94 protein-coding genes, 3 pseudogenes and 1 riboswitch are annotated in these 97089 nt (G+C 73.0%); of the genes and pseudogenes, 66 read left to right on the forward strand and 31 right to left on the reverse strand.

The features are described 5' to 3' along the window. Window positions 1-207: 207 nt before the first annotated feature. Entirely contained in the window at window positions 208-1164 is a 957-nt protein-coding gene (locus AB0K03_RS05250) for a TIGR03557 family F420-dependent LLM class oxidoreductase (protein ID WP_364680771.1), read from the forward strand. Here AB0K03_RS05250 and AB0K03_RS05255 read toward each other — a convergent pair. Then, a complete protein-coding gene (locus AB0K03_RS05255; protein WP_364680774.1) occupies window positions 1161-1583 on the reverse strand; it encodes a MarR family transcriptional regulator in 423 nt (140 codons plus the stop codon). The two genes, AB0K03_RS05250 and AB0K03_RS05255, sit on opposite strands and share 4 nt — an antisense overlap. Window positions 1584-1649: 66 nt before the next feature. Between AB0K03_RS05255 and AB0K03_RS05260 the strand changes: the two genes are divergently transcribed. Both AB0K03_RS05260 and AB0K03_RS05265 read left to right on the forward strand, forming a co-directional pair. Continuing rightward, window positions 1650-2162 carry a YbhB/YbcL family Raf kinase inhibitor-like protein gene (locus tag AB0K03_RS05260; RefSeq protein ID WP_364680776.1) on the forward strand — a complete coding sequence of 171 codons (513 nt, stop codon included), beginning with the start codon at window positions 1650-1652 and terminating at the stop codon, window positions 2160-2162. A gap of 43 nt (window positions 2163-2205) precedes the next feature. Then, on the forward strand, window positions 2206-3072 hold the full coding sequence (locus tag AB0K03_RS05265; RefSeq protein ID WP_364680777.1) for a glycosyltransferase: 867 nt from the start codon (window positions 2206-2208) through the stop codon (window positions 3070-3072). Between the two features lie 6 nt (window positions 3073-3078). On the opposite strand, the gene AB0K03_RS05270 is transcribed toward AB0K03_RS05265, so the two are convergent. Further along, entirely contained in the window at window positions 3079-4485 is a 1407-nt protein-coding gene (locus AB0K03_RS05270) for an aldehyde dehydrogenase family protein (protein ID WP_364680780.1), read from the reverse strand. Window positions 4486-4624: 139 nt separating this feature from the next. Between AB0K03_RS05270 and AB0K03_RS05275 the strand changes: the two genes are divergently transcribed. From AB0K03_RS05275 to AB0K03_RS05335, 13 genes and pseudogenes are all read left to right on the forward strand, one after another. Further along, the gene (locus AB0K03_RS05275) at window positions 4625-6268 is read left to right on the forward strand and encodes a carbamoyltransferase C-terminal domain-containing protein (protein ID WP_364680782.1); all 1644 of its coding nucleotides are present in this window, start codon (window positions 4625-4627) and stop codon (window positions 6266-6268) included. Continuing rightward, window positions 6265-7263 carry a glycosyltransferase gene (locus AB0K03_RS05280; protein WP_364680785.1) on the forward strand — a complete coding sequence of 333 codons (999 nt, stop codon included), beginning with the start codon at window positions 6265-6267 and terminating at the stop codon, window positions 7261-7263. The genes AB0K03_RS05275 and AB0K03_RS05280 overlap by 4 nt, the downstream gene beginning before the upstream one ends. After that, on the forward strand, window positions 7260-8837 hold the full coding sequence (locus AB0K03_RS05285) for an HAD-IIIA family hydrolase (RefSeq protein WP_364680788.1): 1578 nt from the start codon (window positions 7260-7262) through the stop codon (window positions 8835-8837). Before AB0K03_RS05280 ends, AB0K03_RS05285 begins: the two co-directional genes overlap by 4 nt. Further along, a complete protein-coding gene (locus tag AB0K03_RS05290) occupies window positions 8834-9763 on the forward strand; it encodes a glycosyltransferase (RefSeq protein ID WP_364680791.1) in 930 nt (309 codons plus the stop codon). The genes AB0K03_RS05285 and AB0K03_RS05290 overlap by 4 nt, the downstream gene beginning before the upstream one ends. Continuing rightward, complete coding sequence (locus tag AB0K03_RS05295) at window positions 9754-10980, forward strand: glycosyltransferase (protein WP_364680794.1); 1227 nt, start codon at window positions 9754-9756, stop codon at window positions 10978-10980. The genes AB0K03_RS05290 and AB0K03_RS05295 overlap by 10 nt, the downstream gene beginning before the upstream one ends. Further along, window positions 10980-11594 (forward strand): SIS domain-containing protein, encoded by a 615-nt coding sequence (locus tag AB0K03_RS05300; RefSeq protein ID WP_364680796.1) that lies wholly within the window; start codon window positions 10980-10982, stop codon window positions 11592-11594. Before AB0K03_RS05295 ends, AB0K03_RS05300 begins: the two co-directional genes overlap by 1 nt. Continuing rightward, window positions 11591-13057: pseudogene (locus AB0K03_RS05305) on the forward strand (PfkB family carbohydrate kinase). The gene AB0K03_RS05300 and the pseudogene AB0K03_RS05305 overlap by 4 nt, the downstream one beginning before the upstream one ends. Beyond that, window positions 12994-13674: an SDR family oxidoreductase gene (locus AB0K03_RS05310; protein WP_364680799.1), complete on the forward strand. Its 681-nt coding sequence runs from the start codon at window positions 12994-12996 to the stop codon at window positions 13672-13674. The pseudogene AB0K03_RS05305 and the gene AB0K03_RS05310 overlap by 64 nt, the downstream one beginning before the upstream one ends. After that, a complete protein-coding gene (locus AB0K03_RS05315) occupies window positions 13671-14600 on the forward strand; it encodes a glycosyltransferase family 9 protein (protein WP_364680802.1) in 930 nt (309 codons plus the stop codon). The genes AB0K03_RS05310 and AB0K03_RS05315 overlap by 4 nt, the downstream gene beginning before the upstream one ends. Further along, window positions 14584-15552, forward strand: a complete 969-nt coding sequence (locus tag AB0K03_RS05320) for a DNA topoisomerase IB (RefSeq protein WP_364680805.1) — start codon at window positions 14584-14586, stop codon at window positions 15550-15552. Before AB0K03_RS05315 ends, AB0K03_RS05320 begins: the two co-directional genes overlap by 17 nt. 30 nt (window positions 15553-15582) lie before the next feature. Beyond that, the gene (locus AB0K03_RS05325) at window positions 15583-16143 is read left to right on the forward strand and encodes an XRE family transcriptional regulator (RefSeq protein ID WP_364680807.1); all 561 of its coding nucleotides are present in this window, start codon (window positions 15583-15585) and stop codon (window positions 16141-16143) included. Beyond that, on the forward strand, window positions 16140-16661 hold the full coding sequence (locus AB0K03_RS05330; protein WP_364680810.1) for a GNAT family N-acetyltransferase: 522 nt from the start codon (window positions 16140-16142) through the stop codon (window positions 16659-16661). The genes AB0K03_RS05325 and AB0K03_RS05330 overlap by 4 nt, the downstream gene beginning before the upstream one ends. A gap of 7 nt (window positions 16662-16668) precedes the next feature. Then, a complete protein-coding gene (locus AB0K03_RS05335; RefSeq protein WP_364680812.1) occupies window positions 16669-17292 on the forward strand; it encodes an HAD-IA family hydrolase in 624 nt (207 codons plus the stop codon). Window positions 17293-17300: 8 nt separating this feature from the next. Here the strand turns inward: AB0K03_RS05335 and AB0K03_RS05340 are convergent, their stop codons facing one another. Beyond that, entirely contained in the window at window positions 17301-17663 is a 363-nt protein-coding gene (locus AB0K03_RS05340) for a DUF2203 domain-containing protein (protein WP_364680815.1), read from the reverse strand. A gap of 64 nt (window positions 17664-17727) precedes the next feature. Between AB0K03_RS05340 and AB0K03_RS05345 the strand changes: the two genes are divergently transcribed. After that, entirely contained in the window at window positions 17728-17928 is a 201-nt protein-coding gene (locus AB0K03_RS05345; protein ID WP_364680818.1) for a hypothetical protein, read from the forward strand. Here AB0K03_RS05345 and cydC read toward each other — a convergent pair. From cydC to AB0K03_RS05360, 3 genes are read right to left on the reverse strand one after another with little or no spacing between them, the layout of a single operon-like run. After that, on the reverse strand, window positions 17919-21116 hold the full coding sequence (cydC, locus tag AB0K03_RS05350) for a thiol reductant ABC exporter subunit CydC (RefSeq protein ID WP_364680821.1): 3198 nt from the start codon (window positions 21114-21116) through the stop codon (window positions 17919-17921). The genes AB0K03_RS05345 and cydC overlap by 10 nt on opposite strands. Next, entirely contained in the window at window positions 21113-22093 is a 981-nt protein-coding gene (cydB, locus tag AB0K03_RS05355) for a cytochrome d ubiquinol oxidase subunit II (protein WP_364680823.1), read from the reverse strand. Before cydB ends, cydC begins: the two co-directional genes overlap by 4 nt. Window positions 22094-22102: 9 nt before the next feature. Further along, a complete protein-coding gene (locus tag AB0K03_RS05360) occupies window positions 22103-23488 on the reverse strand; it encodes a cytochrome ubiquinol oxidase subunit I (RefSeq protein WP_364680826.1) in 1386 nt (461 codons plus the stop codon). Window positions 23489-23563: 75 nt separating this feature from the next. On the opposite strand from AB0K03_RS05360, the gene AB0K03_RS05365 reads away from it, so the two are divergent. From AB0K03_RS05365 to AB0K03_RS05380, 4 genes are all read left to right on the forward strand, one after another. Beyond that, complete coding sequence (locus AB0K03_RS05365) at window positions 23564-23932, forward strand: BlaI/MecI/CopY family transcriptional regulator (RefSeq protein WP_364680828.1); 369 nt, start codon at window positions 23564-23566, stop codon at window positions 23930-23932. Then, window positions 23929-24849: a M56 family metallopeptidase gene (locus tag AB0K03_RS05370; protein ID WP_364680831.1), complete on the forward strand. Its 921-nt coding sequence runs from the start codon at window positions 23929-23931 to the stop codon at window positions 24847-24849. Before AB0K03_RS05365 ends, AB0K03_RS05370 begins: the two co-directional genes overlap by 4 nt. Before the next feature lie 109 nt (window positions 24850-24958). After that, window positions 24959-25095, forward strand: a riboswitch (cyclic di-AMP (ydaO/yuaA leader). Window positions 25096-25109: 14 nt separating this feature from the next. Further along, window positions 25110-26099: an NlpC/P60 family protein gene (locus AB0K03_RS05375; protein ID WP_364680834.1), complete on the forward strand. Its 990-nt coding sequence runs from the start codon at window positions 25110-25112 to the stop codon at window positions 26097-26099. 74 nt (window positions 26100-26173) lie between these two features. Continuing rightward, complete coding sequence (locus AB0K03_RS05380) at window positions 26174-27076, forward strand: aminoglycoside phosphotransferase family protein (RefSeq protein ID WP_364680837.1); 903 nt, start codon at window positions 26174-26176, stop codon at window positions 27074-27076. On the opposite strand, the gene AB0K03_RS05385 is transcribed toward AB0K03_RS05380, so the two are convergent. Further along, window positions 27073-28368: a sensor domain-containing diguanylate cyclase gene (locus AB0K03_RS05385; protein WP_364680839.1), complete on the reverse strand. Its 1296-nt coding sequence runs from the start codon at window positions 28366-28368 to the stop codon at window positions 27073-27075. The two genes, AB0K03_RS05380 and AB0K03_RS05385, sit on opposite strands and share 4 nt — an antisense overlap. 304 nt (window positions 28369-28672) lie before the next feature. On the opposite strand from AB0K03_RS05385, the gene AB0K03_RS05390 reads away from it, so the two are divergent. The 6 genes from AB0K03_RS05390 to AB0K03_RS05415 are packed head-to-tail and all read left to right on the forward strand — an operon-like array spanning window position 28673 to window position 35516. Next, window positions 28673-30142, forward strand: coding sequence for an ATP-binding protein (locus AB0K03_RS05390; RefSeq protein ID WP_364680841.1), 1470 nt, complete (start codon window positions 28673-28675; stop codon window positions 30140-30142). Then, complete coding sequence (locus AB0K03_RS05395; RefSeq protein ID WP_364680844.1) at window positions 30139-31347, forward strand: tetratricopeptide repeat protein; 1209 nt, start codon at window positions 30139-30141, stop codon at window positions 31345-31347. Before AB0K03_RS05390 ends, AB0K03_RS05395 begins: the two co-directional genes overlap by 4 nt. 14 nt (window positions 31348-31361) lie before the next feature. Further along, complete coding sequence (locus AB0K03_RS05400; protein WP_364680846.1) at window positions 31362-32615, forward strand: tyrosine-protein phosphatase; 1254 nt, start codon at window positions 31362-31364, stop codon at window positions 32613-32615. Between the two features lie 60 nt (window positions 32616-32675). Further along, entirely contained in the window at window positions 32676-33869 is a 1194-nt protein-coding gene (gene trpB, locus AB0K03_RS05405; protein WP_364680849.1) for a tryptophan synthase subunit beta, read from the forward strand. Beyond that, window positions 33866-34807, forward strand: coding sequence for a tryptophan synthase subunit alpha (trpA, locus tag AB0K03_RS05410; protein ID WP_364680852.1), 942 nt, complete (start codon window positions 33866-33868; stop codon window positions 34805-34807). The genes trpB and trpA overlap by 4 nt, the downstream gene beginning before the upstream one ends. Continuing rightward, entirely contained in the window at window positions 34794-35516 is a 723-nt protein-coding gene (locus AB0K03_RS05415; RefSeq protein ID WP_364680854.1) for a GntR family transcriptional regulator, read from the forward strand. Before trpA ends, AB0K03_RS05415 begins: the two co-directional genes overlap by 14 nt. A gap of 72 nt (window positions 35517-35588) precedes the next feature. Here the strand turns inward: AB0K03_RS05415 and AB0K03_RS05420 are convergent. From AB0K03_RS05420 to AB0K03_RS05435, 4 genes and pseudogenes are all read right to left on the reverse strand, one after another. Continuing rightward, window positions 35589-35810, reverse strand: a pseudogene (locus AB0K03_RS05420) (LuxR C-terminal-related transcriptional regulator); the annotation flags it as partial. A 29-nt stretch (window positions 35811-35839) separates the two neighbouring features. Continuing rightward, on the reverse strand, window positions 35840-36685 hold the full coding sequence (locus AB0K03_RS05425; RefSeq protein ID WP_364680856.1) for an ABC transporter permease: 846 nt from the start codon (window positions 36683-36685) through the stop codon (window positions 35840-35842). Next, complete coding sequence (locus tag AB0K03_RS05430; protein ID WP_364680859.1) at window positions 36672-37604, reverse strand: ABC transporter ATP-binding protein; 933 nt, start codon at window positions 37602-37604, stop codon at window positions 36672-36674. The genes AB0K03_RS05425 and AB0K03_RS05430 overlap by 14 nt, the downstream gene beginning before the upstream one ends. After that, window positions 37601-38749, reverse strand: a complete 1149-nt coding sequence (locus tag AB0K03_RS05435) for a sigma-E factor regulatory protein RseB domain-containing protein (RefSeq protein ID WP_364680860.1) — start codon at window positions 38747-38749, stop codon at window positions 37601-37603. The genes AB0K03_RS05430 and AB0K03_RS05435 overlap by 4 nt, the downstream gene beginning before the upstream one ends. Before the next feature lie 122 nt (window positions 38750-38871). Between AB0K03_RS05435 and AB0K03_RS05440 the strand changes: the two genes are divergently transcribed. The 4 genes from AB0K03_RS05440 to AB0K03_RS05455 all read left to right on the forward strand — a co-directional run bounded on the left by AB0K03_RS05440 (window position 38872) and on the right by AB0K03_RS05455 (window position 42337). After that, window positions 38872-39567: a response regulator transcription factor gene (locus AB0K03_RS05440; protein ID WP_364680862.1), complete on the forward strand. Its 696-nt coding sequence runs from the start codon at window positions 38872-38874 to the stop codon at window positions 39565-39567. Between the two features lie 40 nt (window positions 39568-39607). Beyond that, window positions 39608-40927, forward strand: a complete 1320-nt coding sequence (locus AB0K03_RS05445; protein WP_364681716.1) for an ATP-binding protein — start codon at window positions 39608-39610, stop codon at window positions 40925-40927. A gap of 88 nt (window positions 40928-41015) precedes the next feature. After that, window positions 41016-41780: a YcnI family protein gene (locus AB0K03_RS05450; protein ID WP_364680864.1), complete on the forward strand. Its 765-nt coding sequence runs from the start codon at window positions 41016-41018 to the stop codon at window positions 41778-41780. After that, on the forward strand, window positions 41777-42337 hold the full coding sequence (locus AB0K03_RS05455) for a sigma-70 family RNA polymerase sigma factor (protein WP_364680866.1): 561 nt from the start codon (window positions 41777-41779) through the stop codon (window positions 42335-42337). Before AB0K03_RS05450 ends, AB0K03_RS05455 begins: the two co-directional genes overlap by 4 nt. A 2-nt stretch (window positions 42338-42339) precedes the next feature. Here the strand turns inward: AB0K03_RS05455 and AB0K03_RS05460 are convergent, their stop codons facing one another. Together AB0K03_RS05460 and AB0K03_RS05465 are read right to left on the reverse strand one after the other, a co-directional pair. Next, window positions 42340-42972: an SRPBCC family protein gene (locus AB0K03_RS05460; protein ID WP_364680868.1), complete on the reverse strand. Its 633-nt coding sequence runs from the start codon at window positions 42970-42972 to the stop codon at window positions 42340-42342. After that, complete coding sequence (locus tag AB0K03_RS05465) at window positions 42969-43334, reverse strand: metalloregulator ArsR/SmtB family transcription factor (protein WP_364680870.1); 366 nt, start codon at window positions 43332-43334, stop codon at window positions 42969-42971. Before AB0K03_RS05465 ends, AB0K03_RS05460 begins: the two co-directional genes overlap by 4 nt. An 83-nt stretch (window positions 43335-43417) precedes the next feature. On the opposite strand from AB0K03_RS05465, the gene AB0K03_RS05470 reads away from it, so the two are divergent. Continuing rightward, window positions 43418-44143, forward strand: coding sequence for a hypothetical protein (locus AB0K03_RS05470; protein ID WP_364680873.1), 726 nt, complete (start codon window positions 43418-43420; stop codon window positions 44141-44143). A 3-nt stretch (window positions 44144-44146) separates the two neighbouring features. Here the strand turns inward: AB0K03_RS05470 and AB0K03_RS05475 are convergent, their stop codons facing one another. Next, window positions 44147-44416, reverse strand: a complete 270-nt coding sequence (locus AB0K03_RS05475; protein ID WP_364680874.1) for a DUF2277 domain-containing protein — start codon at window positions 44414-44416, stop codon at window positions 44147-44149. A gap of 75 nt (window positions 44417-44491) precedes the next feature. Between AB0K03_RS05475 and AB0K03_RS05480 the strand changes: the two genes are divergently transcribed. Further along, window positions 44492-46135 carry a phospholipid carrier-dependent glycosyltransferase gene (locus tag AB0K03_RS05480; protein WP_364680877.1) on the forward strand — a complete coding sequence of 548 codons (1644 nt, stop codon included), beginning with the start codon at window positions 44492-44494 and terminating at the stop codon, window positions 46133-46135. On the opposite strand, the gene AB0K03_RS05485 is transcribed toward AB0K03_RS05480, so the two are convergent. Continuing rightward, window positions 46132-48177 carry an EAL domain-containing protein gene (locus AB0K03_RS05485; RefSeq protein ID WP_364680879.1) on the reverse strand — a complete coding sequence of 682 codons (2046 nt, stop codon included), beginning with the start codon at window positions 48175-48177 and terminating at the stop codon, window positions 46132-46134. The two genes, AB0K03_RS05480 and AB0K03_RS05485, sit on opposite strands and share 4 nt — an antisense overlap. Window positions 48178-48247: 70 nt before the next feature. Here AB0K03_RS05485 and AB0K03_RS05490 point away from each other — a divergent pair, with 70 nt between their 5' ends. From AB0K03_RS05490 to AB0K03_RS05500, 3 genes are all read left to right on the forward strand, one after another. Continuing rightward, window positions 48248-49402 carry a branched-chain amino acid ABC transporter substrate-binding protein gene (locus tag AB0K03_RS05490; protein WP_364680881.1) on the forward strand — a complete coding sequence of 385 codons (1155 nt, stop codon included), beginning with the start codon at window positions 48248-48250 and terminating at the stop codon, window positions 49400-49402. Between the two features lie 872 nt (window positions 49403-50274). Beyond that, the gene (locus tag AB0K03_RS05495; RefSeq protein WP_364680883.1) at window positions 50275-50826 is read left to right on the forward strand and encodes a hypothetical protein; all 552 of its coding nucleotides are present in this window, start codon (window positions 50275-50277) and stop codon (window positions 50824-50826) included. A 503-nt stretch (window positions 50827-51329) separates the two neighbouring features. Further along, window positions 51330-51818, forward strand: a complete 489-nt coding sequence (locus tag AB0K03_RS05500) for a DUF6461 domain-containing protein (protein ID WP_364680884.1) — start codon at window positions 51330-51332, stop codon at window positions 51816-51818. A gap of 17 nt (window positions 51819-51835) precedes the next feature. Here AB0K03_RS05500 and AB0K03_RS05505 read toward each other — a convergent pair whose 3' ends face one another. Further along, window positions 51836-52405, reverse strand: a complete 570-nt coding sequence (locus AB0K03_RS05505) for a hypothetical protein (RefSeq protein ID WP_364680887.1) — start codon at window positions 52403-52405, stop codon at window positions 51836-51838. Between the two features lie 170 nt (window positions 52406-52575). Between AB0K03_RS05505 and AB0K03_RS05510 the strand changes: the two genes are divergently transcribed. Continuing rightward, entirely contained in the window at window positions 52576-52755 is a 180-nt protein-coding gene (locus AB0K03_RS05510) for a hypothetical protein (protein WP_364680890.1), read from the forward strand. 678 nt (window positions 52756-53433) lie between these two features. On the opposite strand, the gene AB0K03_RS05515 is transcribed toward AB0K03_RS05510, so the two are convergent. Beyond that, on the reverse strand, window positions 53434-54279 hold the full coding sequence (locus AB0K03_RS05515) for a methyltransferase (protein ID WP_364680891.1): 846 nt from the start codon (window positions 54277-54279) through the stop codon (window positions 53434-53436). A gap of 406 nt (window positions 54280-54685) precedes the next feature. Here AB0K03_RS05515 and AB0K03_RS05520 point away from each other — a divergent pair, with 406 nt between their 5' ends. Beyond that, window positions 54686-55180: a hypothetical protein gene (locus AB0K03_RS05520; protein ID WP_364680892.1), complete on the forward strand. Its 495-nt coding sequence runs from the start codon at window positions 54686-54688 to the stop codon at window positions 55178-55180. 61 nt (window positions 55181-55241) lie between these two features. Here AB0K03_RS05520 and AB0K03_RS05525 read toward each other — a convergent pair whose 3' ends face one another. The 3 genes from AB0K03_RS05525 to AB0K03_RS05535 form a co-directional block, all read right to left on the reverse strand. Then, a complete protein-coding gene (locus AB0K03_RS05525; RefSeq protein WP_364680894.1) occupies window positions 55242-56405 on the reverse strand; it encodes an IS110 family transposase in 1164 nt (387 codons plus the stop codon). A 252-nt stretch (window positions 56406-56657) separates the two neighbouring features. Beyond that, complete coding sequence (locus tag AB0K03_RS05530) at window positions 56658-57794, reverse strand: carcinine hydrolase/isopenicillin-N N-acyltransferase family protein (protein WP_364680897.1); 1137 nt, start codon at window positions 57792-57794, stop codon at window positions 56658-56660. A 218-nt stretch (window positions 57795-58012) separates the two neighbouring features. Beyond that, window positions 58013-58591: a hypothetical protein gene (locus AB0K03_RS05535; protein ID WP_364680900.1), complete on the reverse strand. Its 579-nt coding sequence runs from the start codon at window positions 58589-58591 to the stop codon at window positions 58013-58015. A gap of 190 nt (window positions 58592-58781) precedes the next feature. On the opposite strand from AB0K03_RS05535, the gene AB0K03_RS05540 reads away from it, so the two are divergent. The 5 genes from AB0K03_RS05540 to AB0K03_RS05560 all read left to right on the forward strand — a co-directional run bounded on the left by AB0K03_RS05540 (window position 58782) and on the right by AB0K03_RS05560 (window position 63144). Further along, a complete protein-coding gene (locus AB0K03_RS05540; RefSeq protein WP_364680903.1) occupies window positions 58782-59948 on the forward strand; it encodes a hypothetical protein in 1167 nt (388 codons plus the stop codon). 42 nt (window positions 59949-59990) lie between these two features. After that, the gene (locus tag AB0K03_RS05545) at window positions 59991-60392 is read left to right on the forward strand and encodes a hypothetical protein (RefSeq protein WP_364680906.1); all 402 of its coding nucleotides are present in this window, start codon (window positions 59991-59993) and stop codon (window positions 60390-60392) included. A gap of 78 nt (window positions 60393-60470) precedes the next feature. Continuing rightward, on the forward strand, window positions 60471-61550 hold the full coding sequence (locus AB0K03_RS05550) for a hypothetical protein (protein ID WP_364680908.1): 1080 nt from the start codon (window positions 60471-60473) through the stop codon (window positions 61548-61550). A 20-nt stretch (window positions 61551-61570) separates the two neighbouring features. Then, complete coding sequence (locus AB0K03_RS05555) at window positions 61571-62386, forward strand: uridine kinase (RefSeq protein ID WP_364680910.1); 816 nt, start codon at window positions 61571-61573, stop codon at window positions 62384-62386. 524 nt (window positions 62387-62910) lie between these two features. Beyond that, the gene (locus AB0K03_RS05560; protein ID WP_364680912.1) at window positions 62911-63144 is read left to right on the forward strand and encodes a hypothetical protein; all 234 of its coding nucleotides are present in this window, start codon (window positions 62911-62913) and stop codon (window positions 63142-63144) included. 7 nt (window positions 63145-63151) lie between these two features. On the opposite strand, the gene AB0K03_RS05565 is transcribed toward AB0K03_RS05560, so the two are convergent. Continuing rightward, a complete protein-coding gene (locus AB0K03_RS05565; protein WP_364680915.1) occupies window positions 63152-63700 on the reverse strand; it encodes a sigma-70 family RNA polymerase sigma factor in 549 nt (182 codons plus the stop codon). Window positions 63701-63836: 136 nt separating this feature from the next. On the opposite strand from AB0K03_RS05565, the pseudogene AB0K03_RS05570 reads away from it, so the two are divergent. After that, window positions 63837-65092: pseudogene (locus AB0K03_RS05570) on the forward strand (serine/threonine-protein kinase). Window positions 65093-65096: 4 nt separating this feature from the next. Here the strand turns inward: AB0K03_RS05570 and AB0K03_RS05575 are convergent. Beyond that, window positions 65097-65762 carry a hypothetical protein gene (locus AB0K03_RS05575; RefSeq protein ID WP_364680916.1) on the reverse strand — a complete coding sequence of 222 codons (666 nt, stop codon included), beginning with the start codon at window positions 65760-65762 and terminating at the stop codon, window positions 65097-65099. A 314-nt stretch (window positions 65763-66076) separates the two neighbouring features. Here AB0K03_RS05575 and AB0K03_RS05580 point away from each other — a divergent pair, with 314 nt between their 5' ends. After that, the gene (locus AB0K03_RS05580) at window positions 66077-66400 is read left to right on the forward strand and encodes an STAS domain-containing protein (protein ID WP_364680919.1); all 324 of its coding nucleotides are present in this window, start codon (window positions 66077-66079) and stop codon (window positions 66398-66400) included. A gap of 240 nt (window positions 66401-66640) precedes the next feature. Here the strand turns inward: AB0K03_RS05580 and AB0K03_RS05585 are convergent, their stop codons facing one another. Then, on the reverse strand, window positions 66641-67399 hold the full coding sequence (locus AB0K03_RS05585) for a SigB/SigF/SigG family RNA polymerase sigma factor (RefSeq protein ID WP_364681717.1): 759 nt from the start codon (window positions 67397-67399) through the stop codon (window positions 66641-66643). Window positions 67400-67518: 119 nt separating this feature from the next. On the opposite strand from AB0K03_RS05585, the gene AB0K03_RS05590 reads away from it, so the two are divergent. Together AB0K03_RS05590 and AB0K03_RS05595 are read left to right on the forward strand one after the other, a co-directional pair. Then, a complete protein-coding gene (locus AB0K03_RS05590; protein ID WP_364680921.1) occupies window positions 67519-68316 on the forward strand; it encodes an MBL fold metallo-hydrolase in 798 nt (265 codons plus the stop codon). A 20-nt stretch (window positions 68317-68336) separates the two neighbouring features. Further along, window positions 68337-68807 (forward strand): YbaK/EbsC family protein, encoded by a 471-nt coding sequence (locus tag AB0K03_RS05595; protein WP_364680922.1) that lies wholly within the window; start codon window positions 68337-68339, stop codon window positions 68805-68807. Here AB0K03_RS05595 and AB0K03_RS05600 read toward each other — a convergent pair. Further along, window positions 68791-69570, reverse strand: coding sequence for a DeoR/GlpR family DNA-binding transcription regulator (locus AB0K03_RS05600; RefSeq protein WP_364680925.1), 780 nt, complete (start codon window positions 69568-69570; stop codon window positions 68791-68793). The two genes, AB0K03_RS05595 and AB0K03_RS05600, sit on opposite strands and share 17 nt — an antisense overlap. Before the next feature lie 110 nt (window positions 69571-69680). On the opposite strand from AB0K03_RS05600, the gene AB0K03_RS05605 reads away from it, so the two are divergent. The 5 genes from AB0K03_RS05605 (at window position 69681) to AB0K03_RS05625 (ending at window position 75054) form a co-directional block, all read left to right on the forward strand. Beyond that, complete coding sequence (locus AB0K03_RS05605; RefSeq protein WP_364680928.1) at window positions 69681-70976, forward strand: alpha-glucosidase/alpha-galactosidase; 1296 nt, start codon at window positions 69681-69683, stop codon at window positions 70974-70976. Between the two features lie 71 nt (window positions 70977-71047). Then, window positions 71048-71932 (forward strand): sugar isomerase, encoded by an 885-nt coding sequence (locus AB0K03_RS05610; RefSeq protein WP_364680931.1) that lies wholly within the window; start codon window positions 71048-71050, stop codon window positions 71930-71932. 40 nt (window positions 71933-71972) lie between these two features. Continuing rightward, complete coding sequence (locus AB0K03_RS05615; protein ID WP_364680934.1) at window positions 71973-73289, forward strand: ABC transporter substrate-binding protein; 1317 nt, start codon at window positions 71973-71975, stop codon at window positions 73287-73289. After that, window positions 73289-74233 carry a sugar ABC transporter permease gene (locus AB0K03_RS05620; protein WP_364680937.1) on the forward strand — a complete coding sequence of 315 codons (945 nt, stop codon included), beginning with the start codon at window positions 73289-73291 and terminating at the stop codon, window positions 74231-74233. The genes AB0K03_RS05615 and AB0K03_RS05620 overlap by 1 nt, the downstream gene beginning before the upstream one ends. Beyond that, window positions 74233-75054 carry a carbohydrate ABC transporter permease gene (locus AB0K03_RS05625; protein WP_364680939.1) on the forward strand — a complete coding sequence of 274 codons (822 nt, stop codon included), beginning with the start codon at window positions 74233-74235 and terminating at the stop codon, window positions 75052-75054. Before AB0K03_RS05620 ends, AB0K03_RS05625 begins: the two co-directional genes overlap by 1 nt. On the opposite strand, the gene AB0K03_RS05630 is transcribed toward AB0K03_RS05625, so the two are convergent. Then, the gene (locus AB0K03_RS05630) at window positions 75035-75946 is read right to left on the reverse strand and encodes a carbohydrate kinase family protein (protein WP_364680942.1); all 912 of its coding nucleotides are present in this window, start codon (window positions 75944-75946) and stop codon (window positions 75035-75037) included. The two genes, AB0K03_RS05625 and AB0K03_RS05630, sit on opposite strands and share 20 nt — an antisense overlap. A gap of 232 nt (window positions 75947-76178) precedes the next feature. Here AB0K03_RS05630 and AB0K03_RS05635 point away from each other — a divergent pair, with 232 nt between their 5' ends. The 8 genes from AB0K03_RS05635 (at window position 76179) to AB0K03_RS05670 (ending at window position 83968) form a co-directional block, all read left to right on the forward strand. Continuing rightward, window positions 76179-77081 carry a 1-phosphofructokinase family hexose kinase gene (locus AB0K03_RS05635; protein WP_364680945.1) on the forward strand — a complete coding sequence of 301 codons (903 nt, stop codon included), beginning with the start codon at window positions 76179-76181 and terminating at the stop codon, window positions 77079-77081. Window positions 77082-77093: 12 nt separating this feature from the next. Then, entirely contained in the window at window positions 77094-77942 is an 849-nt protein-coding gene (locus tag AB0K03_RS05640; protein ID WP_364680948.1) for a class II fructose-bisphosphate aldolase, read from the forward strand. After that, window positions 77933-79192 (forward strand): Gfo/Idh/MocA family oxidoreductase, encoded by a 1260-nt coding sequence (locus AB0K03_RS05645; protein ID WP_364680950.1) that lies wholly within the window; start codon window positions 77933-77935, stop codon window positions 79190-79192. The genes AB0K03_RS05640 and AB0K03_RS05645 overlap by 10 nt, the downstream gene beginning before the upstream one ends. 9 nt (window positions 79193-79201) lie before the next feature. Further along, window positions 79202-80071, forward strand: a complete 870-nt coding sequence (locus AB0K03_RS05650) for a hypothetical protein (protein WP_364680952.1) — start codon at window positions 79202-79204, stop codon at window positions 80069-80071. A gap of 72 nt (window positions 80072-80143) precedes the next feature. Next, a complete protein-coding gene (locus AB0K03_RS05655) occupies window positions 80144-80719 on the forward strand; it encodes a carboxymuconolactone decarboxylase family protein (RefSeq protein ID WP_364680954.1) in 576 nt (191 codons plus the stop codon). After that, complete coding sequence (locus tag AB0K03_RS05660) at window positions 80716-81579, forward strand: RNA polymerase sigma-70 factor (protein ID WP_364680957.1); 864 nt, start codon at window positions 80716-80718, stop codon at window positions 81577-81579. Before AB0K03_RS05655 ends, AB0K03_RS05660 begins: the two co-directional genes overlap by 4 nt. A gap of 148 nt (window positions 81580-81727) precedes the next feature. Continuing rightward, a complete protein-coding gene (locus AB0K03_RS05665; RefSeq protein ID WP_364680960.1) occupies window positions 81728-83308 on the forward strand; it encodes an MFS transporter in 1581 nt (526 codons plus the stop codon). 36 nt (window positions 83309-83344) lie between these two features. Next, entirely contained in the window at window positions 83345-83968 is a 624-nt protein-coding gene (locus tag AB0K03_RS05670; protein ID WP_364680963.1) for a TetR/AcrR family transcriptional regulator, read from the forward strand. 12 nt (window positions 83969-83980) lie between these two features. Here AB0K03_RS05670 and AB0K03_RS05675 read toward each other — a convergent pair whose 3' ends face one another. Next, window positions 83981-84658: an NUDIX domain-containing protein gene (locus tag AB0K03_RS05675; protein WP_364680966.1), complete on the reverse strand. Its 678-nt coding sequence runs from the start codon at window positions 84656-84658 to the stop codon at window positions 83981-83983. Window positions 84659-84815: 157 nt separating this feature from the next. Here AB0K03_RS05675 and AB0K03_RS05680 point away from each other — a divergent pair, with 157 nt between their 5' ends. Further along, entirely contained in the window at window positions 84816-85727 is a 912-nt protein-coding gene (locus AB0K03_RS05680) for a phytanoyl-CoA dioxygenase family protein (protein WP_364680968.1), read from the forward strand. Window positions 85728-85742: 15 nt separating this feature from the next. On the opposite strand, the gene AB0K03_RS05685 is transcribed toward AB0K03_RS05680, so the two are convergent. Then, window positions 85743-86618: an alpha/beta hydrolase gene (locus AB0K03_RS05685; RefSeq protein WP_364680971.1), complete on the reverse strand. Its 876-nt coding sequence runs from the start codon at window positions 86616-86618 to the stop codon at window positions 85743-85745. 78 nt (window positions 86619-86696) lie between these two features. Here AB0K03_RS05685 and AB0K03_RS05690 point away from each other — a divergent pair, with 78 nt between their 5' ends. After that, window positions 86697-89705, forward strand: coding sequence for a BTAD domain-containing putative transcriptional regulator (locus AB0K03_RS05690; protein WP_364680974.1), 3009 nt, complete (start codon window positions 86697-86699; stop codon window positions 89703-89705). On the opposite strand, the gene AB0K03_RS05695 is transcribed toward AB0K03_RS05690, so the two are convergent. Next, entirely contained in the window at window positions 89702-91462 is a 1761-nt protein-coding gene (locus tag AB0K03_RS05695; protein WP_364680977.1) for an acyl-CoA dehydrogenase, read from the reverse strand. The two genes, AB0K03_RS05690 and AB0K03_RS05695, sit on opposite strands and share 4 nt — an antisense overlap. Window positions 91463-91552: 90 nt before the next feature. Between AB0K03_RS05695 and AB0K03_RS05700 the strand changes: the two genes are divergently transcribed. From AB0K03_RS05700 to AB0K03_RS05715, 4 genes are all read left to right on the forward strand, one after another. Next, window positions 91553-91792: a hypothetical protein gene (locus tag AB0K03_RS05700; RefSeq protein ID WP_364680980.1), complete on the forward strand. Its 240-nt coding sequence runs from the start codon at window positions 91553-91555 to the stop codon at window positions 91790-91792. A 504-nt stretch (window positions 91793-92296) separates the two neighbouring features. Beyond that, on the forward strand, window positions 92297-92857 hold the full coding sequence (locus AB0K03_RS05705) for a DinB family protein (protein ID WP_364680983.1): 561 nt from the start codon (window positions 92297-92299) through the stop codon (window positions 92855-92857). Window positions 92858-92925: 68 nt separating this feature from the next. Continuing rightward, complete coding sequence (locus tag AB0K03_RS05710; RefSeq protein ID WP_364680985.1) at window positions 92926-94035, forward strand: tryptophan dimethylallyltransferase family protein; 1110 nt, start codon at window positions 92926-92928, stop codon at window positions 94033-94035. Window positions 94036-94045: 10 nt separating this feature from the next. Further along, window positions 94046-95434, forward strand: coding sequence for a tryptophanase (locus tag AB0K03_RS05715; RefSeq protein WP_364680988.1), 1389 nt, complete (start codon window positions 94046-94048; stop codon window positions 95432-95434). 122 nt (window positions 95435-95556) lie between these two features. Here AB0K03_RS05715 and AB0K03_RS05720 read toward each other — a convergent pair whose 3' ends face one another. The 3 genes from AB0K03_RS05720 to AB0K03_RS05730 are packed head-to-tail and all read right to left on the reverse strand — an operon-like array spanning window position 95557 to window position 96918. After that, on the reverse strand, window positions 95557-96117 hold the full coding sequence (locus AB0K03_RS05720) for an ATP/GTP-binding protein (RefSeq protein ID WP_364680989.1): 561 nt from the start codon (window positions 96115-96117) through the stop codon (window positions 95557-95559). A 19-nt stretch (window positions 96118-96136) separates the two neighbouring features. Beyond that, window positions 96137-96499, reverse strand: coding sequence for a DUF742 domain-containing protein (locus tag AB0K03_RS05725; protein ID WP_364680991.1), 363 nt, complete (start codon window positions 96497-96499; stop codon window positions 96137-96139). Further along, window positions 96499-96918 carry a roadblock/LC7 domain-containing protein gene (locus tag AB0K03_RS05730; RefSeq protein WP_364680994.1) on the reverse strand — a complete coding sequence of 140 codons (420 nt, stop codon included), beginning with the start codon at window positions 96916-96918 and terminating at the stop codon, window positions 96499-96501. The genes AB0K03_RS05725 and AB0K03_RS05730 overlap by 1 nt, the downstream gene beginning before the upstream one ends. Window positions 96919-97089: the final 171 nt, after the last annotated feature.

Consider the following 97089-nt stretch of genomic DNA (forward strand, 5'->3'; position numbering starts at 1 on the left):
GCACGTTCCAGCAGGCCGCCGGCCAGCTGAAGGAGACGGCGCAGGACGCCGCGCAGACGACCAGGCAGCAGGCCCAGTCGTCCGCGCAGGACGCCAAGGACCAGGGCAAGCAGGCCGTCGCCGACGCCCGCTCCTAGGGCGTACGCCCCACGTTTGTCGCTCCCTGCCGGGGGCACCTGGCAGGGAGCAGACAACGAGGGAGCGAGCATGAGGGTCGGGTACAAACTGTCCGCCGAGGGCTTCGGCCCCAAGGAGCTCATCGAGCAGGCGGTCCGCGCCGAGCAGGCCGGATTCGACTTCGTGGAGATCAGCGACCACTACCACCCGTGGCTGGACGTCCAGGGCCACTCGCCGTTCGCGTGGACCGTGCTCGGCGCCATCGCCGCGAGGACCGAGCGGATCGGGCTCGCCACCGGCGTCACCTGCCCGACCGTGCGGTACCACCCCGCGATCATCGCGCAGGCCGCGGCCACCCTGCAGATCACCTCGGACAACCGCTTCACGCTGGGCATCGGCGCGGGGGAGCGGCTCAACGAGCACGTCGTGGGCCAGGGCTTCCCGAGCGTCCGCGGCCGGCACGAGCGGCTGCGCGAGGCGCTGGAGATCATCAAGCTGCTGTGGCAGGGCGGCTACCAGTCGTACGAGGGCAAGCACCTCCAGCTGGAGGACGCTCGCGTCTTCGACCTGCCCGACCGGCTTCCCGTCATCGCCGTGGCCGCCGGCGGGAAGAGCGCCGCGACCATGGCCGCGGAACTGGGCGACGGCCTGTTCGCCACCGAACCGCGCAGCGACCTCGTGGAGACCTACCGGGGCGCCGGCGGCACCGGACCGCGCTACGCCGAGGTGCCGATGGCCTGGGCGCGCACGGAGGAGGCCGGCATCGAGGAGGTGCTCAAGACCACCCGGTGGGCGCTGACCGGCTGGAAGGTCATGAGCGAGCTGCCGAACCCGGTCAACTTCGACGCCGCGTCGCGGACCGTCCGCGCCGACGACGTCCGTGAGCAGTTCGCGCTCGGGCCGGACGCCGAGCCGTACGTGCAGGCGGTCAAGAGGTACACCGAGGCGGGCTTCGACCACATCGTGCTGCAGAACGCCGGGCCGGACCCCGAGGGCTTCATCGACTTCTTCCACAAGGACCTGGGCGACAAGCTGCGCGCCCTCTAGTCACCCATCAGCTTCCGCAGAACGGCGGGGATGCGCGCCACCACGGCCCGCTCCTCGCCGTTCAGGCTGTCCAGGGCCGCCGCGATGAACGCCGCCCGGTGCCGCCGCTCGGCGTCGAGGCGGCGTACCCCCGCGGGGGTGATCGCGACGACGACCTGCCGGCGGTCCGCCTCGGCGGCGCCCAGCGTGACGAGGCCCTGCTGGGTGAGCAGGCCGACGGTCCGGGTCATCGACTGGTGCCGCACCCGTTCGCGGCGGGCGAGCTCCGCGATGGACAGACTCCCGGCCCGGTCCAGATGCCCCAGCACCGCCGTCTGGCTGCGCGGCATCGTGTCGTGCTCGCGGACGTGCCGGACGAAATCGCCCATCGCGGACCGCAGGTCCTCGGCCTCCCGCACGGACTCCTCATTGGCGCTCATGGCAGAACAATACAGGCTTGCTGTACAGTCCGGATACACAGCAAGCCTGTAGATCTGGAGACGTGCATGAACTACGACCCGTACGCCCTGGCCTTTCCCGCGGCTTCGTTCCCGCTGCGCAGCGATGACTTCGCCATGAACGGGCCGTTGCCGGCGGAGGCGTACGCCACCGGCGAGTCGGCGGGGCAGTCGCCGCAGCTCTCCTGGGGCCCGCTGCCGGAGGGTGCGCGCAGCCTGGTGGTGACCGCGTTCGACGCGGACGCGCCGATCCCGGGTGGGCTCTGGCACTGGGCTGTCAAGGACGTCCCCGCCACGGTCCCCGGACTGGCCCGCGGCGCCGCGACGCAGCTGCCCCCGGGCGCCGCCCACCTGCCGAACGACCTCGGCGTGGCCGGCTACTCGGGGGCGAAGCCGCCGCCGGGCACGGGGACGCACCGGATGTTCGTCTGCGTCACCGCGCTGACCGTCGACCGGCTCGACGTGCCGCCGGGCGCGAGCCTCGCCATGCTCAACATCCTGCTGATCCCGCACACCGCCGGCCGTGCCGTGCTGATCGGCACCAGCGCCGCTGATCACTGAGGGTGAATGTATCGACACGGCGGATCGGGGTACCCGCGGGTCCATGACGATCCAGCTGGACCCAGCGGGAGCCGCCGGGGCCGTGATGCCGCCGGAGACCGAGGACATCACCGTGGTGGTCGCGACGCGTAACCGGCGCGACCGCCTGCGGGAAACCCTGCCCCGGCACGCCGCGCCCGTGATCCTCGTCGACAACGGCTCCGACGACGGCGGTCCCGACGAGGCGCCGGGCGTCGACATCGTCCGGCTCGGGGAGAACCTCGGCGCGGCGGGACGCAACGTCGGGGTCGAGCGGGCACGGACACCGTACGTGGCCTTCGCGGACGACGACTCGTACTGGGAGCCGGGCTCGCTCGCGACGGCGGCGAAGCTGCTCGACGCGTACCCGGGGACCGCGCTGGTCTCGGCCCGCGTGCTGGTCGGCGCGGACGGCCGGGAGGACCCGATCTCGGCGGCCATGGCCGCCGCGCCGCTCGGCGTTCCCGGCGACGCGCCCGGCCCGGCCATCCTGGGTTTTCTCGCCTGCGCCGTCGTGGTCCGGCGCGACGCCTACCTCGCGGCGGGCGGTTTCCACCCCATGCTGCACGTGTACGGCGAAGAGGCGCTGCTGGCGATGGACCTGGCCGCGGCGGGGCACCGGCTGGCGTACACGCCCCAGCTCACCGTGCGGCACCTGCCGCTGCCCAGCGGCCGTGACCCGGGTGCGCGGCGCCGCATCGAGGTGCGCAACCGCGTCCTGACGGCCCTGCTGCGGCGTCCGCCCGCGGTCGTGCGCCGGACGACGGCGCAGGCGTGGCGGGTGGACCGGGGCGGCGTGGCCGATGCCGTGCGGCTCCTGCCGCGTGCCCTGGGACAGCGCCGCGCGCTGCCCCAGGACGTCGAACGGGATCTCGTCAGCCTCGGGTGCTGACGCCCGTCACCAGCCGGCCGGCGGGGCCTCGATGTGCACCGCCTTGGTCACGGTCATCTCGTCGAGCAGTTCGGGGCCGTACCCGAAGCCCTGACCGCTGCCCCGGCGCGGGTGCGCCGCGCCGCCCGGGGCGCCGCCGAACACCGCGTTGATCTTCACGGTGCCGGCCGGGAGCTCGCGCCACGCCTGCTGGGCGTGGCTCATCGAACCGGTGAGCACGGTGGCGGCCAGCCCGTACGGGGAGTCCGCGGCCCGCGCCAGCGCCTCGCCGAAGGAGTCGACGGTCGCCACCGGCGCCACCGGCCCGAACGTCTCCTCGCGCAGCACCGCCATGTCGTCGGTGCAGTCCGCGAGCACGGTCGGCGGGTAGTACGCCCCGGGACCGGCGGGCACCTCGCCACCGGTGAGGACCCGCGCGCCGGCCTCGACCGCCGCCGTGACCTGTGCGTGCACGCCGTCGCGCAGCCGGGTGTCGACGAGCGGGCCGATGTCGCCGGCCCACGTACGGGCCTGCTCGGCCAGCGCCTCCAGGAACGGCCCGGCCACGTCGCGGGGCACGTAGACGCGTTCCACGGCGACGCAGATCTGCCCCGAGTTGGCGAAGGCGCCCAGGGCGGCCTGCTGCGCCGCCCACACCGGATCCACGTCCGCGTCGACGATCAGCGGGTCGCTGCCGCCGTTCTCCAGCAGCGCCTTGGCGCCCGTCCGGGCGCACGCGGCCGCGATGGCGCGCCCCGTGGCGGTGGAGCCGACGTGCGCGACGACGTCCACGTCGGACGCCGCCAGCGCCGCGCCGACCGGTCCGTCGCCGTTCACCAGCGAGAGCACACCGTCGGGGAAGTGCGGCGCGAGTAGCTGAGCGAGCCGCCAGCCGGTCGCCGGGGTGCGCTCGCTGGGCTTGTGGACCACCGTGTTGCCGGTGACCAGGGCCGCGCCGAGCAGGCCGCAGGAGACCGCGACCGGGTCGTTCCAGGGGGTGATGACGGCGACGACGCCGCGGGGGCCGTACGCCATCAGGTCGATCGCCTCGTCGTTGCCGGCCAGGCTGCGGCCGCGGTGGGCAGGGCCCAGTTCGGCGTACTGGCGCAGCGTGCCGACCCCCGCGCCGATGGAGTCCCGGGCGCCGCCGACCGGCTTGCCCATCTCCTGGTTCATCAGCTCCGCGAGCTCGTCCGCGGCCGCCTCGACCGCGTTCGCCGCGGCGTGCAGGGCGGCCGCCCGGGCCGCCGGCGCCGTCCGGGCCCAGCCGGCCGCCGCGTCCCGGGCCGCCTTCACCGCCGCCGCCACGTCGGCCTCGGAGGAGACCGGCACGGTGGTCACCGGGTCACCGGTCATAGGGTTCGAAACGGTCAGCGTGCGATCCGAGCCGCCGGGTCCCCAGGTGCCGCCGATCAGCTGTTCCACGTCATTCATGGCCGCCGCTTTCCCCGCCGCGCCCGATGCAAACTTCCTGAGATCGGCTATCAGTGCAGCTAGGACCCGATCTCAAGAAGTGGAGAACAAGTCGATGATCATTCGGTTAGGTGGGTGATCCAAGGGTAACCCGCGGCCCATGCGAGTCCTGGGAATCAACGCGATCTTCCACGATCCGGCGGCCGCCCTGATCGTCGACGGTCAGGTGGTCGCGGCTGCGGAGGAGGAGCGCTTCAGCCGCCGCAAGCACGGCAAGCGCCCCGTACCCTTCTCGGCCTGGGAACTGCCCGAGCTCTCCGCGGCCTGGTGCCTCGAGGAGGCCGGCCTCGAGCCCGGCGACCTCGACGCCGTGGCCTACTCCTTCGACCCGGGGATGACGCGCGACGCCGCCGGCCTCGGGCTCGACGACCCGTGGGATCACCTGCGGGTGGACTACGCCCGCCGTGCCCCGCAGTTCCTCGCCGGGGCGCTGCCCGGCCTCGACCCCGAGCAGGTCCGCTTCGTGCCGCACCACGTCGCGCACGCCGCCTCGGCCGGCCTCTCCGTACCCGAGGACAGCGCGGTGCTGGTGCTCGACGGCCGCGGCGAGGTCGCCAGCCACCTCGCGGGTGTCTACCGCGACGGGCAGCTGACCACGCTCGCCGGCCAGGAGCTGCCGCACTCGCTCGGGCTGCTCTACGAGGACCTGACCCGCCACCTGGGCTTCATGCACTCGTCGGACGAGTACAAGGTCATGGCGCTGGCCTCGTACGGCAGGCCGAAGTACCTCGACCTGTTCCGCGAGTGGGTGCACGCCGACGAGGACGGCGGCTTCACCGTGGAGCGCATCGACTGGTCCGCGCTGACCAAGGCCCGCTCCGCCGACGGCGAGATGACCGAGGCGCACGCCGACCTCGCGTCCAGCGTGCAGGTGCGGCTCGAGGAGGTGCTGCTCGACCTGGCCCGATGGACGTACGAGGCCTCGGGCGGGGTCAAGACGCTCACCATGGCCGGCGGCACCGCGCTGAACTGCGTCGCCAACGCCCGCATCGCCGCCGAGGGCCCGTTCGACCGCGTCTGGGTGCAGCCCGCCGCCGGCGACTCCGGCACCGCGCTCGGCGCCGCCCTCTCCGTCGCGCGTACCGGCGGGCCGGTCGTGCCGTTCGCCGGCGCCGACCTGGGCCGCGGCTGGAGTGACGAGGAGCTGGAGGCCGAGCTGAAGCGTGCGGCCCTGCCGTACACCCGGCCCGAGTCCATCGCCGCCGAGGCCGCGAAGGTGCTCGCGGACAACGGCATCGTCGCCTGGTACCAGGGCCGCAGCGAGTACGGCCCCCGCGCGCTGGGCCACCGTTCGCTGCTCGCACACCCCGGCGACCGGGACACCCAGACCCGCATGAACAACGTGAAGGGCCGCGAGCAGTTCCGGCCGATCGCGCCGATGGTCCGCGCCGAACGCTTCGGCGACATCTTCGAGGGCGTCTACCCGAGCCCGTACATGCTCTTCGTGCACAAGGTGAAGCCGGAGTGGAAGGACCGCATCCCGGCGGTCACCCACGTCGACGGCACCGCCCGCGTGCAGACCGTGCACACCGAGACCGAGCCGGTCGTGGCCGAGATGCTCGCCGAGTTCGAGCGCCTCACCGGGCTGCCGGTCGTGGTGAACACCTCGCTCAACACGGCGGGACGGCCCATGGTGGACACCCCGCGCGAGGCGATGGAGCTGTTCGGCTCCGCCCCGGTGGACCTGCTGGCCCTCGGGCCCTTCGCCGTGCACCGCGCCTCGGCCTTCGGGGACGGTCGATGACCGGCGTCTCCGTCGTCATCCCCACCCTCGGCCGGCCGAGCCTGACCGCGCTGCTGACGGCGCTGGCCGCCGGCGCGCCCGCCCCGATGCCGGTGGAGTACCTGCTCGTCGACGACCGGGCGCGCGCCGCCGGGGAACTGCCCGTCCCGCCCGGCATCGACGTGAAGGTCCTCACCGGACGTGCCGCCGGGCCGGCCGCCGCGCGCAACGTGGGCTGGCAGGCGGCCAACCACGAGTGGGTGGCGTTCCTCGACGACGACGTGCTGCCGGACCCCGACTGGGCGGCCCGGCTGCACGCCGACCTCACCACGGCCTCGGCACACGTCGGGGGAGTGCAGGGCATCCTGCGCGTGCCCCTGCCGGCCGACCGGCGCCCGACCGACTGGGAGCGGGTCACCGCCGGGCTGGCCGACGGCGCGTGGATCACCGCGGACATGGCGTACCGGCGGTCGGCGCTGGAGGCGGCCGGCGGCTTCGACGAGCGGCTGCCCCGGGCCTTCCGGGAGGACGCGGAACTCGCGCACCGCGTGCGCAACGCGGGCTTCGAGCTGGTCAAGGGGGCGCGGACGGTCACCCACCCGGTGCGCCCGGAGGGCCGCTGGGTCAGCGTACGGACCCAGCGCGGCAACGCCGACGACGCGCTGCTGCGGCACCTGTACGGCCCCCGCTGGCGTACCGCCCTGCAGATCCCGCCCGGCCGACGCTCCCAGCACGTGGCGGTGACCACCGCGGCGGCTCTTGCCGGGGTGTTCGCCGCCACGGCCGCCCTCACCCGCCGCCGGGGCTGGGGCACGGCCGCGGTCGCCGCGACGGCGCTCTGGGCCGCCGGGACGGCCGAGTTCGCCGCCGCCCGGATCAAGCCCGGCCCCCGCGACGCCCGCGAGGTCACCACGATGCTGCTGACCAGCGCCGTCATCCCGCCCGTGGCCACCGTCCACTGGCTGCGCGGCTGGGCGCGGTGGCGCGGGTCCCGCCCGGTGGAGCCGCAGCGGTGAGCCGGCTGTACGAGGCCGTCCTGTTCGACCGCGACGGCACGTTGATCGTCGACGTCCCGTACAACGGCGACCCCGCACTGGTGCAGCCGATGCCCGGCGCCCGCGAGGCCCTCGACCGCCTGCGCGCCGCCGGGCTGCGGCTCGGCGTGGTCACCAACCAGTCCGGCCTGGCCCGCGGATACTTCACCGCGGAACAGCTCGGCGCGGTCAACGCCCGCGTCGAGGAGCTGCTCGGGCCGTTCGACACCTGGCAGATGTGCCCGCACGACGACACCGCGGGCTGCCGCTGCCGCAAGCCCGCGCCGGGCCTGATCGAGGACGCCGCGGCCGCGCTGGGGACCAGCCCGCAGCGGTGCGTCGTCGTCGGCGACATCGGCCGCGACATGGTCGCCGCGGGCGCCGCGGGCGCCACCGGCATCATCGTTCCCACCGGCGTGACGCTGACGCCCGAGGTCGCGGCGGCACCCGCCGGCGCCGCCGACCTCGCCGCGGCGGCCGGCCTCATCCTCGACCGGCAGGCCCTCGTCACCCCCGCCGCGACCCGGGAGCGGGCCGGCACCGTCCTGGTCGTGCGGTCCGACTCGGCGGGCGACATGCTCATCTCCGGGCCGGCTGTCCGGGCGGTCGCGGCCGGCGCCGAGCGGGTCGTGCTGCTCTGCGGGCCGCGGGGCCGGGCGGCCGCGGAGCTGCTGCCCGGCGTCGACGAGATCATCGAGGCGCGGCTGCCCTGGATCGACCCGCAACCGTCGCCTGTGGACGCCGCGTTCGTCCGCGACCTGACGGCTCGGCTGGCCGCGACGGACGCCGAGGAGGCCGTGATCCTCACGTCCTTCCACCAGTCCGCCCTGCCGCTGGCGTTGCTGCTGCGCGCGGCCGGGGTCGCCCGGATCACGGCGATCAGCGAGGACTACCCGGGCTCGCTGCTCGACGTACGGCACCGCGTCCCGGTGGGGCTGCCGGAGGCGGAACGTGCCCGCTCGGTCGCCGCGGCCGCGGGGTTCGCCCTGCCCGCCACCGACGACGGCGGGCTGCGCGTGGAGGCGGGACCCGTACGCGCCGGGCACGACTACGTCGTCGTCCACCCCGGAGCGTCCGTCGAGGCCCGCTCCTGCCCACCGGAGACGATGCGCGCGATCGTGGCCGCGCTCGCCGCGGACGGCCACGAGGTGCTGGTCACCGGCGGCCCCGGCGAGCGGGAGCTGGCCGCGTACGTGACCGGCGACGCGGGCGCCGACGCCGGCCCGATGAGCCTGCGCGACCTGGCGGGCCTGCTGGCCGGGGCGTCCGCCGTCGTCGTGGCCAACACCGGGCCCGCGCACCTGGCCGCAGCCGTGGGCACCCCGGTCGTGAGCCTCTACGCCCCGACCGTGCCCTTCGGCCAGTGGGGGCCGTACCGGGTGCCGTTCGTGCGCCTCGGCGACGCCGCCGCGCCGTGCCGCGACACCCGCGCCACCCGCTGCCCCGTGGCCGGCCACCCGTGCCTGTCCACCATCGCGCCCGCCGACGTGCTCGCCGCCCTGCGGCTGCTGGGCGTACGGGCGCAGCACCCCCGAACGGAAGAGGTCGCCGCGTGAACATCCTGCTCTGGCACGTCCACGGCTCCTGGACGACGTCGTTCGTCCACGGGAAGCACCGTTACCTCGTGCCCGTCAACGCGGCCCGCGACCCGTGGGGCCTGGGCCGCGCCCGGACCTTCGACTGGCCCGAGACGGTCGAGGAGGTCGACATCGGCGCGCTCACCCCGGACGACGTCGATGTGATCATCCTGCAGCGCCCCGCCGAGCTCGAGCGGGTGGCGCACCTGCCCGCGCCGAAGATCTACGTCGAGCACAACACGCCGAAGGGCGACGTACCCGACTCCCGGCACCCCATGGCCGACCGCGACGACCTGGTCATCGCCCACGTCACCCACTTCAACGAGCTGTTCTGCGACACCGGGGCCACCCGCACCACCGTCATCGAGCACGGCGTCGTGGAGCCGAAGGCGCGCTACACCGGCGAGCTCGAGCGCCTCGCGGTGGTCACCAACGAGCCCGTCCGCCGCAACCGTGTCACCGGCACCGACCTCATGCCCCGCTTCACCCCGGTCGCGCCCCTCGACGTGTACGGCATGGGCGTCGCCGGCCTGGACCTGGACCGGGTCACCGCGTACGACGATCCGCCGCAGGCGCGGATGCACGAGGAGATCGCGAAGCGGCGCGCGTACCTGCACCTGTGCCGCTGGACCTCGCTGGGGCTGAGCCTGATCGAGGCGATGCAGATCGGCATGCCGGTCCTCGCCCTGGCCACCACCGAGGCCGTCGCCGCCGTGCCGTCCGACGCGGGCGTGCTCTCCACCCGCGCCGACACCCTCGTGGAGGCGGCGCAGTGGCTGATCGACGAGCCCGCCGCGGCCCGCAAGCTCGGCGAGCGGGCGCGTCAGGTCGCCCTGGCCCGCTACGGCCTCGACCGCTTCCTGGCGGACTGGGACCGCCTCCTGGAGGAGGAGACATGCGCATAGCGATGATCTCGGAGCACGCCAGCCCGCTCTCCGCCCTCGGCGGCGTGGACGCGGGCGGGCAGAACCGGCACGTCGCCGAGCTGTCGGCGGCGCTGGCGGAGCAGGGTCACGAGGTCCGCGTCTACACCCGCCGCGACGACCCCGGCCTGCCGGCCGTCGTGGAGATGAACGGCTTCGAGGTGGTGGACGTCCCGGCCGGCCCGGCGATGACGCTGCCCAAGGACGACCTGCTGCCGTACATGGGCGACTTCGCCGAGTGGACCGCCGCGGACTGGCGCTCGGCCTGGCTGCCCGACGTCGTGCACGCGCACTTCTGGATGAGCGGGCTGGCCGCCGTCACCGCCGGGCGCGCCTGCGACGTGCCGGTCGTGCAGACGTACCACGCGCTCGGCACGGTCAAGCGCCGCCACCAGGGCGCCAACGACACCAGCCCGCCGCACCGGGTCGCGTACGAGCGGCAGCTGGGCCGGGTCGTGGACCGCATCGTCGTGCAGTGCCAGGACGAGGTGCAGGAACTGATCCGGATGGGCGTACCCCGCTCGCAGATGGCCCTCGTGCCGTCCGGTGTGGACACCGACCGGTTCCGCCCGGAGGGGCCCGCGGTGCGGCGTGACGCCGACCGGCCGCGGATCCTCACCGTCGGGCGCCTCGTCGAGCGCAAGGGCTACGAGGACCTCATCCGCGCGCTGCCCTCGGTGCCGGGCGCGGAGCTGGTCGTGGTGGGTGGCCCGCCCGACGGCCGGCTCGACGACGACCCGTACGCCCGCCGCCTGCGCGCCCTGGCGGAGAGCTGCCGGGTCGCCGGCCGCTTCCACCTCGCCGGTCCGGCCGGGTCGGCGGACATGCCGCGCTGGTACCGCTCCGCGGACGTGCTCGCCGCCGCGCCCTGGTACGAGCCGTTCGGCCTGACGCCGCTGGAGGCCATGGCGTGCGGCGTACCCGTGGTCGGCACCGCCGTGGGCGGCCTGACCGACACGGTCGTCGACGGGGTGACCGGCGACCTGGTGCCGGCCCGCGACTTCCGGGCCCTTGGCGCCGCCCTGCGCCGGCTGCTGGCCGACGACGTGCGCCGCGTGTCGTACGCGGCTGCGGCGGCCGACCGGGCCCTGCATTCGTACTCGTGGCGACGCATCGCCGCCCGGCTGGCGACGGTCTACGCGACCGTGGCCGGCCGGACCCCGATCACCACGGACTCCCCCCGAGAGGCGGTTGTGTGATGGACCTGTTGGACTCCCACCTGCGCGGCATGGCGGAGGCGCTGGGGCCGTACCGGGCCGTGGCCTCCGGTCGCCTCTCCCGCTGGGGCGCCGAGCTCGCCGAGCACCTGGGCACCGGCGGCCGGCTGCTCGTCGCGGGCAACGGCGGAAGCGCGGCCGAGGCGCAGCACCTCGCCGCCGAGCTGGTCGGCCGGCTGCGCGACGAGCGGATGCCGCTGTCGGCGATCGCGCTGACGCCCGACTCGTCGGCGGTCACCGCGATCAGCAACGACTACGGCTACGACGAGGTCTTCGCCCGGCAGGTCCGCGCGCACGGCCGCCCGGGCGACGTGCTCATGCTCCTGTCGACCAGCGGCCGCAGCCCCAACCTGGTCCGCGCGGCGCACGCGGCCCGCGAGATCGGCGTCCGCACCTGGGCCATGGCCGGCAAGGGCCCCAGCCCGCTCGCCGACGCGTGCGACGAGGCGCTGTGCTGCCCGGCCGACGACTCCCAGGTCGTGCAGGAGCTGCACCTGATCTCGGTGCACGTGATGTGCGAGTACCTGGACCGGGCACTGCCGGTGGTGCTGGGAAAAGCCGCGGCGCGCCGGCGCGAGGCGGTGCTGGTGTCATGAGCCGTCCCCTGCTGGTCGTCGTCGGCGACATCCTGCTGGACCGCGACGTCGAGGGCGCGGTCAACCGCGTGGCGCCGGACGCGCCCGCGCCCGTACTCGACGAGCGGTCCGTCTCGGACCGTCCGGGCGGCGCCGGCCTCGCCGCCCTGCTGGCCGCCGGCCAGGGTCACGACGTCGCGCTGGTCACGGCGCTCGCCGACGACCCCGCCGCGGCCCGGCTCAGCGAGCTGCTCACGGCCGCGGGCATCGAGGTGTACGCGCTGCCGCTGGCCGGCGCCACCCCGGAGAAGATCCGGCTGCGCGCCGGCAGCCAGGTCCTCGTCCGCCTGGACCGCGGCGGCGAGCCGGTCGCCCCGGGCGCTGCGCCGGAGGCGGCGCTGCAGGTGCTGCGGGACGCCACCGCGATCCTGGTCAGCGACTACGGCCGGGGGGTCGCCCGGCATCCGGAGCTGCGCCGCGCGCTGGAGGCGGCCAAGGCGCCGATCGTGTGGGACCCGCACCCCCACGGGCCCGCCCCGGTGCCCAACGTCCGCCTCGTCACCCCGAACGAGTCCGAGGTACGCCGGCTCACCGGCGACGCGGGCGCGGGCTCCATGCTGGCGACCGTCCAGCGCGCCGGGCACCAGCTGCGCCGGCGCTGGCGGGCCGGGGCGGTCGCCGTGACCGTCGGCGCCGCGGGTGCCGTGCTCTGCCACGCGGGCCCGACGCCGCTGGTGGTGCCGCCGCCCACCGAGGCCGACGGGGACACCTGCGGAGCGGGGGATCGGTTCGCCGCCACCGCCGCGCTGTCGCTGGCCCGGGGCGCCCTGGTGTCCGAGGCCGTGCAGGAGGCGGTCGCCGCGGCCACCGCGTACGTCGCCGCCGGTGGCGTCGCCGCCGCGCTGGCCCCGGAGGAGAAGCCCGACGACCAGCAGCGCATCGGCGCCGCGGAGGCCGGCCGGCTGCTCGCCGACGTCCGCGCCCGCGGCGGCACGGTGGTGGCCACCGGTGGCTGCTTCGACCTGCTGCACATCGGCCACCTCGCCACGCTGCAGGCGGCCCGCAAACTCGGCGACTGCCTGATCGTCTGCCTGAACTCCGACAGCAGCGTCTCGGCCCTCAAGGGACCGGACCGCCCGCTGACCAAGCAGGCCGACCGGGCCCGGCTGCTCGCCGCCCTGGACTGCGTCGACGCCGTCGTGACCTTCGACGAGCCGACGCCCGAGGCGGTGCTGACCTGGCTGCGCCCCGACGTCTGGGTCAAGGGCGGCGACTACGCCGACGGCGGGCCGGACCTGCCGGAGGCCGAGCTCATGCACCGCTGGGGCGGCCAGACCGTGATCGTCCCCTATCTCGACGGCCGTTCCACCACCAACACCATCGCCGCGGCGCAGGCCGCCGCCACCAGGAGGTAACACACATGGACGCAGTCATCGTCACCGGCGGATCCAGCGGCCTCGGCGCCGCCGTCGTCGACGCGGTGATCAAGGCCGGCGGCCGGCCCTTCGTCATCGACCGGCAGCCGCCCGCCGACGGCGTCGCCTGGGTCGAGTGCGACCTCGCCGACACCCGGGCCGCCGAGGCCGCCACCCGCGAGCTCATCGAGAAGGCCGGCGGCAGCATCGACGGCGTCGTCACCGCCGCCGGCATGGACGTGCCGGGCGCGCTCGCCGACATCCCCGGCGAGACCTGGGACCGCATCGTCACGATCGACCTGCTCGCCACGGCCGCGGTGATCCGCGCCGCGATCCCCGCGCTCAAGCAGTCGCACGGCGGCGTGGTCACCATCGCCTCGACGCTGGGCGTCAAGGCGGTCAGCGACGCCACCGCGTACTGCGCGGCGAAGTTCGGCGTCGTCGGGTTCACCCGGGCGCTCTCCGCCGAGCTGGCCGGGCAGGTCAACGTCACGCTGGTGATCCCGGGCGGGATGAGGACCAAGTTCTTCGACGACCGCGACGCGCAGTACAAGCCCGGCCCGGACGCGATCCTCAACGACCCGGCCAACGTGGCCAACGCGGTCATGTTCGCGCTCAGCCAGCCCGCCGGCTGCGCGGTCCGCGAGCTCGTCATCGCCGCCGAGCAGGAGAGCTCGTACCCGTGATCCTCGTGCTGCGCGCCCTCGGCGTGGGCGACCTCGCCGCGGGCGTGCCGGCGATCCGGGCGGTCCGGGCCGCGTTCCCGGCCCGGACCCTCGCGCTGGCCGCGCCGGCCTGGCTCACCCCGCTGATCGACCTGGTCGGCGGGGTGGACCGGATCGTGCCCACGGACGGGCTGGACGACCCGCTGCCCGACCTGGGCGGGATCGAGGTGGCGGTCAACCTGCACGGCAGCGGCCCGCAGTCGCACCGGCTGCTGCAGGCGGCGGAGCCCGCGAAGCTGTGGGCGTTTGCCGGCCCGGAGGCGGGGCATCTCGACGGTCCGATCTGGGCCGAGGAGGAACACGAGGTGCATCGCTGGTGCCGGCTGCTGCGCCACTACGGCGTACCCGCCGATCCGTCCGACCTGTCCCTGGCGGTCCCGGACGCCGACGTCCCGCGCGGGGTGACGATCGTGCATCCGGGGGCGAAGTCGCCGTCGCGCCGGTGGCCGCCCGAGCGCTACGCGGCCGTCGCCGAAGCCCTGACCGCCGCGGGACACCGCGTCGTCGTCACCGGCTCGGGCGCGGAGCGCGAGATCGCCACCGAGGTCGCCGAGCGGGCCGGCCTGGGCGCCGGCGCCGTCGCGCGCACGAGCCTCGATGAGCTCGCCGGGCTGGTCGCCCACGCCCGGCTGCTGATCAGCGGCGACACCGGCATCGCGCACCTGGCTACCGCGTACCGGACGCCCTCGGTGGTGCTGTTCGGCCCGATGTCGCCGCAGCGATGGGGGCCACCGCCGGAGCGCGCGTACCACCGGGCCATCTGGCACGGGACCCGCTCCGAGCCGGGTGACCGGCCCGGGCCGGTGCATCCCGCCCTGCTGGCCGTACGGGCCGGCGAGGTCCTCGACGCGGCCGCCGAGGTGGAACGTCATGCGGCTGCGGCGTAGCAACCTCACGAAGCCCGGGTACGGCCGCCGGCGCAGCGGCAAGGGCTTCGCGTACCTGGACCGCGACGGCAAGCCGCTCAAGGACGCCGAGGAGGTCGAGCGGGCGAAGGCGCTCGTCATCCCGCCCGCCTGGACCGACGTGTGGATCAGTCCGGACCCGCGCGGGCACATCCAGGCCACCGGCGTCGACGCGGCCGGCCGCAAGCAGTACGTGTACCACCCGGAGTGGCGTACGGCCCGGGACGAGGCGAAGTTCGATCACGCGCTCGAGATCGCGGAGAAGCTGCCCGACATCCGCTCGCGCCTCTGCACCGACCTGAGCAGCCGCGGCCTGACCCGGGCGCGGGTCCTGGCGGCCGTCACACGGCTGCTCGACATGGGCATGTTCCGCGTCGGCAGCGACCAGTACGCCCAGCGCGACGATGACCCCTCGTTCGGCCTGTCCACGCTGCGCCCCGAGCACGTCCGCGCCGACCGTGGCTGCGTGGTGCTCGAGTTCGTCGGTAAGTCCGGCAAGGAGCACGCCCGGCCGGTGGAGGACGGCGAGGTCTGCCAGGTCCTGCGGGATCTGCGGAAGCGGCGCTCGGGGGAGGAGCGGCTGTTCGCGTACTGGGATCCGGCGCAGAAGAGGTGGCGCGAGGTCCGTGCCGACGACGTCAACGAGTACCTGCGCGAGATCAGCGGCACGCAGATGACCACGAAGGATTTCCGTACGTGGCACGGCACCGTCAAGGCCGCCGGGGAACTGGCCGAGGCCGGGCCGCAGAAGAGCAGGACCGCCCGCAAGAAGGCCGTGTCGCATGCGATGAAGGAGGTCGCCGAGCTGCTCGGCAACACCCCGGCGGTCGCGCGGGCCTCGTACGTCGACCCGCGGGTGGTGGAGGCGTACGAGGAGGGTGAGACCGTCGACGAGCCGACCGAGGAAGCGGTCCTGGACATGCTGGCCGACTGACCCTCCCAGATATGGGATACCATCCCGCATGTGAGAGATGCTCTGGACGACCGGCTCGCCACCCGGCTCGCGTCCCTGCGGGTGCAGCGCGAGTGGTCGCTCGACGACCTGGCCGCGCGCACCGGTGTCAGCCGGTCCACCCTGTCCCGCCTCGAACGGGGCGAGATCAGCCCGACCGCGTCGCTGCTCGGCAAGCTGTGCACCGCGTACGGCTGGACCATGTCCCGCCTGCTCGCCGACGTGGAGTCCACCCCGCCACCGGTGGTGCGCGCCGCCGGGCAGAGCGTCTGGCGCGACGACGCCTCGGGCTTCACCCGCCGCGTGGTGTCCCCGCCGCACGCCGGACTGCGCGGCGAGATGATCGAAGGGCTGCTCGACCCGGGGGCCGACATCGCGTACGACGCCCCGCCGGTGCCCGGCCTCGAACAGCACGTCTGGATCCTCGCCGGCACGCTGCACCTCACCGACGGCGACACCACCCACGAGCTGCAGACCGGTGACTGCCTGCGGTTCCGCCTGTGGGGGCCGACCCGGTTCCGCAACACCGGCGCCGAACCGGCCCGCTACGCCGTGGTGATGGTGCTGCCGTGATCGAACGCCTCACCCCCGGCGCCTTCGCCGACGCCGTCCCGGACCTCGCCGGACTCCTGGTCGACGCCGTGGCCGGGGGAGCCTCGGTCGGCTTCCTCGCCGGCTTCGACCACGCGGCGGCCACGACGTGGTGGCGGGAGCGGGCCGCGGCGGTCGCCGGCGGCAGCCTCGTCGTCTGGGTGCACCGGGACCCGCACGGCATCACCGGCACGATCAGCCTCGCGTACGCGGAGAAGCCCAACGCCCGGCACCGCGCCGAGATCGTCAAGCTCGCCGTGCACCGCGCCGAGCGGGGCCGCGGCCTGGGCCGCAAGCTCCTCGCCACCGCGCAGGAGCAGGCCGCCGCCTCGGGCATCACGTTGCTGCTGCTCGACACGGAGACGGACAGCCCCGCCGACCGCCTCTACCGGACCGCGGGCTGGCAGCGGTACGGCGTCGTCCCCGGCTACGCCGCCGGGCCGGAGGGCGAGCTCAAGGCCTGCAGCTTCTACTACAAGACGCTCGGGCCCGGCCGATGAACCAGCCATGCCCGCCACCCGAGCCCGGCAGCTGCTGATCGACTTCGGCGAGGTCGTCAGCCGCGCCCAGCCGGCCGCCGACATCGCCGCCCTGGCCACCGACGCCGGCCTGCCCATCGGCGACTTCACCGCCCGCTACTGGGCACACCGGGCCGGCTACGACCGCGGCGGGAGTGCGCTCGGCTACTGGACCGCCGTGCTCGGCCACGAGCCTGGACGCGCGCAGCTGAGCCGCCTCGTCGAACGCGACGTCGCGAGCTGGCTGCACCTGGAGCCGGAGACCCTCGCCCTGCTGGAACAGCTGGATGCTGCGGGCGTACCTGTATCGCTGTTGTCGAACGCCCCGCGGGAGCTGGCCCGGGAGCTGGAGCGGCACGCCGCTCTGAGATCTTTCGCCCACCTGGTGTTCAGCGCCGACCTGCGGCGGGTCAAGCCGGACCCGGCCATCTTCACCGCCGCGCTGGGGGTGCTCGGCGCCGCACCGGCCGACGTCGTCTTCGTCGACGACCGCGCGGACAACATCGCGGCCGCGGCCGCGCTCGGCCTGCGGGCCCGCCTCTTCACCGGTACGCCCGCCTGCCGCGCCGAGATCCTCACGGCCACCGCCGGGATGTCCCAGCTCGCCGCGTGAGCCGCGGCTCAGGGCAGCCGGCGCCGGCCGGCGAACCCGAGGTCGAGGCGGTGGTACCAGCCGAGCTCCGGCTCGCCCTCCAGCCAGCACAGCAGCACCGGTACGCCGTCGAGCGTCGCCGGGAAGTCGACGAGCAGCGGCGCCACGCCCTTGAGCTCGGCGCCCGTCTGCTGCACCTCGGTCATGAGTTCGTCGAGCCGGGCCTCCGCCGCCTTGCGTTCCGCGAGCCCGCCCAGCGGGGACGGCCGACCGCCCGGGGTCAGCGCGGCGGACAGCTCCACCATGTCGGCCCGGACGGTCACCAGCTCGTCCAGCACCGGCCGGAGCCGGGCCAGCTCCACCCGCGCCTCATCCGGCGTGAACAGTCCCATGGTGGTCAGTCTTTCACCCCGCGCGGCGCCGAATCACCCGGCCGCCGGCGGGTACCAAGCCGCCATGACCAGTGAGCAGAACGAGAACGTGCCCACCGCCGTCACGGACTCGGGCAGCAGCACCGACCAGCAGATCTCCGGCTACGAGGAGGAGGGTTCCTTCCTCACCGACGAGGCGCCGACGGCGACCACGCCCGCGAACGGCAGCAGCAACGCCGGCGTCAACCAGACCGGCGCCAACCGCCCCGGCAACGCTCAGGACTGAAGGACGGGCAGCTCGGCGCGGCCGTCGCGCAGCTCGTAGGTGGCGTCCACCAGGTCGAGGCCCTCGGTGCGGTGGGTGAGCAGCAGGACCGTCCGTCCGTCGGCGGCGCCGAGCAGGTCGGCCATCAGCTCGTCGGCGGCCGCCTCGTCCAGGCCCTCGGTGGGCTCGTCCAGGATGAGCAGGTCCGGGCCGGCGAGCAGGGCCCGTGCGGTCGCCAGCCGCCGGCGCTGACCGCCCGAGACCGTGCTCCCGGCCGTACCGAGCCAGGTGTCGAGGCCGTCACACAGCCCGGCGAACCACGGGCCGAGGCCCACCCGGGTCAGGGCCGCGACCAGCTGCGGGTCGGTGGCCGCCGGGTCCGCGAGCCGCAGGTTCTCCCGTACGGTCGAGGCGAAGACGTGGTCCACCTCGTCGCCGACCAGGACGGTCCGCGCGGGCCGGCGCACCGATCCGGCGCGCGGGCCGAGCAGGCCCGCGACGACCGCGGCCAGCGTCGACTTGCCCCCGCCGGACGGCCCCAGCACCGCCACTTTCGCGCCGCGCGGCACGTCGAGGTTCACCCCGCGCAGGCTGGGTGGCCGGTCCGGGTCCCAGCCCGCGACCAGGTCGCGCACGATCAGCCGGTCGGCCTCGGGCACCGTACGAGCGGCGCTCGGCGGTTGGGTCGCGATTTCCGCCAGGCGTACCCGGGCACCGGCAGCGCGCCTCCGTGCCGCGGCGGTCGCCGGCAGCGTGGCGACCGGTTCGCCGAGCGCGACCATCCCGAGCAGCAGCACCGCCGACCACTCCGGGGAGAGCCCTCCGGCGTCGCGCAGCACGAGCGCGGTCCCGGCGACGGCGACCGCCCATCCGGCGAGGCTCAGCGCCGCTGCGGCACCGGCCGCGCGGGCGGCTCGCGCTTCCAGCACGGCCAGGTCGCGGCTGCGCCGATCGGGTACGCCCAGAGCATCCCCGCCCCGCACGGCGAGCTCCTCCACACCTTCCACGGTCTCCACGACGGCGTCCCGCAGCCGGGCCCGGGCCGTGCCGGTCGCCGCGTCGTCGCGCCCGGCCCGCCATCCGGCCAGAGCCGGGGCGGCGCCCAGCGAGACCAGCACCCCGACGCCCAGCGGTACGGCCGTCCACGGCGACATCCCGGCCACCACCGAGACCCCCGCCAGCACCGTCACCACGCCTGACAGGGCGGGCAGCCGGCCGCGCAGCAACCCGTCCACGCGCAGGTCCACATCGCCGGCCACCCGGCTGAGCAGGTCACCCCGGCGTCTCAGCCGCGGGCCGGGTACGCGGGGGATGAGGTCGGCGAACACCCGGGACCGCCATGCGCCGAGGCGGGCGAACGCCACGTCGTGCGAGACGAGCCGCTCGAGGTAGCGCAGCAGCGGCCGGGCGACGGCCGAGCCGCGGACGAGCACGACGGCGGTGGACAGGGTGAGAACCGGCGGCAGGAACGAGGCGCGGACGAGCAGCCAGGCGGCCGCGCCGGTCAGCACGAGCCCCGCCAGCGACGATGCGGCGCCGAGCGCCACCGCGGTGGCGGGCCGGACCAACCAGGCTGTCTTCCTAGGATGCTCTACGGGGTGTGTGGCTGGACGCTCCGCAGCGGCAGGCGTCGCGGGGGTGGCGGCAGGCGCCGAGGGCGCCACCTCGACGACCCGGTCCGCCTCCGTCAGCAGCGCCCGCCGGTGCGCGACGACGAGTACCGCGCATCCGCGGGCCGCCGCGGCGCGCAGCTGTCCGACGACCAGTCGTTCCGTCCCGGCGTCGAGATGGGCGGTCGGCTCGTCGAGCAGGAGCACGACCGGACGGCGGGACGCGGCTCGCAGCAGGGCCGCCAGCGCCAGCCGTTGGCGCTGTCCGGCGGACACTCCGCTGCCGAGCTCCCCGAGGACTGTCTCCGGGGTGACCTCGTCGGCCAGGCCGACCGTGGCGAGGGCGGCCCGGACGTCGGCGGGTGCCGCCCCGGGGAACACGTCGGCGACCGTGCGCACGTGCGGCAGCGTCGGCCGTTGCGGCAGGTGGAGGACACCGGGGCCGGTCAGCTCCACGTGGCCCGCGTCCGCCGGCTGGAGCCCGGCCAGCACCCGCAGCAGCGTGGTCTTGCCCGCGCCGGACGGGCCGCGAACCGCCACCAGCTCGTGATCGCGCACCGCGATCGGGCCCGTGACCAGCGCGTCCCGGCCGGCGCCGGGGTAGCGGGCGCGCAGCGCGGTCGCGTACACCGCGGGCCGGCCGCCGTCGCCTGCGGCGGGCAGGTACGCCGCGTCGTCGCTCAGCACCTCGTCCACGTCTGCGATCACCGCGGAGGCGTCCGCGCTCGCATGGAAGCGGGCGGCCATCTCGCGCAGCGGCCGGTACGCCTCGGGGGCCAGCAGGATCACCAGCAGGGCCGCGCCCAGACCCATGCCGCCGCTCGCCACGCGCAGCCCGGCCTCCACCGCGATCAGGCCGACGGACAACGTGCCCACGAGGTCCAGCGCGGTGGAGGAGAGGAACGCGACGCGCAGGACCCGTACGGTCGCGGAGCGGTGCTGGTCGGTGAGGTCACGCACGACCGTGGTCTGGCGCTGCGCGCGCCCGTACACCCGCAGCGTGGGTAGCCCGCGCACGACGTCGAGGAAGTGGCCCGCCAGGCGCGCGTCGGCCTGCCACGCCCGCTGGGCGCGCTGCTGCGTGGCCCAGCCGATCAGCGCGCCGAGCAGCGGCACCAGCGGGAGCGTCAGCAGCGCGATGAGCGCGGACAGCGGGTCGACGACGGCCATCGCGGCCAGGACCAGCGGCGGCAGCAGCACCCCGAGGGTCAGCGACGGCAGGTATCCGGTGAACCACGGCCGCAGCGCGTCGAGCCCGCCGGTCAGCACGGCGCTCAGCCGGCCGCTGCCGTAGCTCGCCACCCAGCCCGGCCCGTGCCGCAGCGCGGCCGCGAGCGTGCGGCGCCGCAGGTCGTCGGTGACGCGGGCGGCGGTTCGCTGCGCGACGACCTGCTCGGCCCAGGTCAGTGCCGCGCGGGCCAGCGCCGCGGCCGCGAGCAGCCCGATCGCGTCGTGGCCGGTGACGATGCGGGTGAGGGCGACGGCGACGGTCACGGTGGCGGCCGCCTGCCCGGCGCCGATCAACGACAGAACCGCGATTCCCGTACGCCCGGAGCGCGCGTGCCGCAGCAACCGGCGATCGACGGGCCCCCGGTTCACGAGGGCACCCGCTCGCTGGCGACGCGGCGGCGGAACACCCAGTACGAGAAGGCCTGGTAGACGAGCACGCCGGGCAGCACGACGACGCCCACGACGCTGAGCAGGCGCAGCGCCGAGTCCGTGGCGGCGGCACCGGTCATGGTGAGCGACCAGGCCGGGTCGAGCGTGCTGCGCAGGACCACGTCGCCGTGGGCCGTGAAGACGGCGACGACGGCCCCGGCGACGCCGAGCGCCGTGGCTGCGAAGGCCACGAGCTCGCGACTGTGCCGCGCGACCAGGGTGATCCCCATGCACAGCACCGCTGCCGCGAGCAGGAGCCGGTTCGCGGTGGCGAAGCCGGCGGCGCCCAGCACGAGCGTGCCGCCGGCGGCCAGGCGTACGCTCCACCGCCGCGCTCGCGCGTGGACCGGCCCGGTGGTGCGCAGCGCGAGGAACGTGGCGCCGATCAGCAGGGCCGCGAACAGCGCGAGCGCCGCGCCGGCGAGGGCCGGCCAGGACGCGAGGGGAGCCAGGCTGCGGCCGAGGCCGGCGCCGGTGACCTCGCCGCCGGCGCCGAGCGCGAGGCCGTGGGTGAGCACGCCGAGCACCGCGCCCCACAGCAGCACGATGGCGGCGGAGCTGGCGGCCAGGGCCGTGTCGCAGCGGCGGCGCCACCGCTCGCCGTCGCCCTTGCCGCGGAACTCGAGGGCGACGCCACGGACCGCCAGGAGCAGCAGCAGGGCGGCCATGGGCAGGTAGAGACCGGACAACAGGGCGGCGTACCAGTCGGGGAAGGCGGCGAAGGTGACGCCGATCGCGGCGACCAGCCAGACCTCGTTGCCGTCCCAGAACGGCCCGACCGTCCGTACGATCGCCCCGCGTTCGTGGTCGTCGCGGCCGAGGACGGGGCCGAGCACGCCGACGCCGAAGTCGAAGCCCTCCAGGACGAAGAACAGCACCCAGCAGAGCACGACGAGCGAGAACCACACGGTGACCATCAGGGCTCCTCAGTAGACCGGGGCGGGGATCTTGCCGGCGGCGGGTTCGGCGGGTGCGGGCGCCGGGGCGAGGGGTTGCCGGGAGAGGTGCCGGACGAGGCGGAACCAGACGACCGCGAGGATGCCGTAGACGACGGCGAAGCCGATCAGGGACGTGACGACCTCGCCTCGGGTGAGACCGGGGGAGATGCCGTCGGCGACCCGGGAGATGCCGAAGGCGAGCCAGGGCTGGCGGGCGGTCTCGGTGAAGACCCAGCCGAAGGTGTTGGCGGCCGCCGGCAGGATCGGGACGAGCGGCAGGAAGCGCAGCATCAGCGGGTGGGCCGGGCGTCCCTTGCGGGTGCTCCACAGGTAGTACGCGGCCACGGCGGCGGCCAGCATGCCGATGCCGATCATGAGGCGGAACGTCCAGAACGCCACGGGGATCATCGGGATGTAGCTGCCGGGGCCGTACTGGGCGGCGTATTGGGCCTGCAGGTCGTCGATGCCCTGCACGGTGGCGCCGAGGCTGCCGGCGGCGAGGATCGACAGCAGCTTGGGGATCTCGATGCTCAGGAACGGCTCCCCGCCGTCCGGGCCGCCGATCGCGAAGACCGAGAACGGGGCGCCGGTGGTGGTCGCGTACAGGGCCTCGGCGGCGGCCATCTTCATCGGCTGCACCTCGGTGATGACCTTGCCGAGGTGGTCGCCGGTCAGCGCGGTGAGCGCCCCGCCGGCCACGGTGAGCCAGGCGCCGAGGCGGGCCAGCGTCCGGAAGGCGGCCTCCCCGGCGGCGCGCAGCCGCCACACCCCGATTGCCAGCAGCAGCGATCCGCCGGCCATGAGCGCGCCGGAGAGGGTGTGCGGGAACGCGGCGAGGTTGACCTTGTTGAGCAGCAGGGCGCCGAAGTCGTCGAGCCGGGCGCGGCCGGTGACCGGGTCCAGGCTGTACGCGACCGGGTTCTGCATGAACGAGTTGGCGGCGAGGATGATGAACGCGCTCAGGACGGTGCCGAGAGCGACGACGACGATCGTGGCGGCGTGCAGCTTGCGGGGCAGGCGGTCCCAGCCGAAGTACCACAGCGCGAGGAACGTGGCCTCGAGGAAGAACGCGAGCATGCCCTCGATCGCGAGGGTGGGCCCGAAGACGTCGCCGTAGAAGCGGGCGAAGGCGCTCCAGCCCATGCCGAACTGGAATTCCTGCACGAGGCCGGTGACCACGCCGACCGCGAAGGTGACGATCAGCAGCTTGCCGACGAACTTCGTCAGGTCCCGGTACTTGTCGTCGCCGGTACGCAGCCAGGTGAGCTGCAGGCCGGCCGCGGTGGCGGCGAGGCTGATCGACAGCGGCACGAAGAAGTAGTGGTAGATCGTCACGACCGCGAACTGCAGCCGGGTCAGGTCGAGCACGTCCATGCCGGGTCCCCTCTACGACAACTCGTAGTAGATACTACGGCGCGTAGTACGACGTCGTGCAGTAGAGTGGCTCACATGGCACTGGGGGACCTCGAACGCGAGGTCATGCAGCAGTTGTGGGACGCCGGCGAGCCGCTGACCGTGCGGCAGGTGCACGAGCGCCTCAGCCGCCGGCGCGAGCTGGCGTACACGACGGTCATGACCGTGCTCGACCGGCTCGCCAAGAAGGGCGTGGTCACCCAGCAGAAGGCCGACCGCGCCTATCGTTACGCGCCCGCGCAGTCGCGCGAGGAGATGACCGCCGCGCTGATGCTCGACGCGCTCAGCGCCGCCCCCGACGGCGTCCGGGACGCGGCCCTGGCGCATTTCGTCGGGCGTCTGGACCCCTCGGCGCTGTCCGCCGCGATCGAGGCGGCCCGGAAGGAACCGGCCCCGGAGTCGTGACGGCGCTTCTGCTCGGTGCGCTGGGCCTGACGTTGTCGCTCGTCGTGCCGGGGATCCTCGCGAGCGCCCGGTGGCCGGACCGGGCGCCGGCCGCCGCGGTCGTGCTGTGGCAGAGCATCACCCTCACCGGCATCCTGTGCGCGCTGGGTGTCGTGCTCGCCGCGCCGCAGGAGCTGGTCAGCGAGCTGGGCTCCGGCCGGCCGGTCGGCGCCACGGCCCTGATCGCCGCCCTCGCGGTCGCCGCGGTCATCATCCTCCGGTTACTCGCCTCGCTCGCCGGGGTCACGTACCGCTCGCGCACCCGCCGGGCCCGGCACCGGATGCTGGTGGACCTGCTCGACACCGCCGAGCGGCACGGCGAGCTGCCGGACGAGGTGCCGGCGGGGCTGCGGGTGCTGGACGGGCCGCTGCCGTTCGCGTACTGCCTGCCCGGGCGGCAGCCGCGGGTCGTGCTCAGCGGGGGAGCGCTGCGGGTGCTCGGCCGGGCTCAGGTGAGCGCGGTGATCGCCCACGAGCAGGCACACCTGCGGCACCGCCACGACCTGGTGATGGAGTCGTTCACCGCCTTCTACCGTGCCGTGCCCCGCCCGCTGCGCAGCCGGGCGCCGCTGGACGCCGTCCACCTGCTGCTCGAGATGGTCGCCGACGACGCGGCCCGGCGCCGCTGCGGGGCCGGGCCGCTGGGCAGTGCCCTGGCCGTGCTCGGCGACGCCGTCACCCCCGGCGGTCCCGCCGAGCCGGCCGGGGACGCCGACCAGGACCGCCGCCGGCGCCTGTCCCGCCTGGCCGGCGACGACCCTCGTTCGATGCCGGTGGCGGCCGGCGCGCTCGCCGCGGCTGCCGCATTGCTGGTGTTACCCACAGTGATCCTGGTGGTGCCGTGGCTCGACCAGGCACTCTCGGCATGGCCGCTTTAAGTCTTCCTTAATGACCCTGCGTGACCGGGAGGCCGGGTTCAGTTCCGGTGTGATCGGGAGTACGGTGGTGCCCGGCTCGTCGGTCCCCCCTCGTCCAACCGGGCGACCCGGCGGGTCACCGCCTAATCGTGTGCAGCACGAGCCGGGGACCCACGACCCTGGGGTGAAGCCGTGGCACCATCGCGGCCGGGCGCGCTTCCCGCCCGAACCCGACAGCTAACCCGGTCGGCGGCCGAGGGAAGAAAGGACACTGCACCTACGTGAAACGGATCGGGACGCGCCGCGCCGCGATTCTGCGCAGCCTGCTCTGTGTCATCGCCGCGGTCGGGGTGATGCTGGTTCCCACCGCGGCCCACGCGACACCGTCGCCCTCGAGCATCGAGAAGCAGATCGACGAGCAGTGGAACAAGCTCGAACCGGTCATCGAGCAGTACAACGACGTGCACAACCAGCTGATCAAGAACCGTGCACAGCTCAAGCAGATCAACAAGCGGCTGCAGCCCCTGCAGCTGCAAGTCGATCTCGCCCTGTCGCAGGTGGGCGGCATGGCGGCCGACGCGTACAAGCAGGGTTCACCCGGCGCGATGAAGGCGATGCTCGTCAGCGGCTCGCCGACCGGGCTGACCGAGAAGCTCACGTTCCTCGATCAGATCGCGCGTCACCAGCAGCAGCAGATCGCGGGCGTGGCGAAGCTGCGGGACAAGTACGCGAAGGACCAGCAGGCTCTGACCACTCTGACCGACGCCGTGGCGGCGCGCGACAAGGACCTCGCCACGCGGAAGAAGGAGATCCAGAAGAAGGTCGACGATCTGCAGAAGCTGCGGATCAGGGCCTACGGCCAGAGCGGCGCGAGCGACGGTCCCCTGCGGACCGGCCCGTGCCCGGTGGACTACACCAACGACAAGGGTGGCCGCGCGGCCCAGAAGGCGTGCTCCCTCATCGGGATCAAGTACATCTTCGGCGCCGAGGGACCCAACGGGTACGACTGCTCGGGCCTGACCAAGGTGGCGTGGGCGGCCGTGGGGGTGCACCTCGAGCACTTCACCGGCGACCAGGTCCACACCGGACGGGCCGTCAGCCGCAGCGAGCTGCAACCGGGAGACCTGATCTTCTACGGCAGCCCGGTGCACCACGTGGGCATCTACGTGGGGGGCAACACCATGGTGCACGCGCCCCACACCGGTGACCACGTCCGCATGGGCGACATCGACCGCAGCGGCGCCATCGTCGCGATCCGTCGTCCAGGCTGACCGGCACCCACCAGCACCACCGGAAAGCCGCCACGGTCGTGGCGGCTTCTCCGTTGTCCGGCAGACTGTCCGGCGTGCACCCCGCCGTCTTCACCCGCAACGTCACCAGCGCCTGGGGCGACGCCGGCCGCCGATGGCTGGCGGCGCTGCCGGACCTCGTCACCGCCGTCGCCCGCGAGTGGGAGCTCACCGTCGGGGACCCGTACCCGCTGAGCTTCAACTGGGTGGCGCCCGCGCGCCGCGCCGACGGCTCCGCGGCGGTGCTGAAGCTCGGCGTACCCGAATCCGGGCACCTGAGCAGCGAGGCGACCGCGCTGCAGGCGTTCGGCGGAGCCGGCGCCGTGCGGCTGCTGCGCCGCGACGACGACCGCGGGGCCCTGCTCATCGAGCGCGCCGAACCCGGCACGACGCTGCGGACCCTCGTGCAGGAGCACGACGAGCAGGCCACCGCGATCCTCATCGCCGCCATGCGGCGGCTGCACCGGCCCGCGCCGCCCGGCACCGACCTGGAACCGCTCGAACGACGCCTCGAGAACTTCGCCGGGCACCGCGAGCGCTACCGCGGCCGCGACCCCTTCCCGCCGGGGCTCGTCGACCAGGCGATGAGCCTGCACGCCGACTTGTGCGCCTCAGCGACCGAACGCGCCGTCCTGCACGGCGACCTGCACCACGAGAACGTCCTCGCCGCCGAGCGCGAGCCGTGGCTCGCGATCGACCCGCACGGCGTGGCCGGCGACCCCGGCGCGGAGCTGGGGCCCGCCCTCTACAACCCGCTCGACGGCGACGAACCCACGCTGCGGCTGCTCCCGCGCCGCCTCGAACAGTTCGCCGACGGCCTGGGCATACCGCTCGACCGCGTCGTGGCCTGGGGTTTCGCGCAGGCGGTGCTGTCGGAGGTGTGGAACGCCGACGGTGGTGTGCCCCGGCCCGGGCGCGCGCTCGAGGTGGCCCTCGCCCTGCGACCCCGGCTGGCTTAGGCCCAGGGGGCGCCGATCTCGTCCTGGACGTAGAGGGTGGCGGTGTCGCGGCCCGCGTTCTTGCCGCGGTGCATCGCCCGGTCCGCGTGCCGCATCAGCGTCCTCGCGTCCGTGCCGCCCGGGTACGCCAGCGCCACGCCGACGCTGCAGCCCACCTCGAGCCGCAGGCCGGCCACCGACGCGCTGGCCGCGACGCCCTCGATGATCCGGCGCGCCACACCCATCGCCTCGTCGGCGCTGCGGACGTGCGTCAGGACCACCCCGAACTCGTCGCCGCGCAGCCGGCCGGCCGTGTCCGTCTCGCGCGTCGTGCGCTTGAGGACGCCGCTGATGGTCTGCAGCAGGCGGTCGCCGACGTCGTGGCCGTACGTGTCGTTGACCGCCCGGAAGCCGTCCAGGTCGCACAGCAGCATCGCCACCGGATGCTGGTACCGGGTGCCCTGCGCCAGCGCCCGCGCCAGGTCCCGCTCGAGCGTCGGGCCGTTCGCCAGCCCGGTCAGCGCGTCGTGCGAGGCCGCGTACGCGATCCGGTCCTGCGCGGCCCGCCGGTCGGTGATGTCCCGCTGGTGGCTGACGATCGCCTGCACCGACGGGTGCGCCAGCATGTTGCGGGCGACGATCTCGTGCCAGTTCCACGACCCGTTCGCGTGCCGTACGCGCAGCTCCGCCGAGTGCTCCACGGTGCTGTCCGAGGCGAGCAGCCGCGCGAACAACTCCGCCGAGGCGGCCTCGTCCTCCGGGTGGAACAGCCCCCGCAGCACCCGCCCGCGCAGCTCCTCCGGCTTGTACCCGAGCACCGGGCGGGCCGCCGGGCTCACCCACGTCACGTCGCCCGTCGCGTCACACATCGTGATCACCTCGGAGCCGTCCCGGACCAGCGCCCGGAACCGCTCCGCTCCGCGCCGCGCCGCCTCCTCGGCGAGCTCACGGGCCTCGGCGAACCCGCCGAGCGTCCGCGCGGCCGCGACGACCACGGCGGCCACCAGGGCCGCCAGCACGTGCGACTGGACGACGTCCATCCGGCTGCCCAGCACCCCGCCCGCGACCAGCGCCTGAGCGGCGCCCACGGCCGCGACCACCGCGACGGCCGCCGGCTTCCAGGCCCGGGATCCGCACCGGTGCACGTACGCGGCCACGACGGCCACGTGCAGGACGGCGAGCAGGGCGCCCCAGCCGGTCGCGTACATGACCGCGGTCAGCGCCACCACGTACACCGGGACGCGCCACCGGGGCGGGCGGCTGCCGTCACCGCGCGCGAACCGTGCGGTCCTCGAGATCGTCGGATGGCTCACGGTGCAGTCCCTCGTCCTGTCCTGGTACGCCGCGGTCGCGGGTCGACAGCCCTCCCATTCGGCCGGACCGCCGTGCACTCAAGAAAGGTGCGCCGAAAACTGACGCTGCCGGGGGGTCTTCGCCGCCCGCGGCGTTCCGGACCTGCGGGCCGGCGGCGCTCCCGACCTGCGCGCCGGCGGCCTTCCGGACCTGCGGGCCGGCGGCGCGAGGGGCCTCCGGATCGAAGCGGGGCCGGCCGCGGGACCGTCCGACGGACCGGCGGGGCGTCGGGATTGTGGGTGGGCGCGGGCATAATCGCGTCTCATGAGTGACGCCCTGATCGACAGCCTGACCGCGGCGGTCGGCGCGCGGCCCGACGACCTGCCGCTGCGGCAGCACCTCGCCGAGCTGCTCGTGGCCGTCGGCCGGCCCGCCGAGGCGATCGGGCACGCCGCCCAGCTCCTGGCCCGCGACCCGGGCGACGCGGCGGCCCGGCGCATCATGGCCGCCGCCCTCGGTACCGGATCCCCGGCCGGCCCGGCCGCTCCCGCCGACCCGGCCGGCCCGGCTGCTCCCGCCGATCCGGCCGGCCTGGCCGCCCCCGGCGACCCCGCGCCGGGCCCGGCGGTGACCGGTCCGGCGGGCGGTTCCGGTTCCACGCCACCCGGCCCGGCGCCGGCCCCGCCGTCCGGTCCCCCCTCCGCGCCGCCGTCCGGTGCGCCCCCGACGCCGCCTCCTGGGCCGCCGTCCCCGGCAGCGCCCGGCCCGGCAGCGCCCGGCCCGGCAGCGAGCGGCCCGGCGGGCGGCGGGGTCGACTGGGCGGCGTTCGAGAGCGAGCTCGAGGGCGTCGTCCCGCCGCGCTTCGCCGCCTCCTCCTCCGGCGAGCCCGAGCCGGTCCGCGGCCACGGTGACCGCGCGTTCGACATCGAGCGGGCGACCGTCACCCTCGCCGACGTCGGCGGCATGCACGAGGTCAAGAAGCGGCTCGAGCTGTCGTTCCTCGGCCCGCTGCGCAACCCGAAGCTGCGCACGTTGTTCGGCAAGAGCCTGCGCGGTGGCCTGCTGCTGTACGGGCCGCCCGGCTGCGGCAAGACCTTCCTCGCGCGGGCCGTGGCCGGCGAGATGGGCGCCGCCTTCGTGTCATTGTCGATCACCGATGTGCTGGCGATGTGGGTGGGCAGCTCCGAGCGCAACCTGCACGACCTCTTCAGCGCGGCGCGCGGGCATGCCCCCTGCGTGCTGTTCCTCGACGAGATCGACGCGCTCGGGCACAAGCGCAGCCAGCTGGGCTCGTCGGCGCTGCGTACGTTGGTCAACCAGCTGCTCACCGAGCTGGACGGGGTCGACGGCAACAACGACGGGCTGTTCGTGCTCGCCGCGACCAACGCGCCGTGGGACATCGACGCGGCGCTGCGCCGGCCCGGACGGCTCGACCGGACGCTGCTCGTGCTGCCGCCCGACGAGCCGGCCCGCGCCGCGATCCTCGAGTATCACCTGCGGGACCGTCCGGTCGCGGGCATCGACCTGGCCCCGCTCGCCGCCGCCACCGACCGCTACTCGGGCGCCGACCTGGCCCACGTCTGTGAGACCGCCGCCGAGTACGCGATGCGCGACGCCATCAGCACCGGCGAGGTGCGCATGATCGGCCAGGCGGACATGGTCGCGGCCGTGCGCGAGGTACGCCCGTCCACGGACGCCTGGTTCGCGACCGCGCGCAACGTGGCCCTGTTCGGCAACGCGAGCGGCGACTACGACGACCTCGCGGCGTACCTGAAGCAGCGCAAGCTCCTGTGACCGGGCTCGACGCGTACCGTCAGGCCCGGCACCTGGCCGAGGTCGGCCGGCACAGCGACGCCGAGGCGAAGCTGCGTGCGGCCCTCGCCGCCGAGCCGGGCGACGCCGACCTGCTCACCCTGCTCGGCTACGTGCTGCGCCAGCAGCGCGACTACCCCGCGGCGCTGCGGGCCTGCGACGCGGCCGTCGCCGTGAATCCGCGCCTCGCCGACGCCCACGCCGAGCGCGCCGAGTCGCTGATCGCCCTCATCCGCGACGAGGAGGCGATCACGGCCGCCGGCGAGGCGATCCGGCTGCGCCCGCACGACCCGGGCGGGCACCTGGTCCTGGCCCGCGCGCTGTCCTCGGCCAGGCGGTTCGATGCGGCCCGCGACGCGGCCCGGCACGGCCAGTCGCTCGCCCCGCAGTCGGTCGAGGCGCTGCTCACGGTCGCCGACGTGGAACGCGACGCGGGCAACCGCGACGAGGCCGAGCGTACGGCGCGCGCCGCGCTGGCCCTCGACCCCGGCAACACGTACGGCCGCTGGCTGCTCGCGATGCTCGACGCGGAACGGCTGCGCGTCCGCCGTTCGATGCGCGCCCTGCGCGACGTGGCCCGCGAGAACCCGGCCCGCCCCGACGTGATCTCGATGACGTGGCCGATCCGTAGCCTGCTCAGCGCCCTGCGCCGCTGGTTCTCCGTCGCGGTCCTGCTCGTCACCGCGGGGGCGGTGGTCGCGACCGCGTGGAGCCCGGCGGCCCTGCCGGCGCGCGTGCTCGCGGCCCTGGTCGCGGCGGTCGTCGCCGGCTTCGCCGTCCGCGTGCTGATTCCGGCCGGCCGCCTGCCGTGGCGCTGCCTGCGCCTGGTGCCGTGGCTGCTGCGCCGGGCCACCCTCGCGGGGGCGGTCACGGTGGCGGTGATGGTGGCGCTGCTGCTCGCGTACGCCGCGACGGGCGTCTGGTGGCTGACACTGCCGCCGCTGGCGGCGGTGCCGGTGCTGTGGGCGTGCGGCTTCGCCGAGCTGCTCGGGGCCCGGCTGGACGACCCGGGCTACCTGCACGCGGTGAAGGCCTTCGGGCGGGACCTCAAGAACTTCCGCGTGGAGCTGAAGAAGTGGTGGCAGGACACGAAGCGGGAGCTCCGCGAGGCCTGGAACGAGCCGGAGACCACCCGCAAGGATCCCGCCGACCCGCGAGAACCCCGGCGACCACCCACGGACCGGTAAGGACGGAGTGCACGGTGAACCTCGACTGGCCCGGCTGCCGCAACGCCCGTGACCTCGGCGGGCTGCCCACCGCGGACGGCTCGGCGATCCGCCCGCGCGCCCTGCTGCGCTCCGGCCACCACGCCGGGCTCACCCCGGACGGCATCGCCGGGGTCCGCGCGGCCGGTGTCAGCCGCGTCGTCGACCTGCGCCGGGACACCGAACGCGACGCCCGCCCCAGCCCGTTCGCCGGGGATCCCGGCTACGTGCACGCGTCGGTGCTTCTCGACGTCATCACGTACGAATATCCCGACGACTCGTACGGCCCGCTGCTGGACCACAACCAGCAGCGCGTCGCGGCGGCCTTCCGCGCGATCGCCGAGGCGCCGCCGGGCGCCGTGCTCGTGCACTGCCACGGCGGCCGTGACCGTACGGGGGTCCTCGTCGCCCTGGCCCTCGGCGTCGCCGGTGTCGCGCCCGATGTGATCGCCGAGGACTACGCGCTCACGGCGGATTCCCCGGCTGCCACGATGCGCAACACGCTGGATCATCTGGACGACGCGTACGGCGGGGTCCACGCGTACCTGCGGCGGATCGGCATCACGGAGGACGAGATCGACGCGGTGCGCACCCGCCTCCGCGAGCCCGCGTACCTCGCCGAGACCCGCGACGGCTACGACCGTTTCGCCGCGGAGTACGCCGGCCTGTTCGGTGACGCCGGGGCGCGCCACGTGTGGGAACGCGCCATGCTCGCCGGCTTCGCGGAGCTCGTTCGCGCCGAACCGGGCCCGGTCCTCGAGGTGGGCTCGGGCATCGGCACGATCACCGCGTACCTGAAGGGCCTCGGGCTGGACGTCTCCGGCATCGACCTGTCACCGGAGATGGTCGCCATCGCCCGCCGTGACCATCCGTCCATCACCTTCGGCACGGGCACGATGACCGCCCTCGCCCATCCGGACGCCACCCTCGCCGCGGTGGTCGCCTGGTACTCGATCATCCACCTCCCGGACGAGGAGGTCTCCGCGGCCCTCACCGAGTTCCGCCGGGTCCTGCGTCCCGGCGGGTACGCCTTCCTCGCCTTCCAGGTCGGCGACGAGGCACGCCACGTACGCGACATCACCTTCCACCGCCGCCGGCCCGGCCAGGTCGCCGGCATGCTGCGCGAGGCGGGATTCGAGTTGTGCCTCGAGTCGGTGCGCGCGCCGGATCAGGAGGGCCTGGCAGAACATCTGCCGCAGGCGTACCTGCTGGCCCGGCTGCCACGGCCCACGGAACCCCAAGAGTTATAGAACTCTGCTCCAGAGTTATGGCATGCTGGTGGCCAAGTTCTAGAACTCTGGAGGGTCGCGATGACGGTGAGCACGATGCGGGATCCCGCCTCGGTGGGTCGCTTCGGTGACTTCGGCGGACGGTTCGTCCCCGAGGCGCTGGTCCCGGCCTGCGCGGCCCTGGAGGAGGCGTTCCGCGAGGCGTGGGCCGACCCCGCCTTCCGGAGCCGGCTCGACACGTTCCGGACGGTCTACGCGGGCCGGCCGACCGCGCTGACCCCGGCCTGGAACCTGTCGGCCGAGCTCGGCGTCACGCTGCTGCTCAAGCGCGAGGACCTCGCCCACACGGGGTCGCACAAGATAAACAACGTGCTCGGCCAGGCGCTGCTCGCGCGGCGGATGGGCAAGACCCGGCTCATCGCCGAGACCGGGGCCGGCCAGCACGGCGTCGCCACCGCCACGGCCGCCGCCCTCTTCGGTCTGCGCGCCACCGTCTACATGGGGGAGCGGGACATCGAGCGCCAGGCGCTGAACGTGTTCCGGATGACGCTGCTCGGCGCCGAGGTCGTGCCGGTCACGAGCGGCAGCCGGACCCTCAAGGACGCCACGAACGAGGCGCTGCGGCAGTGGGTCTCCGCGGTCGAGGACACCCACTTCTGCCTCGGGTCGGTCGCCGGGCCCCACCCGTACCCGTGGATGGTCCGGGAATTCCAGCGGGTCATCGGCGAGGAGGCGCGGCGGCAGTGCGCCGCGGAGCTTCCCGCCGGCGTCCCGGACGTCGTCGTCGCCTGCGTGGGCGGCGGCTCGAACGCGGCCGGGACGTTCGCGGGCTTCGTCGGCACCGGCGCGCGTCTGGTGGGCGTCGAGGCGGCGGGTGGTGCGGCGATGACGTACGGCACCCCGGGCGTCGTGCACGGTTCCCGCTCGATGGTGCTGCAGGACGAGGAAGGCCAGATCGCCGAGGCACAGTCGATCGCGGCCGGCCTGGACTACCCGGGCGTCGGCCCGGAGCACGCCCAGCTGGGCACGACGGGCCGCGCCGAGTACGTGACCGTCTCCGACGACGAGGTGCTGACCGCGGTCCGCCGGCTGGCCCGCGCGGAAGGCATCATCTGCGCCCTCGAGTCCGCGCACGCGGTGGCCTGGGTGCTGCGGGCGGCCGGGACGGGGGAGCTGCCCCGCGGTTCCACTGTGCTGCTGACGCTGTCCGGCCGCGGGGACAAGGACATGCTCCAGCTGAAGGACATGGCCGCGCTGACGGGAGCCCTCGGATGAGCACGCTGGGCGCCACCTTGCGGGCCGCCGGGCGGCCACTGCTCATCCCTTACGTCACGGGCGGCATCACCGACGACTGGACCGACTACCTCGTCGCGTGCCAGGACGCCGGCGCGGACGCCATCGAGGTGGGCCTGCCGTTCTCCGACCCCATGCTCGACGGCACGACCATCCAGCGCGCCTCCGACCGGGCCCTCGCCCGCGGCGCCACGGCCGGCGGCATCCTCGCCGACCTCGCGGCGGTGTCGAGCCGGCTGACGGTCCCGCTGATCGTCATGACGTACGCCAACCTGGCCCTGCGCCTCGGCGCGCCCCGCCTGGCGGCGGCCGGCGTCCGCGGCCTCATCGTGCCCGACCTGCCGCTGGAGGAGTCTCCGCCGCTGGAGGCGGCGGCGGCCGAAGCCGGCATCGACCTGATCCTGCTGGCCGCGCCGTCGACCCCGGAGGCCCGACTGCGGGAGATCTGCCGCAGGAGCCGGGGCTTCGTGTACGCGGTGAGCGTCATGGGAACCACCGGGGAACGCGACGCCCTGGCGTCCACAGCGGCCGACCTGGTCCGGCGCGTCCGCCGGGCCGGCACGAACGCCCGAAGCATGCCCGAACCGCCGCCCGCGCCGTCCACTGTGCCCGCGCCGCCCACTGCGCCCGCGCCGCCCACTGCGCCCGCGCCGCCCACTGCGCCCGCGCCGCCCACTGCGCAGGCCACGCCGGCGGCGTTGCCCGTGCTGATCGGGTTCGGGGTGTCGACGCCGGCGCAGGCGGCCGAGGCGGGACGCGCCGGGGACGGGGTGATCGTCGCGTCGGCGCTGATGCGTAGGGTGCTGGACGGGGCCGTACCGGACGAACTGCGCGTCACCGTCGCCGCCCTGCGCACCGCACTCGACCTGGGGGTGTCCTCTGGAACGCCGTACGCCGAAGTATCAGGTGATCGCCGATGACCTGACCGCGAAGATCCGCGCCGGCGAGCTCGCACCGGGCACGATGCTGCCACCGCAGAAGATCCTCAGCGCCCGGTACGGGGTGACGCTCGCGACGCTCCGCCAGGCGCTGCAGAAACTCGAGGACGACGGCCTGGTCTCGCAGGAACCGGGGCGCGGCACCTTCGTCGCGTCCCCCCGGCTGATGTACCGGCTCGACTCGCTGCGCGGGCTCGCGGAGGACCTGAGGGCGCAGGGCCAGGAGGTCACCACCCTCATCCTGGGCCAGGAGCTGCGCCGGCCACCGGCCGCGATCGCCGCGCACCTGCAGGTGCCCGCGACCCGGCGCGTGCTGCGGCTCGAACGGGTACGCCTGCTGTCCGGGCGCCCGGCCGTGCACCAGCTGTCCTGGGCCCCCGGCCGGCCCGGCCTGCCCCTCGACGACCTCGACTACAGCGGCGCGTCCCTGTACGCGGTGTTCGCCGCGCACGGCATCGTCGTGCACCGCGCTTCCGAGGCGCTGCGCCCGGCGCTGCTCGACGAGGCGACCGCCGCGCACCTGCACCAGCCCCCGGGCCAGCCGGTGTTCGTGTCGGAGCGCGTCACGTACGGCCTCGACGACCGCCCGATCCTCTTCGACCGCGCGACGATCCTCGGCTCGGTCATGGAGATCCGCACGGAACGCGCCGCGACCGGCATCTCCATGCAGTGGACCCGTCAGGACAGCTGACCGGGACCGGTCCGCAGCAGCCGGGCCGATCCTGGGACGGCCGCCCGCGACGTCGTCGGCCGGGGCGCCTTGTCACAGCAGCTCCGCGTCGTGCACCAGCAGGGCGATCTGCACCCGGTTGTTGAGGTCCAGCTTCGTCAGCAACCGCGAGACGTGACCCTTGACCGTTGCCACGCTCATGCCGAGGTCCCGGGCGATCTCCGCGTTGGAGCAGCCCTTGCCGAGCGCGACGGCGACGTCGCGTTCGCGGTCGGTGAGCCGGGTCAGGCGGGCGCGGGCCCCGTCGCGGCGAGGGCCGGCGGCCGGGTCGGCGACGTGGTCGCTCAGCTCGTGACGTCGCGGCCGGCGAACCGGGCCCACGCCGCCGACAGGAACACCAGGATGTACGCGCCCGCGCTCAGCAGCCCCGGTGTCAGCGCCCCGGGCGACACGGGATCGCGCAGCAGCTCCCCGAAGTCCGTCCAGTGCCGGGTCAGCAGGTACGGATGCAGCCAGTCCAGCTGCGGGATCTGCCCGAGGATCCAGCTCGTCACCGTGAGCATGGCCAGCGCGATCGTGGCGCCCATCGGCTGCTCGGTCAGCGTGGACAGGAACAGCCCGATCGCGCCGAGCGCCGACAGGCACACCCCCAGATACAGGCAGACCAGCAGAAGCCGGAGCAGTGCCGTGCCGAGGCCGATCTGGGTGCCCGACAGCGTCGTCACGTTCCCGCCGCCGAACAGCAGCAGGCCCACGACCAGCCCGGACACCGCCACCGTCAGCGGGGCCACGAACGCGCCCATGACGATCCCCGCGTACTTGACGGCCAGCAGCCGGGTGCGATCCACCGGGACCGCCAGCAGGTAGCGCAGCGTGCCCTGGTTGGCCTCGCCGGCGACCGCGTCGCCCGCGAGCATCGCCACCGCGATCGGCAGGAACAGGGTCAGTTCGACGCCGAGCGCGGCGAGCGCCACGAAGAACCCGTTGCCGAGGATCTGGGAGAAGAAATTGGGGCCGTCACCCCGGTCGGGCCCCTCCGGGGTGGCGACCTTCATCGCCACGGCCAGGACCACAGGTACGGCGGCCAGCGCCGCGAGGCCGACCTGGTTGCGCCGGCGTACGGCGATCAGCCGCAGCTCGGAGGCCAGGAAGCGGGACGACACCCGCCGCCGCACGTCAACCTGAGACATCGAACCCTCTCCCGGTGAGGCGGACGAACACGTCCTCCAGGCTCGGCGCCTCGACGCTGAAGCCGCGTACGGCCACCCCGTCGTGCACCAGCGAGGCCACCACCTTCTCCGGGGCCACCGCGCCGAGCTGCCCGGAGGCCTCCGAGGCGCTCTCGGCGATCTCCGTGAGCCCCAGCGTGCGCAGCACCCGGGCCGCTTCGCCCGGCTGGTCGGTGAGCACCCGGGCCCGCGGCGCCGCGTCGGAGCGCAGGTCGGCCAGCGGTTCCTGGGCCACCAGGCGGCCCCGGTGCATCACCCCGACGTGGGTGCAGACCTGCTCGACCTCGGCGAGCAGGTGGGTGCTGAGCAGCACCGTCGCGCCCTCCGCGGCGAGCTGTCCGACCAGCGTGCGCACCTCGCGGGTGCCCTGCGGGTCGAGGCCGTTCGTCGGTTCGTCCAGCACCAGCAGCTGCCGCGGCTGCAGCAGCGCCGCCGCGATCGCGAGCCGCTGCTTCATGCCCAGCGAGTACAGCCGGTAACGCTTGCCGGCCGCCGCGGACAACCCGACCCGGTCCAGCGCGGCGTCGATGCGCGCGCCCGAGGTGCGGGCTTCGGCCGTACGGTCGGCGGCGTCGAGGCGGCGCAGGTTGTCCCGCCCCGACAGGTACGGGTGGAACCCCGGACCCTCGACCAGCGCGCCGACGTGGGGGAGCACGTCGGCGGCGCGGCCGGGCATCGCGGCCCCGAGCAGCTCGTGGCCGCCGGCGGTGGGGCTGATCAGCCCGAGCAGCATCCGGATCGTGGTGGTCTTGCCGGAGCCGTTCGGGCCGAGGAAGCCGTACACCGCGCCGCGGGGGACAGCCAGGTCGACGGCGTCCACCGCGACCTGGCTGCCGAACCGCTTGGTCAGCCCCTGCGAGGCGACCGCGAGGTCGGTCACTGACCCGCTACCTCGTACAGCTTCTCCGGAGCGACCGCACCCACGAGGACCCGGCCGTCGTCGGTGAGTAGAGCGCTGAACAGCGCGCTCTGCAGCAGCCGGCCGCTGCCCCAGGCGCCGCTGACCTTCGGCAGGGCGCCGGAGATCGCGTCGAGCTGCTGCACGCCGCCCGCCTCCTGCTTGCCGGCGTCACCGGCGGGCAGCTTCGCGACCAGGACGGACGTCCAGCCCGTGCCGACCACCTTGGTGCCCTCCGGCGCCTGCGGCTTGCCGCCCGGCCCCTTCTTCAGCGCCTTCTCGTGCTCCTGGATCGCCTTCTGCTGTTCCTTCTGGATGTCCGCCTGGCTGGGCGTCTCCACCTTCGTGCCCGGCGGCGGGTTGAACGTGAACTGCTCGGGGTCCGGCGTCGCGAAGCTCACCTGCTGGAACGCGATGCGGACCGCGGGGCTGGTGGCGTCCTTGGCGTACACGTCCACGCCCAGCGGGATGTGCTGCTCGGCGTCGATCGCCAGGCGCACCTGCCCGACCAGCGACGCGGTGTCGCGCGGCGTGAGCACCAGCTCGTACGCGTCGCGCCCGGCGACCTTGGCCGCGCCGGTCGTGGTGACCGCCGTGGTCGGGTCGATCGCGGCGAGCGCGGCGTCGGCGGCCTCCTGCGGCGTCGACGGCACCCCCTGCGGCAGCGTGGTGTGCCGCTTCTGTTTCGCGTCCGCCGGCAGCGTGAAGTGCGTGGCCGAGTTGGCGTTGCTGCGCCACAGCCACACGTCCGAGCCGTTGCGGATCACGTCGGTCTCACCGAGCGTGCCCAGCACGGCGAGCCGGACCTTGTCCTCCCCGGCGTACCAGACCCGCGCGGTGTTGCTGCCGGCCACGAGCTTCATCAGCTCGGCGCTGCCGGCCCCGCCGCTGGTCACCCCGGGCAGCGACGGCAGCCCCAGGTCCGCGGTCTGCACGATCGTGCCGGACAGCCCCTCGACCTTGGCGTTCTGCACGTCGACGAGCAGCTGCGCCGCGCTGCGCTCGGGCAACGTCGGATCCGCGCTCGCCGCGATCGTGCCCGCCGCGGCGCCACCCCCGATGACGACGACCGCCGCGGCCGTCGGAACCAGCCAGCGCAGCGCCGGCCTCGACCTGAAGACACTCACGATGTCCACCTCCCGTTGTCTGCAGCCATCGTGCTCCGGGCGTGCTGTGACGCCGCTGAGAAACCCACCTAGGGGATTCTCCCCCACGGACGCGGGTGGGCCGGGCATGCCAAGGTATGGGGGTGCGGTTGCTGGTGGTGGAGGACGAGGCGCGGCTCGCGGCCGCGCTGCAGCGGGGGTTGCAGGCCGAGGGGTTCGCCGTGGACGTCGCCGGCGACGGGCAGGACGGGCTGGAGCTGGCCCGGCACGGCGACTACGACGCGATGATCCTGGACGTCATGCTGCCGCGGCTGTCCGGTTACCGGGTCGTCCGGCAGCTGCGGGCCGAGCAGAAGTGGCTGCCGGTGCTGATGCTCTCGGCCAAGGACGGCGAGTACGACCAGGCCGACGGGCTGGACTGCGGCGCCGACGACTACCTCACCAAGCCGTTCTCGTACGTGGTGCTGCTGGCCCGGCTGCGTGCGCTGCTGCGCCGGGGCACCCCGGAACGCCCGGCGGTGCTGCGCCACGGCGACGTCGAGCTGGATCCGGCCCTGCGCCGGGTGACCGTCGCCGGTGCCGAGGTGGTGCTGACCGCGCGGGAGTTCGCGCTGCTGGAGTATCTGATCCGGCGTCCCGGCGAGGTCGTCTCCAAGACCGAGCTGCTCGACCACGTGTGGGACGCGGCGGTGGAGACCGCGGCCAACGCCGTCGAGGTGTACGTCGGCTACCTGCGCCGCAAGATCGGGCGGGAGCGCCTCGAGACGATCCGTGGCGCCGGCTACCGGCTGGCCGCGGTGGACCCGGCGGGGGCCGCCGGCGACGCCGCGGGGGCCTAGCGTGGCGTGGCTGCGCCGGTTGGGGCTGCGGGCGCGGCTGCTGCTCGTGTCCGTGGTCGTGCTCGCGGTCGGGCTGGCCGCCGGCGGCGTGCTGCTGGTCGCGACGATGAACTTCACGCTGCTGCGCACCGCGAACACCGAGGCCCTCGAGACGGCGAAGGCGGTGGCCGGGCTCGTGAACACCCGGTCGCTGTCGGACCCGGTGCCGGCTGCTCCTTCCGTACGCGTGCAGGTGGTCGACGCCGACGACCGGGTGCTGTCGGTGTCCGCGGGCGCCGACCGGCTCGTGCCCATCCTCTATCCGCGTGAGCTGGCGTCGCTGGCCGACGGCGACGGCATGTTCATCCCCGGCGACCGGATCGGGCTGCAGGGGCGCGTCCGCGTCGTCGCCCTGGCGGCAGGGCCCGCCGAGGCGCGGGTGACGGTGCTGGTCGCGCGGCCCACCGGCGACCTGACCCAGAGCGTGCACCTGCTGCGTACCACGCTGCTGGTGACGTTCCCGCCGCTCGTGGCGCTGCTGGCGCTGGTGGCGTGGCGGGTCTCCGGCGCCGCCCTGCGCCCGGTCGAGGCGCTGCGGGCCGGCGCGGAGGAGATCACCGGGGGCGCGCGGCCGGGGCGGCTGCCCGTACCGGACTCGCGGGACGAGATCCACCGCCTCGCCGTGACCCTCAACGGCATGCTGCACCGCCTCGACGCGGCCCGCGTGCGGCAGCGGGCCTTCGTCGCGGACGCCGCGCACGAGCTGCGCAGCCCGCTGACCAACATGCGCACGGAGCTCGAGGTCGCGCAGCGGCTGCCGGACACCACCGACTGGCCGGAGCTGGCCGGCGACCTGCTGACGGACGTGGAACGGCTCAGCCGCCTGGTCGACGACCTGCTGCTGCTCGCCCGCTCCGACGACGGCGGCACCCGCGCCACCCCGCCGCCCTCCGGGGAGGTCGAGCTGGGCCAGTTGCTCGCCGAGGTGGCGGCCCGCTACCCGGCCGTGGAGTACGAGCGGCCCGCCGTCCCGCTGCGGGTGGCCGGGGACCGCGACGCGCTGGCCCGGGTGGTCGCGAACCTGCTCGACAACGCCGTACGCCATGCCGCGTCGTCGGTGCGGCTCACGGTCGCGTCGGACGGCGCGTACCGCAAGATCGCGGTGGCCGACGACGGCCCGGGCATCCCGGCGGCCGACCGGGAGCGGGTCTTCGACCGCTTCACCCGCCTGGACGACGCCCGCGCCCGCGACGCCGGCGGCTCCGGGCTCGGCCTGGCGATCGTGCGTGAGCTGGTACGCCGCCACCACGGCACCGTCGTGCTCAAGGGGACGACGCCGCCGCCGGGCCTCTGCGCCGAGGTACGCCTGCCCGCCGCCTGATCTTCGCGGGAACTTTTCCCCGCGGGGTGCCGACCAATGACCGTGCCCGGCGCCCCGGCCGGGCTGTCGTCCAGTCGGAAGGCGAGAGATGTCCCTGTTGAAGCGTTCGGCCGTGGCCGGCGGCGTGGCCGCCTTGTTCACCCTGGCCCTGGCGGCCCCCGCCGCCGCGCACGTGACCGTCAACCCGGGCACGGCGACCCAGGGCGGCTACGCCAAGGTCACCTTCCGGGTGCCGAACGAGTCCGACGCCACGAGCACCACCAAGGTCGAGGTGAACCTGCCGGCCGACACGCCGTTCGCGTCCGTGTCGCTGAAGCCCGTCGCGGGGTGGACCATGGCGGCGCAGAAGTCGAAGCTCGCCAAGCCGATCGAGGCGCACGGCACGCAGATCAGCGAGGCCGTCACGAAGATCACCTGGACGGCGGTGGGGGACGCCGCCATCAAGCCGGGGCAGTTCCAGGAGTTCGACGTGTCGCTGGGCCCGCTGCCGCAGGTCGACCAGGTGGTGTTCAAGGCGCTGCAGACGTACTCCGACGGCACGATCGTCCGGTGGATCGACGAGCCGGCCACCGACGGCACCGAAGCGGAGAAGCCGGCGCCGGTGCTCAAGCTGACCGCCGCGGGCGCCGCGGGCGCCGCGGGCACCGACGCGCCGGCCGCGGCAGCCGGACCCTCCGCGGCCGCTGTCGCGGCCGACGACGACGAGGACGGTGACGGCGGCGGGACCTGGACGGGTGTCGCCGGCATCGTGCTCGGGCTGGCCGCGCTGGTGCTGGGGCTGCTGGCGTACCGCCGGGCCGCTGCCGGGACCGCCGCCGCGGCGCCGCCCGCCGCGGCCACCGCCCAGGAGTGACCGGCGATCAAGTGACCGGGTGGGCGCTCGCCGCCGGCCGCGGCGACGCGGACGCGGCGGCGGCGTTCGTCCGGGCCACCCAGCGGGAGGTGTGGCGGTTCCTGCACCACCTCGCCGGCCCGGCCGAGCTGGAGGACCTGACCCAGGAGACATACCTGCGCGCGCTGCGCAGCCTGCCGCGTTTCGCGGGCCGCTCCAGCGCCCGCACCTGGCTGTTCACGATCGCCCGGCGGGTCGCCGCCGACCACGTCCGGGCGGCGATGGCCCGGCCCCGGATCGCCGCTGTGACCGACTGGCAGGCCGCCGCCGACGCCGCGACCGTGGCCGGGCGCGGCGGCTTCGAGGAGGACCTGGCCGTGCGGGACCTGCTCGGCGGGTTGTCCCCCGAGCGGCGGGAGGCGTTCGTGGCGACGCAGATCCTCGGGCTGTCGTACGCGGAGGCTGCCGAGGTGTGCGACTGTCCGGTGGGCACGATCCGGTCCCGGGTCGCCCGCGCCCGCGAGGACCTGGTGACGCTCCTCGCGGACGAGCGGGCGGGCCGCCGGCTGTCCGGATGAGGTCAGGAGCCGGTGTAGAACCCGTACGTGCGGTCGGCGCTCGCCCGTGCCTGCTCGGGCTCCTCCCCGGCGGCGACGGCGGCCTCGGCCCACGAGTCGGCGCTGAGCCGGTGGAACTCCTTGCCCTCCGGTGACAGCGCCCACGCCATCGCCGCCTCCGGGTCGAGGGCCGCGGACGGGTCGTTCAGGTAGTTGGCGAGGCCGAGGAACGCGCCGTCCCAGCCGACACCGGTGGCGCCGGGGCCGTACTGGTCCCAGAACTCGTCGGCGACGTGCGCGACGTGCTCCAGCTCGAAGCGCGTACGCCCGTCGCCCTCGCGGGTCAGCCGCACCTCGACCCAGCTGACCTGGCCGTTGAACTCCCAGGTCGCGGAGAAGCCGTTCGGCCTGTCGCAGCGCGAGACCGTGCCGCCCGCGTTGCCCTGGAACTGGTAGCTGCCACCCTCGCGCAGATCGCCGCTGATCGGCAGGAACCACCGCTGGATGCGCTCGGCGGTGGTGACGGCGTCCCAGAGGTCGGCCTGGTCGGTGTCGTAGACCTGGGTCATCGTCAGGACACGGGCCTCGCCGGCCTCGAGCGTGCGGTCGCCGACCCAGCGGCGGACGTCGCTGATCTGCTGCTTCACATCGATCATGGGTGCTCTCCCGTGGTGTCGTCGTCGCGGGCGGCGAGGCGCCGCTGCCGTTTGCCGCGGGCCACCTCGGTGGCCAGCGCGTCGAGGTGCGGCGTCCAGAACCGCCGGAACCGATTCAGCCAGGCGTCGGCCTCACGCAGCGCGGTGTCGTCCACCGCGTACAGCCGCCGGGCGCCGTCGGGGCGCACGGTGGCGAAGCCGTTGTCGCGCAGCACCCGCAGGTGCTGGGAGACGGCGGGCTGGGAGATCCCGAACTCGGCCCGGATCACCTCGGTGACGGCGCCCGAGGACTGTTCGCCGTCGGCGAGCAGCTCCAGGATGCGGCGGCGGACCGGGTCCCCGAGCACGTCGAACGCGTGCACGCGGCGAAGCTATCAGGCCAGCCTTATATAAGGCAACATTGAAACAAAGACCGGCGGGGCGCGGTGGCTGACACACTCGGGCGGTGCGACGGGCCGCCGCGGTGACGGCATTGCTGCTGCTGGCGGGGTGTACGGAGGCCGCCCGGCCGGCCGCGTCCCCGAGCCCGTCGGCCAGCCCGTCGGCCAGCCCGGCGGTGAGCCCGGCAGTGAGCCGGCCGCCGGTGTCCAGCAGCGCGCCCGAGCTGCGGCTCCCCGTGGTGACAGCGCCCGTGCTGACCGGCGGCTGGGAGATCACCGTGTACTACACCGCGGTGGAGGACCACCACTCGGGCGAGCCGGAGCAGGTCACCGGCTGCCGGGGCCTCGACTGCGTGCACGGCGACGACGACCTGGGCCGCTACAAGGCGGACTTCGTCGCGGCGGTGCAGGAGGAGGGCACCGGGCGTACGGCCGCCGGCACCTACCTCAACTGGTCGTACGACATCGGCTTCTGGCTCGACACCCGGCCGCGCGACACCGGCGGGCGGACGCTGCGCCCGTTCGTCTCCGCTGCCGCGGACCCCGGCGTGCTGCCCCGGGGCGCGCGCTTCCGGATCGCCGGCTGCGGCCACGCGGAGGACGGCTCGCGCCCGGCGGCCGAGGTGTGCGCCGCACTGCGGGACGCGCGGTGGACGGTCACCGACGAGTTCACGCCCGGGCTGGGCGGCAGCAAGCACATCGACGCGTACATCGGTGAGGAGACCGGGCCGGGGTTCACCGGCTCCCCGTGGTACCTGACGCTGCGCGGCGCCACGATCCGGCGGGGCTGAGGGTCAGGACGCGTACCGGATGCGGGCGCGCTCCTTGGCCTTCGCCGCCTCGACCTCGCGGTCCTTGGGCGGCGCGGTGGTCACGAGCTCGTCGAGCAGCGCGGCGGTCGCGGTTGCGACAGCCGCCACCGCCTTGTCGAAGGCGGCCTGGTTGCGCTGGGACGGCTTGGTGGCGCCGGCGACCTTGCGGACGTACTGCAGCGCGGCGGCGTGCACCTCGTCGGGCGTGGCCGGCGGCTCGAAGTTGTGCAGCTGACGGATGTTTCGGCACATGCGACCGAGACTAGTCGCGGTGAGGCCGCCGCCGGGGGCGGAGAACGCCCGCAGCGGCCGGGTACCTTTCTCCCGGTGACCGTCGAACTCGATCAGCCAGCGACCGCCGCGCCGGAGGCGGGCCGATCGCGACGCCGGCGGTGGTTGCTGCCCGTCGTCGTGGCGCTGCTGCTCGGGCAGATGGCCGCCGCGATGGTCACCACCGCGGTGCAGCAGACGCCGACGATCGACGAGCCCGTGTACGTGGGCACCGCCGTCACCTACCTCGAGCAGCACAGCGTGCGCTACAACCCCGAGCATCCGCCGCTGGGCAAGCTGCTCATGGCCGCGGGGCTGGCGTTCGCCCGGCCGCACCTCGACCCGGGCTTCCGGGGCGACCAGTCGCAGCTGGGCCGGCACGTGCTGTACGAGGCCGGCAACGACCCGTACGAGCTGATGTTCCTGGCCCGGCTGCCGATGATCGTGCTGACGCTGCTGGCCGGGCTCGTCGTGTTCGCGTTCGCCCGGGACCTGACGAACGCGGCCGGGGGAGTGCTGGCCCTGGCGCTGTACGCGTTCTCGCCCGACGTGATCACCCACGGGTCGCTGGCGACGCTCGACGTGCCGGCGATCGCCTTCCTGCTGACCTCCGTCTGGCTGACGTGGCGGGCCCGGGCGCGGCCGCTGCTGTATCTGCCATTGGCCGCCGTGGCGCTCGGCGCGGCGCTGGCCACGCGGATGAGCGTGCTGCCCGCCGTACCCGTGATCATGGTCCTGGGTGCGGTCGCGGTCCTGAGCCGGCGGCCGCGCGAGGCCTGGCGGCCGCCGGTCGCGGCGGCCGGGATCGCGGTGGCCGCGGTCGCCGTCGTGTGGCTGAGCTACCTGGCCGTCGACCCCTGGTTGCGCTGGGTGCCGCCCACCGGCTTGCCGGCGGTGCACGGGGTACGGGGTGTGCTGATCGACTGGCTGCCCGTCCCGCAGTCGTACCGCGACGGGATGCGCATCCAGTTCGGCCTCGAGGACGCCCCATGGAGCGGCTTCCTGTTCGGCCGGCACTACCAGGGGTCGCTCTGGTACTACCTGCCCACCGCGCTGCTGGTGAAGACGCCGCTGGGCATGCTCGTGCTCTGGGTCGCCGGCGCCGCGACGATGCTCGCGCTGCCCCGGCTGCGGGTCGCCGCGGCCTACGTGCTGGTGCTGCCGGCGGTGCTGCTGGCCGTCGCGATGACCGGCGCCCGCGACTTCGGCACCCGGTACGCCATCTTCATGCCGATGTTCCTCGCCGTCGCCGCGGCCGCCGTCCTGCTGCTCCGGTGGCGCTGGGCCCACGTCGCCGCGGCGGTGCTCGCGGTGAGCGTGGCGGTCAGCTCGCTGCGGACGTTCCCGTACTACCTGCCGTACTCGAACGAGGCGTTCGGCGGCCCGCCCAAGACCCACCTGCGGCTGCACGACTCGAACGTCGACTGGGGGCAGGACCTCGGGCGCCTCGCCGACCGCCTGCGCGAGCGCTACCCCGGCGAGCCGGTGTGGCTGGTCTACAAGGGCGCGGGTGTGCCGTCGGCGTACGGCATCCACGCCCGCAACCCGCTCGGCGCGCAGACGACCGACGTGCACGGGCTGGTCGTGATCTCGGACAGCTCGATCGCGAAGGCGACGGGCACGCTGGCCGAGCTGATCCGCACCAGCGGCGCACCGATCGACGAGGTCGGCCACTCCATCACGATCTACCGGCGTCCCTAGCGTTCCGCCGCCGCACCCGTCGTCGCCGCGAACGCCGCGCGGGCGGTCGCCTCGGCCCGGTCGCACGCCGCCGGCAGGTCCGCCGCGGGCACCGGGCGGCTCAGCACGTACCCCTGGGCGAGGTCGCACGCCATCTCGCGCAGCCGCAGCAGCGCCGCCACGTCCTCGACGCCCTCGGCGACCACGCTCAGGCCCAGGTTGTGGCCCAGGTCGATGGCGCTGCGCACCATCACCGCGTCCGGCGTACGGCCGGAGTCGTCGCTGCCCAGGTCCTTGATGAACATGCGGTCGACCTTGAGCTCGTCGGCGGCCACGTGGCGCAGCTGGGCCAGCGAGCTGAAGCCCGTACCGAAGTCGTCGACCGACACGGTGACGCCCTCCTCGCGGATCCGGCCCAGCGCGCGCACCGTGCTGGCCGGGTCCGCCATGATGCTCGTCTCGGTCAGTTCGAGGCGCAGCAAGGCGGGCGGCAGGCCGGCGGCGGCGACGATGTCCAGCACCGCCGGGACGAAGCCGGGGTCGATGAGGCAGCCGGGGGAGACGTTCACCGCCACGGTCAGCGGCCGGCCCGCGAGCCGCCACGCCGCCGCCTGGTGCACCGCCAGCGCGAGCAGGTGGCCGGTGAGCCGCACCTCGAGACCGCTGGTCTCGGCGATGGTGAGGAACGCCGCCGGGGGCAGCATCCCGCGCGCGGGATGGTTCCAGCGCACGAGCGCCTCCACCGAGGTCGCGGTGCCGTCGCTCAGGCGTACCTGGGGCTGGTAGTGCAGCTCGAGCTGACCGCCCGGGTCGCCGTCGTCCAGCAGCGCACGCAGCTCCGCGAGGAGCTGCATGCGGTCCGGCGTGCCGGTGTCCGCGGTGGCGTCGTAGAGGGCGACCCCGCCGCCGCCCGCCTTGGCCCGGTACATCGCGGCGTCGGCGTGCCGGAACAGGTCGTCGCCGGCGCCGTGCAGCGGGCCCAGCGCCACCCCGAGGCTGCCGCTGATCGCCGCCGGCCCCTCCTCGAGCACGAAATTGCGGCCCAGCGCCTCGGCCAGGCTCTCCGCCAGGGCGGTCGCCGCGGCGGCGCCCGGGACCCGCGGGAGCAGCACGGCGAACTCGTCGCCGCCCAGCCGGGACACGACGCCCGCTTCGCCGACGCCCGAGCTGAGCCGCCGGCCGGCCTCCAGCAGCACCTGGTCACCGGCGTGGTGGCCGAGCGTGTCGTTGACCACCTTGAAACCGTTGAGGTCGATCACCATCAGCGCCATCTGGTGGCCGCCGCCCTGGGCGTCGGCGAGCGCGGCGCGCAGCCGGTCGGCGAACATCGTCCGGTTCGGCAGGCCGGTCAGCGGGTCGTGCAGCGCCAGGTGGCGGCTCTCGTCGGCCTGCTCGACGAGCCGCCGCTGGTAGCCGACGACCAGCCGCAGGATCATCGCGACCAGCGCCAGCCCGGCGGCGAACCCCACGGCGGTGCCGGCGAGCAGCCGTACCTGCGTCTGGCGCAGCGCGTCCACCTGCCGCTGGGCGGCCTCGTGGTAGGCGCGCGCGACCCGGTCGGCGTCGTCCTGCAGCGTGTAGAAGGCCGGCGTGACCTCCAGACGGTCGAACGGGACATGCCCCGGATCGCCGTCGGAGATCAGGTCGATGAGGCGTACGGCCAGCGCCCGGTATATCCGCTGCTCCTCGCGCAAGCGCAGGGCGTCGTCGCGGACGCGGCTGTCGCCGTCGCTACCCACCCGGGTCAGGGCGCTGTCCGCCGCCTGCGCGACCTGGTCGAAGCGCTGCCGTACGGCCACCGACGGCTCCACCTGGTAGTGCCGCAGGTTCACCTCCTGCATGGCGATCGCGGTACGGGCCTCCGAGAACAGCGCGTCGATGCCCAGCGCGTGCCGCTGCTCGTCGGTGGCCCGGCCGGTGTGCGCGGTGCCCTGCAGCACGTACGCGGCCAGCGCCAGCAGCACCGCCGCCAGCGCCGCGGTGGTGCCCCCGCCGCGGCGCACGAAACCGGCGACGCGCGTCCGCAGAGATCCACCGATGTGCCCGACCACGTCGGGCTTCATCGGCAGACCGGTGGCCGGGTGAAGGAAATGGTCTTCTCAGGTACGCCACCCCGGGACCGATGTGGCAGCCATGCGACTGGTCTGTGGTGCCGTGGTGGCCCTGGTGCTCGCGACGACGGGCGGCTGCGCCGACGGCCGGGACCCGGCGGGCGCCGCCGGTTCCGCGGCGGGGACGATCCGGCTCGGCACGCTGGTGCCGCTGACCGGCCGCAGCAGCTCGTCCGGCGAGGCCATGGTCAGCGCCGCGCGGATGGCGGTCGACGAGGCCAACGCCCGCGGCGGCGTGCTGGGCCGCCGCATCGAACTCGTGGTGGGCGACGACGCGTGCGACGCCGGCACGGCGGTCACGGCCGCGCACGCCATGGTCGCGCAGGACGTCACCGTGTCGGTGGGCGGCTACTGCTCCAGCGCCACCGTGCCGACGCTGAAGATCTTCCGGGCTGCGGGCGTACCCATGGTGCTCGCGCAGTCGAACTCCACCGACCTGCTGACACCGAAGTACGACAGTGTCTTCCTGGTCTGCGGGACCGTCGCCGCGGAGGCGGACTTCGCCGCCGGCTGGATGACCCGGACCGGCGCGCGCAGGCTCGCCGTGGTGCACGACGGCACCAGCTTCCCCGTGACGCTGGCCGAGGCGACCGTCGCAGCGGCCCGCGCATCCGGAACCATCGGCGTCGCCGGCGAATGGGAGATCAGCCAGGGCGCGCCCGGCTACGGCCGTACCGCCAAGGCGATCATCGACGGCGGCGCCGACGTCGTCTACTACACCGGCTACTACGCCGAGGCCCGCCAGCTCGTCGTCGACCTGCGCGCCCGCGGCTACCGCGGCAAGGTGGTCGTCGGGGACGGGGCCACGGACGGCCCGCTGCTCGAGGGCCTGTCCCGCGCCCAGACCGCGGACCTCTACGGCACCGCGATGCTGGTGCCCGAGCTCATGCCGGAGCTCGCAACCTGGTCGCAGCGCTACCGGACGGCGGTCGGCTCGCCCCCGGGCCCGTCGACGGTCGAGTCGTACGACGCGGTCACCGTCGCGCTGGACGCCATCCGCCGCGCGGGCACGACCGACCGCGCGGCGGTCCGCAAGGCGATCGCCGAAACCGACATGACGGCCCTGTCCGGGCCGATGAGCTTCAACCCGGACGGTACGCGCACCACGCCCCGCTTCCTGCTGCTGCACGCCACGGGTACGGGGTTCCGCGTCATTCCGCAGCCGGCCCAGGGCTGACCGCGAACCTCCCCCCGTCTGGGTCCTCATAGCCGACCACGCCAATCGTCTTCAAGACGGTCGCGAAGTCTCCTGGACAGCAGGCGTGTCATCGCAAAGCGATGGTCAAGGGTGCGCTGCAACGGCGGCTTGGCCGGGTGCCGAGGAGGAAGCGGGCCGTCACCGACGACGTCGACATTCGGTACTCGCTACGCCAAAGCGTGACGGCAGTCGGCGTGCTGGAAGGGCCATCGGTCGCTCCCTCAGCCACCGTTTCCGAGCACGGCCGAGTACCGGCTTCACCGGGCGCGACGCCGATCCGTACGCGTCGATCGCTGCGCGGGCGAGCGCGAAGCCGATCTCGGCTTGTGAACCGCGAACGACCAAATGAGAGGCGACGGCAAAGTCGCCGGGCACGCCCGCGACGGTCGACATGGTGGCCGGTCCGGCGCCGTCGGCAGATCGCACGTCAGCCATCCTCATACATCAGACCGTGAATCAGGCGCCGCACCGAGCTGCGCTCGGCAACACACCACCGACGCACGGATCTGCCGAGAACAGTGCACCGGATGCAGGTTTGGTGTCAGCACATGAGTAGCTGCTTCGGCTGAGGTGACGCTGGCGAAAGCCATTCCTGGAACATCGATTGCCGAAAGGCAGAATGTGGACGTTCTTGTTGAGACAGTGGTCCGGCGCTCCGGCCTTGCCGTGACGTTTGGTGAATTCCTTATGCGGCGATGACATTCTTGATGAGTGGCATGGGCCGCCGATCATCTGATCGCGCCTGCCTGGACAGGCGACCCGGCCCGGGCGTCCCGGCACGATCGTTCACCGATTGGCCGATCCTTCCCCGAACGCCCCTTCCGCCCTGGCAGGTGGGGCACACTGCCCGGGTGTCCACACCCGACCGGCCGTGGCAGCAGCCCACCGCCACCTATCCGCAGCCGAAGAAACGCTCCCCGCTGAGAATCGTACTGCTGTCGATCCTCGGCGTGCTCGTCCTGTGTGTTGGGTCAACGGTGACACTCGGCTTGGCCGGTGTCCTCGACGATCCGGATCAGCCCGCCGTCACCCAGCCTGCCGGGGACTCCGAGAATATCGCCCCGCTGGTGGGTGCCACCACAAGCCGTGCCCCGACCGCGACCCCGAAGGCGACCGCTGACTCGATTACCCCGCCGACGACCCGGCCGGCGCCGAAGACGACGACGATCAAACCCGAGCCTACGACGAAGAAGCAGTCCCCGAGGCCGGCAACGACCAAGCCGAAACCAAGACCCACCACGGTCAAGCCGAGCCCAAAATCGACGACGAAAGCTCCGGGGAAGACGGTCACGCCGGGGGCCTTCTGCTCCCCGGTAGGTGAAATCGGCTACACGAGCAAAGGCACACGGATGCGGTGCACGCTCAAGGACGGTGAGGACCGGGCCCGGTGGCGCAAGGCATGATCCTCGCCTTGACGAAGCCGAGGCCGGCCTGACAGCGGGTATTCGGAACCGCGCACGTGGTCGGCGGGTTTGCCGCCACGATCGCCATCGGGTTCGCCGTCCATGCCCACGCTGTCGCTGGCAAAGCCCGGAAGGAGGTTGTCGCCGAACGGCGACGTCAGTTTGAGCTGGAGATTCTGCGCAACCTGGACCACGCGTCGATCAACGGGTTCGACAGGTGCACGGTCTGCCGAGGTCCTCGTGGAGCCGCCGGCGGTCGGTGACCAACTACGGCGTTGGTGCCCCGGCCGTGTCGGCTGGGACCTAGCGTCGGCACATGGTTGATCTCGCGCGAGCGGAGGCGTTGTACCACCACCTGGGCTACATCTTCAGCTTGACGTTCATCAAGGGAGTCGACGAGGCGGAAGCGCTGCGCAGGATGGGCGGCTACGCGGACACTCTTGCCCGGCGGACAGATACGGAGCTGGGCGAGCTGATGGAGGACTTCGACGAGGGGTACCCCGATGGCCGTCGCGCTCGCTCTCGGGGCGTGGTCGGTGGTGATCGAGCCGTACGGTTTCGAGGGTGCCGATGCGGCGCTGCTGGAGTCGCTGTCGCGCGGCACGGAAGCGCTGTCGGTCCTCCGGCGCGACTACGCGTCGCCGCAGGTGGCGTACGCGATCGACGGAACCGTCGTCGCCGGTTTCGATCCGGACTTCTCCGCCGACGACCGCATGTGGGGCAGCGATCCGGCCGCCCTCAGACCGTTCATGCGCGATGCCGGCTTCGCCGATTCCTCCGCAGACGAGGAGGACTCCTGGGAGCCGGCTGGCCCCAAGGCCCTGGTCCTGGCCGAGCTCGTCACCGGCACCACGATGCCGGCAGACCCGCTCACCCCGGCCGCGTTGTCCGCGCAGGGGGTCCAGATTCGGCCGCCGTTGACAGCCCGGACCGAAGCAGGGCCAACACAACACCAAGTCCTTACGAACATGGGTAGGCGCAGCTGCAACTGAGGACTGCGCCGGCATGCTCAACCCGAGATGGTGCCGCGGCTGACCTGCCGTTGAATGGCCGGGAAGTCTTTTCGGCGGTCCGTCAGACCCCAGAGGGAGACTCGTCCGACGCTTCTCGGCTCCGCCCAGTAGCACTCGGTGCGGATCAGCGGACGCTCCTCACGATTCACACTGCAAGTGCCGACGCCACCCTCGATCTCCGCGTCCTGCCAGTCACCGACCAGGTTGCCGGTGATAAGGCGAAGCTGGTCCGCCGGGTCGAACACCTCACCAGCGACGGCACTCAGCTCGACACCCTCGGCAGGGTCGCTGGTATCGACGTACACCGCGGTCAGGGTGTCGAGCGGGCGCAGCATGTTCCGTTTGAGGGAGCGGGTGGCGTTCTGCGCGACCTTGGTCCACTTCGTGGTCGTGGTCCGCGGAAGCCCGTCAAACTCGGCGGGGACGGCAAACCTGAACGCCGGCGACGAGGCAGACGGCGGCGCAGCGGGCGGTTCGGCCTGCGGCTCCGCGGAGGCAGAGCACCCGGCCAGGACCAGGGCGCCACCGACGAGCACGACGGAGCGGCGCAGGAAATCGGTGCGCATACGTTCCTTTCAATCTGAAGGGAGCGCATACAGTACCCGACGTCAGAACGGTTCGCGTACACGATGCCCGTCGCTGCGTGCACGTTCGACTGTCGGCGCCAGCCGGGCCTTCGGAGGTTGCTCCGCCGGTCACCTCGACCTTGCCTGGCCGGGCAGTCGTGCCAGTCGGGTTGCGGATCTTCGAAGCCTGCGGCGCAAACATCGGCGACCTCGGCAAACAACGCGGCCACCGGGTCCTGAATGTTCGCGGCAAGGGCGACAAGACGGTGCTGGTTCCGCTGCCGTCAGCCCTGGCACGAGCGATCGAGCACGCCGTCGAGGACCGACAGCAGGGCCCAATCCTTCGCTGACCAGGGCGACCGGGCCAGTGGCCGGCATCCTGTCGTGCCGATGAGCGTGCGCAGCATGTCCGATCACGTGGGACGCTTGGTTCATGTGGTGCCTCGATCCCGTCAACAGCCCCGAGTTGGTCGATAGGCTGCGGCAGCACGGACGAAACGGCGACTTCGACGTTGCGTGGGTTGGCGAGGGATGGCGGACACTCGTTGAGGGCTGCCATGACCGACTCCTGGCCGTCTTCCCCGAGTACGAGCTCCTCGCCATCAAACAGAAGTACGGCGAACTCTCGTACCAGGCGTTTCCGCGCAGATGGGTCAAGGGCCAGACGCAGTGGTCACCTGAAGAAGCAGAGGAGTTGGATAACATCACTGCCGCGTTCGGAGTTCTCTCCCAAGCTGTGTGTGAATGGTGCGGTGCCCCGGCGAAGCTTCGCGAATGGCGAACCACAGAACTAACGCTGTGCGATGACTGTGATGCGTGCTTCCCAGACCCACCGTTCCCGGTTCGCCGAGCCTAGAGCAGCTGGGATGGACGCATCCTCATCTGCCGCGGTGAAGCGCGTGGACGATTCGGACCGTCAGAGGTTCGCGAAATTGCGATGACTGGGGCGTGGTCAGAGCTTGGTGCGTTGCGGCGGGCGTTCGGGTTGGCCGGATCGATCGATGCGGGCGCTGTGGTGATGGCGGGGGCTATTCCGGGCGGCGTCCCCATGCCGATATCAGCGGCGCGAGGGTGAGGTCGAGCTCGCCGGCATTGACGGCGGCCAGGTGAGCGTCGATCTCGGCGTCGTCGGCCAACCCTGCGGCGAGTAACTCGACGCGGACCATGTGCATCGTCGCGGCCTCCAGCCGGTCGCAGGCTATTCCGCCGACTGGAAAGCAGCCGGCCGCCGCGACATCGACGAGGCCGGCCGCACGCAACGCTCGCGGCAGCGTACGGCCGTAGCGCAGGTCGGCGCCGCGGCGGGTCATCATCTCCCGGACGGCGCGCCGCAGCCGGTTGGCGCGCTGCTGTGCCGGGCCGACCTCGTCGAGGCAGGCCAGCGGCTGCAGCTCGGTGTCGGCATCCTCGACCAACAGCCAGCCGCCGGGGCGCAGTGCCGCCACCATCGTCGCCAGCGCCCGGGCACGGTCGGGTACGTGGACGAGCACGAGCCTGGCGTGTACCAGATCAAACGTGCCTGGCTGCGGCGGCGGGTCCCTGACAATGTCGTGCTGAAGCACCTGGTACGTGCCGTGCCGGTCCAACCAGGCAGGATTGATGTCCGTGGCCAGCACGTGGCCGGTTGGTCCGACGGCCGTGGCGAGTGCCTCGGGAATGCTGGGGCCTCCAGCGCCGACTTCCCAGCAGCGCCAGCCCGCCGTCACTCCGAGCCGGTCGACGTGCCCCCGTGTGACACTGTCGAACAGCTCGGCCAGCCAGCGGAACCGCTCGCCCGCCTCCACCTTGGCGTTGTCGAGCAGGTAGCGGTGATCCGGAGTAGACCCAGGGGTATGCGGCGATGGGGAGCCGGACCGGGCGCCAGCGGTGTTCACCGGCCCGCCCGCGGTCGTGTCCGACTCGAACGCGGGGTCGGCGAGGGCCGTGATGAACTCATGCTGACATTCTCACGACCTACCGCGCGCCACGTCAGTGCGACACGGAACGAAACGAGACACAGCCTCACTCCGGCGGAGCAGGCCTGCCCTACCACTCGCCGGACAGTTGCCGACCGGAGCACGGAAGCTTCACCTTCCATCCGGATCTGCCGCCGAACGCGCGGCAGCCGGCGATGAGCGGTTACGCCGGGTGACACACGCCAAGACCTCCTGCCGCACGCTCGTGCCGATGAGTGTGCATGGGTTGCGATATGCCAGCGACTCTCGGCGCGCTGTCTGAGGAATGGCACCGGATCATGAGATGTCGGTCGAGACACGCCTACGGCGTCGTCATCATGGGAGCATGTCGAAGACGGCCGCGGTATCAGCGTACGGGCGGAACTTCTGGGCTTACGACGTGAGCATTTCGTTCCTGGCCCACGAGATGCTTGCGGTGGGACGTGAGCGTGCGCCGGGTCCATGGTTCGACCAGCTGGCCGGCTCTCTCACCGGTGTGGCCATTGTCGCTGGCACAGTCGGTCTGGACTTGGAACCGGTGGTCAAGGCCGACGCGGTCGAGTCATTCGCGGCGATCGCATACGAGGCTGGCGCCCGGCTACGGGCACTCGGTTCGGTTACGCAGGCCGACGCCGAGGCCCGGCGCACCGAGGGGCACCCGGTGATCTGGCGCATCGATGATGACCCGGCCATGTCGACGATCCCGATGGCCGATCTGGCACAAGCAATGGTCGATTTGCTCCGTGGACAGCTGCCGAAGCCACCGCCTGGCACCTGGTGGTTCCTCGGCCTACCGACCGGGCCGCGCACAATGAAAGTGAATGGTTCATACGACGGATGAGCGCACCCGCCCCGATGAGGCGACGACATGACCCGGTTTACTCTCATGGCACCCCTCTGTGTCAATGGTTGGTGAGAAGCGGTGTTCTAAGGTGGTCTTCGGCGGGTCCGGGAAGTGACTTCTCCGAAGTGTCGGCCTTGGGGTTCGGGTCGGCCGCGCTGGATTGCAGAGTCGCCCCCGCTTGTCCTCCCGGGCCCGTCCTGAGCCGTCTCGCGTCGGCGGCCATCTGCCGGTAGATGACGTCGGACAGCCGTCGTTTCAGTGCTCGCATCGCTTCCATCGTGGTCTTGCCTTCGGCGAGTTTGCGCCGGTAGTAGCGGCGACCTTCGGTGTCATTGCGCAGCTGGACGACGGCCATGATGTGCAGCACGCGGTTGATGCGCCGGTTGCCGGCCCGCGACAGCCGGTGTCGGTTCTGATCGCCGGATGATGCGTCGATCGGAGCGGTGCCGTTCCAGGACGCGAAGTGGCCGCGGCTGGTGAACCGGCTGACATCGCCGATGTCACCGATCAGACGGGCCGCCCCGGACGGGCCGATCCCGTGCAGTTTCTGCAGCTCACTGCCGGTGGAAGCGACCAGCTCGGTTAGCTCGGCGTTCGCGATCTTGATCTTCTTGTCGATGATGACGAGCTCGTGGATCAGTTCGGAAGCCAGCCAGCGGCGGGTCTTGCCGACCACGTCGCGGGGCCGGACGGTGTTGAGCAACGCCCGCGCCTGCTGGGCGGACAGGAACTTCTTCGCCCCGCCGGGCACCAGCTCGAGCAGCAGGTGGTGCAGCCTCGAAACGACCTCGGTGCGGGCACGACCGAGCTGATCACGGCGGTCGACGAGTAGCCGCAACGCCATGGTCGTGTCGTCGACAACGACCTGTCGCAGGTTAGAGGTGCGCAGGGCGACGACGGCGACGCTGTGCGCGTCGACCGGGTCGGTCTTGCGGCCCTGGCCGGTAGAGAAGACCCGGGCGCGGGCAGACAGCTTCGCCGGAACGTCCAGGACGGTTTCGCCATCGGCGACCAGGCGCTGGGCGACGTGCCTGCCGATGCCGTTGCAGCCCTCTACCGCCCACACCCGGTCGGTGTGTTTACGCCCGGCGGCGAGCATGGCCTGGTAGCCGTCGCTGTCCGTGCCGAACCGGCCCTTGTCCAGAACGCGTTCGCGCTGGTCGATGACCTCGATGGTGGCGGAACGTTTGTGCGGGTCTACGCCGATGACGACCTGGCCCATGCCGTTACTTCTCCCTCGATCCGACGATGTGGTCGACGGGAGGGCAGCGCTACTTTGAGCTGGGCATACCCCTCTTGAGCCACTCCGCGCCGCGGTGACCGGCAGGCGCATGCCATGAGTGAGTCACACCAGACCTGCGGTGGACAGCCGCAAGCGAGCGATCCCACCGGTCACCTCGACCAAGCCTGGCCGGGCTGCGGTCGTAGATCAATGAAACAAGTAGCCGCGGAGAGGGCGTGCAGTGCAGCCGTATCATCGCAAAGCGATGGTCAAGGGTGCGCTGTAGCGCCGGCTTGGTTGGGTGCCGAGGAGGAAGCGGGTCGTCATCGACGACTTCGACATTCGGTACTCGCTACGCCAGAGGGTGGCGGCAGTCGGGATGCTGGACGGGCCATCGGTCGCCCCTTCAGCACGGATCGAGTCAAGCGCAGTGTGCATGCGCTCGACATCCGGGTCACCGTGTTCGAATTGTCGTGCGAGATGGCGAAGTCGAGAATAAGTGCTGCTCTGGTCGTCGGGTGCGGGCGCGGTGGCTTGTGACAGCAGGTGGTTCGTGATGGCCAGCGGTGCCGTGTAAGCGTCGATGATGTGTTCGACGTTGTCGCGTTCGCGCTCCCAGACGAACGCGTCGCCGTGGGCATCAGCGATCAAGAAGTGGCACGAGCTGTACCGGGTGTAGTGCTTGGCGCCGTGCAGCGCCTCTCGCGCCTGTGCGGCGGTGTGACAACGGTCCAGCAGGAACCTCGGTAGCTGAGCCTCGTCCAGGCCTGCTTGGGGTGCGGTCGTCGGCCGGATCGTGTCGCCTTGGCCGTCGGCGAGTTCGACGACGCACAGGCCGGCCTCGTTGATGCCTTCCAGGCAGCTGCTCAGGTTGTTTCCGGTTATCGCCACGGAGGACAGTCCGCGGTCCGGGTGCATCTCGAGCACATATGGTCGGGCCAGGGCGGGAAGTCGCTGTCCGACCCGGGTGGCCGGCCCGGTTCCGATGACCGACGTATGAATGTCGAAGTTGCGCACGATCGTGGCCGGCGTTGTCGGCGATGGCGGGCACCACACCGCCGAACACCCGCCCGGTAGGGGCAGTCCATTGAGCTCATCGACGCACAGCGACGGGTCGTCGTCGGCGACGCCGAATGCCGCCGCCATTCCCCGGCAGCGTTCGTGATGTTCGGGCCAATTCGCTTCGAACCACCGTTTCCGAGCACGGCCGAGTACGGGGGGCACCGGGCACGGCACCGAACCGTACGCGTCGATCGCTGCGCGGGCGAGCGCGAAACCTATTTCGGCTTGCGTACCGCGGACGACCAGGTGAGAGACGACGGCGAAGTCACCGGGCCCGCCCGCGACGGTCGATATGCTGCCTGGTCCGGCGCCGTTGTCATATCGCACGTCAGTGATCCTCACACATCAGACTGGTCAACCAGGCGCTGCACCGAGCTGGTGCTCAGGTACAAACCCGCCAACGCGCGGATCTGCCGCCGATGACGGGCGTTTCATGCGGTCGGGGGCCGCCGCTCCAGGTCTCCAGGGCCTTACCGCGTGAGTTGAGGGCCGCGGCCGCGCCCACTCCTGATACCGCGGCCGTGGCGCGGGGTGTGCCGGGCGGGTCAGTCCCGGCTTCGGTTCTGCTCGCGCAGTTGGGCGAGCATCTGGGTCCAGGCCCGGGGCACGCCCAGGTCGAGGAATTCCGCCTTCAGCCCGGCGATCTTCTTCTCGCGATCCGCCAGCATCGTCTGCACCGCGGTGGTGATCTGGGAGATGAACCCGCGCTCGCCGAGGCGGGCGATCGTGCCGTCGGGGAAGTCGACGTCCCAGTAGAGGGCGCCCGTCGTGCGGACGGTGATGGAGCCGTCCGGGGAGGTGCCCGTGGCGACGACCTCGTTGAGGGCCTCGTGGTACGCGGCCTGCTCGGGGGTGCGTTCCGGCGGGCCGTCCGGTTCGGTGACGACGAGGAACGAGTGCCGGCGGCGTTCGTGCAGGTCGTCCTGGGAGCGCTGGAAGGCGATCCACATCGCCTGGCCCAGGCGGCTGAGCTGGTGGGCCAGGACCGCGTCGATGTAGCCGTCGAAGGCGCCGTAGCTGAAGGTGATGCGTATGTCCGTACCGTCGGTCGTGTCCGCCCAGATGTGGCCGTCCGGCGACGACGCCGAGATCTCGGGTCTGCGTTCCAGGTCCGGTCCGGTCATCATCCCCCCGTTTCGCCGGCCGCAGGCCCATCGGGCGGGCGGGCCGTTTCACGCGCTGAAAGAAGGACACGATAAGCGACCGTTGATTTCTTGTGTGACCGGCCGGGGCGGCGCGGGACGGCGTGATCCGGGACGGCGGGCCCGTGCGGACATGTGTTAGGAACTTGCCATGAGACGTACGGCGCGAGCAATGGCTGCCACATTCATCGCGGTGGCGACGCTCGGCTTTCCTCATGCCGCGTTCGCCGACGGGGCGGTGGCGACCCCGGTGGCCGGCACCGGCTCCGCGGGGTATTCCGGCGACGGCGGTCCCGCCACCGCGGCGACCCTCGACCAGCCGAGCGGGCTGGCCGTCGGGCCCGACCGGACCGTGTACGTGGCCGACACCGCGAACGGGGTGGTCCGCGCCATCGCACCGGACGGTGTGATCAGCACGGTCGTCGGCAAGGGCCGGGCGGCGCAGGGATCGCGGGAGGTGCCCGTACCCTCCGGAGCGCAGGTACCCGCCGCCGACGTCACGTTGCGCAACCCGGCAGGCCTTGCCGTGGGTGCGACGGGGGCGGTGTACATCGGTGACAGCGGGAACGCCCGCATCCTCTCGCTGTCGGCAGGGCAGGTGCGCCTGGTCGCCGGCGGGAACGGGCCGGGGTTCTCCGGTGACGGCGGGCCCGCGACCGACGCCCAGGTGCGCGACGTGAGCGGAATCGACGTCGACAGCGCCGGCGCCGTCATCTTCGGCGATCTGCGGAACTACCGCGTCCGGCGGGTCGGTGCCGACGGTGTCATCAGCACGCTGATCGGCAGCGGTGACGTCGGGCTGCTGGCGGGCGGTGAGGCCACGTCGTTCACGTTCCCGTACGCGCCGATCTCCACGGCGGCGGGGGCCGACGGCACCCGCTGGGTCGCCAGCACCCTGCTGTACGTGTTGTCCGGCAAGCAGATGCGCACCGTGGTCCGTGACGGCGACAGTCGGTGGTCGCTGTCGGATAACCAGAGCGCGACGATCCCCGCCGGCGCGTGGCAGGGCAACGTCTACGTCGCCGCGACGAGCAATGCCGTCTACGTTTCGGCCGACGACGGTCTGTTCCGGTTCCACCCCGACGGCCGGGTGGAGACGGTTCTCGCCACGCCCTCGTTCGTGGGCCCGCTGACCATGGTGGACGACCAGGTCGGATATGTGGCTGACGTGCGCGGCAACAGGGTGTACAAGCTGGCACTGCCCGCGATCTCGGGTGCCGACGTCCCGGCGGAGAGCACCTGGTGGCGGCAATGGTGGACGGTGACGCTGGGGATCGTGCTGGTCCTCGCGCTGATCGTGGTGGTGCTGCTGGTGTCCCGCCGCGGGGCCCGTCGATGACGAGCTCGCGGGACCCGCTGACTGATGACGGAGGTGATGGTGATGGGTGACGTCACCGGAGGTGACCTGTTCGCGCTGTGGCGGGTGTCTGAGGCGCTGCTGCCCCGCGTCGCGGACGTGTACTACGACGCGAACCGCCTCGTGGAGGCGGACGGCAGCGCGGCCGGCCTGACCTTCGCCCTGACCATGTGGAACACGCTCAAGGACGAACTTCAGGACATGTACGCAGACATCGGCGGCGTGGTCATGGACGGCGCCACCGGCGTCCGCGAGGCGCGGCTCGCGTACGAGGCCACGGACAGTGACGCGGCGGGGGAACTGCAGGTGATCCTCAAGGATCCGTACCGGAACTCCCCGGATCCCGCGGTCGCGCCGCCCGCACCGGGTTCCGAGGACGACCCCAACGGGCCGCTCGTCCCGTCTCGGCAGGGCGGAGGGTCCTGACCGTCGCGTCAGCGGCGGTGATCAGCCGTCGACCGGCGGCACCAGCACAAACGGTTGTTCACGAGGGGGCCGAGAACTGTGGGTAACGCCGACACGCCAGCCGCGTACGCGAACGCGCAATACGTGCCCGCCTTGAAACAGAAGGCGGAGAAGCTGCGTCAGGAGTTCGTCCGGCAGACGCTGAAGGATCTGGACTCCTACCTCGCCGCGCTGCTGGAGGAGTACAACAAGGCCAACCCGGACAAGCCGGCCACCACCGTCACGAGCGGCGGCTTCTCCGTCATCGTGCAGAACGGCCCGGGGCTGCCGGACAGCGAGATCTACCTGACCGACGCGCAGGTCAAGCAATGGCAGGACGCCATTCAGAACGAGCATTACGCCTGGGTCGTCCCGACGTTCGAGGGGTATCTGACGCCCGACCCCGACGAGGCCAACCCGGCCATCGACGCGCTCGACCAGATCGCGCAGATGTTCGGCGGACCCACGGCCGAGCAGAACGGCCTGGGCAACCGGGATCTCGGCCTCGCCGGCCTCAAGACGGTACGCGAGGAGATGACGCAGCACTGGGAGGGCGCCTTCCAGCAGACCTTCCTCACCAACTTCGTCGCTCCGCTCGAGAACGGGGAGGCATGTCAGGCTGCGGCGGCTCGCCTGTCGAAGGAGATCCTGGAGGCCAACAAGATCAGTAAGATCGCCCAGCGCAAGGCAGTCCTCGATCTGATCGACAAGGCTCTCGAAGCGCTGGGGGATCTCGGCGCGGGCGGCAAATCGTCGAAGGAGTACGCCTGGAGCACGCTGGTCGGCATCGCCGCAGGTACGCTGCTCGCCGCCACGGGCGGCACCATCGCCGTGTGGGTGGGCGCCGTGATCATCTCGTCGAGCACCCTGGCGCAGGGCCTGTCGGTGGGCTCGGACGCCAAGAAGGTCGACGTCGGCGGCGCCACCGCCCAGGAGGTCGCGGTGGCGGTGCAGCGGGCGCTGCGAAACCAGAACGAGAAGTTCGTCGAAGACGAGACGAAGGTGGCCGACGCCCTGACGGAGCTGCGCAACGGCATCGCCGCCGGCCGTCAGGTGATCGGCCAGCTGGGCGTGAACCGCCCCAACCTCTACGGCGCGAGCTCCCAGGACGTGCACCGCGGCCTGACGCCGGCCGGCTGAACGGAACCGATCACCTCCAGGTGAACAAACAGCGCCCTGCTGGCGTGGGCCGCTCAGCGAACGTCGAGTCGCACGCGCCGGGGCGCCTATCTGCCGACAACAGTGCGCAGGTCGAAGGCCGACGACGCGCCTTCTGCCGCTGGATCAGCACTTGGCAGACTTGCGGCGTGACGGCCTCCACCCCGCAGCGCGACGTCATCGGCTACGTCGCCACACGTGTTATCGACCTCGAGGGCGACTACCTGCGTATCGCTGTCGACGGCGTAGACGGTTCCGGGAAGACTGCCTTCGCGGAAAGAATTGCCGCAGCCATACGCGTACTCGGTCGTCCAGTCGTGCGGATATCACTGGACGACTTCCATAACGTGCGATCAATCCGTTATCGACAGGGGCGGGACTCGCCCGACGGATTCTGGCAGGACTCGTACAACTACGCACGCTTCCACCACGACGTCCTGGACCCGTTCAGCCCCGGTGGAAGCCGGAGATACCGGCCGGCAGCTCATGACGTTGAGACCGACGCCGTGCTCCACGTCGAGCCGCGCGTCGCCGAGCCAGGTGCGATCCTCGTGGTGGACGGGCTGTTCCTCCACAGGAAGGAGCTCGTCGCCCAGTGGGATCTATCCGTTTTCCTCGATGTGCCGTTCGAGGTGACCGCCAAACGCATGGCTGTTCGTGACGGGACAAGTCCTGACCCGAATCATCCCAGCATGCACCGCTACGTCGAGGGTCAACGCATCTATTTCCGAACCTGCTCTCCGCATCAGCGCGCTTCGATTGTCATTGACAACCAGGACTTCGACGCGCCGCGGATTCTCCGCGGGATGACGCACTGATCTGCCGCCGATAAGGAACGATCGGCGGCGTTCATAGGGCGTTGGTCTGCCGCCTCGATGCGGAGTTTGGTACGGGCGCGAGCAGCGGAAAGTCCCGGTAGACGCTGCCCGATCGCCCGTCTCTGCAGCACCGGGATTGCAGCCACCCGGAGTCTAGAACCTCAGAACGGTGCAGCCATCGGCCTAGCGGACCCCATCAGGCGGTTCCACGGCTCATCCGCATCTCCGGCGCACAAGGCGCGTGCAGGCCGACGCCGGCCACGTCGGTTGTCTGGTCAGGATCAGCCGCCCGAGGTGTGCGCCTTCGAGGTCACGCCAGTTGAATCGCCAGAACCCGACGAATGACTCCTGAGCAGGAGAAACGCGGTTCTTGTCTGCCACGCATCGGCGCGGCTGGCGCCGGGGCCGGCCATGCGTGACGCCATCTCGCCTGGTGCCGGGGCCGGCCCAGCTCCTCGCCGCGTCTCGCGGCCGGCCCGGACGGCCGGGTGATTGACCCAAGATCGGCTGGGTAAGGGGGCGCCATGAGCGGTGAACACCACGACCGGAGGACCCGCGCCGCGGACCTGATGCACCTGAACGCGATGGTGCTGGAGGAGACCGAGCAGAGCCTGCACGTCAGCGCCGACGAACGCCCCGGCCCCGCGGGGGAGCGGCTGCACCGGCTTGCCGACGCGATGACGGAGACTGCCGGCGACATCGCCGAACGCGCCCGCGGGCTGTCGGATGAGGTGAAGAAGCGCGGCACATCTGGCTGACCGCCCGTCACATGCCGCGCGTCAGCGACTCGCGGACGTGGCCGCGTGCCTGATGGATCCGTGACTTCACGGTGCCCTCGGGGAGGCCGAGCTGCCCGGCGATCTCCCGGTAGTCGAGCTGGCAGAGGTCACGCAGCACCATCGGCGCCACCCAGTCCGGCCGGTACGCCTCCAGCCGTTCCAGCGCGTCCAGCAGATCCAGGCGTGAGCCGGCGATGACGCTGGTGGTACGGGCGTCGGCCACGTCCACCGGCGGGACGTCGTACGCCTGCTCGGCGGAGCGCCGCTTCAGTGACCGGTACGTCTGCCGTGCGCTGTTGGCGACGACCACGTGCAGCCACGTCGAGAACTTCGACCGCCCCTCGAACCGGTGGATCGTGCGGGCCACCTGCAGCAGCACGTCCTGGCAGCTCTCCTCGGCGTCCTGCGGACAGGGCAGGAACCGTGAACACCGGCGCAGCACGCCGGGCCGGATGTGGGCGAGCAGCGCGTCCAGCGCCGCCGCGTCCCCGGCCGCCGCACGGTGGGCCAGGTCTTCCTGAAGATCGTCTTGCACCGTAGGTCCCCCGTCGCACGCCGTGCGGTTTGTGAATAATACGTTCGTGTCAATACCTGCGAGGATCGGCCGCTACCGGGTCACGCGGCGGCTGGGCGCGGGCGCCTTCGCCACGGTGTGGCTGGCCGAGGACGACGTGCTCGAGGCGCAGGTGGCGATCAAGGTGCTGGCCGACAACTGGGCACACCACCACGACGTGCGCGCCCGCTTCGAGCAGGAGGCGCGGATTCTGCGCCTGGCCGACTCGGAGCTGCTGGTCCGCGTCCACGACTTCGGCGAACTGCCGGACGGGCGCCCGTACCAGGTGATGACCTATGCGGACAGCGGCAGCCTGGCGGAGCGGCTCGCCGGCGGCCCGATGCCGATCGGTACGGCGTTGCGCACCGCCGCCGACATCGCTGCGGCCGTGACGTGCTGCACGACTCCGGCGTGCTGCACCGTGACCTGAAGCCGTCCAATGTGCTCTTCAGCACGGTCCGCGGCCGCCAGCGGGTGCTTGTCGCGGACCTCGGCCTCGCCAAGAGCATCGCGCACGCCTCCGGTTTCACCGTGGTCGCCGGCACCCCCGGTTACATGGCGCCGGAGCAGGCGGTGCCGGGTGGCGGCATCGATGTGCGTACCGACGTCCACGCGCTGGGGGCGCTGACGTACCACATGCTGACCGGGCGGCCACCGCACGCGGCCCTCACACCGCCGTCCCGGCTGCGCCCCGGTATCCCTCGCCAGGTCGATCACATCGTCCTCCGCGCGCTGGAGAGGGACCGGCAGCGGCGCTGGGCCTCGGCACAGACGTACGCCTCGGCCCTGCACGCCGCCACCGGCCCGGACCGCCGCCGGACCCGCGTGCTGCGCGTCCTGCGCCGTACCGTGGCGTCGGCCGCCGTCCTGGCCCTGCTCGCACTGCTCGGCGCCGCGGCACCCACGGCCGGATGGGTGCGGGTCACCGACTCCACCGGCGCGCTGTCCGTCGCGGTGCCCCGGGACTGGGCGTCGCAGCTGCGCGACAGCGGCTGGGAGCCGGCGGCCGTCGGACTGGCCGAGGGCCGCCGGCCCGGCCTGCTGGTCGGCGCCGATCTGGGCGCCTGGGCAGACCCGCTCAGCCCTGCCCCCGGTGTCTTCGCCGGGCTGAGCGCCACGATGGCGGGAGGATCCGCGCCGCCGCGTGCGCCCGCCCACGGCCGCTGCCGGCCCGGCCCGGACCGCCCGGTGGGCGTGGCGGACTCGAGGGGCCGGGTTCGGCGTTGGACGGAGTGCGGCGGCACGACGGTCTCCTACAGCGAGGTGGTGCTGGCCGCTGGGACGGCCGACGTCGTCTACGTGCAGGTCAAGCAGGTGGGGCCGGACGACCGCACCGACGAGGTGCTGCGCAGCCTGCGGCTGCGCCGGCCGTGACCCGCTACTCCACGCACTTCTGACCCTTGAGCGACAGGTCCACGGAGGTGACCCTCGCGTCCTTGACGTCGATGCGGTACTTGGCCTGCCCGTTGCCCGGCGTTACCGCCCAGCCGTATCCGTTGTCGCCGCCGCCCAGGACCTCCTCCCAGTCCGGGTACGCCCGCTGCACCGCACTCATCGAGCTCCCCAGCCGGATGCCCTCCGGGGTCCGCACGCTGCCGTACATGTCGATGTTGGACAGGCCCAGTCCCGGCGTGAAAAAGACTGTCGCGGTGGTGCCCCGCACCTTCGCAATGCCGCAGCTCCCGGTGAAGTCCTCGACCCTGTACCCCTGGATCATCCCCGTGGCCTCCGCCTGCTCACGCGTCATACCCAGCCTCAGGGCGCCCAGCCCGAACGGACCGAGCACCCGCGGCGCGGTGGCCGTCCGCGCCGGCTGCGAGCCGGCCGGGGACGCGGTCGTCGGCGAGGGGGAGGGAGGCGCCGGCGTCCGGGACGGTGTCGCGCTGGGCGTGGCCGTCCCCGGTGCCGCCGGGGCAGAGGAGGAGGGCGGCTCCCCGGCCGGAGCGGCGATCCCGCCCGTCTGTTCCACGCCGTTCGTGCACCCCGTCATCAGCGCCATGCCGAGTGCCGCCCCCATGATCGCGATCGCCCGCACTGTCGTCATCCTTCCCCCGCATGATCGTGCTGTCCTTTGGTGCGATGCCGGGTTCCCGGCGCCGGTTCTGGACATCCGGTCACGGGACCATAACGACCGCAGGCGGGGTCGCTGCGCGGCGGACGTCGCCAGGGCGGGACGCGGCCGGCCGCCTCCGTCGCCGCTGCGTCCGGGACGCCTTCGGGCCCGTCGGGGCCGGGCCGCCGTGTTGACGATCTCCGCTGTGCTCCGGCCGCGTGCGGACCGGTGAGATCCACGTCAGGGAAGCGCCGATGCGGAATCGTTGCTCCATGGCAAGGACTTGCGCTCTACAGTGCTGAGCGATGCAGATGCCGCCGCTCGTCATCGCCGAGCATCCCGCCGACGGTGGGATGGTCTGTCTGGCCGTCTCGGGTGAGCTGGACCTGGCGAGCGCCGAGGATCTGGAAGAGGCGGTGGCCGTCGCGGCCGGGCGGGCGGGCGTCCGCGAGGTGTGCATCGAGCTGTCCGGCGTGACGTTCCTGGACGCGGCCGGCATCGCGGCCCTCATCCGTGCCCGCGCGGCGGCGATGGCGGCGAACGTCCTTGTACGCGCGAACGGTGCGCGCGGTGTGGCGGCACGGGTCCTGGCGGTGACCGGCGTGGGGGAGTGGCTCGGCAGCCGCTGAGGCCCATCCACCGCCGCGTCGACGGACTCGCCGGGAGCGGGAGCGGCCCACGGCGGCCGGCTGGGCAGGAGGCGCGATAAGCCCGGGCCCGGGGAGCCCGGCAGGCCCGCCCGGCTCCCCGGTCGAATGGTCCCGGGTGCCGGGCCGGATGCTCGCGGATGCCATGCCCCGGGCGATTGCCCGGGACGGTCCGGGCGATGCGCCCGGGGAAGCCGCGGCGATGCGCCCGGGGCGGCCGGGTCAGCCGGCGGTGAGTTCCGTGCGCAGCTTCGTCAGGGACCGGGCGATCAGCCGGCTGATGTGCATCTGGGAGACCCCGATCTTCGCCGCGATCTCCGACTGGGTCAGGTTGCCGAAGAAGCGCAGCGACAGGATCGTGCGTTCGCGCTCGTCGAGGGTTGCCAGCGCCGGACCCAGGGCGATGCGCAGCTCGGCCAGCTGCATCTCGTGGTCGTCCTCGCCGAGCGTGTCGCCCAGTGAGGTGGCGCCGTCCTCGGTGACGGGGGTCGACAGGCTGGCCGCGCTGTACGCCCGGGCTCCCTCGAGGCCCTCGAGCACCTCCTCCTCGGTGGTGTTCAGGTGGGCCGCGATGTCGGCGACCGTGGGTGAACGACCCAGGGTCTGGGTGAGGGCGTTGCCGGCCTCCGTGATGGCCATGCGCAGCTCCTGCATGCGCCGGGGCACGCGCACCGACCAGGTGCGGTCGCGGAAGTGGCGGCGGATCTCGCCGAGGATCGTCGGGATCGCGAAGCCGGCGAACTCGACGCCGCGGGTGGGGTCGAAGCGGTCGATCGCCTTGATCAGGCCGACCGTCGCCGTCTGCAGCAGGTCGTCGTCGGGCTCGCCGCGGCCGCTGTAGCGGTGGGCCAGGTGCTGGGCGAGCGGCAGCCAGGCCCGCACCGCCTCGTCGCGCAGGGCCGCCCGCCGGGGGCCGGCCGGGGTGTCCGCCATGTCCCGCAGCAGGGTCGTGCCGCTCTCGGGTACGCGCGTCTTCGTCATCGTCATCGTGATTCCTCTCGCCGAGCGCGTTGTGTACCCGCCTCACCCCACGATAAACGACGCAGCGACCGACGCAACTCGCATCGGTTGAGATGTGGATAACCGGGTACGCGTCAGCGATGACCGTGAACGCGAGCGTGACCTTCGTCGGCAATGCCACGACCGTGCTGCGGCTGGGCGGCTTCACCCTGCTCACCGACCCGGCGTTCGGGCCCGCGGGCAGCCGGGTGTACCTGGGCAAGGGCGCGTGGACGAAACGGGTGAAGGATCCGGCGCTGGACGTCCTCGACGTGCGGGCGCTGGACGCCGTACTCCTGTCTCACCTGCACGGCGACCACTTCGACAAGGAGGCGCGTCGCGATCTGCCGTACGAAACGCCCATCGTGACCACCCCGCAGGCGCAGCGCCGGTTGCGGCGCTCGCGATTCGGCGAGGTCCGGGGGTTGCCGACGTGGGAGACGCACGAGTGGGCGCGCGGCGGGGACCGGCTGCGGGTGACCGCGGTGCCGGGGCGGCACGGGCCGGGGCCCGTCGACCGGCTGCTGCCGGACGTCATGGGCTCGGTGGTGGAACTCGAGACGGACAACCGCACCCGGCTGCGGCTCTATGTAACCGGCGACACGCTCTATGGCTCGCACCTGGCGGACATCCCGCGCCGCTGCGGCGAGATCGACGCGATGCTCATCCACCTCGGCGGCACCCGGCTGCTCGGCATGCTGCTGACCATGGACGACAAGCAGGGGGTGGCCACGACGAAGCTGATCCGGCCGGGGCTGACCATCCCGATCCACAACGACGACTACAAGGTGCAGAAGACGCCGCTGGAGCACTACCTGCGGCGGGCGCGCGAGGAGGGGCTGACCGGCGTACGGCCGATCACCCGCGGGGCCACGCTGGAGCTGCCGGTCCGGGTGTGAGCGCGCGATATCGTGATCACGTGACCGCTGTCGACGCCGTGACCGCCGCCGGGATCGAGCACCGAGTGGTCCGGCACGGGCCGGTCGGCAGCGTCGCCGAGGCCGCCGCCGCCCAGGGCGTCGAGGTCCGCGACCTCGTCAAGACCCTGGTGGTACGCCGGTCCGCCGACGACTACCTGTTCGTGCTGGTCCCGGGTGACCGGCAGATCTCCTGGCCGAAGCTGCGCGCGCTGCTCGGGGTGAGCCGCCTGTCGATGCCCGACGCCGCGACGGCCAAGGAGGCCACCGGTTACGAGCGGGGGACCATCACGCCGTTCGGGTCGGCCCGCCCGTGGCCGGTGATCGCCGACGAGCGCGTCCGGGGGCGCACGATCAGCCTCGGCGCCGGCGAGCGTGGCGTGGCGCTGCAGGTCCCGGCCGACGCGGCGGTGTCCGCGCTCGGCGGCACGTACGCGGACGTGACCGATCCGGAGGTCAGCCGGCGACGATGACCTCGGTGCCGCTGCGCCGGATCGCGTCGACGCCGGCCGCGTCCGCGCTGGAGTCGGTGACCAGCGTCGCCACGTCCGTGATGGCGCAGATGCCGGCCAGGCACACCTTGCCCACCTTGGAGCCGTCGGCGACCACGATGACGCGGTCGGCGCGGCGGATCATCGTGGCGTTGGTGTTGGCCTCGATCTCGTCGTGGGTGGTGAGGCCGCCGCGGGCGCTGATGCCGTCGACACCGACGACCGCGACCTCCATGTTGAGCCCGGCGAGGGCCTGGTCGGCGATGGGGCCGACCAGCTCGTACGACTGGGTGCGGGACACGCCGCCGGTCATGATGAGCTTGAGCCGGGGGCGCAGCGCGAGCTCGGACGCGATGTTGAGCGCGTTGGTCACCACGGTCAGGTCGACGCGTTCGGCGAGCAGCCGGGCCAGCAGGTGCGTGGTGGTGCCGCCGGTGAGGCCCAGCGTCAGCGGCCCCTTCGGCAGGATGTCGGCGACCTTGCGCGCCACGAGCGCCTTCTCCTCGCGGTGCTGGCCGACCCGGTAGCGCACCGGAAGCTCGTACGCGACGTCGACCGCGACCGCGCCGCCGTGGGTGCGCGAGAGCAGCCGCTGGTCCTCGAGCGCCTGCAGGTCGCGGCGGATCGTGGCGGGGGAGACCCGGAACTCGCCGGCGAGGTGGCCGGCGTCGACGGAGCCGTGGCTGGCCACACGCTCCAGAATGGCCGACACGCGGTCGGCGCGGCGCAGGGTGCTGGGTGCCATCGCGCCCTTCTTCGAGGTGTATTGATCAAACGCGCAGTCACTGTAGTTCGTTTCCAAGCGATTGACCAGATTTCCTTGCGCGCTTAGGGCGCAACGCCAAGAATCCCGCCATGACAGTGATCGCTTTCCTCGGCGCCGGCAGCGTCGTGTTCACCCGTGAGCTGCTGGCGGACATCCTCTCCTTCGACGAGCTGCGCGGCGTGACTCTCGCGCTGCACGACATCGACCCCGAGCGGCTGGAGACCGCCGAGGCGATCGCGCGGCGTACCGCGGAGCAGCTCGGCGCGCAGCCGCGGATCACCACGAGCCTGGACCGGCGCGTGGCGCTCGACGGCGCGGACTTCGTCGTCAACGCCATCCAGGTCGGCATGCACGCGGCGACCGTGCGCGACTTCGAGATCCCCGCGAAGTACGGCCTGCGCCAGACCATCGCGGACACCCTGGGCATCGGCGGCATCTTCCGCGCGCTGCGGACCTTCCCGGTGCTGGAAGCGATCGCGCGGGACATGCGCGAGCTGTGCCCGGACGCCTGGTTCCTCAACTACACGAACCCGATGGCGATGAACGTCGGCTTCCTGGCGGCCGTCGCGCCCGACCTCAAGGCGGTCGGGCTGTGCCACTCGGTGTTCTGGACGGTGCACGATCTCTGCAAGCTGCTCGGCGTGCCGCTGGACGAGGTGGACTACAGCGCGGCGGGAGTGAACCACCAGGCCTGGCTGCTGCGGTGGGAACACCGCGGCGAGAGCCTCTACCCGCGCCTGGACGAGCGCCTGGAGAAGGACCCCGAGCTGCGGCGACGGGTACGGATGGACATGTACCGCCGGCTCGGTTACTTCCCGACGGAGACGAGCGAGCACTCCAGCGAGTACGTGCCCTGGTACCTGCGGCACGACGAGGAGATCGAGCGGCTGCGCATCCCGGTCGGCGACTACCTGCGGATCAGCGCGGACAACGTGGCCGAGTACCACGCCACCCGCGCGTCCGTGCTCGCCGGTGAGCCGCTCGACGTCAGCCGCGACGCCACCGAGTACGCCCCGCAGATCATCCACAGCATCACCACCGGCACGCTGCGGCGCGTGCACGGCAACGTCGCCAACCGGGGCCTGATCGCCAACCTGCCCGAGGGGTACGCCGTGGAGGTGCCGTGCATCGTGGACGGCCTGGGCGTACGCCCGGAGCGGGTCGGTGAGCTGCCGTTGCAGTGCGCGGCCCTCAACCGGTCGTTCGTGAGCGTGGGCCAGCTGACGGTGCGGGCGGCGGTGACCGGCGATCCGCGCATGGTCCGGCAGGCCGCCATGGCCGACCCGAACACCGCCGCCACCCTGCCGGTGGAGCGCATCTGGGAGCTGTGCGACGAGCTCACCGCCGCGCACGGCGACCTGATCCCGGCGGCGCTGCGCGGCTGACGCGCACTACGGAATGCTCGTTTGTACGCGAGACCTTGTGATGCGAAAACAAACGAGCATAATCCTCGACCATGAACGACACGTCCGAGGAGATCGCCAGCCAGCCCGCCGTCTGGGAACGGGCCCTGCAGCGCACCGATGAGGCCCGGGACCTGCTGGCCGCCCCCGGCGAGCGGGTGCTGCTGCTGGGCTGCGGCACGTCCTGGTTCGTCGCCCAGAGCATCGCCGAGCTGCGCGAGAGCGCCGGGCTCGGCGAGACCGACGCGGTGTGCGCCTCGGAGTACCGGCCGCGGCGCCGCTACGACCGGGTCGTCGCCGTCTCGCGCTCCGGCACCTCCACCGAGGTGCTGGACGCGCTGCGCCAGGTGCCCGCCGGCAGCCACCGGGTCGCGGTCACCGCGGTGGACGGGATGCCGGTCGACGATCTGGCGGAGTCCCGGCTGCTGCTGGACTTCGCCGACGAGCGCAGCGTGGTGCAGACCCGCTTCCCCACGACCGTCCTGGCCCTGGCCCGCGCCGCGTTCGGCGAGGACCTGAGCCACCTGGCGGACCACGGGCGCGCGGCGCTCGCCGCACCCCTGCCCGCCGACCCGGCCGGCATCGAGCACCTGGTCTTCCTCGGGACGGGCTGGACCGTCGGGCTCGCCCACGAGGCGGCGCTGAAGGTCCGCGAGGCGGCTCAGGCGTACTCCGAGTCGTACCCGGCCATGGACTTCCGGCACGGACCCGTCGCCGTCGCCGGCAGCCGCAGCCTGATCTTCTCCTTCGGCGGCGTGCCCGCCGGGCTCGACGACACCGGCCGCGCGGCCGGTGCCACCACCTACCGCGACGGGCGCGACCCGCTCGCCCAGCTCGTACTCGCCCAGCGCTTCGCGCTCGCCCTGGCCGCGCACCGCGGCCTCGACCCCGACCGTCCCCGTCTGCTGACCCGCTCGGTGGTCCTGGACGCGGCCTGACGACCCATCCCTTCCCCCAGGAGATCGAGGTTCTCGAGTGATGATCACTTCCAGGCGCGGCCGGCGGACCCGGCTGCTGGCCGTGACCGGCACGGCGCTGCTGCTGGCCGCCTGCACCGGCGGCACCAAGGACGACGGCAAGGACGCGGCGGCCGGATACGACCCGGCCGCCGCCGTCACGCTCACGTGGTGGACCGGCCAGACGTCGGAGGCCGAGCAGGTCGCCGAACGGCTCGCCGCCGACTACCACGCCGCCCACCCGAACGTGACCATCAAGACCTCGGCGGGCGCCGGAACCACCGACGAGCTGCTCACCAAGCTGTCCGCCGGGTTCGCCGGCGGCAACTACCCGGACATCTCGTACGCCTTCGGCAACTGGGCCGGCGACCTCGGCGCGAGCGGGCGTACGCAGGACCTGACCTCGTACGTCAACGACCCGTCGTTCGGCTGGACCGAGATGCCCGAGGCGGCCCGCACGGTCGCCACCGCGGACGGCAAGGTGATCGGCATCCCGGCGCTCGTGGACAACCTGGCGCTCATCTACAACAAGAAGCTGTTCGACGCCAAGGGCATGCCGTACCCTGCGGACGACTGGTCCTGGGAGGACTTCCGGGCGGCGGCGAAGAAGCTCACCGACCCGGCGACCAACACGTACGGGACGGCGTACTCGGTCTCCGGCAGCGAGGACACCACCTGGCACCTGTGGCCGCTGCTCTGGCAGAACGGCGGGAAGATCCTCGACGGCAAGAAGCCCGCGTTCAACTCCGACGCCGGCGTCAAGGCGCTCGAGACGCTGCGCGTGATGGCGGTCGACGACAAGTCCATGTACCTCGACCAGACCGACGAGAAGTACGGGCCCCTGTTCAACAGCGGCCACGTCGCCATGATGCTGTCCGGCCCGTGGTCGCTGCTGGACATCAAGGCCGCCAAGCTCGACTACGGGGTCGCGTTCCTGCCCGGCGTCAACGGCGACCACCAGACCGTCTCCGGCCCCGACCTGTGGGTGCTGTTCGACCACGACGACGCCAACCGGGCCGGCGCCGCCCGCGACTTCGTCAAGTGGCTCACCAGCGCGCAGACCGACGCCAAGTGGAACCTGGCGGTCGGCAATCTGCCGCTGCGCTCCAGCGAGAAGGACACGCCGGAGTTCGCCGCGTACGTCAAGGAGTACCCCGGCGGGCAGAAGTTCTTCGACAACCTCGCCAACGCCAAGCAGGCCCGGCCCACCCTGCCCGGGTACGAGGTGATGAGCCGCAACGTCGGTGACGCCATCGCCAAGGTTCTGCAGGGCGCGCAGAGTCCCAAGGAGGCACTCGACCAGGCCGCCCAGAAGTCCGCCGGCGCGCTGGAGGACTGATGGCGCTCACGTTCGCGGCGACACCGCGTACGCATCAGGACGTCGCGCCGCCCGCGCGGGGCCGGCGCGGTCGGGCGTTGCGCCGCAACCTCACCGGCTGGGGTTTCGCCGGGCCCGCGACGCTGCTCGTGGTCGGCCTGTCGCTCTTCCCCGCCGTGTGGGCCTTCTTCATCTCGCGGACCAAATGGAACGGCATCGCGCCGGCCACCGGCATCGGGTGGCGCAACTACGAGCGGATCGTGCAGGACCCGGACGCGGCCGCGGCGGCCCAGCACACGCTCGTGCTGACCGTGCTGTTCGTGCCGGGCTCGATCCTGATGGGCATGCTCATCGCGGTCGCCCTGAACCAGCGGATCCGGCTCATCGGCTTCTACCGGACGTGCATCTTCGTGCCGTACGTGGCGTCCGCGGCGGCGACCGGCATCCTGGCGAGCTTCGTGTTCAACCCGCAGTTCGGCGCGGCGAACGAGGCGCTGCGCCGGCTCGGGCTGCCCACCCAGCAGTTCCTGGAGAACCCGGCGCAGGCCCTGCTGGTCATCTGCATCATCGCGCTGTGGGGCGAGGTCGGCTTCTGCGCCGTCGTGTACCTGGCCGCGCTGCAGGACATCCCGAAGGAGCTGGTCGAGGCGGCGGTGGTGGACGGCGCGAGCCGGTGGCGGGTGTTCCGGCACATCACCCTGCCCGAGCTGCGCCCGGTCACCGTGTTCACCGCGATCTGGCAGACCATCACGGCGATGCAGCTGTTCGACCTCATCTACACCACGACCCGCGGCGGGCCGATGAACAGCACGCAGACCGTCGTCTACTACATCTACGAGCTGGCCTTCCAGACCCAGCGGCTCGGGTACGGCGCCGCCGTCGCGTACCTGCTGTTCGCGGTCACGATGCTGCTGACCCTCGGCGTCATCTGGTACAGCCGCCGCTCCGGATCGGAGGCGTTCTGATGCGCCGGCGCCTGCCCTTCAGCCCCTGGCACCTGCTGCTCATGCCGCTCGCGCTGATCTTCGTGCTGCCGCTGGTGCAGATGGTCCTGACGTCGTTCATGACCACCCAGGAGATCAACCAGTTCCCGCCGAAGTTCATCCCGGCCAGCCTCCACGTCGAGGGCTACCGCACGCTGCTGGCCGAGTCGCACATCCTGCGCTGGTTCGGCAACACCGTGCTGGTCTCGGCGATCGCGGTGGTGTCGCACCTCGTGCTCTGCTCGCTGGCCGGCTACGGCTTCGCGCGGCTCAAGTTCGCCGGGCGGGGCATCGCGTTCCTGGCCATCGTGGCGACCGTGATGATCCCGATCCAGCTGCTGATGATCCCGACGTACCTCATGTTCGCGCGCGCCGGCATCGTCGACACCCTCGCGGCCGCGTTCGTGCCGTGGCTCGCCTCCGCGTTCGGCATCTTCCTGATGCGTCAGTTCTTCCTCGGGCTCCCCGTCGAGCTGGAGGAGGCCGCGCGGCTGGACGGGTGCAGCGCCCTGCGGACCTTCGTCAGCGTGGTGCTGCCGCTGGCCCGCCCGGCGCTGGCCACCCTGGCGGTGTTCACCCTGCTGTCCAGCTGGAACGACCTGCTGTGGCCGCTGATCGCCATCTCCGACGACACGAAGTACACGCTGCAGGTCGGGCTCGCCAGCTTCCAGGGCACCCGGCGTACGGAATGGTCGCAGCTGATGGCCGGGAACGTCATCGCGACGATGCCGCTGATCGTCGCTTTCCTCGTCGCCCAGCGGCGGTTCATCGCGACGATGACGTTCACGGGATTGAAGGGCTGAGCTCCTCCCGGGTGGCCTGGGCCGCGGTGCCGCCGGCCGCCCGGGTGCTCAGCGATCCGGCCACGGCCGCCCAGGCGATCGCCTCCGCGAGGGGCCGCCCGGCCAGGCGGGCGGCCAGGAAACCCGCGTTGAAGCTGTCGCCCGCGCCGGTGGTGTCGACCACGTCGACGGTACGGCCGGGAGCCGAGCACCCGCCGTCCGGTCCCCAGGCCCGCGCGCCCGCCGCGCCGTTCTTCATCACCACGGTCGTGCCGACGGCGGTCAGCGTGGCGGCCGCCGCGTCCAGATCGGACTCGCCGGTCACCGCGCGCAGCTCGTTGGCGTTCGGCAGGAACACGTCGGTGTACGCGAGGATGTCCGCGATCGACTCCCACTTCTCCGCCGGATCCCAGTTGGTGTCCAGCGACGTGCCGACCCCGGCGGCGCGGGCCCGGGCGAAGACGCCGGCCAGCCCGGTGGCCAGCCCGGGCTGCAGGTAGAGCGACGCGACGTGCAGGTGCCGGGTGGCCGCCAGCTGCTCGTCGGTCACGTCCTGCGGGCGCAGCGTGGGGATCGTGCCCGGCAGGGTCAGGATCGCCCGGTCCTCCTCCGCCGGCGACAGGATGACGCTGAGGCCGGTCGGCGTCCCGGGCGTGGCCTCGGCCAGCAGCAGGCGGACGCCCCGCTCCTCGAGCGCGCTGCGCGTGACTGCCCCGAACACGTCGTCGCCCAGCGCGGTCAGCAGGCCGGTCCGCAGCCCCAGCCGCGCGCACCCGGCGGCCGTGATCGCCGCAGAGCCGCCCAGGACGAGGTCGGCGCCGGTGAGCAGCTGCTCGGCCTGGCCGAAGCGGGGGCGGACGTCGCCGCGCAGCACGAGGTCCGGGTTGGCGTCCCCGACGACGAGCACGTCCATCAGCATCTCCTGTCCATATGAACAATCTGGATTGCGCACTTGCGCTTTTCGAGGCCCTGCAACGGGTCCAGAGCACCATACGCGCACAAACAGCTATTGACACTTGTTCGTTCGATCAGTTGAATCGGCCGCAGCGATCCCGCCCAGCCGGTAGCCAGTCCGGCAGCCGGGCGCCAGGGTGCTCCGGCGCCCGAGGCGGGGCGGATCGACGGTTCCGGGGGTCGAGGGCTCCATGATCGTCACGGTGACGCTGAACCCCGCGCTCGACCTCACGTACACGGTGGACGCGCTGGTGCCGCACGCCACGCACCGGGTCGCGGCGGTCGCCGAGCGGCCCGGCGGCAACGGACTCAACGTCGCCGGGGTGCTGCACACGCTGGGCGAGCCGGTGCTCGCCACCGGGCTGCTCGGCGGCGCGACCGGGCGCCGGGTCACCGAGCTGCTGGCGGCGGTGGGCGTACCGGCCTCGTTCGTGCCGATCGCGGGGGAGACCCGGCGCACCGTCGCGGTCACCGACCGGCACGATGCGACCGGCTTCTGGGAGCCCGGGCCGCCGGTCACCGCCCAGGAGTGGGAAGGCTTCCTGGATCACGTCCGCGAGCTGCTCGCCGCCGCGGACGTGCTCACGCTGAGCGGCTCACTGCCACCCGGCGTCCCGCAGGACGGGTACGCGACCCTGATCCGGCTCGCACGTGACGCGGGCGTGCCGGTCGTGCTGGACGCCAGTGGCGAGGCGCTGCGGCACGGGCTCGCCGCCGGGCCCGACCTCGCCAAGCCCAACGCCGCCGAGCTGGCCACGCTCGCACCGGACGCGCGGCCGGCCGACGTGCTCGCCCACGGCGCTCGCTCGGTGGTGGTGTCCCGCGGTCCCGAGGGCCTGCTCGCCCTCGCCGGCGACGACGCCTGGCAGGCGGCCCCGCCGGAACCCGTCAGCGGCAACCCGACCGGTGCGGGCGACGCCTGCGTGGCCGCACTCGCCCGGGGGCTGCGCGACGCCACCCCCTGGCCCGGGCTGCTCGCCGACGCCGTGGCGCTGTCCGCGGCGGCCGTCAGCGCGCCCGTCGCGGGCACCGTCGACGCGGCCGCGTACCACCGGTTGCGCCCCGCCGTCACCGTCACCGCCCTGCAGGGCTGAAGGGAGTTCCCCGTGTTCACACCGACCGGCGAGATCGTCGACGCCGCCCGGGCCGCCGGCATCGCGGTGGGCGCGTTCAACGTCATCACCGTCGAGCACGCCGAGGCCATCGTCGACGGCGCGGAACGGGCCGGGCGGCCGGTCATCCTGCAGATCAGCGAGAACGCGGTGCGTTTCCACCACGGCCGGCTCGCCCCGATCGCGGCCGCCACCCGCTGCATCGCCGACGCCTCGGCCGTCAAGGTGGCGCTGCACCTGGACCACGTGGAGAGCGACGAGCTGTTCGACCAGGCGGCAGGCTGCGGATTCGGCTCGGTCATGTACGACGCGTCGAAGCACTCCTACGATGACAACGTGGCCCGTACCGCCGCGGCCGTGCGCCGCGGGCACGCCCAGGGACTCTGGGTCGAGAGCGAGCTGGGCGAGATCGGCGGCAAGGACGGCGCCCACGCGCCCGGCGTGCGCACCGACCCCGGCGACGCGGCCGCGTACGTCGCGGCCACCGGGGTGGACGCGCTCGCGGTGGCGGTCGGCTCGTCGCACGCCATGCACACCCGCACCGCGCGGCTCGACCACGAGCTCATCGCCCGCTTGCGCGCGGCGGTGCCCGTGCCGCTCGTGCTGCACGGCTCCTCCGGCGTGCCGGACGACGAGCTGGCCGCCGCGGTCCGCGAGGGCATGGTGAAAATCAACATCGGTACGGCGTTGAACAGCGCCTTCACCACCGCGGTCCGGGAGAGCCTCGGCAGCAACGCCGCGCTGGTCGATCCGCGCCGCTATCTGGCGTCGGCGCGGGACGCGATGACGGCCACGGTCGCCTCGGCGTTGCGCCTGCTCGGGGAGCCCGTGCCGTGCCCGTGACGCTCGCCCTCGTCGGCGCCGGCCTGCGCGGGCAGACGTACGCGCGGCACGCGGTCGCGACCGGCCGGGCCCGCGTCGTCGCCGTGGCCGAGCCCGACCCGCACCGGCGGGAGCGCGTCGCCGCCGAGTTCGGGGTCGCGCCGGCGAACGTCCACACCGACTGGACCGGGCTGGCCGCGGGACCCCGGCTCGCCGACGCCGCCGTCGTCGCCACCCAGGACCAGCTGCACGTCGGCCCGGCCGTACGGCTCGCCGAGCTCGGCTACCACATCCTGCTGGAGAAGCCGATGGCGCCGACCGACGAGGAGGCGAGCGCGATCGCCGACGCCGCCGTACGCCACGGCGTGATCCTGGCCGTGTGCCATGTGCTGCGCTACACGGCGTACACGAAGCTCGTGAAGGGTCTTGTCGACGAGGGCCGCATCGGGCGGCTGATCAGCTTCGACCACCTCGAACCCGTCGGCTGGTGGCACCAGGCCCACTCGTTCGTGCGGGGGAACTGGCGGCGCACCGACACGTCCGGGCCGATGCTGCTCACTAAGAGCTGCCACGACCTCGACTGGCTCGTGCACGTGACCGGGAGCGTCCCGGCGCGGATCGCCTCCTTCGGCAGCCTCACCCACTTCCGTGCCGCCGAACGCCCCGACGGCGCCGCGGACCGCTGCCTGGACTGCCCGGTCGAGCCGGACTGCCCGTACTCGGCGAAGCGGCTCTACTTCGCCGCGCTCGCCGACCCGGACCAGCACTTCTGGCCGCTCGGCGCGGTCACCGCCGAGCCCACCGAACGGGCCCTGACCGAGGCGCTGCGCACCGGCCCGTACGGCCGCTGCGTCTACGCCTGCGACAACGACGTGGTCGACCACCAGGTCGTCACCATGGAGTACGCCGACGGCGCGACCGGCACCTTCACCATGAGCGCGTTCACCCCGGCGGAGCACCGGCGGACCCGGCTGATGGGCACCCACGGATACCTCGAGGGCGACGGCCGTACGGTCCGCCACGTCGACTTCCGCACCGGCCGCGAGCAGACCATCGACTCGGCGGCGCTGGGCGGCCCGTCCGCGGCCGGCGGGCACGGCGGCGGCGACGAAGGGCTGACCGAGGCGTTCCTCGCTGCGGTCGAGGCCGGCGACCCGTCGCTGATCACGTCGGACGCCGTGCAGAGCCTGGCCAGCCACCGCGTCGTCTGGGCGGCCGAACGCGCCCGCCTGAGCGGCGGCATCGTCACCCTCGCTGCACCTGGCCGGTAGGGTCTGTTCATGAGAACGGCGACCCGCCGGTTCGCCCTGTGGCGGGCGGACCTCGAGGACGCGGTGTGCGCCGCCCCGGAGGAGTGCGTCGAGGCGCTGCAGGACCACGACGTCGTGCCGGTGGTGCTCGACTACCGCGAGCACGGTCTCACGCCCGTCCGGCACTCCTTCGAGACCACGCTGCGGCAGGACGTCGAGTGGCAGTTCGCCGGAGTGGCCTGGCCGGCGGACCTGCGTCCCGGTGTGCTGGTCACCGTGACGTGGCAGGCGGCCCGCGACGAGGTCGTCGTGCGAGCGACGGCGCTCGACGAGCCGATGAGCGTCGACGGGGTCGCCTACTTCCACGAGTACGACCCGAAGGTCGTCACCCGCGAGATCGCGCCGGACAAGTCCAACCGGGGCCAGGTGCTGCGGGCCGTACGCCGTCAGGGCCGGGTCTTCGACGACGGCAGCGCGGTGCTGCCCGAGTCCGAGCTGGCCGGTCACTGCGGGCTGGGTCGCGGCGCCCGGGGTACGTTCCTGCTGCGCAACGCCGTCGACCAGTTGATCCGCGAGGGCTATCTGACCCGGGTCGAGGGCAGCGTCACCTCGGCCGGCTACCCGTCGTACCCGGCGGTCGAGGGGCAGAAGAGCGCGGACATGCTGTTCTACGCGCCGCTGGTGGAGCCGGCCCCGTGGCCGGGGGAGGACGAGGACGGCGAGGGCGCCGACCGCGCCGAGCACCTGGTCCACGGGTTCGTCCGCAAGCTGCCGCCCGGCGCGCGGCCGTCGGAGCGGCAGGTCACGCTGCACGAGCGGGCGGTCGAGGAGGAACAGATCGAGCCCAGCCCGCTCGCGCCGGGCTACACGTACGTGAAGAAGCACCACCGCCACGGCTGATCCCCGGCCGATGTCACATCCCGGCCGCCGCCGGTGTCTGCATGTCAACGCAGATCACCTCGAGGAGCAGAGATGAGCGGTACGAGGATCCCCCAAGCGGACGTGAGCGGCGTCTACGGTGCGGTGGTGAAGCGGATCTCGCGCAAGATGTTCGGCGCGGTCCCGGAGCCCGTCGGCGTCCTGTGGCACAACCGGAAGGTGCTCGACTTCAGCTTCCGGGTGGGCCGCTCGGCGCAGAAGTGGGACCGGTGCGACGCGAACCTGAAGTCGTACGCCCACATGGCCGTCGCGAGCCTCGTGGGCTGCAGCTTCTGCCTCGACCTCGGCTACTTCGCGGCCCACAACGAGGGGCTGGACGTCGCCAAGGCCCGTGAGGTGCCGCGCTGGCGCGAGTCGGACGTCTTCACGCCCCTGGAGCGGGACGTCATGGCGTACGCCGAGGCGATGACGCAGACCCCGCCGGCCGTGACCGACGAGATGTCGGCGCGGCTGCTGGCGGCGCTGGGCCCGGCCGCGCTGGTGGAGCTCACGGCGTACGTCGCGGTCGCCAACTTCATGACCCGGTCGAACACCGCGCTCGGCGTGGAGTCGCAGGAGTTCTCGGCGTCCTGCGACCTGCCGCCGCTGGCCGTACCGTCGCGTTCATGAGCGGCGACCCGTTCGTCGTCCACCGTAGCCTGCTGTTCACCGTCGCGTACGAGATGCTCGGCTCGGCCGCCGACGCCGAGGACGTCGTGCAGGAGACCTGGCTGCGGTGGGCCGGCGTGGACCGCGCCGGGGTCCGCGACGAGCGCGCGTACCTGGTGCGCGTGGTGACCCGGCAGGCGCTCAACCGGCTCCGCACGGTCGCCCGCCGCCGCGAGGAGTACGTCGGGGAGTGGCTGCCCGAGCCGTTGCTGACCACACCCGACGTCGCGGAGGACGCCGAGCTGGCGGAGAACGTCTCCATCGCGATGCTGACCGTGCTGGAGACCCTCGGCCCGGCCGAGCGCGCGGTGTTCGTGCTGCGCGAGGTCTTCGACACACCGTTCGACGAGATCGCCGAGGCGCTCGGCAAGTCACCCGCCGCGGTCCGGCAGATCGCGCACCGCGCCCGCGAGCACGTGGCGGCGCGGCGGCCGCGGATGCGGGTGGACCGCGCCGAGCAGCAGGCGGTCGTCGACCGGTTCATGACGGCCGTCGCCACGGGCGACGTCCGAGGGCTGATGGACGTGCTCGCCCCGGACGTCGTGGTGACGGCCGACGGCGGCGGCCTGGTCGCGGCGGCCCGCAAGCCGATCGTCGGGGCCGGCAAGGCGGCGGCCTTCCTGGCGTCCGTCGCCCGGGTGCCCGGTTTCCGGCTGAGCGCCGTCTGGCTCAACGGGACGCCCGGCGTCCGCTTCGACGTGGCCGGCGAGACGACCGCGGCGAGCGTGGTGGTCGCGGACGGCCGGATCACCCACGTGTACGCGATCCGCAACCCCCGCAAGCTCGGCCGGCTGGAGCACCCGGCCGAGCTGCGGCGCTGAGTGGGCCTATTCCCGGCGCGGAGGGATCGTGAGGACGGCCACATTACGATACGAGTCCGTTCCGTATCGGCTTCCGGCGGCCTAGGGTCGCTCTTGGATACGGAACTGTGCCGTATCGAATCTCCGACAGCCTCACGGGAGAGCACCCATGGACGTTCCGCACACCGGGCATCCACGGCGCTGGGCCATTCTCGGCGTCCTCGTCATCAGCCTGCTCGTCGTCGTCCTCGACAACACCGTCCTGAACGTCGCCCTGCGCACCATCGCGGACCCGAAGGCCGGCCTCGGCGCCAGCCAGGGCCAGCTCGAGTGGGCCATCAACTCGTACACGCTCGTCTTCGCCGGCCTGCTGTTCACCGCCGGCATCCTCGCCGACCGGCTCGGCCGGCGGATCACTCTCACCGTCGGGCTCGCGCTCTTCGGACTGGCCTCGCTGCTGTCGGCGTACGCGGGGAGCGCCGACCAGCTGATCGGGGCGCGCGCCCTGATGGGCCTGGGCGCCGCCGCGGTCATGCCGGCCACGCTGAGCATCATCGCCAACGTCTTCGAGCCGCACGAGCGCGGCCGCGCCATCGGGGTCTGGGCCGGCGCCGTGGGCCTGGCCGTGGCCATCGGCCCGATCGTCGGCGGCCTGCTGCTCGAGCACTTCTGGTGGGGTTCGGTCTTCCTCATCAACGTGCCCGTCGTCATCGCCGGGGTCGTGCTGGTCAGCGTGCTCGTGCCCGAGTCGCGCGACCCGAGGCCCGGCCGCATCGACATCATCGGCGTACTGCTGTCCATCCTCGGCCTGAGCCTGCTGACGTACGGCGTCATCGAGGGCGGCGAGAACGGCTTCGGCCGGCCCGAGTCGTGGGGTTCGCTGGCCGGCGCGGCCGTCGTGCTCGCGGCGTTCATCGCGTACGAGCGGCGCATCCCGTTCCCGTCGCTGGACGTACGGCTGTTCACGAACCGCCAGTTCTCCGCCTCCACCGGCATGATCGGCCTGGTGTTCTTCGCGGCCATGGGCATGATGTTCTTCAGCGCGTTCTACCTGCAGCTGGTCCGCGGGTACGGCCCGCTCGCCTCGGGCGCGCTGTTCGTGCCGTTCGCGGTCGCGCAGATGGTCTTCGCGCCCCGCAGCGCCGCGATGGTCAAGCGGTTCGGCCCCAAGGTGGTGGGCTCCGCCGGTCTGCTGCTGGTCGCGGCGTCGCTCGCCGGGTGGCTCGCGATCGATGCGACGACCCCGATCTGGATCGTCGGCGCGCTGTTCTTCGTGATGGGCGTCGGCATGGCCAACGTCATGCCGCCGGCCACCGAGTCGATCATGGCCTCGCTGCCCCGCGAGAAGGCGGGTGTCGGCTCGGCCGTCAGCAACACCATCCGCCAGGTCGGCGGCGCGCTCGGCGTCGCCGCGCTCGGTGCCGTGCTGTCGTCGGCGTACCGCGACGGCATGACCGATGCGACGGCGAGCCTGCCGGCCGCCGCGCGCGACGTCGCGAACGAGTCCATCTCCGGGGCGTACGGGGTGGCCGCCCAGGCGGGTCCGGGCGCCCCGGAGCTCATCCGGACCGCCAACGACTCGTTCATCTCCGCCATGCACTACGCCTCGCTCGGCACGACGCTGTTCGCCCTGCTCGGCGTGCTCGTCGCGGTGCTGTGGCTGCCCGGCAGGCGGCCCGCCGAGGCCCCGGTGCCCAGCACGGCCGAGTCCCTCGCCGAGGAACAGGGCGTGGAACTGGTCGAGGCGTGACGACCCTCGTGGCCGTACGGTGAAGGCTCGGCAACAATGGAGCGCATGACGACGGTCAGCGTTGACGCGGGATCCGGTCCGGGCCGCAAGGCACCGGGCCGGCCCCGCGATGCCCGAGCCGACGAGGCGATCCTCGAGGCGGTGACGGCCCTGCTCGCCGAGGGGCAGAGCGCCGACGCCATCTCCATCGAGGCGGTGGCGGCGAAGGCAGGCGTGGGCAAGGCGACCATCTATCGCCGGTGGGCCAACAAGGTCGCGCTGCTCACCGACGCGGTGGCCCGCATGAAGGGCCCGCTGCCGGAGCCGGAGGGCAAGTCGGCGCGCGACGACCTCGTCATGCTGGTCAAGCAGGGTCGCGCCAAGCGCATGGAGCGGTACAGCAAGGTCACGGCCTGCCTGCTGCCGGAGATGGTGCGCAGCGCCGAGATGCAGGCGGTCTACCAGGCGGCCACCGAGCCGCGCCGTGAGGTGATGCGTCAGGTGCTGCGGCGCGGGATCGAGACCGGTGAGCTGCGCGCGGACCTGGACATCGAGCTGACCCTGCTGATGATCTCGGGGCCGAGCATCGCGCAGAACATGCTGAACTGGAACCCCAACGTTCCCGAGGACGGCTACGCCGAGAAGCTGGTCGACGCCCTGTTGCGGGGCGCGGCGGCCTGACCGGCGGCCGCGTCAGGATCCGGCGAACGGGCCGCGCAGGGCGGCCCACTGCAGCAGCATCACGGTCTTGGCGTCGGCGATGCGGCCGTCGTACATCATCTCCACGGCCTCGGCGAACGGCAGCTCGACCACCCCGATGTCCTCGCCCTCGGCGGCCAGCCCGCCGCCGGAGGTGGTCCGGCTCTCCGGCGTGTACGGCGCTGCGTAGAAGTGCAGCCGCTCCGTGACCGATCCCGGGCTCATGTAGACGTCGAAGACGTGCTCGAGCTCGCCGACGACGACCCCGAGCTCCTCACCGGCCTCCCGGCGGATCGCCGTCTCCGGGTCGTCGTCGTCCAGCAGGCCGGCCGCGGTCTCCAGCAGCATGCCGTCGGGGTGGCCGTTGACGTACACGGGGTAGCGGAACTGGCGGGCCAGCAGCACGGTGCCGCGGCCGCGGTCGTAGAGCAGGATCGTCGCGCCGTTGCCGCGGTCGTACGTCTCCCGGTTCTCGGTGGTCCAGGTGCCGTCGGCGTGGCGGTAGTCGTACGTCGTGCGGCGCAGCACGTGCCAGCCGCTGGCCAGCAGCTGCACGTCGCGCACCACCACGTCGGGGTTGCCGGTGAGGTCGCGGCCCGCCTGGTCGAGGCCGGTGCGGCCGCGGTGGTCGGGGACGTCGACGCCGGGCCTCGGCAAGATCGTCGAATCCATGCGCCGAGAATAACGTCCGGAACCGCCCGATGTTAACTGACTTCCGGTGCCGGCGCGATTGCGCCGTGAATTTTCTCCGGCGAATTCGTCGAATCAGGCAACGCCGACGGGCGCGGCTCGCGTCAAGAGGACAAAGCCGAGCTGAAACGAGGCGTCGATGCCATCCACCATGCACCAGGAAATGCGCAGCGGGTACGAGCCGCTGACGCCCGCGCAGCGCACCGAATTCCTCGAGCGCGGGGTCGTTCTCGTCCGCGGCGCGCTGGACGAGGACCGCCGGCGACGCCTCGAGACGGCGGTCGACCGCGTGTACGCCGAGGAGCAGGCCGCCGGCCGGGTCAAGGACGACGGCGTGCTGCACCTGCTGGGCTTCCTGCCCCGCGACGAGGAGTTCGGCGAGCTGCTCACGGCGCCGGCGGTGTTCCCGTACATCTGGGGCATCGCCGGCTGGAACATCTACAGCCACCACAACCACCTGGACGTGACGCCGCCGGCGCGGGCGCAGGAGCCACCGTCGTGGGGCTGGCACCAGGACGGTTACCGGCAGAACTCCGATCCCGAGACGCTCGACCCGGCCCTGCCGCGGCCGATGTTCTCGCTCAAGGTCGGTTACGTGCTCTCCGACCTGTCGCGCACCGGCCGCGGCGCGACCAAGGTCATCCCGGGCAGCCACCTGCGCAACACGCTGGAGCGGCCCGCCGGCCCGGCCGCCGGCCACCCCGACCCGCTGGGCGCGGTCGAGATCACCGCCGAGCCGGGCGACGCGTTCGTCTTCGACCGCCGGCTGTGGCATTCCCGCTCGGTGAACACCAGCGGCGTGACCCGCAAAATACTGTTCGTCGGATATACGTACCGGTGGATCCGGCCGCTCGACGACATGCCGGTGGATCGGGGGAGCGCTTGGTGGAACAACCGCACTCCGGTGCAACGCCAATTACTCGGTGAGGCCCCCGGCACGATTAATTACTGGGGCGTGAAATGGGACGGATACGTCGACGAGGACATTCCGCTGCGCCGCGAATTGCGCGAACGCGGACTGCTCGATCGATCGGTGCCGTGGCTGCGCTGACGGGACGGCGCGCGGTCAGCGGGCGAGCAGGGCGCGCAGGGCCTTGACCACCTCCGCCGGGGCCTCCTCGGCCATGAAGTGCCCGCAGGTCACCAGGGCGTGCTGCAGGTCCGGCGCCCAGGCCCGCCACACGGCGGCGGCGTCGTAGCCGAGGGCGGCGCCCCAGTCCTGCTGCAGCACCGACACCGGCATCGCGAACGTCCGCCCGGCGTTCCGGTCGGCGCGGTCGTGCTCGATGTCGATGCCCGCCGAGGCCCGGTAGTCCGCGACGATCGAGGGCACGGCAGCCCGCGACGCCGCCAGGTACGCCGAGCGCACCCCCGGAGGCAGGGCGGCCGGGTCCTTGGTCCACACGTCGACGAAGTAGCCGAAGAACGCGTCGGCGGCTCCGGCGATCATGGCCTCCGGCAGGCCGGGCGGCTGGGCCATCAGGTACAGGTGGAACGCCACCGACGCGGAGACGCCGTGCAGCACGTCCCACATGTCCAGGGTCGGGACGATGTCCAGCAGTGCCAGGTGGGAGACCGCGTCCGGGTGGTCCAGGCCGGCGCGGAAGGCGACCAGCGCGCCCCGGTCGTGCCCGGCGAGCGCGAACCGGTCGTGGCCCAGCGCACGGGCAAGGGCCACGATGTCGGCGGCCATCGTGCGCTTCGCGTACGCCGTACCGCCGGGGTCCCCGGGTTTGCTGCTGTTGCCGTATCCCCGCAGGTCGGGGCAGATGACGGTGTGGTCCGCGGCGAGATCGGCCGCGACGTGCCGCCACATCAGGTGGGTCTGCGGGAAGCCGTGCAGGAGCACGATCGGCGTGCCGCTGCCGGCGACCGCGGTGTGCAGGGTGACGCCCTCGGCGACCGGGACGTCCTGGTAGTCGAATCCGGTGATGCTGTCCATGCCGCCCAGCGTGGCGGGCGCCGATGAGCACGGGATCAGCGCCGGATGAGTGCCGGCCGCCGCCTACGATGGGTGGCCATGACCGGCCGGGTGACGACGTTCCGGGTGCTCGGGCCGATCGGCGCCGACGCCGCGGGTGAGCCGGTCGCGCTCGGCGGCGCCCGGCAGCGCGCCGTGCTGGCCCGGCTGCTCGTGGCCCGCGGCCGCGTCGTGCCGGTGGACCGGCTCGTCGGGGATCTGTGGGAGACGCCGCCCGACGGCGCCGTCGCTGCCATCCGGACGTTCGTCGCCGATCTGCGCCGCGTGCTGGAGCCGGACCGGGCCCCGCGGCGGCCCGCCGACATCCTCGTCACGGCGCCACCCGGGTACGCGGTGCACGCCGCCCCGGACGCGGTGGACGCCTGGCGCTTCGAGGCGGCGGTGGCCCGGACCGGCGACCCGGCGCGGGAGGCCCTGGCCCGGCTCGACGAGGCCCTCGCGCTGTGGCGCGGACCCGCGTACGCCGAGTACGACGCCGAGCCGTGGGCCCGCGCGGAGATCGACCGCCTGAACGAGCTGCGGCTGCTCGCGGTCGAACGACGGGCGGAGGCTCTGATCGAGCTCGGGCGCGCGGCCGAGGCGGTGTCCGACCTGCAGGCACACACCGCGCAGGCGCCGCTGCGCGAGGACGCGTGGCACCTGCTGGCCACCGCGCTGTACCGGTCCGGCCGGCAGGGCGAAGCGCTCGCGGCGCTGCGCCGGGCGCGGGACGTGCTGGTCGGGGAGCTCGGCGTCGACCCGGGGCCGCGGCTGCGCCGGCTGGAGTCGGACATCCTGGCCCAGGCGCCGCATCTGGAGTCACCCGCGTCCGTGCCGCCGCCGGCGGCCGGACGTGTCTTCGTGGGGCGGCAGGACGAGCTGGCGCTTCTCGAAGCGGCCGCGGGCCGGGCCGCCGGTGGTGACGAGCCCGTGGTCGCACTGATCTCGGGGGAGCCGGGCGCCGGCAAGAGCGCGCTGGCCGAGACGCTGGCCGGGCGGCTCGCCGGGCAGGGGTGGGTGGTGCTGTGGGGACGTGGACCGGAGGACGACGGCGTCCCGGTCGCGTGGCCGTGGACGCCGGACACCGCGCCGGGACCCGGCGAGGACCCGGCCGCCGTGCGGTTCCGGCGCCGGCGGGAGGCCGTCGCCCGGATCGCCGCCGCCGCGGGCCGCTCACCCGTGCTGCTGGTCGCCGACGACCTGCACCGGGCCGACGCCGACAGCCTCGATCTGCTCACCGGCCTGGTCGCCGGGCCCGGGCGGGCGATGCTGCTGGGGACGTACCGGGCCACGGAGATCGGTCCGGCGCTGACGGCGGCGCTGGCGCGGCTGGCGCGTACCGAGCCGGTGCGGGTCTACCTCGGTGGCCTCGGCGAGCTGGAGGTCGCCGAGCTGGTGGCCGGGGTGCTCGGCCGGCCCGCCGGCGCGGGCGTCGCCCGTACGGTCCACCGGCGCAGCGGCGGCAACCCGTTCTTCTCCCGCGAGCTCGCCCGTCTGCACGCCGACGGAGCCGCGCTGGACGACATCCCCGCGGGCGTCCGCGACGTCATCCGGCACCGGCTCGCCCGGCTGCCCGAACGGACCCGCGACGTGCTCCGGCAGGCGTCCGTGCTGGGCCGCGACGTCGACCCCGAGGTGCTCGGCGTCCTGGCCGGCGACGTGGTGGACGCGCTGGACGACGCCCTGGCCGCGGGCTTCCTCACCGAGGACGGGCCACGCCTGCGGTTCGCGCACATCCTCGTGCGGGACACCGTCTACGGCGACCTGTCGGCCGTTCGCCGCGCCCACTGGCACGCGGCGGCCGGGGCGGCGATCGAACGCCTGGCGCCCGGCGACGCCGCCGTCCTCGCCCACCACTTCGGGCTCGCCGGGAGCCGGGCCGCCCTGCCGAAGGCCGCGCGGTACGCCCGGACGGCCGCGGAGGAGGCGGAGCGCCGCAGCAACCCGCACGAGGCCGCCCGGCTGTGGCGGCAAGCCCTGCGGGCCGCTGCCGGCGACCTGCCGGCGCGGCTGATCGCGCTCGCCGGCCTGGGGCGCAATCTCGCGGTCACCGGTCACCTGGCCGAGACACGGGCGCTGCGCGCCGAAGCGATCGCCGCGGTCACGGCCTCCGGCGACCCCGGCCTGACCGCGTCCGTCCTGACCGGCTTCGACGTGCCGGCCATCTGGCCGCGCAACGACGACCAGGAGCTGGCCGGCCGCGTCGTCGGCGCCGCGGAGCGCCTCCTGCCGGGATCGCCCCCGGCACTGCGCAGCCGGCTGTTGTCCACGCTCGCCCTCGAGCTGCGCGGGGACACCGGCGACCGGGGCCGCCGGGCCGCCGCGGAGGCCGAGGAGATCGCCCGGGGGCTCGACGATCCGGGGCTGCTCGCGCTGGCGCTGAACGCGCGGTTCATGCACGCGTTCGCCCGTACCGGGACGGCGGGGGAGCGGGACCGGATCGGCGCGGAGATCGTCGAGCTGGCCGCGAAGCACGATCTGGTGACGGTGGAGGTGCTCGGGCGTCTCATCCGGCTGCAGGCGGCGTGCGCGCGGGGCGAGTTCGACGCCGCCGACGGGCACGCGGCCGCCGCCGACCGGCTCGCCGGCCGCTACGAGCTGCCCGTGGTGGGCGTGTTCACCGAGCTGTACGCCGCCCTCCGGCTCGCGGTGGCCGGGCGTCCGGCCGAGGAGGCGTACCGCACGGCGTGCGCGCGGCTGGCGGGCAGCGGCATGCCGGGGATGAGCGACGGCCTGCTCGGTCTCGCGCTGCTGTCGATCGGGCGCGACGGCGGGGACGTGGGCCCGTACGAGCCGTGGGTGCGGCCGGGACGGCTGCTCGCCGCGGGGCGGCGGGACGAGGCGGCTCAGGCCGTACGGGCTCTGCCGGCGTCGCCGCACGACCTGCTCCGGGAAGCCCGGCTGTGCCTCGCCGCGCGGGCCGTGGCGGAGCTGGGGGACCGGGAGGCGGCCGAGCGGCTGTACGGCGAACTGCTGCCCGCCGCCGGTGAACTGGCCGGGGCGGGCAGCGGCGTCGTCTCGTTCGGCACCGTGCGCGAGCACCTCGCGGCGCTCCGGAAGCTGCTTTAGAGCACCGTGTCGTCCAGATCGGCGAGCAGCGTGTCGCCGCCGGCGAGCAGGTCCAGCCAGGGGCCCGTACGCGGAAGCTCGTGCGTGAAGAAGAACCGGGCCGCGAGCCGTTTGCCGTCGTAGAACGACCCCTGTTTGCCAGCGGCGGCGATCGCCTGCTCGAGCCACATCCAGGCGATGACGATGTGCCCGGCGGCGTCCAGGTACGTCGTCGCGTTGGCCAGCGCCTTATCCGGGTCGCCGGTGGCCCACAGCCTCCGCGTCACCTCGGCGAGCCGGGTGCACGCCGCGTCGAGGGCCGACGCCGCCCCGGCGAGCTCCTCCGGTGCCCGGGCGGTCGTCTCGCCGATGGTCCGCAGCAGCAGGGCCAGGCCCGCGCCGCCCTGCATGACCACCTTGCGGCCCAGCAGATCGAGCGCCTGGATGCCGTCCGTGCCCTCGTGGATCGGGTTGAGCCGGTTGTCGCGGTAGAACTGCTCGACCGGGTATTCGCGGGTGTAGCCGTAGCCGCCGTGCACCTGGATCGCGTGGTCGTTGGCCTTGAGGCACCACTGCGACGGCCAGGCCTTGACGATGGGCGTGAGCACGTCCAGCAGCAGCGGGGCGTCGGGATCCTCGCTGTCGAGCAGGGCCGCCGCGTACAGGACGAGGGCCAGGCCGCCCTCCACGTACGACTTCGAGGCCAGCAGCATCCGGCGGACGTCCGGGTGGCGGATGATGGGCACCGGCGGCGCGGCCGGGTCCTTGCCGGCGACCGGGCGGCCCTGCAGCCGTTCCCGGGCGTACGCGAGCGCGTGCAGGTAGCCGGTGTAGCCGAGGGCGACCGCGCCGGTGCCCACCCCGATCCGTGCCTCGTTCATCATGTGGAACATGTACGCGAGCCCGCGCCCCTCCTCGCCGACCAGATAGCCGACCGCGCCGGGCGCCCCCTGCGGCTCGTACGTGCCGTCGCCGAAGGAGAGCACGGCGTTGGTGGTGCCGCGGAAGCCCATCTTGTGGTTCAGCCCGGCCAGCACCACGTCGTTGCGTTCCCCGGGCGAGCCGTCCGGTCCCAGCAGGTGCTTCGGCACGATGAACAGCGACAGCCCCTTGACCCCGGGCGGCGCGCCCTGCACGCGGGCCAGCACGAGGTGCACGATCGTCTCGCTGAGCTCGTGGTCGCCCGCCGAGATCCACATCTTGCTGCCGTGCAGCCGGTACACGCCGTCGCCGGCCGGCACGGCCCGGGTCGTCACGTCGCTCAGCGACGACCCCGCCTGCGGCTCGGACAGGCACATCGTGCCGGTGAACCGGCCCTCCAGCATCGGCCGGACGAAGGCGTCGACATGCTCCTTCCTCGCGTACGTCAGCAGCAGGTTGGCGTTGGCCATGGTGAGCATCGGGTACGCCGACGTGGCGATGTTCGCGGCCTGGAACCAGGCGAAGCAGGCGCGCAGGACGGCATGCGGAAGCTGCAGCCCGCCCATCTCCTCGTCGAGCGCCCCGGCCAGCAGCCCCGAGTCGTTGAACGCCTTCAGCGCGGCCCTCACCTCGGGGATCACGGTCACCCGCCCGCCGTCGAACGTGGGCTCGTGCAGGTCGCCGGCCCGGTTGTGCGAGGCGAACTCCCGCTCGGCGATCTGCGCGGAGACCTCGAGCATCGCGTCGAAGGTCTCCCGGGAGTGCTCGGCGAACCGGGGACGGCGGGTGAGCGCCTCCACGTCCAGCCACTCGTAGAGCAGGAACTCGAGGTCGCGCGGCGACAGGATCCGAGACATCCCCCGATTCTGCCCCGGATCGCCGCGTGACCCGGGTTGCCGGTCGGCGAATGGCCCCTGAGCTGCGGCCGGGCGCTCTACGGTGAGCCGGTGAACGAGCTGTTCGTGGACGTCTGGGACGCGCTCGGCGACCGCGAACGGTCGCTGCTGCTCGAGCAGCGGCACACCGTGCCGGTGCCACCGGAGGTCGCCGCGGTGCTCGTCCGGGTCGGCTTGGCGCTCGAGGCACAGCCGGCGCTGTTCCCGGCTCCCGTGCACTGGCCGGCCGGGTTCGTCGACTTCCTCGACGACGTGGCGGCGGTGCGGGACGACGACGAGGAATGTGAATAGCGGCGGTAGCCAGCGCGTAATGGAAAGTCTATGCCGTGGGAGGTCGAGCGGGGGAGCTGCCCCGGGTACGCGGGCATCGTGCTCGAGGACTCGGCGGTGGCGTTGTGGTGGAAGGGCGTCGTTCCCCCGTCGATGCGGCGGGCCGTCGCGAACGCTTCTCGCACTGCGCCCGTACTTGTGAAAAGCGCCGCCCACTCCGTGAGCGAGTTGCGGGCGGCCGCGGCCGCCGTCCGGGCGGGCAGCCCCGGCCTGCCGATCCAGGCGATCAAGCTGACCCGGGTGACAGCGGCGGCCCCGTCTACTCGATCTCGGGCAGCGGCAAGATCGTCGCCAAGGGGACCGGGACGCGGACCGCGGGCGCCCGGCTCGGCTTCCAGGACTACGGCACGGCCTGGCGCGACTTCGGCATCACGCCGGCCACCCGCTGACGGGTTCCGGGGCCGCGACGCATGCGGCCCCCGGAACCGGCTTGGCATCGCGGCGCTGATCGTCGAAGGTGAGATCATGACGAGCGAACACGTGGTGGGGCACAACGGCATGTGGGCGCCCCCCGGGGCCGATCCGCGGGTGGCGGGCAAGCCGGTCGGCGAGCTGGCCACCATCCGGGAGTACCTCACCCACTACCGGCTCACCCTGGGGCTGAAGTGCGAGGATCTGTCGGCGGAGCAGCTTGCGGCCCGGTCGGTGCCGCCGTCCACGATGAGCCTGCTCGGCCTGGTCCGCCACCTGGCCCGGGTGGAGCACATCTGGTTCGAGCTGTGCCTCAAGGGGAACCGCGACGCTGTCCCGCCGTACTGGTCGGCCGACCGCAAGGACGTCGACTTCGACGGCGCGGCCGGTGACCCGGCGGTGGTCGAGGAGGCGTTCGCGACCTGGAGGGAGCGGATCGCCGCAGCCGACCGATGGCTGGACGAGGGGCCCGACCTCGGTGCCACGGTGCTGACCCGGCACGGCGAGGAGACCACCGTGCGCGACGTGCTCATCCACATGGTCGAGGAGTACGCCCGCCACTGCGGCCACGCCGATCTGCTCCGCGAGTGCATCGACGGCCGCACGGGGCAGTGACGTAGGACACAATGGATGATCGGTTGACACGTGGTCATGTCATAGACATTTACTGATTTAATGATCGCGTGATCGCGTCCTCAGTGGAGGGTCACGTGCCGGTCACGTCCCTCGTCACCCATGTCACCGATCAGCTGACCCGGTTGTGCCGGGTGACCGGGGCGGACCCGGTGATGTCGGCGCAGCTCGTCGCCGACCTGCTCGGCCCGGCCGGCCCCCGGCCGCTCGACGCCGGCCCCGCCTGGCCCTCCGACATCGCCGACGACCACACCCCCGTCGAGTTCTCCGTCGCCTTCCACCGCCACAGCCGGCCCACGCTGCGCATTCTCGCCGAGGCCGCGGTGGCCGACCTGAGCCGCCCGGCCGACCTCTCGTCCGCGCTCGCCTTCCTGCACCGGCAGACCCGCCGGCACCGGCTGACCACGGCGCGGCTCGACCGGGTGCTCGACCTGTTCACCACCGAGCGCCCGCAGGGCGTCTTCGGCATGTGGCACTCGCTGATCCTGCGCCGCACCCCGGAGTTCAAGGTGTACCTGAACCCCGAGATCCGCGGGGTGGCCGACGCCGACGCACTGGTCACCGAGGCCCTCGGGCGGCTCGGGGCCGCGCCGGCGCACCGGGCCGTCCGGCTGCGCGGGCTGCGGCCCGGCGAGCTCGGCGCCGCCGACCGGTTCACGTTCTTCGCGCTCGACCTGCACGACGCCGACAGCGCCCGGATCAAGCTCTACGTCTCCCAGCACGACGCCGACCTGGCCGACGTGGCCCGCGCCGCGGCGATGGTCCCCGGCGTCGACACCGGCACCGTCACGAGCTTCTGCCGGCAGGCCGCCGGGCCCGGCCCGTACACCGGCCGCCCGATCATCAGCAGCTACACGTATGCGGCCGGCGCGGACCGGCCGATCGGATACAGCGTGTACGTACCGATCCGCAGCTACGTCACCGACGACGCGCAGGCCCGCGACCGGATCCGCGGGCTGATGGACCGGCACGGCTTCGACCCCGAGCAGCTCGGCCCCGCGATGGCGGCCGTCACCTCGCGGCCCCTCGACGAGGGCGCCGGCCTGCTCGCCCACGTGTCGTTGCGGCTCGGGCCGCCGCGACCCGGCGTCACCGTCTACCTGTCGTCGGAGGCGTATTCCGTGAGCGCCCCGCAACCGCAGCGGGTTCCGGCCCGGTAGGAGGAACGCCATGACCGAAGAGATGTCCCCGTTGCTGCCGCCGTGGCGGATCAAGGTCGTCGAACCGATCCCGTTCCTCACCGCCCAGGAGCGCCGCGAGGCGTACGCCGCCGCCGGGCACAATCCGTTCAACCTGCGGGCCGACCAGATCACCGTGGACCTGCTCAGCGACTCGGGCACCGGGGCGACCTCGGCGGAGCAGGAGGCCGCGGCGGCCCGTGGCGACGAGTCGTACGCCGGCGCCCGCTCGTGGTTCCGCTTCCGCGACGAGGTCCGCGACCTGACCGGCTATCCGTACGTCCTGCCGGTGCACCAGGGGCGTGCCGCGGAGCGCATCGTGTTCTCCGCGCTGCTCAAGCCCGGGCAGATCTGCGTCAGCAACACCCACTTCGACACCACGCACGCCAACGTGGAGCTGGCCGGCGCGCACACCCTCGACCTGCCCTGCCCGCAGGCGTTCGACCTGGACAGCGACGAGCCGTTCAAGGGCGACATCGACCTGCGCGCGCTCGTGGACACCCTCGGCGGTCCGGACGGCGACCGGGTCGGCCTGGTGCTCATGACGATCACCAACAACGGCCTCGGCGCGCAGCCGGTGTCCATGGCCAACCTCGAGGCCGTCGCCGCGCTCTGCCGCCGGTACGGGGTCCCGTTCCTGCTGGATGCCGCACGCTTCGCCGAGAACGCCTGGCTCGTCCGGGAACGCGAGGACGGCTACGGAGACTGGACGCCCCGGCAGATCGCCACCCGCGCGTTCCAGCTCGCCGACGGCTGCCTCGTCAGCCTCAAGAAGGACGGGCTGGCCCCGGTCGGCGGCCTCATCGGGCTGCGCAGCGCCGAGCTCTTCGCCGTGTGCGAGGCCAACCTCATCGCCACCGAGGGCTTCTCCACGTACGGCGGTCTCGCCGGCCACGACCTGGAACGCATCGCCCAGGGCCTGCGCGAGGTCGTCGACGTGCACTACCTGCGCTCGCGGGCCGCGTCGACCGCACGCCTGGCCGCGCTCATCAACGAGGCCGGCGTCGACACCGTACGCCCGGCCGGCGTCCACGCCCTCTACCTCAACGCCGGCCGGCTCCTGCCGCACCTGGAGCCGGCCCAGTTCCCCGGCCACTCACTGGCCAGTGAGCTCTATCTTCGCGGGGGCATCCGCTGCGCCGAACTGGGGTCGCTGTATCTCGGGGCGATGGACGAGGAGCATCGGCTGGTGCAGCCGGCGCCGTTCGAGCTCGTGCGGCTGGCCATCCCGCGACGGGTGTACACCGACGCCCATCTCGACTACGTCGCCGCGACCCTGGCCCGGATCGCGAAGGATCCGGAGCGGGTGCGGGGCTACCGCATCGTGTCGGCGCCGGCCCTGCTGCGGCATTTCAAGGTACGGCTGGAGCCGGTGGCTTAGCGCCGGCGCGGGCTTTCCTCGGGCGCCGGTTCGAGCTTCGCCCCGCGTGCCGGCGTGGACTCCCCGCCCGCGCCGGCACGCCCCGGCGGCGCTGCCGAGGGCGTCGGCGCGGGCGGGGCAGCTCATGGTCCGGCAGGGGCCGGCAGCTTGGCGAGCACGTGCTGCAGCAGACCGATCAGCACCTCCACCGCCGAACCCCGCCGGCGCGCGTCGCAGCGCGCCAGCGGGACCTCCCCGTTGAGCTGCAGCGCCGCGCGGATCTCGTCGTCGGTGTACGAGCACTCGCCGAAGAAGGTGTTCACCGCCACGACGAACGGGATGCCGCGCCGCTCGAAGTAGTCGATGGAGGCGAAGCTCGCCGGCAGCCGCCGCGTGTCGACCAGCACCACCGCGCCGACGCAGCCCTGGGCCAGCTCGTCCCACATGAACCAGAACCGGTCCTGCCCGGGCGTGCCGAACAGGTAGAGCACCACCTCGCTGTTGATCGTGATGCGGCCGAAGTCCAGCGCGACCGTGGTCTGGTGCTTCTCCTCGAGGCCGGCGAGGTCGTCCACGCCGACGCTGGCCTCGGTCATCACCTCCTCGGTGGTCAACGGCGGGATCTCGCTGACGGAGCCGACCATGGTCGTCTTGCCGGCGCCGAAACCCCCGGCGATGACGACCTTGACGGATGTGCGTTCCATTGGTGTCGTGTCCTTGAGGTCAGAGCCGCTGGAGGCCGCAGAGCAGCGTCTCCAGCAGGGCACGGTCGTAGACGGTCTGCTGCGCGGCGGAGCCCAGGGCCAGGTAGTCCTGCTCGAGCAGGATGTCGACGAGCACCTTCACCACCGTCAGCGGCCGTCCCAGATAGGCGGAGATCTCCGCGATGGACATCCACTCCCGGCACTGCCGGAGGATCTGCTGGTACTCCGGCTCGAGCACGGTCGTGTCGGCCGGCAGCGCGACGACCTGGGTGGCCAGGTCCAGCGCCGCGTTGCGCGGCGTGGTCCGGCCGTTCACCAGCACGTACAGCGGCACCAGCCGGTCCGACTCGTCCCGGGCCTCCCCGGGCTCCCGGCCGGCCATCAGCGTGCGGCGTGCCCGTTGAGCGGCGCGCCGTCGCGCCTCTGCGCCCCGAGGTACTGCCCGATTCGGGTGACCAGGCGGCCCATCTCGTACGCGACCGTGCCCATGTCCACGTCCTCGCCGCCGAGCACGGCCAGCCGGGCGTTCTCCCCGGCGGAGGCGATGAACAGCGTCCGGTCCTGGAACTCCACGATGATCTGGTCCACCGGGCCGCTGGCGAACCGGCGGCCCACGCCCGCACCGACGCTGTAGAGCGACGACGCGGCGGCGGCGAGGACCTCGGCGGCGTCCCGGTCCAGCGACGCGGACTTCTGCACGACCAGCCCGTCGGTCGACAGCACGAGCGCGTGCAGCACCTGGTTGACGGCGGTGAGCTCGTCGAGCATCCAGGTGAGGTCGTTGTGCGGGGTCGGTTCCATGGCTCTTCCTGTCCTCGTGGGTTGTGCTGCGGGGAGGGGTTCTCGTGCTGCGGCCGGTGGGCCTTGTCCGGCCGGCGGTGGGCCTTGTCCGGCCGGCGGTGGGCCTTGTCCGGCCGGCGGTGGGCCTTGTCCGGCCGGCGGTGGGCCTTGTCCGGCCGGCGGTGGGCCTTA

The organism is Actinoplanes sp. NPDC049316 (assembly GCF_040677315.1).
GTDB lineage: Bacteria > Actinomycetota > Actinomycetes > Mycobacteriales > Micromonosporaceae > Actinoplanes.

Excerpts from the sequence above, each read along its gene's own strand:
- AB0K03_RS05250 (WP_364680771.1), top strand. The coding sequence starts at position 208 with ATGAGGGTCGGGTACAAACTGTCCGCCGAGGGCTTCGGCCCCAAGGAG.
- AB0K03_RS05255 (WP_364680774.1), bottom strand. The coding sequence starts at position 1,583 with ATGAGCGCCAATGAGGAGTCCGTGCGGGAGGCCGAGGACCTGCGGTCC.
- AB0K03_RS05260 (WP_364680776.1), top strand. The coding sequence starts at position 1,650 with ATGAACTACGACCCGTACGCCCTGGCCTTTCCCGCGGCTTCGTTCCCG.
- AB0K03_RS05265 (WP_364680777.1), top strand. The coding sequence starts at position 2,206 with ATGACGATCCAGCTGGACCCAGCGGGAGCCGCCGGGGCCGTGATGCCG.
- AB0K03_RS05270 (WP_364680780.1), bottom strand. The coding sequence starts at position 4,485 with ATGAATGACGTGGAACAGCTGATCGGCGGCACCTGGGGACCCGGCGGC.
- AB0K03_RS05275 (WP_364680782.1), top strand. The coding sequence starts at position 4,625 with ATGCGAGTCCTGGGAATCAACGCGATCTTCCACGATCCGGCGGCCGCC.
- AB0K03_RS05280 (WP_364680785.1), top strand. The coding sequence starts at position 6,265 with ATGACCGGCGTCTCCGTCGTCATCCCCACCCTCGGCCGGCCGAGCCTG.
- AB0K03_RS05295 (WP_364680794.1), top strand. The coding sequence starts at position 9,754 with ATGCGCATAGCGATGATCTCGGAGCACGCCAGCCCGCTCTCCGCCCTC.
- AB0K03_RS05300 (WP_364680796.1), top strand. The coding sequence starts at position 10,980 with ATGGACCTGTTGGACTCCCACCTGCGCGGCATGGCGGAGGCGCTGGGG.
- AB0K03_RS05310 (WP_364680799.1), top strand. The coding sequence starts at position 12,994 with ATGGACGCAGTCATCGTCACCGGCGGATCCAGCGGCCTCGGCGCCGCC.
- AB0K03_RS05320 (WP_364680805.1), top strand. The coding sequence starts at position 14,584 with ATGCGGCTGCGGCGTAGCAACCTCACGAAGCCCGGGTACGGCCGCCGG.
- AB0K03_RS05335 (WP_364680812.1), top strand. The coding sequence starts at position 16,669 with ATGCCCGCCACCCGAGCCCGGCAGCTGCTGATCGACTTCGGCGAGGTC.
- AB0K03_RS05340 (WP_364680815.1), bottom strand. The coding sequence starts at position 17,663 with ATGGGACTGTTCACGCCGGATGAGGCGCGGGTGGAGCTGGCCCGGCTC.
- AB0K03_RS05345 (WP_364680818.1), top strand. The coding sequence starts at position 17,728 with ATGACCAGTGAGCAGAACGAGAACGTGCCCACCGCCGTCACGGACTCG.
- cydB (WP_364680823.1), bottom strand. The coding sequence starts at position 22,093 with ATGGTCACCGTGTGGTTCTCGCTCGTCGTGCTCTGCTGGGTGCTGTTC.
- AB0K03_RS05360 (WP_364680826.1), bottom strand. The coding sequence starts at position 23,488 with ATGGACGTGCTCGACCTGACCCGGCTGCAGTTCGCGGTCGTGACGATC.
- AB0K03_RS05365 (WP_364680828.1), top strand. The coding sequence starts at position 23,564 with ATGGCACTGGGGGACCTCGAACGCGAGGTCATGCAGCAGTTGTGGGAC.
- AB0K03_RS05390 (WP_364680841.1), top strand. The coding sequence starts at position 28,673 with ATGAGTGACGCCCTGATCGACAGCCTGACCGCGGCGGTCGGCGCGCGG.
- trpB (WP_364680849.1), top strand. The coding sequence starts at position 32,676 with ATGACGGTGAGCACGATGCGGGATCCCGCCTCGGTGGGTCGCTTCGGT.
- trpA (WP_364680852.1), top strand. The coding sequence starts at position 33,866 with ATGAGCACGCTGGGCGCCACCTTGCGGGCCGCCGGGCGGCCACTGCTC.
- AB0K03_RS05425 (WP_364680856.1), bottom strand. The coding sequence starts at position 36,685 with ATGTCTCAGGTTGACGTGCGGCGGCGGGTGTCGTCCCGCTTCCTGGCC.
- AB0K03_RS05450 (WP_364680864.1), top strand. The coding sequence starts at position 41,016 with ATGTCCCTGTTGAAGCGTTCGGCCGTGGCCGGCGGCGTGGCCGCCTTG.
- AB0K03_RS05460 (WP_364680868.1), bottom strand. The coding sequence starts at position 42,972 with ATGATCGATGTGAAGCAGCAGATCAGCGACGTCCGCCGCTGGGTCGGC.
- AB0K03_RS05475 (WP_364680874.1), bottom strand. The coding sequence starts at position 44,416 with ATGTGCCGAAACATCCGTCAGCTGCACAACTTCGAGCCGCCGGCCACG.
- AB0K03_RS05485 (WP_364680879.1), bottom strand. The coding sequence starts at position 48,177 with ATGAAGCCCGACGTGGTCGGGCACATCGGTGGATCTCTGCGGACGCGC.
- AB0K03_RS05490 (WP_364680881.1), top strand. The coding sequence starts at position 48,248 with ATGCGACTGGTCTGTGGTGCCGTGGTGGCCCTGGTGCTCGCGACGACG.
- AB0K03_RS05500 (WP_364680884.1), top strand. The coding sequence starts at position 51,330 with ATGGCCGTCGCGCTCGCTCTCGGGGCGTGGTCGGTGGTGATCGAGCCG.
- AB0K03_RS05505 (WP_364680887.1), bottom strand. The coding sequence starts at position 52,405 with ATGCGCACCGATTTCCTGCGCCGCTCCGTCGTGCTCGTCGGTGGCGCC.
- AB0K03_RS05520 (WP_364680892.1), top strand. The coding sequence starts at position 54,686 with ATGTCGAAGACGGCCGCGGTATCAGCGTACGGGCGGAACTTCTGGGCT.
- AB0K03_RS05525 (WP_364680894.1), bottom strand. The coding sequence starts at position 56,405 with ATGGGCCAGGTCGTCATCGGCGTAGACCCGCACAAACGTTCCGCCACC.
- AB0K03_RS05535 (WP_364680900.1), bottom strand. The coding sequence starts at position 58,591 with ATGACCGGACCGGACCTGGAACGCAGACCCGAGATCTCGGCGTCGTCG.
- AB0K03_RS05540 (WP_364680903.1), top strand. The coding sequence starts at position 58,782 with ATGGCTGCCACATTCATCGCGGTGGCGACGCTCGGCTTTCCTCATGCC.
- AB0K03_RS05545 (WP_364680906.1), top strand. The coding sequence starts at position 59,991 with ATGGGTGACGTCACCGGAGGTGACCTGTTCGCGCTGTGGCGGGTGTCT.
- AB0K03_RS05560 (WP_364680912.1), top strand. The coding sequence starts at position 62,911 with ATGAGCGGTGAACACCACGACCGGAGGACCCGCGCCGCGGACCTGATG.
- AB0K03_RS05575 (WP_364680916.1), bottom strand. The coding sequence starts at position 65,762 with ATGACGACAGTGCGGGCGATCGCGATCATGGGGGCGGCACTCGGCATG.
- AB0K03_RS05580 (WP_364680919.1), top strand. The coding sequence starts at position 66,077 with ATGCAGATGCCGCCGCTCGTCATCGCCGAGCATCCCGCCGACGGTGGG.
- AB0K03_RS05585 (WP_364681717.1), bottom strand. The coding sequence starts at position 67,399 with ATGACGAAGACGCGCGTACCCGAGAGCGGCACGACCCTGCTGCGGGAC.
- AB0K03_RS05590 (WP_364680921.1), top strand. The coding sequence starts at position 67,519 with ATGACCGTGAACGCGAGCGTGACCTTCGTCGGCAATGCCACGACCGTG.
- AB0K03_RS05600 (WP_364680925.1), bottom strand. The coding sequence starts at position 69,570 with ATGGCACCCAGCACCCTGCGCCGCGCCGACCGCGTGTCGGCCATTCTG.
- AB0K03_RS05605 (WP_364680928.1), top strand. The coding sequence starts at position 69,681 with ATGACAGTGATCGCTTTCCTCGGCGCCGGCAGCGTCGTGTTCACCCGT.
- AB0K03_RS05610 (WP_364680931.1), top strand. The coding sequence starts at position 71,048 with ATGAACGACACGTCCGAGGAGATCGCCAGCCAGCCCGCCGTCTGGGAA.
- AB0K03_RS05615 (WP_364680934.1), top strand. The coding sequence starts at position 71,973 with ATGATCACTTCCAGGCGCGGCCGGCGGACCCGGCTGCTGGCCGTGACC.
- AB0K03_RS05620 (WP_364680937.1), top strand. The coding sequence starts at position 73,289 with ATGGCGCTCACGTTCGCGGCGACACCGCGTACGCATCAGGACGTCGCG.
- AB0K03_RS05625 (WP_364680939.1), top strand. The coding sequence starts at position 74,233 with ATGCGCCGGCGCCTGCCCTTCAGCCCCTGGCACCTGCTGCTCATGCCG.
- AB0K03_RS05630 (WP_364680942.1), bottom strand. The coding sequence starts at position 75,946 with ATGGACGTGCTCGTCGTCGGGGACGCCAACCCGGACCTCGTGCTGCGC.
- AB0K03_RS05635 (WP_364680945.1), top strand. The coding sequence starts at position 76,179 with ATGATCGTCACGGTGACGCTGAACCCCGCGCTCGACCTCACGTACACG.
- AB0K03_RS05650 (WP_364680952.1), top strand. The coding sequence starts at position 79,202 with ATGAGAACGGCGACCCGCCGGTTCGCCCTGTGGCGGGCGGACCTCGAG.
- AB0K03_RS05655 (WP_364680954.1), top strand. The coding sequence starts at position 80,144 with ATGAGCGGTACGAGGATCCCCCAAGCGGACGTGAGCGGCGTCTACGGT.
- AB0K03_RS05660 (WP_364680957.1), top strand. The coding sequence starts at position 80,716 with ATGAGCGGCGACCCGTTCGTCGTCCACCGTAGCCTGCTGTTCACCGTC.
- AB0K03_RS05665 (WP_364680960.1), top strand. The coding sequence starts at position 81,728 with ATGGACGTTCCGCACACCGGGCATCCACGGCGCTGGGCCATTCTCGGC.
- AB0K03_RS05670 (WP_364680963.1), top strand. The coding sequence starts at position 83,345 with ATGGAGCGCATGACGACGGTCAGCGTTGACGCGGGATCCGGTCCGGGC.
- AB0K03_RS05675 (WP_364680966.1), bottom strand. The coding sequence starts at position 84,658 with ATGGATTCGACGATCTTGCCGAGGCCCGGCGTCGACGTCCCCGACCAC.
- AB0K03_RS05680 (WP_364680968.1), top strand. The coding sequence starts at position 84,816 with ATGCCATCCACCATGCACCAGGAAATGCGCAGCGGGTACGAGCCGCTG.
- AB0K03_RS05685 (WP_364680971.1), bottom strand. The coding sequence starts at position 86,618 with ATGGACAGCATCACCGGATTCGACTACCAGGACGTCCCGGTCGCCGAG.
- AB0K03_RS05690 (WP_364680974.1), top strand. The coding sequence starts at position 86,697 with ATGACCGGCCGGGTGACGACGTTCCGGGTGCTCGGGCCGATCGGCGCC.
- AB0K03_RS05695 (WP_364680977.1), bottom strand. The coding sequence starts at position 91,462 with ATGTCTCGGATCCTGTCGCCGCGCGACCTCGAGTTCCTGCTCTACGAG.
- AB0K03_RS05705 (WP_364680983.1), top strand. The coding sequence starts at position 92,297 with ATGACGAGCGAACACGTGGTGGGGCACAACGGCATGTGGGCGCCCCCC.
- AB0K03_RS05715 (WP_364680988.1), top strand. The coding sequence starts at position 94,046 with ATGACCGAAGAGATGTCCCCGTTGCTGCCGCCGTGGCGGATCAAGGTC.
- AB0K03_RS05720 (WP_364680989.1), bottom strand. The coding sequence starts at position 96,117 with ATGGAACGCACATCCGTCAAGGTCGTCATCGCCGGGGGTTTCGGCGCC.
- AB0K03_RS05725 (WP_364680991.1), bottom strand. The coding sequence starts at position 96,499 with ATGGCCGGCCGGGAGCCCGGGGAGGCCCGGGACGAGTCGGACCGGCTG.
- AB0K03_RS05730 (WP_364680994.1), bottom strand. The coding sequence starts at position 96,918 with ATGGAACCGACCCCGCACAACGACCTCACCTGGATGCTCGACGAGCTC.